The organism is Priestia endophytica (assembly GCF_026790145.1).
In the GTDB taxonomy this organism is placed as follows: domain Bacteria; phylum Bacillota; class Bacilli; order Bacillales; family Bacillaceae_H; genus Bacillus_I; species Bacillus_I endophytica_A.
Genome location: NZ_JALAMS010000012.1, coordinates 1 through 91,533, shown reverse-complemented (window position 1 = coordinate 91,533; position 91,533 = coordinate 1). Strand labels below are relative to the sequence as shown.

Here is a 91,533-nt window from a genome sequence, read left to right as displayed (position 1 = left end):
ATAAGAAACGTTGTTTTAAAATAGAATTAACGTTGACGTATTTTGTTCAGTTTTCAAAGGTCAATCACTTCATTTGTCGTTAACAGCGACTTTCATATCTTATCACTTTTCTCGAAGTGTGTCAATAACTTTTTTTGAAAATGTTTTTTAACTTTGTTCGTTTTGCGCTACCGTAGCAGCGACAAGTAATAATATATCAAGTTTCAAAAGAAACGTCAACACTAAATTTCATTTTTTTTATTCTTTTTTTAAAATCATGTTATGAAGGACTTAACCTCTACATATTATGAGACAAGATAGCTTGTTTCATAAGGGGGTAAACATGAATTTTTTCTATACGATTAATGGAAGTCGAGCAAAACAGATTGTATTGGTTTTAATACTATCATTTTTTGCAGGTGGTTTTCTACTTACTCAGACGTTATTTAACATTCCTGTTTTCTCAACCAAAGATGGCCCAAAAGCAATTTATGAGAATGGGACAATTAAGGACAAAGTTGCTCTTACATTCAATATTAGTTGGGGAGATGAAAAGGCTGAAGAGATTTTAGATACTTTACGCTCACATGATATTGAGAATGCTACTTTCTTTTTATCTGCTTCATGGGCAGAGAGACACCCTGAAATTGTAAAGCGAATTCAAGAAGATGGACATGAGATTGGTTCTATGGGTTACGCGTATGAAAGCTATACAAGTTTAGAAGCACAAGAAATCCGCCAAGATATCGCTAAATCTGAAAAAGCATTTAAAACACTCGGTGTTGACAAGATCAAACTACTTAGACCACCTAATGGACATTTTGACAAAGAAACTTTAAAAATTGCGGAAGCCTATAATTATACAATTGTTCATTGGAGTCTTAACACAGAAGACTGGTTAAATCCTGGTGTAGATAAGATTGTAAGAAATGCAACTGAGAAAATTAAAGGCGGTGACATTGTTCTTCTTCATGCATCTGATTCTGCTCAGCAAACAAATGAAGCTCTTCCTTCTATTATTAGAGAACTTTCAAAGAAGAAATTAAAAACAACAACAGTTTCAAGTTTGATTTCTGGCGCTACTTCTAAAAGTGAAGAAATTAAATAACCCCTATCCTTCCCTTATTGAAGGATGGGGCTTTTTTTTACTTACTTTCTCCCACTTCTTTTATTATATAAGGAGATTTCAAAAATTTCGGAAGCATCAAAAGTTGATAGATATTGCAGATAAGCAATGGGATTAGCATAAGATACAGCCAACTTTCCTCATTTGTTCTTAGTGCTGGAAACCACTCGACAATCGTCACAACAGTTAAGAAAAATAAAGCTGGGATAAACGCTGTTCGGTTTGTTTGCTTCATTTTTACATATGAGAAGGCAACCCCAACTACTAAAAGTGTGAGAGCAAGGAAGAAGTAATTAATGATTGATTCTCCTGCTTCAGCAAAAAATGTGTATCTAAAATACACAAGATCAAATAGGACAAAAAGAATAAGAACAACTTGTACTGAATTCCAAAGTGATGAGGACTTAAAGATACCGAGTCCAAATCTGTGAACAGTCAAGTAAGAAAAAAAGCCCATCTGACTAATTAAACTAAAAATGCAACCTACCCCAATTAGCCAAATAGCAATTGCTACTATCTCACCTATTTCACCTTGAATAAAAAGGTCCTTATATTCTCCCCAGTTCAATGTAAATCCAACAAATACTGTTATGACAGCCCCAACTGAAAGCGTTGATAAAAAGAAACGTACAAGGTTTCGACTTTTCATCTGTTCTCCCCCATTAATTGTTCTTTTTATTTCATGTAAGTCCCCTTATATCTTATTTACCACAAAGAAAATGTAATTCCTGTTAACGACTTTAGAACGTGAATATTTTTTCTATTTCCTTTCATATTAAGAATAAGACATTTTACAGAAGGTATCTGAAAGGAGCGTTACAATTATGGGAAGAGCTCTTTTGCTCCTATATGCCCTAATCTTTGTTTTTTCTTCATCTGGGTGTGCCCCACAAGAGGCAGAAGGAAGTGAAATGGACTACGATCAAACGAAAAAGATGGTAGTAGATATCCTTAAAACAGACGATGGAAAAGAAGCACTAAAGCAAGTGCTAAAGGATGATGAAGTAAAAAAAGAGATCGTTATAGATGAAAAATTGATCAAAGAAACAATTCAAGATACACTGTCATCTGAGAAAGGTTCAAAGTTCTGGACTGAAGCTTTCAAAGATCCTAAGTTTGCCAAAACACTTGCTACATCTCTTCAAGATGAGCATGAAGAAATTATTAAAAAGCTTATGAAAGATCCTGAATATCAGCAAATGCTAATGGATGTTCTTAAAAATCCTGAAATGGAAAAAGAGATCACAAAGCTGTTAAAAAGTAAAGAATATCGAAAACATCTTCAAACCGTTATAACTGAAACATTTGAAAGTCCAACATATAAAGGGAAAGTTCAAGAAATGATAGACAAAGCTGTAAAAGAAGCAGAATCTGAAGAAAAGAAAGAAGAATAAGTGGAGTAAAGAGGCGTTGCACATATGCAACGCCTTTTACCTTTATACATTATGATCCTGTTGTTGTGTACAAAGAGAAATAATTTTTTCGCCAATTTCACTATAGATCTTTCCTAAACGGTGAGCTTCACCATATACAGATGGAGCAAATTCTTCCTCATTCCAATCTGGTTGCTGTAGCGGAAGTTTTCCAAGCAGTGGAACAGCTAGTTCCTCTGCTAGCTTTTCTCCTCCACCTTTGCCGAACACGTACTCTTTTTCTCCTGTAACTTCACTTTCAAAGTACGCCATGTTCTCTACAACACCTAAGACTTCATGTTCTGTACGAATAGCCATCGCACCAGCCCTTGCTGCTACAAAAGCGGCTGTTGGATGTGGAGTTGATACAATGATTTCTTTACAAGCAGGAAGCATAGAATGAATATCAAGCGCAACATCGCCTGTTCCTGGCGGTAAATCGAGCAGAAGGTAATCTAACTCTCCCCACTCTACTTCCTGGAAGAAGCTTGTCAACATTTTACCAAGCATAGGGCCTCTCCAAATGACAGGTGCATTGTCTTCGACAAAGAAGCCCATTGAAATAACTTTCACACCAAAACGATCAACCGGAATAATTCGATCATTTTCAACAGTTGGACGTTGTTCAATTCCCATCATATCAGGGACGCTAAATCCGTAAATATCAGCATCAATCAAACCGACTTTCTTTCCAAGCCTTGCAAGAGCAATTGCTAAGTTAACAGAAACGGTTGATTTTCCAACGCCTCCTTTACCACTGGCAATTGCGATAAATGTTGTATCTTTTGTATTTAAAAGTGATGGCTGCTCTTGCGCTGCCACGCTATCTTGCGGCAGTGCTTCAAAGCGGAGACCAACTGTTTCAAAACCTGCTTCTTTTAATAAATTTACTACTGTTCCTTGAAGTTGCATCTGTTCTGCTGTTCCTGTTTTAGCAACAAGCAGTTTAACGCTCACATGTTTTTTCTCTTCTTTAATTTTAATTTCTTGAATGCCGTCTAACTCTCCTAATGTTTTATGTAAAAACGGCTCTTCTACCCCTGATAATAGTGCGTGAACTTCCTTTTCTGTGAGCATGTTTTCACCTTCCCCGTTGAATTCGTTTACATTCTGAATTATATCATATTTTCCCTTTGTTTCGTGAGCGCAAACAAAAAGCACCTCACTCTTTCGGAGGTGCTTTTGCTGTTAAGTGCTGTAAAATCCCTCTATAGATTGAAGCAGCCACTTTTTTCTGATATTCTTCTGTTTTTAAAAGATCATGCTCTGTTGGATTCGAAAGAAAGCCAACTTCAACAAGCGCTCCTGGAATATCAGCATTTTCAACAAGATAAATATTTTGAATTCTTTTTGCTTCTCGATTCGTATTATTCAAGTTTCCTTTGAATTCCGATTGAATCCATGTAGCTAAGTTCTTATTTTCTTCTTTTGATCCATTGTAAAACGTTTGAGCTCCGCTCCATTTTGGAGAGGGAATTGCATTAAGATGGATACTTAAATACATATCAGCACTGGAATGATTGATAATTTCTAGACGCTTTCTTAAATCTTCCCCTTTGCGTCTGCTATACCCTTTTGTATCTTTGTCTGCTAAGTCTTCATCTTTTTCACGCGTCATAATAACAAGTGCTCCTTGTTCTTGAAGGTAATCCCTAATCATCAAGGAAATGGAGAGCGTTACTTCTTTCTCCAAAACATCTTTACCAACTGCTCCCCCGTCAGCGCCTCCATGGCCTGCATCTAAGACAATAATTTTACCGCTTAACGGGAGATTCCATGAACCGATTGAGCCTTTATTTGTAAAGTAATGCTGAACGCCTAGAAAAAGACAACAGATAACGATAATAACAGTCCCTAACCAAAGCTTTTTTTTCATCGTGCTCCCCCCGCTCGTCCTACCTACTATTTTCTATATGGTGAGCGGAGAGGATTTATGATTATTTTAAGACAATTTTAAACCATATCTTTTCTTTCCAAATCGAAAACCTTCTATCCACCAGTCATCAACATAGGCTTCACAAAGCATATACAAACCATCACCTGTTGGCAGTTCATAATGATCTTCTGTCCAAAAGGAAAGATAATCGAAAAGAGCAGAAACAAGCTTTTTCCCCTCTTTTTCAGATCTTGCCCGTACTTTCTCTTCCTGTTCTCCATAATAACCAAACCTGCTATATTTTGCTCCAAGCAAGAAAGCCTCAACTGCTATATCTAAGCACCCTTCCTCAACAGAGCGGTTATTTTTTGTTGAATAAAACATGAGCGGCTGAAAATAGCGCATCATTTCTTTATATAATTTCTCAAGCGAAATTCCGCTCATCACTTTTGTTCATACTTCATTTCTTTTTCTCTTCTTCGTTCTTTGAATGTTGTAATTACGGTCACGTTCTCCATCCTCCTTTTCTTTTATTGTGACCGACCGCCAACTTTATACACAGGAACAAAAAGGCAGAGAGTTCTACTCTCTGCCTTCTACTTGTTTAGTATATTTTCTTTCACTTCAGGCTTTCTTACAGCTATGCGGGCTTTTCCCATCATAAGTACTGTAATAAAAGCAAGACCAATTGGAATAAGAGCAAATGTAAAAGCATCTGTAATAGAGGTTGACATAGCATGCACAATGTTTGATAGAACAGGCTCTGGAATCATCGCACGAGCGCTTCCCTCAAAAAGAGCGCTTGGGTTTTCAACGTTCGCCATTGCTCCACTGCTTCCTGCACTTCCAAAGCTTTCTTTTAATTCACTTGTAAAGTGACTACTTTGAATTGTTCCAAATACAGTTACGCCAATTGTCATTCCAAGAGAACGAGCAAAAGAGTTTGTAGAGTTTGCGGATCCTCTGTAGCGCACATCCAATTTTTCAATTGATGCTGTTGGTAAAATTGAAAATGAGAAACCAACACCAAAACCTGTTAATACCATAAAGATAGTTAACATCCATCTTGCTGTTTCAGGAGTCATTGTACTTAGCAACACCATGCCAGCTGCAAAAGAGACAATTGAAAGAAACATAAGATTTCGGAACGTTGTTTTCGTTTGAAAAATCCCGCCGATTGCGCTTCCTGCAACAGATCCTAACATCATTGGTGTTAATACCAACCCTGCATTTGTTGCAGAACCGCCATAAACAGCTTGAACAAAGATAGGAATAAATACTGTTAAGATAATAAATGTGCCTCCGTAAAGGAAAGCCAAGATTTGAGCTGTTGCAAAAAGACGGTTTTTAAACATCCAAAAAGAAATGATTGGATCTGACACTTTTCGTTCTGTAAAAATAAAGATAATGAAAAATAAAATAAAAGATCCGAACAACCCTAGAATCTGTGGTGATTGCCAACTATATTCTTTGCCACCAAGCTCAAGAGCAAACATCAAGCTGACAACTGCAATAACAAGTGTTGCAGCTCCTATCCAATCTACCCTTTGTTCTTTCCGCTCTGTTGATTCTTTATAAGCTTTAATAATTAAAAGAAGAGATACAATACCAAGTGGTACATTTACATAAAAAATCCATTGCCAGCTAATATACTCTGTAATATAAGCACCAAGCAAAGGACCACACACGCTTGAAACTCCAAATACTGCTCCAAGAAGACCTGTCATCTTACCACGTTTCTCGGAAGGAAAAATATCAAATACAATTGTGAAAGCAATCGGCATAAGCGCTCCGCCTCCAACACCTTGTACTGCTCGATAAATGCTGAGCTGCTCAATGCTTGTTGCTGTACCACACAAAATTGAACCTAATAAAAATACTAAAAGACCAAAAATAAAAAAACGTTTGCGACCGTACATATCAGACAATTTACCAAAAATAGGCATTCCAGCCATTACAGTCACCATATATGCAGAGGTCACCCAAACAAACTTATCTAATCCACCAAGATCAGAAACGATAGTCCCCATTGCCGTTGCAACAATAGTGTTGTCCATTGCAGACATTAAAATAGCTAATAATAGCCCTGTTACAACAAGCTTTAATTGTGAGTCTTTTGAAACCACAGGCTCACTCCTCTCTAATGTTTAACAAAGTTAATTATAGTGAAGTTTTGACACAAGAGCTACTTCTAATTTGAAGTTTATCCCTTTTATCCAAAGGCGCTAACTTAAAACATAAATAAAAGGAAGAGTATATCCTTTTCTACATAACTTTCTCTAATCCTAGTGAAGAACCAAAATAAAGAACTTTTTCTTCTCTTTATTAAGCTGTACAAGCATAAATCTCAGATTTATGAAATTAGTGCTCCTATTGGTTAAAAATTCACATATTATAGGTAAATCTTCACTCATTCTTATGTATGATTGACGCTTGGAAGTGATTTGTTATAGTTGAGGTACTAAATGTGTTGTACACTAAAACATTATTACTGATCGTAAAGGGGCTTCTGTTACTCTCCTTGTAAGAAGCTACCGGTTTTAGCACATTCTACTCTAGAAGAATTACTTCTCTACACTCTATAATTGGTTTCTTGAATACAAGGAGGAGCTTCTATGAAGAGCATCCAGAACCGCCTACTGCTCATGTTACTAATCTTTATCATTTTACCCTATTTTCTATCTGTCTTTTTTATTTATAGCTATACCAAACATAGCGTAGAGCAGCAAGAGCTGAAAAATAGCCATGAACAGCTTCGCGAAAATTCAACAGAGCTTCAACAATATTTCGAGGAAATGATTAACCTTCCTTATATTTTATATCGTGACCCTAAACTATTTCAGATTTTAAATAATGAAGTTGAGGACTCAAATTACTTAGAAAAAAGTTTGGAGAACTTCTCATTAATGCGGAATGAGATTCGTCAAATTCAGTTTTATATGGATAAAGATAAAGAGGCGTTAACCGTCTATAATGCCACTGCGAGTGCGCGTAAATCCAGGCCTAATTTCTTACAGCAGCCCTTTATTAAAGAGCTTTACAATACAAACATAAAATACGTTATTCAGCCACCACATTCCATCCAAAATTACAATAATTCAGCTATTGTTCCTCAATCTGAAAAGACAAAAGTAATTACATTCCACCATAAGATTGTTGATGTATTATCTAATGAATTTCTTGGCACAATCTCAATGGATGTGGATTATGAAATGTATGCACGCATATGTAACAATTTAATTGGTAAAGACCAAGAATCTGTCTTGCTTATCAACGAAGATAATAAAATTGTCTATGCGAATGATACTGAGATTATTGGACAAGTAGTTTCGCCTCGTTTACAACAGAAAATAGAGAGAAACGCCGAAACAGGTGATGATATTGTCTTAGCTAACACCTTATCTGGACCGCTTGATCAGTGGAAGCTTGTTAAGATTACGCCAAGTCATATCCTATTCGATGATGCTAGAAAAACTTCCTATACTTTTATTATTGTCGGAATCATTATTGGCTTACTTGGAGTATTAATGATTAGCTTGATTTCCTATAAGATTACCCACCCACTTAAGCTCCTTACCCAGAAAGTACGGACCATAAAAGGTGGCAATATGAATATTGATTTTAATGATAAAAGAGAAGACGAAATTGGTTATTTAGAACTTCATATAAAAGAAATGATGGATCGAATTAACCTCCATATTAATCGGGAATACAAGCTTGAAATTGAGAACAAGGAAAATCGATTAAGAGCCTTAAAGTCACAAGTGAATCCTCATTTCCTTTTCAACGCTTTGCAATCAATAGGTGCTGTTGCTTTAAGATCCAATGCTCCACGTGTTTATCATTTAATTACATCTTTATCTAAGATGATGCGCTATTCAATTAACGCAAACAAGTGGGTCAAAGTTCAAGAAGAAGTAGAATATATCAAAGCTTACCTTACTCTTCAAATGGAACGCTTTCGGAAAGAAGTTCATTATTCTATTCATATCAGTGATCCTATTTTAAATATGCAAATTCCTAGTATGATTCTTCAGCCGCTTGTTGAAAACTTTTTTAAACATAGCTATGAAGAAGGTTTCTATGATGCCCCACTGAACATTTATGGAGAAATGCAGAAATCATTTCTACACCTTGTTGTCGAAAGTTATGGCGCTAGTATAACGGATGAAAAACTCAAGAGATTGCAGGAAAACATTTATCATTCTTCTCTTAACTCTTCTCAAGGGCGCAAACATATCGGTCTAAAAAATATCCATGATCGACTTATTCTAAATTACGGAACGCAAGCACATCTAGAAATTGATCGAAACAACGGAGATGGCTTTATTGTTAAAATTGCCATCCCTCTTGAAGAAAAACGTTTAAAAGAAGATTAATTGATGGATTTTTGTAAGGAGGAAAAAGTGTGAAGGCTTTAATTATTGATGATGAAGTGAATGTACGTGAAGTTATACGTTATCTAGGTCAATGGGAAAAGTACGGCATAACTGATATTTTAGAAGCAAGTAATGGCGAAGAAGCAAAACATATTATTGAAGCTACAAAACCAGAAATTATCTTTACAGATATCAAGATGCCTAAAATGAGTGGAATAGAAATGATTGAATGGTTAGATAGCATCTCATATCCAGGTAAAGTAATCTTTGTGACTGGGTATAACGATTATTCATTTATGAGACAAGCCATTAAACATCGTAGTTTCGATTATCTATTAAAACCAATTGAAGAAGAACCCTTTAATCATACATTAGCAGAAGCTGTCCAAGCATGGGAAAACGAGCATTCCCATAGTGGGCAGGAAATAATTGATGAAGACTTCCAAAAGCTCCGTATTGAGCAGTTAATAACAGATGCATGTATGGGAGAAGCATACAAATCAACAGACATTCTTCCCTATCTTCCTCTTTCTGATCAATATGAGATGGCTTTAATTTCTTTCTATCAAATGCATTATGCGGAGCCATACATTAAAGCCTTATCTGATGAGCTGAAAGAACGAAAGCTAGGAAATGCCTTTTCCCTTCAAAGTGATCGAAACATTTGTGTTATCATCACAGTACGCAATGAATGGTTAACAGTTGAAGAATGGATAAGTCAGGAATTTGATATTCCCGTTCGCTTTGTGAGCGGGAGATCGTTATCTTCATTATCTCATATCTTAGACGCTTTTCAGTTCTTACAAGAGGCATTAGACAATCACCAGTATCGTTCGATTCATAAGTTGGATGAACTTCATGCTGCTCGTCGTATGAAAGACATTGTTTCATATGTAGACATGTATTATATGGAAGAATTAAGTTTAGAGAAGCTATCGAACCTGTTTTTCTTTAGCCGAGAGCATATTTCACGGAAGTTCAAACAAGAAACAGGATTGCCGCTTTCTAAATATATGACAAAATTAAGAATCCAACGAGCAAAGCAGTGGTTAGAAGATACCGAAGAAACCATTTACTCCATTTCTTTACTGCTCGGTTATCAAGATGAAAAATACTTCTCTAAACTATTTAAAAAAGTAGTTGGATTAACTCCCTTTGAATATAGAAAAGAGAAAAAACTAACAGTAGTAAGTAGATAGTTAGACACCGATTGTTTTCAGGAGTGACAAAATGAAAAAAGAGCTATTAAATATATGTTTGATTGGAACGCTTAGCTTATCTTTATACGGGTGTCAACAAAAGGTCAAGAAAGAGACTCAAGAAGTGAAACAAGATAAGATTACTTTAAGTATTCGAAATCCTAAAGTGGAAATTGCGGCTCCGTTTGAAGAAATGGTGCAAGCTTATGAAAAAGAGCATCCTCATATTAATATAGAAGTTCATACCGTTGGAGGCGCGATCGATGACTTATCTGATTTGAAGGCAGAATTAGCTGCTGGTGAAGGGCCTGATATTTTTACAAATCAAGGCGGAAAAAGCGCTGAATTGTGGCATGATTATTTAGAAGATTTATCAGGAGAACCTTGGGTACCTGAAGCATTACCAGAAACACTAGCGTCTATAAAATCAGGTGAAAAAATATACGGTATGCCAATGAATATAGAAGGATACGGGTTTATCTACAATAAAGATTTATTTGCAAAAGCAGGTATTCAGCAGTTACCAACTACATTAAATGAACTAGAAACAACAGCTGAAAAACTCAAGAAGGCAGGAATTAATCCTTTTTCTTTAGGTTATTATGAAAAATGGCAGCTAGGCGATCATTTAATGAATATCGCTTTCCTTCAACAAAAAGACCCAAATGCTTATATTACTCAATTAAATAACGGGTCAAAAACGATTACGAATAACCAAAAGTTTAAAGATCTTATCCACCTTTTAGATGTGACACTAAAATACGGGAACAGTGACCCACTTGAAACAGATTACACGATGGAAATGAATCAATTCGCCAAAGGAGAAGCAGCCATTGTCTTGCAAGGAAATTGGATTCAACCGCTAATTGATCAACGTTCCCCTAATCTGAATGTTGGCGTTATGCCCATTCCTCTTAGTAATAATCACGGTGAACAATCATTAATTGTGAACACTCCAAATTACTGGGTCATTAATAAACAAACGACCCCGGAAAAAAAGCAGGCAGCCAAAAAGTTTCTAGAATGGATGGTAGCCTCCAAAGAAGGACAAGAATTTATGACAAAGCAGTTTAGATTCATTCCTGCTTTTAAACACATCCCTTCAAATCAATCTGGCCCATTAGCTACTGAAACACTTCGTTATTATAAAGAAGGAAAAACATTATCAGCTAGCACGTTATATTTTCCTGTTGGAGTCAGAGAACAATTCGGAGCTGCTACACAGCAATATGTAGCAAAAGGTTTAACCCGAACTCAGCTATTAAAACGATATCAGTATGCTTGGGAGAGTGCTCAAGGAGAGTAAGAGCTATCTTATTTTCCTTAAGCCTCTCTTTTTTATTTCCTCATATATCAATTCAAGACTAAATTTCAATCAATATCCTCCATATTCAGCAAGCAAGCACTCCCCTATAATTTAATTGTTAACACATGGACGGACAAGCAGAAAGGTAATATTCCGTCCCCTACTACTACATAGGAGGAAGAATATGAACTTCAAAGGTTTGGCGAAAAAAGCAGGCGTAATCACCCTTAGTACAGCAATTTTAGCAGGAGGAAGCGGAGCAATTGCTCATGCAGCACCAAAAGCTGCTCAGGATCATAACGAAGATTATGGATTTTCTCATATGACTCGACTTGACATGAAAAACATGATCAATCAACATGGAAATCCAAACTTTACGGTGCCTCAATTCGATGCATCTAAAATCAAAAACATTCCTTCAGCAACGAAAGTTGATGAAAATGGAAATAAAATTGAGATGGATGTTTGGGATACATGGCCACTACAAAATGCAGATGGTACAGTAGCTGAATACAAAGGTTACAACATCGTGTTTGGTTTAGCTGGAGATCCGAAAAATGCTAGTGACACATTTATTTACATGTTCTATAAAAAAGTTGGTGACAATTCCTTAGATGCTTGGAAAAATGCTGGTCGCGTGTTTGATGATAGCGATAAATTCAAAGCAAATGATGAAAACTTAAAAGATCAAGCTGAAGAATGGTCGGGTTCTGCAACATTTACTTCTGATGGAGAAATTCGTTTATTCTATACAAACAGAACAGGCTTTGATGAAAGCAAAAACCTTTTCGGTAAACAAACGCTCACAACAGCACAAGTAAACGTATCTGAAGTAAAAGACGGCACACTTAACGTCGACGGTGTAGAAGATCACAAATCAATTTTTGATGGAGACGGATCAATTTACCAACAGGTTGAACAAGCTTTTAGCAAAGGTAATGTAGATTTTAAAGATAACCATACGCTTAGAGATCCTCACTATGTTGAAGACAACGGCCATAAATATCTTGTATTTGAAGCTAATACAGGAAAGGATACAGGCTATCAAGGAGAAGACTCTTTATACAACAGAGCTTATTATAGTAAGAGCAATGCCTTCTTCCAAGACGAAAAAAGTAAACTATTACAAAGTCCTAAAAAAGAATATGCTGAATTAGCAAACGGTGCAATGGGAATCATTGAAATTAATGACGATTATACACTTAAAAAAGTCATGAAACCATTAATCACTTCAAATACAGTAACAGATGAAATTGAGCGTCCAAACGTCTTCAAAAAAGACGGAAAATGGTACTTATTTACAAGTAGCCGTGGATCTAAAATGACGATTGATGGCATTGATGACCAAGATATTTATATGCTAGGATATGTTTCTAACTCTCTAACAGGCCCTTACAAGCCAATGAACAAAACAGGAATTGTTCTACATCAAGACCTTGATCCGAACGATGTGACTTGGAACTATGCTCACTATGCAATCCCTCAAAAGAACAGCGACGACGTTGTTGTCACAAGCTATATGACAAACAGAGGGTACTTTGCAGATCATAAATCAACATTTGCTCCAAGCTTCAAACTTTCTCTTGATGGAAATAAATCTTCTGTTGTAAAAGATAGTATCCTTGAACAAGGACAAATTACAGTTGATAAATAATACAAAAGGAAAATACCAATACTTATTGGTATTTTCTTTTTATTATCCTATACAACCTAGAATTAAAGCGTGGTGACTATATATGACAAAAAGTGTACCAAATAAAAAATTAAATATATGGATAATTGTTTCTCTTGTTTGCCTTCTTCTCCTTATCATTGGTGGGTTTCTAATCAAGCAATCGGAACCTAAGAAAGAAGATGAACATAAAGTGACAGATAAAGAAACGTATCGTGCCAACTATCATTTCACAAGTCCTGACAAGTGGAAAAATGACCCTCAGAAGCCAATCTATCTAGATGGAAAGTATCACTATTACTATCTTTATAATGGAGATTATCCTAATGGGAATGGAACAGAATGGCGTCATGCAACATCTACTGATCTTGTTCATTGGAAAGATGAAGGTGTAGCAATACCTAAGTATACAAATAAAAATGGTGACCCATGGTCAGGTTCAGTTGTAGTAGATGCTCAGAATACGGCAGGGTTCGGTAAGAATAGCGTTATTGCCATTGTGACCCAACCTTCTGCGAGCGGTCAGCAAGAACAGTTTTTATGGTACAGCAAAGATAGAGGAAAAACGTTCAAATCTTATAGTGATGAACCTGTTTTAAAAAATCCTGGTACAAAAGATTTCCGTGATCCAAAAATCATTTGGGATGACGGAGCAAATAAGTGGGTCATGCTTATGGCAGAAGGCACAAAGATTGGATTTTATGAATCTGATGATTTAAAAGATTGGAAGTATACAGGAGGCTTTGAAACAAAAAACATTGGACTTATAGAATGTCCTGATCTTTATATGATGCGCGCAGACGATGGATCAATCAAATGGATTCTTGGAACAAGTGCAAATGGTAAAGAGACCGGAAAACCGAATACTTATGCTTATTGGACTGGTGAATACAATGGAAAAGAATTTGTGCCAGACCAAGAAGAGCCCCAGTGGCTTGACCATGGATTTGATTGGTATGGCGGTGTCACTTTCGAAGATGGGCTAAATGACGACAAATTAGACCATCGCTATGCCCTAGCATGGATGAACAACTGGGACTATGCAGACAACACGCCTACTGTAAAAGAAGGATTCAATGGGATTGATTCTATCGTCCGTCGAATAGAGCTGAAAAAGCAAGACGACGACAACTACTACTTAGCATCACAGCCTAACGAAAACTTGAATGAGTTAACTAAAACTACGGACCAATATGAAGAGATTAAAGTAGATGGATCAAAAAAGCTTGATACTGAAGGAGTTGCTTACAGACTAGAAACAGATATTTCATGGGAAGACCTTCAGAATGTTGGATTACGTCTCCGTGAATCTTCTGATGAAAAGCGACATGTTGACGTTGGTATCTTTGCTGAAGGAGCCTACTCTTATGTAAATCGAGGATTAACACACCAACCAGATGAGAGTAATCAATATATCGAAAGCAAAGCTCCTTTTGATCCAAATAAGAAAGAAGTTCATTTGAAAATACTTGTTGATAAAACGACTGTTGAAGTATTTATAGATGATGGAAAAGTGGTTCACTCTAGTCAAGTATTCCCTCCTTTAGGGGATGACGGCATAACTCTCTTTTCTGAAGGTGGAACCGCTACTTTTAAAAATATAGAGATTAAACATTATCAATCTATATACAAATAGAACGGCAAATGAAAATACACAACGAAGTTATGAAGTTATATTGTAGTGATATAAAAGTAACACAATAATATACACTATTCATGAATTAAAAAGGATCTGTTCTCTTACTCTTTTGACAATGAATTTGTAAATTTAAAAAGCCCAAAGGCATTTTCCTTTGGGCTTTCATTTTATTTTAATCCCCTCAAGTTTTGAACTCCATATATAACTAAATCAAGTGTTATCTTAAATGTTATTTCAGCACAGCAGTTTCATTTCTCTATTTTAAGCTAAAGGTCCTAAGACATATGACAAATCTACATGATTCTCTTTTCTCCTGAATCAGCCTTCTGTGCATCAACACGTTTAAATTTTATAATCGAAATTCCGACTAATATAGCCAAAACAAGAAGACAGGCAATAATACTTGTCCGATTCTGTTCATTTAATACAAACATGATACAAATAATAATTAAGACTACTGCTGTAAATGCTGTTACATAAGGGAATCCCCATAATTTGAAGCTTGGTTCTTTAGGATATGATTTACGAAGTTTTAGTTGTGATAAACAAATACTAATCCATATTAATGATACGACAAAACCAGGAACCGCCATTAATATAGTAAATACCTGATCTTGTGCAACATAAGTAATCATAGAGCCGACGATTAATACAATTGCACTTAACATTAAGCTATATGACGGAACACCATTTTTAGATACATAAGAGAAAGTCTTGGGAGCTTCCCCTCCCATTGCTAAAGAGTGGAGCATTCTTGTACAACCATATATGCCAGAGTTAGCAGCAGATAAAACAGCCGTGATTAAAATGAAATTCATAATATGGGCTGCTCCCTGCAAACCAGACATTGATAATACTTGGACAAATGGACTTGATTGGTCACTTATTTCATTCCAAGGAATTAAACCACAAATGATGAGGATTGGTAGCGTATAAAACAAGACAATTCTCCAAATAAAACTTTTAATAACCTTAGGTAAAATACGTTCAGCATCTTTTGCTTCTGTTACAGTTAATCCTATTAATTCAGATCCCCCGTATGAAAACATCACAATTAACAATGCCGAGATGATTGACATTGATCCATTTGGGAAAAAACCTCCATGCTCTGTAAAGTTTTGCAAGTAATTCGACTGGTTACTTGGGGTAATTCCAAAGAGAATACTCGCTCCCAAAACGATGAATATCATAATCATCGCAATCTTAATACCAGCAAACCAAAATTCGAACTCCCCGTAATTTTTAACATTCATCATATTAATCCCAATAATTAAGACTGCACAGCCCAAACTCAATACCCAAAGCGGAATATTAGGAAACCAATATTGAAAAAAGCTCCCTGCTACAATTACTTCAATAACGCATACAGAGAGCCACATAAAACAATACAACCAACCTGTTACAAAAGACACCCGCTTACCAAAGGCTAGACGAACAAACCCTTTCATATTAGTATCTGGATAAGCAATAGCCATCTCTGCTATAGCCCCCATAACAACTAGAAGCAAAATCCCTGCAAACATATAAGTAAAAATAACCCCTGGTCCTGCTAACGTTACTGTTTCAGCACTCCCTTTAAAGATTCCAGTCCCTATTGCTCCTCCCATTGCCATTAAACTTATATGTCGTGGAAGTAATTTCTTTTGAAGTGGTGAATTGCTTGATCCCATCGCTTATTCCCCCTTGATTCTATTAAATGAATCCTTTTCACTGTGCATTGAGAATGTTTTTTAAATGAATGATAGTTCTTTTCTTTCCAAGTATTAAGTAATGATTTGTCTTTTTAGTCAAATTTGTTAAAGTCTATTTCCCTAGTGGCTCCAGTCAATATGAGATTGCAATGAATTCATGAACATTCGCTGGGTTATAACAAACTTTGTTTCCAATCATTCGCTACTTTAAAAAATCTAATTTTTGAGCATATATTAATATTGGCCTTCTCACTCTCCAACGTTCTCGTTCCTTTCACACATCGCTTAATAACAGGGGGAAGCCCCCTGTTATCTGAATCTGTATTATCTTTAAGCTAATTCAATTGGCCATAACTTTGGGTTTTCGATCAGATACTTGAAGCGATTTGTAAAAGCCACAGCTGTAGCACCATCCGCTACTCGATGATCAAACGCCATTGACATTGTCATAATCGATCGAATTACAATCTCGTCGTTCTCTCTTACAACAGGCATTTTTTTCGTCTTATGAAATGCAATTAATCCAGTTTCTGGATGATTAATGATGGGAGTTGCGCCAATACTTCCTAAAGGACCAACATTACTAACTGTAAATGTTCCTCCTCTCATATCGTCCATTGTAAGCTTGCCTTCTTGTGCCTTTCTTGTTAATTCCTTCAGTTTTTCATGAATCTGACTGACTGACAGTCTATCAGCATGATGAATAACAGGTACAATTAGGCCTTCTTCTGTATCTGTAGCAATTCCGATGTTATACTCTTTTTCTAAACAAATAACTTCATTTTCTTCGTCAAGCTTGGCGTTAAAAACCGGAAATTTCTTCAATGCCACAGCAATGGCTTTAATAAAGAAAGCAGCTACGGAAATATTCATATTCATTTCCTTTAGATCATTTCGGTACGCAAGCAGTTCGGTTAAATCTGCCTCTTCAAAGTGCGTAACATGAGGAATTGTATAAAGAGATTTTGTCATCTTTTTAGCAATTTGTTTACGACGCCCCCTAAATGGAATCGTTTCTTTTCCTTCATTTTGTACTCCTTGCCTTTGAATGTGGTGTTTTAATTCAGCTTCCGCTTCACTCACTTTAGAAGACGTCTCTTGCCCCTCTTCTAAAGAAGATCCTTCATCACGTTTTTTTACAAAGTTGTGCACATCTTCTACTGTAATACGCCCTGATTTTCCTGTACCTGTAACTTCACTAATATCTACACCAAACTTACGTGCAACTTTTCTTGTATAAGGTGCTGCAATGATAAACCTCTTTTCGGTATTTTGAGTGACAGGAACTGTTTGATTTGATGGTGTTGGTAGCTCTTCTCCTTTTTCAAAAGAAAGCTCTGCTAATAGCTTCTCTTCTTTTGACTCTACAGCCTTTCGTTCTTCTGTTTCTAACACAAGAAGTGTTGTACCAACTTCTACCGTATCGCCTGTATCAATGATAATATTTTTAACTTTCCCTGAGGCTGGAGAAGGAAGCTCTGCAACCATTTTATCTGTTTGAACTTCTAAAAGAGGTTGGTCCACTGTGACCGTATCCCCTGCCTTAACAAAATAGTGAATAATTTCTCCTTCTGTCATTCCTTCACCAATGTCATGAAGTTTTACTTCAACCACTGTTCATCCCTCCTAAAAATGCATCACTTTTTCAATTGCTTTAAATACTCGCTGAGGAGTTGGAAGATAATGCTCTTCCAATGCAAAGAATGGAACTGGTACATCAAATCCTGTTACACGTTCAATCGGTGATTTCATGTACAAAAAGGAAGTATCATTAATAATTGAAACAATATCATTGCCCAACCCACCTGTTTCATGTGCTTCATGTACAATGACAGCACGGCCTGTTCTTTGAATCGATTCTGCTATGATATCTTTATCAATGGGATATAAAGTGCGCAAATCAATAACATCACACTTCATCCCTTGTTTTTCGGCCTGCTGGGCAGCTTTCATTGCAACAGGTACCATTGCTCCCCAAGTAATAAGGGTGACATCATCTCCGTCTTTGAGCTTTCTTCCTTTCCCAATCTTGACGGTGTATTTTTCCTTTGGCACTTCTCCACGTGTAGAACGATAGATTCTCATTGACTCTAAAAATAAAACTGGATCTGGATCTTCAATTGCTGCAATAAGCAATCCTTTTGCATCATAAGGGGAAGACGGACATACAACCTTAATACCAGGCATGTGTGTGAACAAAGCTTCTACACTGTCTGAGTGAACTTCGGGAGCACGGATACCTGCCCCATATGGAGCACGGATGACCATTGGAACTGTATAGTGGCCCATCGTTCTCATGCGAATACGCGATACATGGGTCATAATTTGTTCATATGCAGGATAAATAAACCCAAGAAACTGCATTTCCGCTACTGGTTTGAATCCATTGATAGCCATACCAATAGATGTACCAATAATTCCTGCTTCGCTAAGCGGTGTATCAATGACCCTTCCTTCTCCAAATTGTTTCTGTAAACCATCTGTAGCGCGGAACACCCCTCCGTTTTTCCCGATATCTTCTCCAAGCAAAAGAACTTTTTCGTCCTCTTTTAGCATAATAGACAAACCATCCGTTATAGCCTGAACAAGAGTTAACTGGTGAGTTTTTGAATCATAGACTTCTGCTAGTTTCTCTCTACTGATAGCCATCAATCTTCCCTCCCATTTAATTGAAAATATTGTTCTTTTTGTTTTGTAATGGGCCATACTGGCTTCTCAAATACATAATCAAACAAATCATTTACATTCGGATTTGGAAAGGCTTCCATTTCTTTGATTGCCTGCTCTACTTCACTTGTAACTTCCCCTATTATTTTCGCTATCCATTCTTCATCCCACAAATTATTTCTCTTCATATAGCGTTCCACACGAAGAAGAGGATCTTGAGTCTCACGAATTTTATCACTATCTGATTGATCGCGGTACTTAGTTGGATCATCTGCGGTTGTATGAGCCCCATATCGCCATGTTATTGCTTCGATTAAAGTAGGTCCTCCTCCATCACGAGCTCGATCAAGTCCTTCCCTTGTTTGAAAATAAACAGCAAAAACATCATTTCCATCAACTCGAATACTTGGCATATCATAGGCAATTGCTTTTTGGGCAACTGTTTTAGAATTCATCTGTTTTTCAATTGGTACAGATATAGCAAAGCCATTATTTTGATTAAAAAAGATTACAGGAGCTTGAAAAACACTGGCAAAATTTAAACCTTCATGAAAATCTCCTTCTGAAGTTGCTCCATCACCAAAGTAAGCAATTGCTGCATTTTTCGTTCCTTTTCTTTGTTCCGCCATTGCAGCGCCTGCTGCATGGGGAAGTTGAGTAGCAATTGGAACAGCAGGAGGAAATATCTTTTTTCCTGCTTCAGGCACACAGCCCTCAACACGTCCATTCCAATATAAATACGTACGAGCCATATTGGCACCAAACGTCAGCGTAGCACCATGGTCACGATAAGTAGGAAATACCCAATCATCCTTCTCAAGAGCCAGGGCACTTCCTACTTGAGAAGCTTCCTGACCTTCGAACGGAGCATATGTCCCAAGCCTCCCTTGTCGCTGTAAACTAATAGCCTTTCGATCAAATGTACGAATTCGAACCATGTTATAGTAGAATTTCTTTACAAGGTCCTCCGTCATTCTCTCTTTATACTTTTCATCTGTTAACTGACCTTCTTCATTAACAATTCGGAATATTGGAAATTCTAATTTCATATTATCACCTCATTTATAAAAGTTTTTATTACTTGCGAATAGACCATTTAGGACGCTTTGTATGAGTGAAGAAGCTATTTTGCTTTCTACGTTCGTCTATACGCTTTTCACAAAAACGATTAGCTGCTTCGATAGTCGTGATATTATCCAGCTCAGCTTCCTTATAAATTTCTAGTAATGATGTATAAATAGATTTTGTTTTCGTTAATACCCGCTCTTTATTATAGTTGTACAGTTCATCTGCCACTTGAATTAAGCCGCCAGCGTTTACGATATAATCAGGAGCATATAAAATTCCTTTTTGTTTTAGCAATTTCCCATGACTTTCTAAAAGAAGCTGATTGTTAGCAGACCCCACAACTGCTTTTACTTTTAATTTTTCAATTGTTTCATCATTAATAACTCCCCCGAACGCACACGGAATGAAAATATCAGCAGCTACCGAATACACTTCATCTCCGCTTACAAAGCGAGCAATGCTTCCCACTTGCTTTGCACGTTCTTGAATAGCTTTCACTGCTTCTTGATTGATGTCACTTACATATAAATCAGCACCTGCTTCAAGCAGTTGCTCCGCTACTTTGTAACCGACTTTCCCTAGGCCCTGAATGATATATGTTTTACCAGAAAGATCAGTTGTATTAAAAACCGCTTTATTTGTTGCTTTTAAACCATAAATAACTCCAAGAGCTGTTGGAATAGAGGAATCACCGCCTCCTCCATATGCTTCAGGAATTCCAACAATACAATTTGTCTCTTTTGAAGCATGGATGAAGTCATCTGTTGAAGTTCCCATATCTGTACCTGTATAAAAACGGCCATTTAAAGAATCGACGAACTGACCGAAAGATCTAAACATATTTGGTGTTTTATCCTTTGCTGGATCCCCAATAATTACAGCTTTTCCCCCACCAAAGTCTACATCAGCAGCTGCACACTTATATGTCATGCCTTTAGATAAACGAAGCACATCTTCCAAAGCCTCATCCACCGAGCGATAGGGGTGCATACGGCAACCGCCCAATGCTGGACCAAGCGTTGTATTATGGATAGCAATAATAGCCTTTAAATTTGTTTCTGGATCGTTACAAAAAATGATTTGTTCATGTTCATGTGTTCTTTCTAAAATAGTTTCCGTAGTTTGGACAGATTGCTTCATTACATTCATCACTATACCTCCATTATGGCAACAATTATAATAGAAAACGCTTTCAAAAAAGATGAAATTTATACTATTCAATTTCTAGGACGCAGTTTCTTTTCGAGCTCCCTTTTAGGAAGAATAACTTGTTTGACTTCTCCTACCCCAATTACTTCCTCCTCATTTCGCACCTCCACTTTAGTGGTAATGATGTTACTTTGAATGTTCTTTATAGTAGCCACAGTTGTTATAAGAGAACCTTCGGCTGTAGGTGCAATATGCTTCACAGATACAGCTCCACCAACGCCTTCTTCCTCTTCTTCTAAATAGGGTAAAATAATTTTTCTAGATGCCCATTCCATATGATAAACCATAGAAACCGTCGAATAAGCCGGGTGAACAACTTGCCCCTCAAACTGAGCGAACATCTCCTTTGTTACTCTATCAGTTACAATAGCAGTTTCTCCTACTTCTAACCCTTTTTTCATTCCTTTCCCCCTTCTTATCGAACCGAACAGTAGCTTATTTAAGAAAAAAGATTTTAACAGAGTGTCTTCAACAAACTCATAAAGTGTATATTACCTAATCTTGATTGGTAAAATTGAACTTTTGCCAATGCAATTATTATAAAACTATATTTATATCATTAAGGATAAGGTATAATTAAAGCGAATTATATAACAAAAAGAATATTTTTTTGATCACAAGTGTTATATTCTGTACGAATTTTTGGTCATTTAACTTCATTTTAAAAGGGGAGTATATAGTGGATCAATTAGACATTCGCCTTCTTGAAATTCTTCAACTTGATGGTCGTATTACAATCAGTGAATTATCCAAAAGTTTATCTCTAAGTCGTCCTAGTATTTCCGAAAGATTAAAACGCTTACAAGAAAAAGGCATTATTGAGGGATTTAGTGCACGCGTAGCTACTTCAGCAATTGGAAGGGATATTCTCGTATTTATCCAGCTAAGTGACCTACGAATAAAATCCTATTCAGAATTTGAAAAGTGGATTTTAGAAAATCCTAATATTATTGAATGCCATCGATTAACTGGTTCTGTTAACTATTTATTGAAAGCTGCTGTTTCAAGTATGAAGCATTTAAGTCAGCTTATAGATTCCCTGCTTCCGTTTGGTCATGCTAATACATCTATTGTCCTTTCATCACCCATTCCTTTTAAATGCATTGTTCCTGATATAGCTCATCAAGAATAAGAGTTCTTAAAAGTATCGGAAAGAAAATCTAAAAATTCTTCCATACTTCAAAAATAACGAGTTGAGGGTATCTTCCCTTAACAATTTTCAATTGTAAAAAAGCAAAATAAGATAGGGACACTTCCATACTTAAAGCCCGGTTTTAGTTCTAAAATGTCAACAGTAATAACTTAAATCAGAAAATGCACCAAATCATAATGATTTGGTGCATTTTCTCTACAATAATTCAGAATTCCTTATATCATCATATTGTGATGCATTCTTCATTTAAAACGATTACGGTAAATAAATAACTCTTCCTACTTAGTTATTATCAAAAGCCGTAATGCGTTACTCCCCCATCTACAAATAAATTCTGTCCTGTTATGTAGCCTGCTCCATCTGCACAAAACATAATAACAGGTGTAATCAATTCTTCAAGATTTCCTAATCTCTTCATAGGGGTGCGATTTTCTATCATTGTTCTAAAATCCTTATTATCTAAAGCTTCTTCATTCAAGGACGTTTTAAAAAACCACGGGCTTATTGCATTTACTGTTATCCCTTCCTTAGCCCATTCATTTGCTAACTGACGTGTTAGTTAAACAACTCCAGCTTTACTTGGTCCATATGGAGTTCCAGATGATAATGTTAAAGAAGAAGCAACAGAAGCTATATTAATAATCCTGCCCCATTTCTGTTCCACCATATGCTTTCCAATAACTTTTGAAAGCAAGAAAACAGATTTAAAGTTCACATCTATTACAGTGTCCCATTCTTCTTCTAACAGCTCGAAGCTCGTCTTTCTCACACTTGTTCCAGCATTATTAATTAAAATATCGATTTTATGAAATTGCTGAAGAGCAAAATCAACAGCTTCTTGGATAGAGGAACTGTTCGTTACATCGCACACAATCGGTAAAGTTTTTCTTCCTGTCTTTTCAGCAATATCAGCAGCAGCCTCCCCAACTTCACCTTCCGTTCTTGCTAAAAGGATAACATCAGCTCCAGCACTTGCTAATCCTTCAGCTATTGTTCTTCCTATTCCTCTTCCAGCCCCTGTAACAAATGCGACTTTACCTGTTAAGTAAAAATTTGCTTTCAATGTGTGATTCCCTCCAATATTCTGCGTTTATTATGTTCCTTTATGAGCTCCTCTAAAGACCTCTTACATAATATTTACCCTTTAAATACTTTCATGCTAACGTTTATACTTTCCTTCTTACCTAAGGCAGTTATAAAAATAAAGACAAAAGACTAAGCAAAGAAATAGTACATTGCTTAGTCTTTTGTCTTTGTATATGTTTGTCTATATCAACTAACTTATACTCAACTCCTGAAGTTCCTCAATACTTGGCAAGGCTGCTATTGCTCCTATTTTTGTACAAACATGAGCACCCACTTTATTGGCGAAAGAAATAATTTCATACAGTTGTTCAAAATTCGTATGAATATCTTCAAGGTTTTCCTTACCTGCTAGTTTATATAATGTTGCTCCAACAAAGGCATCTCCCGCTCCTGTAGAATCAACAGCAACGACTGGAAGGCTTTTAACAAGCTCTGCTCTCTTCCCATTAGATAGAAGCGTCCCCCTTTTACCTAGAGTAACTGCAACAATTTTAGCACCAAGACCATGAAGAAAATCAATACCTACTAGATCATCTGTAGTGTCTGTAATAAGGTGTAATTCTTCTTCGCTTACTTTAACAAAGTCACTTGAAGAAATAGCTACTTTTGCGAGATCTACAAACTCACCTATTCTTCCTTTCCACAAATCAATTCGATAATTTGGATCAAAAGAGGTGAATATTCTATCCTCATTAGCTTTTTTCATAAGTGTTAAATATGTCTCTTGAAAAGGATTTTCTAATAATGCTGTTGCAGATCCAAAGTGTAGAATCTTGGCACTATCTATTTTATCCTGATTAATATCATCTATTGTGAGCAACGCATCTGCTCCTCTATGGAACATGAAATCTCGCTCTCCATCGTTTGTTAAAGAAACAAATGCTAGAGTTGTTATTGCTTCCTTGTCCATCACAAGCATTGAAGTATCTACATTGAGATTCTCTAATGTTTGTTTTAAAAAGTAGTCAAAAGAGTCAGCCCCTACCTTTCCACTAAATAAGGCATCTCCACCTAGCTTAGCAATGGCAGCAGAGACATTAGCAGGTGCACCACCAGCATTTTTTAAAAACTGTTTTCCTCTTGTTAAATCAACATCAATATCTGTACAAAAGAAATCAATTAATAGCTCCCCAATACAAACAACTGATGAGTTTTTCTTTATGGTCTTTTGCATTTTATCACTCTCATTTTATTTTTTAACCTTAAAAAGGCATAGCATATGTTTCTTCTTATTTATGGGAAGGTTTTTGATTTAACTCTTCCATCATCTTTTTATACTTCTTCTCATTTAAAGGATAGAAACAAATAATAATAATGGACAGTAATATAAATATTCCTGGCACTAATGCATTCATATTTTTAATAGCATCTAAAGAATGGAGGGTTTGTTCTGTATTTGCTACATATCCGTTCTTTCCTAAATAAAGTGCTGCAAACGATCCTGCTAAGGCAACCCCTAGTTTATTTGTAAAACTCATACTAGAGATTACTACCCCATCTGCTCTTACTCCTGTTTTCCATTCCGCATAGTCTACGCAATCTGCAACCATCCCCCAAGCAAGGGTATTCAAAGGTGTTGTAAAAAAGCCTGAAGCAAAGAGTAAAATAAAGATGAAGGTGAGAGACGAATATGATGTAAACTGCAATCCAGCATAAGTAAACAGCGATAGTGCTGCTGTTACAATCATAACGTTCTTTCTTCCCCACCGATTAGAGAAGTACGGAATAAATAGATTACTAATTAAAGCAGCCCCGAAAAATAGCAATGTTCCCATAAACACTAAATCTTTACGATCAACATTATACGTAAAGTAGTACACCATTGTACTTAACTTAATATTAAATCCAATTGCAAAGGCTAAAAAGGATGAAGCTAGAACAAGTAATGGCTTATTTTTAAATAATACGGATAACGTTTTCTTAACACCGTGTTTCTTACTTTTTTTCGGTTTAACTCTCTCGCGAACGGTAAAGAAACTCATAAGATTTAGGACAATACTTACTGCTGCATAAATGATAGCTGTTAATTGAAACCCAACAGCTTGATTCTCTCCTCCTAAGGCAGTTGCAAGTGGTGTTGCACATGAGATGGACAGAAGGATTCCAATATAAACAAGAATCATACGTGTTGTTGTTAATAGAGTTCTTTCTTGGATGTTGTTTGTAATGCGCCCTGTTAAACTGTTAACAGGAATTGTTTGCATACTAAATGTCATCCCTAATAGAATATACGTAATATAAGCATAAGCTATGTTGCCATTTGCGCCAAAATCCGGTGTTGTGAAACATAGTACAGTGAATAACCCAAAAGGAATGGAAACCCATAATAAATATGGTCTTGCTTTTCCCCATCTTGTATTGGTTTTATCTAAAATGACGCCCATTATAGGATCAAAGATAGCATCTAGTACACGCACAACAATAAATAATGTTGCAATAATCCCCGGTGAGATTCCACCAATATCTGTGTAATAAAAAAGTAGATAAGCATTTACAAATTGAAAGATAATATTGTAGGACATATCCCCAAGTCCATACCCAAATCGTTCTAACCATGATAAGCGAGAATTTGAATAAGACAGCTTCTTATTCGAATTTTCTTCTATTACGATTCGTTCTCTCTCTATCATAACTACACCCCTAGAATCCGTTTTCATTGTTATGTTTTGTGATGCAGATTAAAAGATATTAACCTATCTCCCTATTCCCCCTTCTCTATTTATTGATTTGGATACACAATAATTTTTAAACATTCATTTTTATTGTTGAGCGCTCGTTCCATAGCTTCCATCGTATCCTCTAATCCATATCGATCAGTAACTAATTTTTTAGCATCAACTATCCCTGAAGAAAGAAAATTAATTCCTTTTGGATATGTGTTGGCATAACGGAAGATACCATAAATATCAACTTCATTATCTGCAATAAATGGAATATTAAGAGGAATTTCATTTTGAGCAGGTAGCCCTACAATTGCAAGTCTTCCACCACGCCGTAATGAAGAAAGAGCAGATTGAAGAGCAGCTGGGTTTCCCGCTGTTTCCCATGCAACATCTACGCCCTTGCCACTTGTAATCTTGCTAATCTCATCAGTAGGATCTTGTTCTGCAATATTAATTGTATGTGTTGCTCCCATTTCTTTTGCCGCTTCAAGTCGTAATGATTCTAAGTCTGTTACGATAATTTTACTTGCCCCAACTGCTTTAGCTGCCGCAACAGCCATTAAACCAACTGGTCCCATTCCCATGATAGCTACTATCTCGCCTGCTTGAAGCTTTGTTCTTGTTGCCGCATGAATTCCTACTGAAAAAGGTTCAATTAAAGCTGCTTCTTCATATGAAAGGGTATCTGGAATTTGAAAAACAAAGTCCTGTCTCATTTTTATATATTGAACAAATGCTCCATCAACAGGAGGAGTTGCTAAAAACTCTACATCTGGACAAAGATTATATCTTCCTTCCTTACAGGCTTCACATGCACCACAAGTGACACCAGGTTCAACTGCAACACGATCCCCAACTTTCATCCGATTAACATTAGCTCCAATAGCGGCCACTTCTCCTGCGCATTCATGGCCAAGAATAATTGATTTTTCTACTTTATAATGACCAATTCTTCCATCTGTATAGTAATGTAAATCGGAACCACAAATTCCAACAGCCATTACTTTAACTAAAACCTCATCATCCTTTAGTTGTGGTACTGGTAAAGTTTCAATTCGAATATCTCTTATACTATGCATAACCGCTGCTTTCATTGTTGTAGGTACATTGTTAGTCATCATCATTTTCCTTTCTAATAAAAGAGTTAAGAATGTGGATCCCTTTTCTATATAACACTCTTTGTTTCTCAAGTTGACTATCATACTCCCTAGAATTATGATGTAAGTGCATACATTTTGGAATCTGTATTATACAATTTCATTCTATATATTTATCTAGATATACAGTAGCTTTTTACGCTGTATAAAAGTACAGTCACACTGTACTTTTCATCTTATAACCAAGACAGGAGTGGGCAATATGGCTGAACTTGAACGGCATGAGGAGTTTGCCGCCTTGCTATCAAAGGGTGTTAAGTCATTAAAGCATCACCCTAATTACAAAATAAAAAGAAACAGAAGTGAGAGCGCTTCTTTAGGTCAATCTTATTTAGATAAGATTGCGTATCAAATAGGTGTTTCTTCTAACACTCTTAAGAGTTGGATGGGACAAATGGGTTTAAAATATATTCCAGGGCGGATAGACGATGGAAAACTTTTTGGGATCTTGTGGACTATTATCAAGGAAGAGTATATGAACAAAGAATGGTTCACAAATGTATTAGCAACAACTTCAATTCCTACTATTACACCGCCAATTCCTGTTTGGATAACTTCTTGTTTTAGGAAGGCAAAGATATTAAGAAATGATTCTTCATTTGGTCCACCAAATGAAGAAGAAATCAACGAGGTTATTTCTAAACTATTTGATTCTCCTCCCTCTCATCCAAATCCTGAGATAAAGGAAGAACCGTTAATGCATAACTTGCCTACCCGAGGATCAGGACAGTTTATTGGTCGTCACCATGAACTAGAAGTTATTAGACAATGGATTCATTCTCCTTCCCCAGTTTGTCTTATTGCAGGATGGGCAGGCATGGGCAAAACTACAATAGCCCTTGAAGCTGCATATTTATGTATTGAACAGCTAAACAGAAACCAGGAATGGCCTGTGTTTAAACGTATTATTTGGATTAATGGCGATTGGAAAGGATTAAGTTTTAATGACTTCTTAGATACGATTGCCTACCAACTAGGACGTGCAGAGCAAATTGACAAATCTATTGCAGAAAAACGCCTTGTTGTTCGGAATGTCTTGGCCATTTATTCTCAACAACAGCCTCTACTTCTTATTATAGATAGTATCGACAAAGCTGAAAGTGAGATTTATGAATTTGTCATGGGCCTTCCTCAAGGAGTGAAGGTCATTTTAACCGCTCGGGAAAATTTAAATCAAAAATATAAAGCAGGCTTTTTAGAAATAAATACGATACAACTTAAAGGGTTTGAGGAGGGAGAAGCAGTAGATTTTTTCTCTTATGAAATAAGTCGACATCTCCAAACTTACCTTTCCTCAAGTAAAAAAACAAAGATAGAGCAATTATCAAATATTCCTTTAAATGTTCAAAAGGAGCTTATTTTAGCTACTGCCGGCAATCCTAAAGCACTATCACTTAGCATTGCTTATATTCTAGATAATAATATCCCTGTTGAACAGCTTATCCAAAAAATAAGAAATGCCGGTTACTCCCTTGTTGAGCTATTTGATTTTTTATTTGGCAGTACATGGGACAAGTGTAATGAAGATACTCAACGACTTTGGCAAGTACTCTGTTTCTTTCATAGCCCCCCTGATGAGAAAAGTTGGGCTACAGCCGCTGGGTTGGACTCTCGAAAATTTCATTATGCTGTTGAGAAGTTGCGAACTCATGCTCTTGTACAACAGAATTATATTGGGGATAAACCACATTATTTAGCACATCAAACAGTAGTAACTTATGGTAAACAACATTTAGATGCTGATGAAGATTTTGAGAAAAACTCAAGAAAGCGTTGGAGTCAGTATTATATTCAGTATTTAGATACTCATTTAAAACGAGAACAACCACAATTCATATATTGGAGTTACTTACTTGGACGGGATTTAGAGGAAATTAAACAAGAATGGCCCAATATTTTAAAAGCCTTAGAATGGGCAAGTAAACATGCTGAGAAAGAATTAGTAATGAATTTAATTCTCCGTCTCAGCCATTTTCTAAGTCGCGTTAATCTACCGCTAAGAATTCAGTATGGGATAGAGGCTGCTGAATACGCTCATCAAATGAATGATAAGATTTCTGAGGCTTTGATTCGAATTGATATTATTGGATGGGCACTTATGGAAGTAAATAAATTAGAAGAAGCATATAGCCAAATAGAAGAAGGACTCCTCATATTAAAAGCAACAGATGAGATTCATCAAGAAGCGCACGATCTTAAGATTTGGGGACTTGCCTTAAAATCAAAGCTTTTTTTAAAAACGGACCGGATAGAAGAAGCAAAGAACATATTAAAGAAGATATGTAATGTCCCTGTTGCACCTGTTATCAAACATCGTGTTTTATTAATGCAAGGAGATTTTTGTTTACTGACTAAAAATTATAAAGAAGCTATTCATTTTTATGAATTAGCAAATGAGAAAAGTATGTTATACGGAGGCGAAAAAACGATTGAAGCATACTTCAACCTAGGATTAGCCTATATGCATTGCGATTTCTATGAAAAAGCAGAAAAGATGTTCAATAACCTTCTTTATAATCAAAATAAACCAAATCAAATTGAGCTCATCTACTGCTATTATGGCAAAGCTCAAATACTTGCTCGAAAAGGAAAGTACAAGGAAGCATATGATTTAAATGAAAAGGTCATTAATTTAATTCACTCATGGGAACCAACTATTAATATCCGCCAGGAAGTAGAAAAATTTCATAAATCAATGAATGAAAACTTACTAAAAAATACACATATAAGGGATGGCATCTAGCCATCCCTTATATGTGTATTTTGAACATTCTTTATTGGACTGATTCCCAGCGCGCAACCTCTTCCTTCACTTTCGGCGCTACTCTTGTCCCTAGGAGCTCAATGGCTCTCATAACGTCTTCATGTGGCATTGTCCCAACTGGAACATGAAGCATAAAGCGTTCTATTCCAACATTCTTACGAAGATGAATAATTTTCTCCGCTACTGTATCTGTATCCCCTACGTAAAGAGCTCCTTCAAAGCTTCGGGCCGCATCGAAGCTTGAGCGGTTATAAGGTCCCCAGCCACGTTCTTTTCCAAGCTTGTTCATCGCATATTGTGTAGGAGGGAAAAACTTATCAGCAGCTGTTTCTGTATCATCTGCAATAAACCCATGAGAATGGGAAGCTACTTTTAATTTGGATGAGTCATGACCTGCATGCTCTGCTGCTTTTTTATATAGCTCCACAAGCGGAGCAAAATGAAGCGGGCTGCCCCCGATAATCGCCAACACAAGTGGAAGCCCAAGAAGCCCTGCTCTTATAACAGACTCTTGGTTTCCTCCACTTCCAATCCAAATTGGTAACGGTTTTTGGACAGGCCTTGGGTAGACACCTAAATTCTCAATAGCTGGTCTATGCTTTCCGCTCCATGTAATCTTCTCAGACGTTTGTAGCTTTAAAAGCAAATCTAGCTTTTCATCAAACAGTTCTTCATAATCTCTTAAATCATAACCAAAGAGCGGAAATGACTCAATAAAAGACCCTCTCCCTGCCATAATCTCAGCACGCCCATTTGAAATGCCATCAAGCGTTGCAAAGTCTTGAAAAACGCGAACAGGATCTGCTGAGGAAAGAACAGTAACAGCGCTTGTTAAGCGAATATTCTTGGTCTGTGAAGCCGCTGCTGCCAATACAACAGCAGGAGAAGAAGCAGCATAGTCTTCACGATGATGCTCTCCTACCCCAAATACGTCTAATCCAACTTGGTCTGCCAGAACAATTTCCTCTACTACTTCTCGAATACGTTGTGCATGACTAATTACTTCTCCTGTCCTTACATCTGGAGTTGTTTCTACAAAGGTACTAATTCCTATCTCCATTTATCGTATCCTCCTTCAGAATCACGGTCTTTATACTTGATATTTAAAAGGAAAGTCTTCTATCCCCTTATGCAAAGCTTTTTCCCATTGTGAAAATTGTGTGATGGGCACTTTCCCCCAGAACTGTAGTCCAGACATTTCAAATGAAACACTAATAAAATATGGATCCCCTTTCTCTTCACAACCATACCAATGAGGGGAATCAACGTGATCTCTTAAATAACATGGCAAGCTCTTGTATATCTTCCCTAGCATTTCATACGTCTTTTTATTAAATTGGTATTCATCCACCATATATACTCGTTCAAATTCTAATATATCGTCTATAACTTTGTAGCAGTTATTATAATAATGTTCATCTTCTATAATTTTGCTCACCACGATTCTTCTCCTTATGTTATTTAACCTTTATATTATCTTGTACATAAGCCCTAACAACTGTATTTACAGACCAAGTAGCAATAACTTATATGTATTGGAAAGAGTATTCATAGATTCTGTACTTGTCTTAAATAAAATGTATGTTGAATTTCTCCTTTTGTTTATTCTAATTAACACTGTAATCTTAATAATAAGGCCTCATGTGCCAATAAAAAAGCAATATACTCACGTGTTTTAAAATAATAATTTGTAGTTAGAGAAACAGCGGCTAGTTTTTAATACCATTGCATACATTGTTAAAGAAAAGAAATTTATTTAAATAAACAAAAACCCTTCCTCGGAAATCCGAGAAAAAGACCGTATTTTTACGTTTTTTTATTTATATATTAAAAGAGAATTCGATGTTATCCGTTAATTAGGATTGATTACTGATCAGTTTTTTCATAGACGATTAGTCAATCCTCTATAAATCTACTTGAGTAAATCGTTTGTTCTAAATAACTCCACTGTCTTTCCCTCTTAAAACCAAGTTTTTAAAAAAACAGCACTTTCCAGATGGTGGAGTGCTGTTTTAAATATGGATATCATTTTATTTTATGTTAAATATGTGGATACTTTAATGGGAGTAGTTTTCTTAACCTATAACTAAGTAAATATCGCCCTATACCTTAATTAGCTGTGCAAACTTCCCCTCAGCCACGGACGAGGGCGATAGGGACCAATTGGAATTTGGATTAGGCTGGTCTTTCCTTGTTGATCCATTTTATAGAGTTCATCATTCAAATTCGCGTCAAATCCAAGAAGCGGATGCCCTCCCATCCCGAGAGCTTGTGCTGCCAAAAGCAATCGTTGCACGAGCATGCCTGCTTCCATCTGTTGGATTCGGTAGCCCCTGTATCCTAATTCTGCTTTATAAAATTCCTTGTCCCCAGCCACATGCAGGCAAAGCGGTATCTCGAGCAAATTCACATTATCCAGAGACATCCCAGTCTGTAAATGGAGTCGATGGTCTCCTGGGCATATTTCTCTTAACATGTGCTTCGTGCTGTCATAATAGTACGCCCCATTTGAAATACCTTCAACATTATATAAACAACTGTAAATTGTTACACGAGGGACGTTACTCCTATATGCTTCATCTAAGTCATTTCGGTATGAAAAAGAAGCCGTTGCTTCTCGGAAAAGGGTGGCCAGTTGTTGTTGACTCACCATCCCCAACACGAAATCCATGTCGGGAGAAAACCGATTTCTGCAGGCCTCGGCCAGATCATATGACAGAGGCTCTATGTGAGGCAATGCCACCGCGGGATCCACACGTTCTGCAGTTCCCCTCCCCCCCATCACCCGAAATGAACGTGTGGAATCCAGCTTAGAAGCTGCGTTCATTGCAGTTATCATCGGATATTCTTTAACACTAAGTGACCTCTCGAAATGTTCTGGTTGAATCGCTGGTAGCTCTTTTCTCAATTCCTCCGATATAATATTTTCGTATAGGTTCCTTCCGTTAGGAGACCAAATGGTGGCTTCCACCGATAGTGGGATTACACTATATATGCTCTCCTCTTGCTCGGATAGTCCAAGCAGATGATTGATTGCGGTATCAAGAAATTGAAAGTACACCCCTGAGGCGAAGCCAAACCGTTTCGCTACCTCCATTAGCTGTCCAAGCAGCACACCAGCATCCAACCCTTGGAGTCGGTACGCAAAGTTGTTGTATTTAAAGAAATTTTTCCAGAACATTGTCGACACAAAGACAATACCAAAACACGAGGAGATGTCACACCGATTGCCTAGAGCTCTGGCTAAATAGGAATCGAAATTCCCTTCCCTCAGCAATACCAGGCTATGGTGTGCTACATCATAATGGTAGACCCCATCAGGAAGTCCCTCCACCTTCAAATATACGTACAATTCATTAGGGTACAACGCTCCACCTGAAGGAGCAAACCGCCGATACGACTGTAAAGGATAGGAATCTTGCTCCGTGGAATCCATTGGAAAGGCTGATTGGCTCAATTGAGTAAAACCAAATACATACCAGAGAAAATGACCGACTCTATTAAGGTCCAATCTTGCGGGAGGTTCTCCTCCAGTAAGCGTCAGCGGTACTTCCGTGGACAGTGGAACAACCGGTAACCCACGATAGAGCTTATATGCAAGCGGTGCATCCTCCCAATCTGCTTCCCAGTTCGGCTGATTTGCCTTATCAATATCAAAATGCAGATTGTATAGAAATTCTTCCAGACTCATCCTCTACCTCCTAATCACTGCTTATGGAAACGGATGCGGATGTGGATTGAATTGTTCGGGTGTTAATGGTTTATTCGTATACCCAAGCTCCATGGGGACTCGGAATACCCTCTCAAGACCCGTCAGGCGGGTAAGGTGATGCCCGAATGTCATCGGCAACATCCCCGGAATCAGTACTTTTACACAATACAATCCGTTTCGTATCGTTTCCGGTGTCGTCTGGTCTATTATAACTACATCAAGGTTTAACTGATGGAACACCTGAAGGATGTCTTGCAAATCATCGGTAAGATCCGTATGATTTGACTTCCACTTAAACTCCTCTTTAAAAGATCGCATTGGGCCATTGTCGTCAAGCAAAAAGCTTAAGCGCTCTTCTGCTTGCGGCAAACCGTACAGCATGCCGTGGTCCTCCATCTGTCGCACTAGGGAAGAATCATGCAGCATTCTTTCATACTCCTCCTGGTTCGCCTCAAATTTTTCATCAAGATTCAGCATCATACCAGCAAGCTCTTGAACTGCGCTTTTCACCGCCCGTACCGGATCCAGGTGAGCTCCGGCCGCACAGATGAGATTCAACCCCTTTTCCTTTCTGTTTTTAGCAATTGCCCAAATACTTGGAATACCGTGTTCCATTGTGGAGTTATACAAATACAAATCATACCCAGCAACCGCTCGCATCCGTTCGACCATTAATTCTAATTCCTGGTCGCCAGCTGTAAAAGGATCCAATCGCGGAAGTTTCAGCTTCGCGTACCAAGTCATCAGGAATGAATCACGTTCGACCACTTCCATAATTCCGTAGAAAATGGCCTCCTCTAAACTTCCTCCTAGCGCACATCCATTGGAAGTTTCATAGATAAAACCTTGTGACGCGCATCCAACACTGTAATAGGCAAGGAGTTCTGGAACTAGAATTGGACGCCCTTCTAACAACGAATAACCCCATACCCAATTAATAGAACGATCAGGATCGAACGATTTAAATGGAAAACTAGGCTGCGCATATTGTTCCTTTGCATGTACGCCTACCTTCAGTGGATTGAGCGCTTGATTTTCCAGGTTACGAAAACTATCATGGATCACTGTCCGTTTGCCACGTGGCTCTAAACCGCAGTGTCGCTCCAATCCCTCTAAAATGGCTGTCAGCACACTTTCTTCGTATGAATGAGTCCGGCCAGCTGTTCCCTCGTCCCCGGCAAACATAGGAAGATTAACACTCGCATCAGCAAATGGAGTCACTAGGTCATACATTTTACTATTCAAAAGGCCGGTACGATTATCTAGATAGTCTTTGACAATAACTTTTTTCATCTCACCCAACTGACGGCATCGAAAAATACTGGAACTGAGTTTCGGGCTTGGCTGCAGTGAAATTCGGGCTAATGTCTGTGAATCGTCGGGTAATCGACCACAGACCGAACACAACGGGTTCGGCAGAAAAGAATGCCATGAGCTATTCAGTGTTTTCAAGTCAATTAGATATATCTTACCTTCCGAATAAGCCTGATTACCTTGTAATAAATTCTGTACTTCAACCCCAATCAGGTAAGCCATTTGCAAAAGGCCGGTACTTGAAGCCCACGGGTCACTTCCTATTCCTCCGGTCACAGCCAGCCTCTGTTGCACCTGCCACATCTCTGTGCGATCACGTCCTCCCATGAGACGTCTCATGTCCGCACATTGGGAGCAACCTGCTGCACCTGGTCGTACAAGCGGACCAACTACACCTTCTCCAAATGAAACGAAGCCTCTGAGCCAGGGAGTACCAGTCTTTCGTAACACTTCTTCCGCCTTTTGATGAACAGAGGGTTCCCAATCGTCATCTAAAAAAAGAGCCAAATCAGTATTCTTTGGCACGCCTTCCTCAAAATTGGGCTTACGAATAACTAGATGGTGTGCTGACAGTTCTTCGCTTACAAGGTCCGCCAGCACCCCTTCTCCGACAACCAGCACGAAGGAACTCAATATGATTCCTCCTCTCGCAGCAAAACACCAAACACTCCGTCTAGTTGCTCTTTAAAAACAGGTTCGATCCCTAATTCAAATACCAAGACCCTTTTTCCTTTATGTTCCAATATTTCCATAGCTTCCTTTAGGATATCCGCTTGTATCCTCTCGTCACATGCAGGAATGCTAAGACTAATTGGCATTTTCTCTTCCAAAAGTACGGACGTTACCTCACAGGCTAGTTCATTAGAGGAATCCGGTTTGTTTTGCACTTTGATAAGTGCCTGTTGCAATGCCTTCCGTAACGCCATTGTTATATTTAAATCTGCACTGCCATACCATCCATCTTTTGTACCTACCCATACTACAGGAAAACCGAATACTTCCTTTCCTCTTCCGATAATTGGTGCTCCCTGCATCGTAGTCAGTGCCTCTAAATAGAACCGGCATCTCTCATCTTCTATAACACTCAACTGTACTCGAGAAACGGAATACTTTTGATTAAGTTGTTGCTTGCTAAGCTCCCCTGCCAAACACTTTTGCAATCCACGGCCAACACCTTCCACAAAAGATTCACCAGCTCCAACCCCGACAATGTCCTCCGGTACTACTACACTTCCATCAACATTTTTATTTAGTGGCAGAGTATTAACGATCAAACTGACCATTCGTGAAACATACGTTTCAATCCCAATTAGTCCTGCTTCTCTTCGTGCCTCCTCATGAGTCAAACCTGAACAGACAATGTCTTGCATCAACTCAGCTGGTCCCTCCGACAACGGGTCGACTGCCTGAACGCGGCACTGAGCTAACGGAAGCTGCTTTAAATCTCCCTCCTCCCAAATATGGAAGATTCCCGATTCCTCTGATGTCAACTGGTTGAAATAAAGAAGTAATTTACCTGATTCAACTTTCTCTAAGCCTACTTGGAGACGGCTTCCGACATCTTCAACCCATTCTGCAGATATACCGCTTGTTACCAGTGGATGAGGTAAAATCGAATGCCAGTTTCCCTCCAATGTATCCAAATCCAGAAGAAAAATCCTATTCTTCTGTTCCGATCTCATGACTCCTGTAACCTCTTTAAACAATTCAAATACGATCACATTGGCTAACAACGATCCCGGAGTGGCAGAGAAGGTAGAGAATTGCTCATTTTTGAATAAGGCAGAATGGTGTAAACGGCGCCACGCTGTCTCCCAACATACCTCGGAATCTGGATGTACTAATGGACCTGCTAAGCCTACCTGTTGCAGACATATAGCGGGGAGAAACATTTTCTTCTCTTCCCTGCAAACTATATGAAGATGTCTAAGTTCCTCTAGTTCTCCCTCCTGACTCACATACAAAATCGAATCAAAGGGCTTCACTATTTCTCGCCACCCCTCCTTCTTTTGTGGAATCTCCTTTAAGTCAACCTCTGGGTCTATTTTTCGTGCATGTTCCACAAGTTCTTTTAACCTCTGTCTATTGGTCGGAACCTCGTCTGTGATTAGCACCCGGACCTTAGTCAAACCGGATTCAATCAACGAAGAAACCAATGAATTTAAAATAGGACCAGAGCCAACTGCCAGCACTTTGCTCTGACGAAAAGCTTGAAAACGGGCCGCCCCAGAACCAACTAAATTGTCCACAAATTCAATTTGAGATGCATGCTTTTTAAGATGATAATCTGACAATTGATGCGGAAGGTCCTGGCTTAAATCTCGAACATACCCATTCGTATACAGCACTTCTGCAATTTCATATACCCGGTCCTGGTATGGTCCAGGCAATCCGTTAGTCAAATTCCCTAAAGTATACTCCCCATTGAACATCGGTAACAACTTTTCAATCCACTGATCAATCCCACTGCCTTCGATACGGAATGAACTTAAGTTGTTTCGAAAATACACACCTCTGTTTGGTTCAGGGAGATAGAACGTGTCCCTTTTCACTTTCAGACGCATAGAAGGGTTCAAATTTGTCATCTCTCTCCTCCTTACCCCTTGTGACCATAAATGTTCAATATCACTACCACTATCATCGTATGTACAGCAATTTGTCCGTTATGTCTTATCTTATAAAGAAAGACCCCTGCAACAATGCAGGGGACCTTCTTAAATAGAAAAATAAACTATTAACCGGCTTAGCTGCCGCCGCTGCATCTGGAGCAACGTGAGCAACGAGAACAACTAAAACAGTTAAAGCAACGGAAGCAACTAAAGCAGTTAAAGCAGTTAAAGCAGTTAAAACAGCTAAAGCATCTAAAACAACTAAAGCATCGGCCAAAACCAAATCCCACACCAGCAATTTGTCGATCCTGATCGGTATAGTACTGATTTTGATCCCAAGTCACTGCCTGAGTCGCTTGGAAATCACCAACATTCAACATTTGAAGTTCATTTTGGAAATCATTCATTTTCTTTTCCTCCTCAAATAAATTAACAAAGGTGCCAGCAATTTAAAACGGGAACAACCGAGTTAAATCGAAAAAACTGTACACCAGATGAATACATTACATGTTTCGAATACTCTTCAACAAATTATGTACAATAGATGGGTATTGTTACTGATACAAAAGCCTAATTTAAATGAACTGGAAAAAAACTGTTCAAAACGAAAACAGGATAATTATAAAAAAGTGCCTAGATTGGCGGCTTAATCATCAAAACTAGTGTATTATTTTTAGCCATTCATATGCTAAAAACTTTTACCTTCAACAACGGCTTTATTTCCTTCAATCGACAGCCTCGTGACAAATATAAGCATAATCATTACATCAAACAATTGGACGCTTTGGAGCATCGTATCGAACCAAGTGACTGAAATGATAATGACAGTTAAAGTCTCTATGCTTGATAAAATACTCGTTTCCACCGTGCTGATATCCTTCTCAGTAAAATTGGACTCTTCCATGTTAAATAAAAGTTCCTTTGTAGCCGTAGAATACTGTTTTTTCCTTGCTTTATTACGTAAAGTTTCTATTAAAAGTATATTAAAGGTATTATTATCTGAAGCAACTAATTCCAAAATTGAGGAACTTATTGAACATAGTGGGGAGTTATATTCTCTTTTTATTAGATTAGAAGATAATAACAGCAAAAATCCTAATTTCTTAGGCTGGGTATTTAAAGGGGAGTTATTTTACATCTAAATAAATAAAAAACCCTTTCCCGAAAATCCGAGAAAGGGTTGTAAAACGTTGATATATAAGAAATATTAACGTTTTGAGAACTGAGGTGCACGACGAGCGCCTTTAAGACCGTATTTTTTACGTTCTTTCATACGAGCGTCACGAGTTAATAGACCTTCAGGTTTTAGTGTTGCGCGATATTCTGGGTCTGCTTGTAATAGTGCACGAGCGATACCGTGGCGGATTGCTCCAGCTTGACCAGTGAATCCTCCACCGTTTACGTTTACTAATACATCATAGTTCCCAAGAGTTTCTGTTGCAGCAAGAGGTTGTTTTACAACTTCTCTTAGTGCTGCAGATGAAAGATAGTTCTCGATTTCACGACCGTTAACAACGATGTTTCCGTTACCTGGTACTAGACGTACGCGAGCAACAGAGCTTTTACGACGACCTGTTCCGTAATATTGTACCTGTGCCAATATAATTCCCTCCTTACGTATTATCCGCGAAGTTCGTAAACTTCTGGTTTTTGTGCTTCATGTGGATGAGTGTCTCCTGCAAACACATGTAATTTTTTAAACATTTGACGACCTAAGCTACCTTTTGGAAGCATTCCACGGATTGCTAGTTCAAGCATTTTCTCTGAATAGTTAGTACGCATTTCAAGAGCCGTGCGAGATTTAAGTCCGCCTGGATGTTGGCTGTGACGGTAGTAAATCTTGTCAGTCAATTTTTTACCTGTTAATTCGATTTTTGCTGCATTAAGAATGATTACATGATCACCAGTATCAACGTGTGGTGTGTAAGTTGGTTTATGTTTCCCGCGTAGAATAGAAGCAACTTCGCTAGCAAGACGACCTAAAGTTTTACCTTCTGCGTCAATTACAAGCCATTTGCGCTCTACTTCACTTGCTTTCGCCATATAAGTTGTACGCATGTTTTACCCTCCTAGAATTTCAACTTTCGAACGTTTTATTTTAAACACGATTAATTTCCGGGGCTAATCGTGGGTTTAAAATTACATACATATGTTATATTAGCCTGTTGTATTCCCAATGTCAAGAGGATGTTACACCAGGTTTAGTTGTCATAGTAAACTTTCCACAAGTATAGCCCATGTCCAGGTGCAGTTTTGCCTGTTAGAGTGCGATTTTTCGCCTCTAGCATCCCTGAAATATCTTTTGTAAAACTTTTTCCGTTACCAAGATCAAGAAGTGTTCCCACTAGAATTCGGACCATATTATAAAGAAATCCGTTTCCTACAAATCTAAATGTAAGCACGTCTCCTTCTTCAATAATTTCCGCTTCATAGATTGTTCTCACTTTATCTTCTATCTCCGTCTTTGCTGAACAAAAACTTGTAAAATCATGTGTACCAATTACGCCCTTTATAGCTTCCTTCATCACCTTACGATCTAAATCGTATGGAACATGGTGCATATAATGCCTTAAGAACACATCGCGACTTTTGCTGCAAAGCACTTTGTAACGGTATTCCTTCTTCTTCACGCTAAAACGAGCATGAAAATCTTCTGACGTTTCCTTTGTATCAACTACTACAATATCTTCTGGCAAGAGCGCATTGGCTCCTCGCTCAAGCTGGCTTACGCTGATAGTACTTGTAGTATCAAAGTGAAACACCTGCCCTTTAGCATGGACAGACGCATCTGTGCGTCCTGAGGCATGGATTTTCACTTCCTTACCTCCATGGAGACGGGTAAGGGCCTTTTCAATCTCTTCTTGCACAGTACGGGCATTAGGCTGTATTTGATAGCCTGAAAACAGTGTTCCGTCATATGCTACAGTACATTGAATTCTTCGCATCTCTCACATCTCCTAGACTCTTACAATAAATAGAGCAGCAGCAACAATAAAAAATATGATAAGGGCCATAGTATCAATAGACCCCCAGCTAAGCTGACGATACTTTGTCCGTCCTTCTCCACCTTGATACCCTCTTGCTTCCATAGCTGTTGCTAGCTCTTCTGCACGTTTAAAAGCGCTAATAAAAAGCGGAATTAAGAGTGGAACAACAGCTTTTAGGCGATCTTTAATAGGCCCGCTCGAAAAATCTACTCCACGTGCTGTTTGAGCCTTCAAAATTTTGTCTGTTTCATCCATCAAAGTAGGGATAAAACGAAGTGAAATAGACATCATAAGTGCTAATTCATGAACAGGGAAACGGACTTTCTTTAATGGATGTAAAAGGGTCTCCATGCCATCTGTTACCTCAATTGGTGTTGTTGTAAGAGTTAACAGGGTTGTAAGTAAAATTAAGAATAAGAACCGAAGCGAAATATAAATCCCTTGAATAACTCCGCCTTCATAGATCTTCAGAAAACCAATATCTGCGATTATTTCTCCTTCCCTCGTCATAAAAATATGAAGGAGAAAGGTGAAAATAATAATAAACAATATTGGCTTTAGCCCTTTAATAATAAAATAAATGGGAACTCGACTTACAAGTACTGCTAAAATAGCAAACAAACCAATAATGCTGTAGCTTATAATATTATTCGCAAGAAAAATAACAGCTACATAGAAAAAAACGATAATAAGCTTTGCACGAGGGTCCATACGATGAATAAAAGAATCTCCTGGAACATACTGACCAATAATCATATTATTCATCATGATCTTGTCCTCCAAAAAGCTTTGTGACCTCTTCTACGGCCTTTTTAAATGTAATAGCCTCATGACTAAGGGAGACGCCCAAACGCTGTTCTAGATCCAATATGAACTGCAGAGGCTCTGGAATATCTAACCCAATCTCTTTAAGCTTTTCATGTTGCTTAAAGATTTCCTTTGGTGTTCCGCTCATTGAAACTTTCCCTTTATCCATTACAATAATGCGATCTGCATATTGTGCTGCATCTTCCATACTGTGCGTTACAAGTACAATCGTTAATCCTTGTTCTTTATTTAAAGAGGAGATCAAATTCATAATCTCATTACGCCCTCTTGGATCAAGTCCTGCTGTTGGCTCATCAAGAACAAGCACTTGCGGTTCCATTGCTAAAATTCCTGCAATTGCCACACGGCGCATCTGTCCACCACTTAAATCAAATGGTGATTTCTGCAGAACTTCCTTTGGCAAACCAACTATTGTAGCAAGCTCATTTGCCCTTTTTTTCGCTTCCTCTTCTGAAACCCCAAAGTTCATCGGACCAAAACAAATATCTTTTTCAACAGTCTCATCAAAGAGCTGATGTTCAGGAAACTGAAAGACAACGCCAACGCGTTTGCGAATTTCTTTTAAATGCTTTTCTTTCTTACCACTTTCAATTGTACGATCTCCTATTTGGATACTCCCTTTAGTTGGCTTTAAAAGGGCATTCAAATGCTGGATAACTGTTGACTTACCAGAGCCTGTATGACCAATTAACGATACGAACTGACCAGAGGGAATGGATAGCGATACATCTTCCAATGCTAATCGTTCAAAAGGTGTTTTAAGCTGATAACGATGTTCTACATTTTTGAATATAATCTCCATAGGTCCTCCACTAAGTTGTCCGTTGTTAAATGAATATGTTCTAAAGAAATTCCTTTGTCCCTCAGAACATGACTAATTTGACTAGCAAATGGAAAATCAAGGCCAATCTCAGTCAATTTGCTGCCAAGTTCAAAAATCTCTGAAGGTGTTCCAGTTGCAAAAAGTTCTCCTTTATTGAGGACAATTGCTCTATCAGCTTTCGCTACTTCATTGAGGTCATGGGTAATGGAGATAATCGTTAGATTGCGTTGATTTTTTAACAAACGAATGGTTTCGAGAACTTCACTACGTCCTTTTGGATCAAGCATTGATGTTGCTTCATCTAAAAGGATAACATCAGGTGCCATTGCGACAACACCAGCAATACCAATTCGCTGTTTCTGACCACCAGATAGACGATGTGGCTCATACTTCTCGAACCCTTTCATTCCAACAACTTCAATTGCTTCCCCTACTCTTTTTCTCATTTCTTCATACGGAAAGCCATTATTCTCCAACCCAAAAGCAACGTCGTCTTCAACTGTTGAACCTACAAATTGATTATCAGGATTTTGAAATACCATTCCAATATGGCGACGTACATCCCATACAGAATCTTCTGTAAGCATAAGATCTGCTACTTTCACAGAACCTTGTTCAGGTAGAATGAGGCCGTTTAAAATTTTAGCAAGCGTTGATTTCCCTGAGCCATTATGTCCTGCAATTGCAAGCCATTCTCCCTTATAAACATTAAGAGATAAGTTGTTTAGCACATAAGGTCCATCTTCTTCATACCGAAAATACAAGTCTTTCACTTCTATGACTGAGTTTGACATATACAGCCCCCTCTACTATGCTCCTCTAGGCTAATTCGTTTCAACATATAAAAAAAGGGCATTGAGCAGTTGAGAATAACTGTCACGCCCTTGTAGCACCTATATTGTTCAAATGGGCGTCAGACACTTTCTTTAAAAAAGAAGAGAATCCATACGCCCTAAGAACTTCATATATTAAACTAACTCGATGATAGCCATTGGAGCACCGTCACCACGACGAGGTCCAAGTTTCATAATACGAGTGTAGCCACCTTGACGGTCAGCATAACGAGTAGCCACATCGCTGAAAAGTTTTTGAACAGCGTCTTGACCAGTCTCTTCGTTTGCTACTTCGTGGCGGATGTATGCTGCAGCTTGACGGCGAGCATGTAGATCTCCACGTTTACCAAGAGTGATTAGTTTTTCTACAACAGACTTAAGTTCTTTTGCTTTTGGTTCTGTTGTTTCAATGCGCTCACTGATGATTAAGTCAGTTGCTAAATCGCGAAGAAGTGCTTTACGTTGTGCACTTGTACGACCTAATTTTTGATATCCCATGAGTATTTCCCTCCTTCGTTACTAATTCGCTATCTATCAATCGTCTTTACGTAGTCCAAGACCAAGCTCTTCAAGTTTAGCTTTCACTTCTTCAAGAGATTTACGTCCTAAGTTACGTACTTTCATCATATCTTCTTCTGTTTTATTCGCAAGCTCTTGTACTGTGTTGATGCCAGCACGTTTTAAGCAGTTGTAAGAACGTACAGAAAGGTCAAGTTCTTCAATCGTCATTTCAAGAACTTTCTCTTTTTGATCCTCTTCTTTTTCAACCATAATCTCTGCTTTTTGTGCCTCATCTGTTAATCCAACAAAGATGTTTAAATGCTCTGTTAGGATTTTAGCACCTAGTGCTACAGCTTTTTCAGGCTCAATACTACCATCAGTCCAAACATCAAGCGTAAGCTTATCGAAGTTTGTCATTTGACCAACGCGTGTATTTTCAACATAGTAAGAGACGCGCGTAACAGGCGTGTAGATTGAATCAATTGGAATTACACCAATTGGTTGATCCTCATGCTTGTTCTCAACCGCAGCATCATAACCACGACCTGTTTGAGCTGTTAGACGCATGCGGAACTGTGCATCTGTTTCAAGTGTTGCAATATGAAGATCTGGATTTAAGATCTCAACATCACTATCTCCTTGAATATCAGCAGCAGTTACAACACCTTTGCCTTGAACATCAATTTCTAACGTCTTCTCTTCATCAGAGTAGATTTTTAATGCAAGCTTCTTCACATTTAAAATGATGTTTGTTACGTCTTCAACAACTCCAGGAATTGTTGAGAACTCATGTAAAACACCATCGATTTGAATAGATGTTACAGCAGCACCAGGGAGAGAGGATAATAGGATACGACGTAAGGAGTTACCCAAAGTAGTACCATATCCACGCTCAAGTGGTTCGACGACGAACTTACCGAACTTTCCATCATCGCTGATTTCTACCGTTTCGATTTTTGGCTTTTCAATCTCTATCATTTATTAAACCCTCCTTCAAAACGTCGAAACCCCAGTTAGATCATTTAGATCCTAAATGATCTAACCGAAATTCCCTCTTAGACAGTTCCCGAATGTGCACAACATTTGACCGGAAAAAAATCTGTATCATATCCCATTATAGACGATAAAATGAAATATATACAGATGAATTAATTATACACGACGACGTTTTGGCGGACGGCATCCATTATGAGGTACTGGTGTAACATCTTTAATTGCTGTTACTTCAAGTCCTGCTGCTTGAAGAGCACGGATAGCTGCTTCACGACCAGCACCAGGGCCTTTAACTGTAACCTCTAATGTTTTTAAACCATTTTCCATACCTGTTTTAGCAGCTGTTTCAGCAGCCATTTGTGCAGCGAATGGAGTAGATTTACGAGATCCACGGAATCCAAGTGCACCAGCACTAGACCAAGAAATCGCATTACCTTGCATATCAGTGATCGTTACAATCGTATTGTTGAAAGTTGAACGAATGTGAGCGATACCTGACTCAATATTCTTTTTCACACGACGTTTACGAGTGTTTGTTTTACGAGCCATGTTGGATAACCTCCCTTACTTATTATTTCTTTTTGTTAGCTACTGTACGACGTGGACCTTTACGTGTACGAGCATTGTTTTTAGTATGTTGACCACGAACTGGTAAGCTACGACGGTGGCGAAGACCACGGTAAGAACCAATTTCGATTAGACGTTTGATGTTTAGAGAAACTTCACGACGAAGATCTCCTTCTACTTTATATCCGTCAACAATTTCACGAATTTTATTTAATTCATCTTCTGTTAGATCGCGAACGCGAGTATCTTCAGAAACGCCAGCTTCAGCTAAGATTTTTTGAGCTGTTACTTTACCGATTCCGAAAACGTAAGTCATTGAGATAACTACGCGCTTATCACGAGGGATATCTACACCTGCAATACGTGCCATAAGAAAAGTGCACCTCCTTGAGAATTAGCCTTGTTTTTGTTTATGCTTTGGATTTTCACAAATAACCATTACTTTTCCTTTTCTGCGGATAACTTTACATTTTTCGCAGATTGGTTTGACTGATGGTCTTACTTTCATGTGTTATTACCTCCTTAGTAATACGGAGTGCATAGTTTATTTGAAACGATACGTGATTCTTCCACGAGTTAGATCATATGGTGATAGCTCAACAGTAACTTTATCACCAGGTAAAATACGAATGAAATGCATACGAATTTTACCAGAAACATGAGCTAGCACTGTATGACCATTTTCTAATTCTACCTTGAACATTGCATTTGGTAAAGTCTCAATCACGGTACCTTCTACTTCAATTACATCGTCTTTCGCCATACAATTGCTCTCCTTTCTTTGCCCCAGCAACAAGGCAGTTATTCTAATGTAACAAAATTTACTAACCTGTTCTGAACATTCGGAGAAACGTAATCATCCAATACAAGGCAAACTACGTTTTCACGTACAGCTTTGCCATTTTTGTAACGAATCAGACAACATGGACTAACAATCTTGTTGACTATGACTACAACTGTCTAGGGTTAACGATAGAGACCTGTTCTATATTCAAAGCTTGGTCAGTATTTCATATCCATCCTCAACAATTGCGATAGTATGCTCAAAATGCGCACAGTACTTTTTGTCCTGTGTAACTACAGTCCAACCATCAGCCAATGTTTTCACATAACGGCTTCCAGCATTCACCATAGGTTCAATTGCAAGCACCATACCGGGTCTTAATCGAGGACCTTTGTTTGGGGGACCATAATGAGGAATCTGTGGATCTTCATGTAAGTCTTGCCCCACTCCATGCCCAACATATTCTCGAACAACAGAAAAACCGTGTTCCTCAACATATGTTTGAATAGCATGAGAAATATTTGATAAGCGATCACCAGGAATCGCTTTTTCTAATCCTTTGTAAAGAGACTCTTCAGTCACCTTTAACAACTTTTCTGCTTCATCAGAAACAGAACCTACTGCATATGTCCAAGCTGAATCACCATGATACCCGTTATAATATGCACCGATATCAATGCTGATGATGTCTCCATCATTTAGCTTGCGGTCACCAGGAATACCGTGAACAAGTTCTTCGTTAACTGAAGCACATATGCTGCCTGTAAAACCATTATAACCTTTAAAAGAAGGTTCTGCATCATGCTGGCGAATAATCTTCTCTGCAATTCTATCCAATTCCTTAGTGGTAATACCAGGTTTGATATGTTTTTGCAGTTCCTGATGCGTTAACGCAACAATCCGTCCAGCTTCACGCATGATTTCAAGTTCACGTGGCGTTTTGCAAATAATCATTTGCTTGCGCCTCCGAGCAATGCACGAATGTCTTCAAAGACTTTAGTAATATCTTGGTCACCTTTAATGTTGCGCAAGTAGCCTTTTTGATTGTAAAAATCAAGAAGTGGTTGAGATTGCTTAACATTGACAGCGAGTCGGTTTGATACTGTTGCAGGATTGTCATCCTCACGTTGATAAAGTTCTCCACCACATTTGTCGCAAGTCCCCTCTTGACTTGGTGGATTGAACACTAGGTGGTAAGTTGCTCCACAGTTTTTGCAAATACGACGACCTGTTAGACGTTCCATTAGAATATCTTGATCCACATCAATGTTAATTACATAGTCAAGTGGACGTTTTAATTCTTCAAGAATGTTTTCAAGAGCTTCAGCTTGCGCTACAGTTCTTGGAAACCCATCAAGTAAGAAGCCTTCTTTGCAATCGTCCTTAGCTAAACGCTCGCGTACAATACCGATTGTAACTTCATCAGGTACTAGCTCACCTTTATCCATGAACTGTTTTGCTTTTACTCCTAAGTCTGTTCCTTCTTTGATCGCTGCTCGGAACATATCTCCTGTTGAGATATGAGGGATGTTATAGTATTCGACCATTTGTTCAGCTTGTGTGCCTTTCCCAGCTCCAGGAAGACCCATTAATACTAAGTTCATTGACTTTCCCCCTCAGTCTCTTCTCTATATAAGAGTTTTACAACTCTTTTTATTTAATAAAGCCTTTGTAATGACGTTTAACGAGCTGACTTTCTAGTTGTTTCATTGTTTCAAGGGCAACCCCGACAATGATCAACAATCCAGTACCACCAATTTGAGCAGAAGAAGGTAAGTCAGCAAACTTAATAAACAGGGTTGGTAAAATCGCAATTATTGAAAGGAAAAGTGCACCAACTATTGTTAAGCGATACAACACCTTTGTAATAAATTCTTGCGTGTTCTTCCCTGGACGAATGCCTGGAATATAACCGCCTTGCTTTTGTAAGTTCTCTGCCACTTGTTCTGGGTTTACTTGAACAAAAGTGTAGAAGTAAGTAAATGCTACAATTAGGGCTACGTAAACGCTCATGCCAATAGGCTGTGTATAATCAAATGTTTTTTGAATCCATTCTGTTACATCATTTGAGCCGAAAAACGATGCAATCGTTGGTGGCGTAATGATAAATGAAACCGCAAAAATAACTGGAATAACACCCGCCGCGTTAACCTTTAACGGTAAATGCGTTGATTGTCCTCCCACTTGATTACGGCCAGCTAGACGTTTTGCATATTGAATCGGAATTTTACGAAGCGCTTGTTGGAAGAAGATAACTCCCACAATGATAGCCAATACGACTACTGCTAGTAATACCATTGTTGCAATACGCAAGAAAAGCTGATCGCCAACATCTTCAAATTGCTGCGCATAAATTTGGTTCAATGTATTTGGAATACCAGCTACCATACCTGCAAAAATGATAATAGAAACTCCATTACCAACGCCTTTTGCTGTGATCTGCTCACCAAGCCACATTAAAAAGGCTGTTCCTGCAGTCAAAATGATCGCAATAACAGCATATGTCATTGCTCCTGGGTTCTGAATGAGTTGGCCTTGAGCCATATTGTTAAAGCCAATGGACATTCCAACAGCTTGAACAAGACCTAAAACAATTGTTAAGTAACGAGTAAATTGAGCTAATTTACGACGTCCAACTTCACCTTGTTTTGACCACTCTGTAAACTTAGGAACAACATCCATCTGCAACAGCTGTACGATGATGGATGCTGTGATGTATGGCATAATACCCATTGCTAAAATAGAGAAATTTTGAAGTGCACCACCGCCAAATGTATTTAGTACTCCAAATACATTTAGCTGATCTTGCACTTTCAAAACATCAGTATTTACGTTTGGAACTGGAATGAAAGTTCCGATTCGAAAAATTACAAGCATTAGCAAGGTGAAAAGAATTTTATTTCTAATTTCACCTACGCGCATCAAATTGGAGATTGTCTGAAACATTAAATCACCTCAGTTTTACCGCCTGCAGCTTCGATAGCCTCTTTTGCAGAAGCAGAAAATTTGTTAGCTTTAACAGTTAGCTTTTTGCTTACTTCGCCATTGCCAAGAATTTTCACGCCAGCTCTAACTTTGCTGATAACACCAGTTTCAAGAAGAAGTTCCGGAGTTACCTCTGTTCCATCTTCGAAACGATTTAATGTTTCAAGGTTAACAACCGTAAACTCTTTACGGTTAATGTTTGTGAAACCGCGTTTTGGTAAACGACGGTATAGTGGGTTCTGACCACCTTCAAAACCGATACGTACGCCACCGCCTGAACGAGCGCGTTGACCTTTGTGTCCACGTCCTGAAGTTTTTCCGTTACCACTAGCCATACCACGACCTACACGATTACGTTCTTTACGAGAACCTTCTGCTGATTTTAGCTCATGAAGTTTCATGGAGACACCTCCTTTTGATTACAATTCTATTATTGTTCTTTAACTGTAACAAGGTGAGCAACTTTGTTGATCATACCACGAATCGCTGCGTTGTCTTCGTGAACCACAGTTTGATGCATTTTACGAAGACCTAACGTTTTGACTGTTACACGTTGGTTTTCTGGGCGACCAATTACGCTGCGAGTGAGGGTAATCGCTAATTTGTTTGCCATTTTGTTTCCCTCCTTATCCTAACAGTTCTTCGACAGATTTGCCACGTAGCTTAGCTACTTCTTCAGCACGTTTTAGTTCACTTAAACCTTGGATTGTAGCACGAACCATGTTGATTGGTGTGTTAGATCCTAGAGATTTAGATAAGATATCACCTACACCTGCTAATTCAAGTACCGCACGGACTGGTCCACCTGCGATAACTCCAGTACCTTCAGATGCTGGTTTTAAGAAGATGCGACCTGCACCAAATTGGCCTAGAATTTCGTGAGGAATAGTTGTTCCTACTGTTGGAACAGTAATAAGGTTTTTCTTAGCATCTTCGATTGCTTTACGGATCGCATCTGGTACCTCTTGAGCTTTACCAGTACCGAAACCAACGTGACCATTTTTGTCACCAACAACTACTAATGCAGCAAAGCGGAAACGACGTCCACCTTTTACAACTTTCGCTACGCGGTTAACCGTAACCACACGCTCTTCAAGTTCTAATTTGCTTGGATCAATACGACGCATCATTTTCCCTCCTTTTACGGTTAAAATTGTAGTCCAGCTTCGCGAGCTGCGTCAGCTAGAGCTTTCACACGACCATGATATAGATATCCGCCACGATCAAAAACAACTTCTTTCACGCCTTTTTCAACTGCGCGTTTTGCAACTAGTTCACCGACTTTTGTAGCAGCTTCTACATTGCTACCAGCTTCAACAGATAAGTCTTTATCTAGAGTAGATGCGCTAGCAAGTGTTACTGCGTTTAAATCATCAATCACTTGTGCATAAATGTGTTGATTTGAACGATACACATTTAAACGTGGGCGAGTAGCTGTACCGAATAATTTTGAACGAACACGAGTATGTCTTTTCTTACGTACTTTATTCTTATCAGCTTTAGTGATCATCTTAGTCACTCCTTTCCTTTAACTAGAACGAACTGCATTATTACTTAGCAGTTTTACCTTCTTTACGACGTACATATTCGCCTTCGTAGCGAATTCCTTTACCTTTGTAAGGCTCAGGTGAACGAACCGCACGAATGTTAGCTGCTAAAGCACCAACGCGTTCTTTGCTAATACCTTTAACAATAACTTTAGTTTGAGATGGAACCTCAACTTCAAGTCCTTGCTCAGGCTCAATTTCAACTGGATGAGAGTAACCAACATTAAGAATAAGTTTGTTACCAGACTTTTGAGCACGGTAACCTACCCCAACTAGTTCAAGACCTTTTTGGAAGCCGTTAGTAACACCCTCAACCATGTTACCTAAAAGGCTACGAGTTGTACCATGAAGGGCACGGTGTTCTTTGTGGTCACTTGGACGACTTACAGTAAGGATGTTGTCTTCCACGTTGATAGTGATGTCCGGGTTGAATGTATGAGTTAATTCACCTTTAGGACCTTTTACAGTTACAGTATTGTTGTTGTTTGTTACTGTAACACCAGACGGAATTTCTAAGACTTTTTTACCGACACGTGACATACGTTACACCTCCGATCGCTTTATAAATTAATTACCAAACGTATGCTAATACTTCTCCACCAGTTTGTTTTTGGCGAGCTTCTTTGTCGCTTAATACACCTTGTGAAGTAGAAACGATTGCAATACCTAGACCGTTTAGTACACGTGGTACTTCGTCAGCTTTTGCATAAACGCGAAGACCAGGTTTACTAATACGTTTAAGACCTGTGATTACACGCTCGTTGTTTGAACCGTATTTTAAGAAGATACGGATGATACCTTGTTTGTTGTCCTCGATATATTCTACATCGCGAACGAAACCTTCACGTTTAAGGATTTCTGCAACTTGCTTCTTTAAGTTAGAAGCAGGTACTTCAAGTTTTTCATGACGAACCATGTTCGCGTTACGAATACGAGTTAGAAGATCTGCAATTGGATCAGTCATAACCATATTTTTTACCTCCTTCCCATGCTTGGGTTTTACCAGCTAGCTTTTTTAACACCAGGAATTTGACCTTTATAAGCAAGTTCACGGAAACAAATACGGCAAAGCTTAAATTTGCGGATTACAGAGTGTGGACGTCCGCAGCGCTCACAACGAGTGTACGCTTGAACTTCAAACTTCGGCTGACGCTTTTGTTTCGCAATCATTGATTTTTTAGCCACAATTTCGCCTCCTCTGCTTAACGTTGGCCAGAATTATTTCTGGAATGGCATTCCGAATTGAGTTAATAGCTCACGAGACTCTTCGTCTGTGTTTGCAGTTGTAACAATTACGATATCCATACCACGTACTTTGTTTACTTTATCATAATCAATCTCTGGGAAGATTAATTGTTCTTTAATACCTAGAGTGTAGTTTCCGCGACCATCAAATGATTTTTTAGAAACTCCACGGAAGTCACGTACACGAGGAAGAGATACAGAGATCAATTTGTCAAAGAACTCATACATACGCTCTCCACGTAGTGTAACTTTTGCACCAATTGGCATACCTTCACGTAGACGGAAAGTAGCGATTGATTTCTTAGCACGAGTAACTAGTGGTTTTTGACCTGTAAGAGCTGTTAACTCTTCAACAGCGCTGTCTAATGCTTTAGCATTTTGTACAGCTTCACCAATTCCCATGTTTACTACGATCTTTTCAAGTTTAGGAACTTGCATTACAGATGTATAATTGAACTTCTCTACTAGAGAAGGAGTGATTTCTTTCTGAAATTTTTCTTTCAGGCGGTTCATCAATGAGTACCTCCTTTCACTGACTAATATTATTTATCTAAAGTTTCACCAGATTTTTTTGCTACACGTACCTTTTTGCCGTCTTCAACTTTGTAACCAACACGTGTTGGTTCGCCAGTCTTAGGATCTAACAGCATTACGTTGGATACATGGATAGGTGCTTCCTGGCTGTTGATTCCACCTTGTGGATTTAATTGAGATGGTTTTGAATGTTTCTTAACGATATTCACACCTTCAACAATCACACGGTCTTTTTTCGGATAAGCAGTAAGAACTACGCCTTGTTTGCCTTTATCCTTACCAGAGATAACCACTACTTTGTCACCTTTTTTGACATGCATCTTTTCGCACCTCCTTAAGGACCATCATTTTATCATTTATTAAAGAACTTCTGGAGCAAGGGACACAATCTTCATGAAGCTGTTGTCACGTAGTTCACGTGCAACTGGTCCGAAGATACGAGTACCACGCGGGCTCTTATCGTCACGGATAATTACGCAAGCATTTTCGTCGAAACGGATGTATGAACCATCTTTACGACGAACACCACGTTTAGTACGAACTACTACAGCTTTAACGACATCACCTTTTTTAACAACGCCACCAGGTGTTGCTTGTTTCACCGTAACAACGATAACATCACCGATGTTAGCTGTTTTGCGACCAGATCCACCTAAAACTTTGATTGTTAAAACTTCACGAGCACCAGAGTTGTCAGCAACTTTTAAACGAGATTCTTGTTGAATCATCTAGTTTTACCTCCCTTCGGATCAATCCTCACTATCCGATCATTAGATAATTACAGCTTCTTCAACGACGTCAACTAGACGGAAACGTTTTGTAGCTGAAAGCGGACGAGTTTCCATGATACGCACGATATCGCCAACTTTTGCTTGGTTATTTTCATCATGTGCTTTAAATTTCTTTGAGTACTTTACGCGTTTGCCGTAAAGTGAATCAGTTTTGTAAGTTTCAACTAGAACTGTGATTGTTTTATCCATTTTGTCAGAAACAACACGTCCAGTGTAAACTTTACGTTGGTTACGTTCACTCATTCTGAAAGCCTCCCTTCAGACTTAATTATTTACTAGCAGCAATCTCTCTTGCACGGATTACAGTCTTCATACGAGCAATTGACTTACGTACTTCAGGAATACGTGCAGTATTTTCTAATTGTCCAGTCGCTAATTGAAAACGAAGGTTGAACAATTCTTCTTTTAAAGACTTAACTTTTTGTTCAATTTCAGCAGTGGTTAGATCACGGATTTCATTAACCTTCATTTGAGTCACCACCAATTTCTTCACGTTTTACAAATTTACATTTGATAGGTAGTTTGTGTGCAGCAAGACGAAGTGCTTCACGAGCAACCTCTTCACTTACACCTGCGATTTCAAACATAATCTTTCCAGGTTTTACAACTGCTACCCAGCCCTCTGGAGCACCTTTACCGGAACCCATGCGGACCTCTAGAGGTTTTGCAGTGTAAGGTTTAGAAGGGAAGATTTTAATCCATACTTTACCGCCACGCTTCATGTAACGAGTCATTGCGATACGAGCAGCTTCGATCTGACGGTTAGTAATCCAAGAATTTTCTAAAGCTTGTAAACCATATTCACCAAATGCAACTTCCGTACCACCTTTTGCACGACCTTTCATGCGACCACGATGTTCACGACGATATTTAACACGTTTTGGCAATAACATAATTATTTTCCTCCTTCCTTAGAGTTCTTCTTAGTAGGAAGGACCTCTCCACGATAAATCCATACTTTTACACCGATTTTACCGTAAGTTGTATCAGCTTCAGCTGTACCATAGTCAATATCAGCGCGAAGAGTATGAAGAGGAACTGTACCTTCACTGTAGTATTCAGCACGAGCGATATCTGCTCCGCCTAAACGACCAGATGTCATTGTCTTGATCCCTTTAGCACCCGCACGCATAGTACGTTGGATAGCTTGCTTTTGAGCACGACGGAATGACACACGATTTTCAAGTTGACGAGCGATGTTTTCTGCTACAAGTTTAGCATCGATATCTGCTCTTTTAACTTCAAGGATGTTAATGTGTACACGTTTGCCTGTTAGTTGGTTAAGAGCTTTACGAAGTGCTTCAACTTCAGTACCACCTTTACCAATTACCATACCAGGTTTTGCAGTGTGGATCGTGATGTTCAAACGGTTAGCAGCACGTTCGATCTCTACTTTAGAAACAGAAGCGTCACTTAAGCGTTTGCTGATGTATTCACGAACTTTTAAATCTTCATGTAGTAAATTTGCGTAGTCTTTCTCAGCGTACCATTTTGACTCCCAGTCACGAATGACGCCGATACGCAAACCAATTGGATTCACTTTTTGACCCATCGATTATCCCTCCTTCTTTTCTGATACCACAACTGTGATGTGGCTAGTGCGTTTGTTGATTTGGCTTGCACGTCCCATAGCACGTGGACGGAAACGTTTAAGTGTTGGACCTTCGTCTACGAACACTTCTGAAACAACTAAGTTGTTTGCATCCATTTCATAATTGTGTTCTGCATTTGCGATAGCAGAGTTTAATACTTTTTCCACAACTGGGGAAGCAGCTTTTGGCGTAAGTTTTAAAATCGCTACAGCTTCTCCTACTTGCTTTCCTCGAATTAAATCTACGACTAAGCGAACTTTACGAGGCGCAATACGAACTGTCTTTGCAACAGCTTTAGCTTGCATTTGAATGCCTCCTCTCTTAATTAGCGTCTTGTTTTCTTATCGTCATTACCATGGCCTTTATAAGTACGTGTTGGTGCAAATTCACCAAGCTTATGTCCTACCATGTCTTCAGTAACGTAAACAGGTACATGCTTACGACCGTCATATACAGCAATCGTATGACCCATGAATTGTGGGAAAATTGTTGAACGACGAGACCAAGTTTTAACAACTTGTTTCTTATCAGCTTCATTCAATTTTTCGATTTTGTTCATTAAATGATCATCCACAAAAGGTCCTTTTTTCAAACTGCGACCCATAAATGAACCTCCCTTCGTGATTGCCCTACGGTTCTTTTGAACCGTAGCTCAATCCCGTTATTTTTTACGACGACGAACGATGAATTTATCAGACTTGTTGTTCTTCTTACGAGTTTTGTAACCAAGAGTTGGTTTACCCCATGGTGACATTGGTGATTTACGTCCGATTGGTGCGCGACCTTCACCACCACCGTGTGGGTGATCGTTAGGGTTCATTACAGAACCACGAACAGTTGGGCGCTTACCTAACCAGCGAGAACGACCAGCTTTACCGATGTTAATAAGTTCATGTTGTTCGTTACCAACTTGACCGATTGTAGCACGGCAAGTAGCAAGAATCATACGAACTTCACCAGAATTCAAACGAACAAGTACGTATTTACCTTCTTTACCAAGTACTTGAGCAGAAGTACCTGCAGAACGTACAAGCTGACCACCTTTACCAGGTTTAAGCTCGATGTTATGAATTACAGTACCTACTGGGATATTTTGAAGTGGTAATGCATTACCTACTTTAATATCTGCTTCAGGTCCAGTCATAACTTCTGTACCTACTGTTAAGTTCTTAGGAGCAAGAATGTAACGTTTTTCACCATCTGCATAAACGATAAGTGCGATGTTAGCCGAACGGTTTGGATCATACTCGATAGTAGCAACGCGTCCTGGTATTCCATCTTTGTCACGTTTGAAGTCGATGATGCGGTATTGACGTTTGTGTCCACCACCTTGGTGACGAACTGTCAGTTTACCTTGGTTGTTACGTCCACCTTTTTTGTTTAAAGGCGCAAGTAACGATTTCTCTGGCTTGTCAGTAGTGATCTCAGCGAAATCAGAACCTGACATGCCGCGACGACCATTTGTGGTTGGTTTAAACTTTTTAATCGCCATGTGAATTTCCCTCCTTCTTTATAAGACTTATGCTTCGAATAATTCGATTTCTTTGCTATCAGCTGTTAAAGTAACAACTGCTTTACGACGACGGTTAGTAAGACCTGTATAGCGACCTACGCGCTTAGACTTACCTTTATAGTTCATGATGTTCACTTTTTCAACTTTCACATCGAAAATTTCTTCAACAGCATCTTTAACAGCTGTTTTGTTAGCACGAACATCTACTTCAAAAGTATATTTACGATCAGCCATTACGTCTGTTGAACGTTCAGTAATGACGGGGCGCTTAATAATATCACGAGAAGTTTTCATTATGCAAGCACCTCCTCTACTTTTTGAACCGCACCTTTAGTGAAGACAACTTTTTCTGCGCTAACTAGGTCTAGAACGTTTACGCTTGAAGCAGTAATAACGTTAACACCAGGGATGTTGCGAGCAGAAAGAGTAACATTCTCGTTCACATCAGCTGTAACGATAAGCGTTTTGCTATCTACAGATAAGTTTGAAAGAACTGCTACCATGTCTTTAGTTTTTGGTGCTTGTAATGCTAAATCTTCTAATACTACAAAATCATTGCTTTGTACTTTAGAAGAAAGAGCAGATTTGATTGCTAGACGACGTACTTTTTTAGGTAACTTGTAGCTGTAGCTACGTGGAGTAGGACCAAATACAACCCCACCGCCTCTCCATTGTGGAGAACGGATTGATCCTTGACGAGCACGACCAGTACCTTTTTGACGCCATGGTTTACGGCCACCGCCTCTTACTTCAGAACGGTTTTTAACTTTATGAGTACCTTGACGAGTTGCAGAACGCTGCATTAAGATCGCGTCAAATAGTACACTTTCGTTTGGTTCGATTCCAAAAACGGCTTCGTTTAAGTCAATGTTACCTAAGTTTTCGCCGCCTTGGTTAAACAATGCTACTGTTGGCATTGGTTATTCCTCCTTTCCTAGAAGAGTGTTTTATTTTACTTTAACTCCGCTTTTCACTACTACTAGTGATTTTTTAGATCCAGGTACATTACCTTTTACTAAAAGAAGATTACGCTCTGTATCAACTTTCACGATTGATAAGTTTTGTACAGTAACGCGTTCGCCACCCATTTGTCCAGGTAATGCTTTACCTTTCATAACGCGGTTCGGATCAACTGGACCCATTGAACCTGGGCTACGGTGATAGTGGGAACCATGAGACATAGGTCCGCGAGATTGGTTATGACGCTTGATAGCACCTTGGAAACCTTTCCCTTTAGACGTACCTGTCACATCAATTACGTCACCTTCTGCAAAAATATCAACTTTGACTTCCTGACCAACTTCGTATTCCTCCACGTTCACGTCGCGAAGTTCACGAGTGTAGCGCTTAGGAGCAGTATTAGCTTTTTCGAAATGGCCTTTTTTAGGTTTGTTAGCTAGCTTTTCGCGTAGGTCATCAAAACCTAATTGGATAGCTTCATATCCGTCAGTTTCTACAGTTCTCTTTTGAACTACTACGTTTGGAGCAGCTTCGATTACTGTTACTGGGATAAGCTCACCATTTTCAGCAAATACTTGTGTCATACCGATTTTCTTTCCTAAGATTCCTTTGGTCATTTGTCACACCTCCTGTAATTGTTAGGTTTTATTTATTAAAGTTTAATTTCAATATCCACACCTGATGGTAAGTCTAGACGCATTAGTGAATCAACTGTTTGTGGAGTTGGGTTCACGATATCGATTAGACGCTTGTGTGTACGCATCTCGAATTGCTCACGAGAATCTTTGTATTTGTGCACCGCACGTAAGATTGTATAAACAGACTTCTCAGTTGGAAGTGGGATCGGACCTGATACATTAGCACCCGAACGCTTTGCAGTTTCAACAATCTTCTCAGCAGATTGATCTAAAATTCTGTGATCATAAGCTTTTAAACGAATACGAATCTTTTCTTTTGCCATTATTTTCCCTCCTTTTTCGCCTATTTTCATAAATAGACATTCTCCGTAGGAATTTCCTCACCACTCGCCGTGGCAAAGCGGCCGGGTGTGTCAGCAACCTCCTACATCATCGCATTGAAAGACCAACATTAGCTATTATATAGAAAAAACACCTGCATTGCAAGACTTTTTTTATATGTTTTCGGTCTCTTACACTTTTTCTATTATACATACGTTAGCCTATCAATTCAAGTAATGAAAGAAGAAATATAAAAGGAATTACCTGTAAAATTAGTTTTCTTCTATTTATATAGTAGAAACAAGGTATAAACATAAAAAAAAGACGAGCTTTAAAGCTCGTCTTTTTATATTATCGATTACTCGATGATTGTTGAAACAACGCCTGATCCAACAGTACGTCCGCCTTCACGGATAGAGAAGCGAGTACCTTCTTCGATCGCGATTGTTGAGATAAGCTCAACAGTCATTTCAGTGTTGTCTCCAGGCATAACCATTTCTACGCCTTCTGGAAGAACAACGATACCAGTTACGTCAGTTGTACGGAAGTAGAACTGAGGACGGTAGTTAGAGAAGAATGGAGTATGACGTCCACCTTCGTCTTTAGAAAGAACATAAACTTCTGATTTGAACTTTTTGTGTGGAGTGATAGTACCTGGTTTAGCAAGTACTTGACCACGTTGGATATCTTCACGAGCAACCCCACGAAGAAGAGCACCAATGTTGTCTCCAGCTTCAGCATAGTCAAGAAGCTTACGGAACATTTCTACACCTGTAACTGTAGTCTTTTTGTTTTCTTCTTGAAGACCGATGATTTCAACTTCGTCACCGACTTTAACTTGTCCACGCTCAACACGTCCAGTAGCAACTGTACCACGACCAGTGATTGAGAATACGTCCTCAACTGGCATCATGAATGGTTTTTCAGTGTCACGCTCTGGAGTTGGGATGTAGCTATCAACAGCATCCATAAGTTCGAAGATTTTAGCTTCGTAGTCAGCGTCTCCTTCAAGAGCTCTAAGAGCTGAACCTTTGATTACTGGTACATCGTCACCAGGGAAGTCGTATTCAGAAAGAAGGTCACGTACTTCCATTTCTACTAATTCAAGAAGCTCTTCGTCGTCTACCATGTCACATTTGTTTAAGAATACAACGATGTATGGTACACCTACGTTACGAGAAAGAAGGATATGCTCACGAGTTTGTGGCATTGGGCCATCAGCAGCAGATACTACTAGGATAGCTCCGTCCATTTGTGCAGCACCAGTGATCATGTTTTTAACATAGTCAGCATGTCCTGGGCAGTCAACGTGTGCATAGTGACGAGTTTCAGTTTCATACTCAACGTGTGCAGTTGAGATTGTGATTCCACGCTCGCGCTCTTCTGGAGCACCGTCGATTTGATCGTATGCCATTGCAGTACCAGTACCAGATTTCTTATGAAGTACTGTAGAAATAGCAGCAGTTAGAGTTGTTTTACCATGGTCAACGTGACCAATTGTGCCGATATTAGCATGTGTTTTGGAACGGTCGAATTTTTCTTTACCCATTCTAAAATCCTCCTTAAGTATATAAGATCTATTTTTTCATATGGAATGCCGTGAAAGGGAGGATGCTCCACTTTCACAGCCTACATAAGTAGTTATACTTGAATAAAGCGTGAAAATCAATTATTCACCTTTATTTTTTTTGATGATTTCTTCAGCAAGTGATTTTGGAATCTCTTCGTAGTGATCGAAGTGCATTGTGTAAGTTCCGCGACCTTGAGTGTTTGAACGTAATGCAGTTGCATAACCAAACATCTCAGCAAGAGGTACGAATGCACGTACAACTTGAGCTGGTCCGCGAGCTTCCATACCTTCAACGCGTCCACGACGAGAAGTAACATCACCCATGATGTCTCCCATATATTCTTCAGGGATAACAACTTCAACTTTCATTAAAGGCTCAAGAATTACTGGACTACATTTTGAAGCAGCGTTTTTAAGTGCCATTGAAGCGGCAATTTTGAACGCCATTTCATTTGAATCCACATCATGGTAAGAACCATCATAAAGCTTCGCCTTAATGTCAATTAGAGGGTATCCAGCAACAACACCATTATCTAATGCATCTTCAAGACCTGCTTGAACTGCTGGAATGTACTCACGAGGTACAACCCCACCGACAACTGCATTTTCAAATTCAAATCCAGCGCCTTCTTCGTTTGGTGAGAATTCGATCCAAACGTGACCATATTGACCACGACCACCAGACTGACGTACGAATTTTCCTTCTACTTGAGCAGAACTGCGGAAAGTTTCACGATAAGCTACTTGTGGAGCACCAACGTTAGCTTCTACTTTGAATTCACGTTTCATACGATCAACAAGAATATCAAGGTGAAGCTCACCCATACCAGAGATGATTGTTTGACCAGTCTCATTATCAGTACGAGTACGGAATGTTGGATCTTCCTCAGCAAGCTTAGCAAGAGCTGTACCCATTTTATCTTGGTCAGCTTTTGATTTAGGCTCGATAGCTACGTGGATAACTGGCTCTGGGAATTCCATAGACTCAAGAATAACAAGATTCTTTTCGTCACATAGAGTATCACCAGTTGACGTATCTTTAAGACCTACTGCACCAGCGATATCTCCAGCGTAAACTGTTGAGATTTCTTCGCGGTGGTTTGCGTGCATTTGTAGGATACGACCTACACGCTCACGCTTATCTTTTGTTGAGTTCTTAACGTAAGAACCTGAGTTCAATGTTCCAGAGTATACGCGGAAGAACGTTAGTTTTCCAACGTAAGGGTCTGTCATAACTTTGAACGCAAGCGCTGAGAATGGCGCCTCATCAGAAGATTCACGTGTTACTTCTTCCTCAGTACCAGGTACAGTACCTGTGATCGCTGGTACATCAGTTGGAGCTGGAAGGTAGTCGATTACTGCATCAAGCATTAATTGAACACCTTTGTTTTTGAAGGCAGAACCACAGATAACTGGGTAGAATTCAACGTCACAAGTTCCTTGACGGATTGCAGCTTTTAATTCATCAGTTGTTAGTTCTTCACCTTCTAGATACTTCATCATTAGCTCTTCGTCAAGATCTGCAACTGCTTCAACAAGGCTAGCACGATATTCATCAGCTTGCTCTTTGTATTCTTCAGGGATCTCACGGTCTTCAGTACGAGTACCTAGGTCATCTGCATAGAAATAAGCTTTCATTTCTACTAAGTCGATGATACCTTCGAATGCATCTTCAGCACCAATTGGAAGTTGGATAGGATGCGCATTTGCACCTAAACGATCTTTCAAAGTACCTACAGAATATAGGAAGTCCGCGCCTAGTTTATCCATTTTGTTAACGAATACTACACGTGGAACTCCATAAGTAGTAGCCTGACGCCAAACTGTTTCAGTTTGTGGCTCTACTCCAGATTGTGCGTCAAGAACAGCTACCGCACCATCAAGTACACGAAGAGAACGTTCAACTTCAACAGTGAAGTCTACGTGTCCTGGAGTATCGATGATGTTTACACGGTTACCTTTCCATTGAGCTGTTGTCGCAGCAGAAGTGATCGTGATACCACGTTCTTGCTCCTGCTCCATCCAGTCCATTTGTGAAGCTCCTTCATGAGTTTCACCGATTTTGTGGATACGACCAGTGTAAAAAAGGATACGCTCGGTAGTTGTTGTTTTTCCGGCATCAATATGTGCCATGATACCAATATTACGAGTATTTTCTAAGGAGAACTCTCTTGCCATCTTGGTACTTCTCCTTCCTTTTTTTAAGAATGGTTTTTATAATAGTAAAAATCTTACCAACGATAATGAGCAAATGCTTTGTTAGCTTCTGCCATTTTGTGTACATCTTCACGCTTCTTAACAGCAGCACCAGTGTTGTTAGCTGCATCTAAGATTTCGTTAGCTAAACGCTCTTCCATAGTTTTTTCACCACGAAGACGAGCGTAGTTCACTAACCAGCGAAGACCTAAAGTTGTACGACGCTCTGGGCGAACCTCAACTGGTACTTGATAGTTAGAACCACCTACACGACGAGCTCTAACTTCTAGTACAGGCATGATGTTTTTAAGTGCTTCATCGAACACTTCCATAGCATCTTTACCTGAACGTTCTTTGATAAGGTCGAAAGAGTTATAAAGGATAGCTTCAGCTTTTCCTTTTTTACCGTCTAACATAACCTTATTGATTAAACGAGTTACAAGTTTAGAATTATAAATTGGATCTGGTAATACGTCACGTTTTGCAACAGGACCTTTACGAGGCATTATAGTTCCTCCTTTCACTGAGGTTTAGTTATAGTTAAATTATTTTTTAGGACGTTTAGTACCGTATTTAGAACGGCCTTGCATACGACCATCAACACCAGCTGTGTCAAGCGCACCACGAACGATGTGGTAACGTACCCCTGGTAAGTCTTTTACACGACCGCCACGGATTAACACTACGCTATGCTCTTGTAAGTTATGACCGATACCAGGAATGTAAGCAGTAACCTCGATACCGTTTGTTAAACGAACACGTGCATATTTACGAAGAGCCGAGTTCGGTTTCTTCGGTGTCATTGTACCTACACGAGTACAAACACCACGTTTTTGTGGTGAAGAAAGGTTAGTTTGAGCTTTTTTGAAGCTGTTGTAACCTTTGTTTAATGCTGGAGAATCTGATTTTTGAACTTTGTTAGTACGACCTTTACGTACTAATTGGTTAATTGTAGGCATTGTTTTTCCTCCTTTCATCTTTTTTCAAGCCCACTCATCCAGGTGGTTCATTTAAAAGTAAAAACAAAGTTCTTGAAATTTTCATTTCAAAAACGTTTCACTACATTATGGCAACAGATGCTGTTCCATCAATGGGGCCCACAAGTCTTTTTCACTTTTCACTGAGTCAACATAGAAAAGAGCGACATTGTTTCTAATTACTAACTTTAAAGAGATCTTTAAAGTAGCGATTACAATATCGTTGACTATACCATCTTTGGAAAGCAAGAGCTGTTTGCTTCGTTCCTACAATGATATCTGAGCCTAACATACTTCTATAAAATAAAAGTAGTAGGTTACTGATAGGAGCACCTTTTGTATAGTATCATTCTCCCGGGGGGATGTCAACAAAATCTCGTAAGTTTTTTGTGACATCCCTTTGGGAAAAAATGATTACATTAATCTACAGTAATAAACTCAGCGTCTTGAGCTGGTTTTGGCGTTGTTTGACGATAACGTGTCATCCCTGTACCAGCTGGCACAAGCTTACCGATGATAACATTTTCTTTCAAGCCAAGAAGCTCATCGCGCTTACCTTTGATTGCTGCGTCTGTAAGAACACGTGTTGTTTCTTGGAATGATGCAGCAGAAAGGAACGAGTCTGTTTCAAGAGATGCTTTTGTAATACCAAGCAATACAGGTTGACCTGTTGCAGGGCGTTTGCCTTCAAGCAATACTTTTTCATTGGCATCTGTAAATTGGTGAATATCAAGTAATGACCCAGGAAGAACAGTTGTATCTCCAGAATCCATTACACGCACTTTACGAAGCATTTGGCGAACCATAACTTCAACGTGCTTATCTCCAATTTCTACCCCTTGCATACGGTATACTTTTTGCACTTCTTTTAATAGATATTCTTGAACAGCCATAAGGTCTTTCACTTTTAGTAACTCTTTAGGGTCTACAGAACCTTCTGTTAGTTCTTGACCTTGAAGAACATATTGTCCGTCAGTTACTTTTAAGCGAGCATTATATGGTGCTGTATATGTTTTAGATTCAATGCTACCTTGAATTGTAATTTCCTGCTGGCGGTCGCGGATTTCACGGATGTTTGTTACTGTACCGTCAATTTCAGAAATCATCGCTTGACCTTTAGGATTACGTGCTTCAAATAGCTCTTGGATACGAGGTAAACCTTGAGTGATATCGTCTCCGGCAACCCCACCTGTATGGAATGTACGCATTGTTAACTGTGTACCAGGCTCCCCAATAGACTGGGCAGCGATAATACCAACAGCTTCACCAACTTCAACTTGTGAACCTGTAGCTAAGTTGCGACCATAACATTTTTTACATACGCCGTGGCGTGTATTACAAGTGAACGCAGAACGGATCCAAACCTCTTCGATACCTGCTTCAACAATTGCTTTAGACATATCTTCTGTAATTAGATCGTTTTCGCGAGCCATTACTTCGCCTGTTTCAGGATGCTTAATTGTTTTTCTAGAATAACGACCAATTAAGCGCTCTTCAAGGCTCTCGATTTCTTCTGTTCCTTCCTTAATAGAACGAATAAGAAGTCCACGATCTGTGCCACAGTCGTCATCACGAACGATAACATCTTGAGCAACGTCAACAAGACGACGAGTAAGGTAACCTGAATCGGCTGTTTTAAGAGCTGTATCGGCAAGACCTTTACGAGCTCCGTGTGTAGAGATAAAGTATTCTAATACCGTTAATCCTTCACGGAAACTAGATTTGATTGGTAACTCAATGATACGTCCAGATGGGTTGGCCATCAATCCACGCATACCTGCAAGCTGCGTAAAGTTAGATGCGTTACCACGGGCTCCAGAGTCACTCATCATGAAGATTGAGTTGCTTCGATCAAGAGTTGCCATTAGTTTTCCTTGGATTACGTCTTTCGCTTCACTCCAAATAGAGATTACGCGTTCATAACGTTCTTCTTCTGTAATAAGACCGCGTTTGAACTGTTTTAGAACTTTATCTACTTTATGTTGAGCTTCTTCAAGAATCTCTTGTTTTTCACCTAATACTACGATGTCAGCTACACCGACTGTAATACCGGCTTTTGTAGAATATTTAAAGCCTAGATCTTTCATACGGTCTAACATACGAGACGTTTCCGTAATTTTGAAACGTTTAAAGATCTCAGCAATAATATTTCCAAGAATCTTCTTGTTGAACGGATCAACAGCATCTAATGATTCAATATATTCACGTACGTTTGCACCTTTATCAACGAAATATCTCTTCGGTGTTTCGTTTTCAAGATTGAATCTTGTTGGTTCGTTGATGTAAGGGAACGAATCAGGCAAAATTTCGTTGAATACTAGCTTACCTACTGTTGTAACAAGAAGCTGATTTCTTTGTTCTTCAGTGAACGTTTGGTTGTCTAAAGAACTAGCTTGAACAGCTACACGTGTATGAAGGTGAACATAACCATTTTGGTACGCAAGAATGGCTTCATTTGAATCTTTGAAAGTCATTCCTTCTCCAACAGCGCCAACACGCTCCATTGTTAGATAGTAGTTACCTAATACCATATCCTGAGACGGCGTAACAACTGGTTTTCCGTCTTTCGGGTTTAAGATATTTTGGGCAGCCAGCATTAGAATGCGTGCCTCAGCTTGTGCTTCTGCAGAAAGTGGTACGTGGACCGCCATTTGGTCACCGTCAAAGTCTGCATTATAAGCTGTACATACTAATGGATGAAGACGAATTGCTCTACCTTCTACTAGAGTTGGTTCAAATGCTTGAATACCAAGTCTATGAAGTGTAGGTGCACGGTTTAGAAGAACTGGATGTTCTTTAATAACCGATTCTAAAACGTCCCATACTTCAGATTGAACGCGTTCAATTTTGCGTTTTGCACTCTTGATGTTATGAGCTAAGCCACGAGCAACAAGCTCTTTCATTACAAATGGCTTGAATAACTCAAGAGCCATTTCTTTTGGTAAACCACATTGGTACATTTTTAAGTTAGGACCTACAACGATAACGGAACGACCAGAGTAGTCAACACGTTTTCCAAGTAAGTTTTGACGGAAACGACCTTGTTTACCTTTTAGCATATGTGAAAGTGATTTTAAAGGACGGTTACCAGGTCCTGTAACAGGACGGCCACGACGACCATTATCAATCAACGCATCAACAGCTTCTTGTAACATACGCTTTTCGTTTTGAACGATGATGCTTGGAGCACCAAGGTCTAAAAGACGCTTCAAGCGATTGTTACGGTTAATTACACGACGATATAAATCGTTTAAGTCAGATGTCGCAAAACGACCACCGTCTAATTGAACCATTGGACGTAATTCTGGTGGAATAACAGGTAGGACATCAAGGATCATCCAATCTGTATGGTTTCCAGAGTTACGGAATGCTTCCAATACTTCTAGACGTTTGATTGCTCTAGTGCGACGTTGACCTTGTGCAGTTTTTAGTTCTTCTTTAAGAAGTTCAACTTCTTTATTTAAGTCAATGTCTTGAAGAATTTTTTTAACAGCTTCTGCACCCATTGCAGCCTGGAACGTTTGACCATACTTCTCACGATATGCACGGTATTCTTTCTCAGAAAGAAGCTGTTTCTTTTCAAGTGGTGTATCTCCTGTATCTGTTACAACGTAAGAAGCGAAATAAATAATCTCTTCTAAGGCACGTGGAGACATGTCTAATACAAGACCCATACGACTTGGAATTCCTTTGAAATACCAAATGTGTGAAACTGGGGCTGCAAGCTCGATATGTCCCATACGCTCGCGTCGAACTTTAGCACGAGTTACTTCTACACCACAACGGTCACATACAACGCCTTTATAACGAACGCGTTTATATTTTCCGCAATGGCATTCCCAGTCCTTTTGAGGACCGAAAATGCGCTCGCAGAAGAGACCATCTTTTTCAGGTTTTAATGTACGATAGTTAATTGTTTCAGGTTTTTTAACCTCACCGTAAGACCATGAACGGATTTTATCAGGTGAAGCAAGACCAATTTTCATATACTCAAAGTTATTTACATCTAACAAGGGGCCTACCTCCCTCTTAGTCTACAGGTTTTCCCTTATTGCCTCTACTCTTTTATGACAGGGTCTTTTTGCAGCTGTGCCTGTGCTTCTGGCTGAGCATCATTCATGATAGCTTCATTTGGTTGATCTTGATCATCCTCTGAATCCATGAAATCAATCTCTTTTTCATCGCCAGATAGAATTTTAACGTCCATACCTAAGCTTTGAAGCTCTTTAATTAATACTTTAAATGATTCTGGTACGCCAGGTTCTGGAACGTTTTCGCCTTTAACGATGGCTTCATATGTTTTAACACGACCAACAACGTCGTCTGATTTAACTGTTAAGATTTCTTGAAGTGTATAAGCAGCACCATATGCTTCAAGTGCCCATACTTCCATCTCACCAAAACGCTGTCCACCAAACTGAGCTTTACCTCCAAGTGGCTGTTGCGTAACAAGTGAATATGGTCCAGTTGAACGAGCATGAAGTTTATCATCAACCATGTGCGCAAGTTTGATCATATACATGACACCAACAGATACGCGGTTGTCGAACGGATCTCCTGTACGGCCGTCATAAAGAACTGTCTTCGCATCACGAGCCATACCTGCTTCTTCAATTGTTGCCCAAACATCTTCCTCACGTGCTCCATCAAATACAGGAGTTGCAACATGAATGCCAAGTTGACGAGCAGCCATACCAAGATGAAGCTCTAATACCTGACCGATGTTCATACGAGATGGTACCCCTAATGGATTTAACATGATATCAATTGGTGTTCCATCTGGTAAATATGGCATATCCTCTTCAGGTAGAATGCGTGAGATAACACCTTTGTTACCATGTCGTCCCGCCATTTTATCCCCTTCAGAGATTTTACGTTTTTGAACGATGTACGCGCGAACAAGTTGGTTTACTCCCGGTGGAAGTTCGTCACCATCTTCACGGTTAAACACTTTCACGTCTAACACAATTCCGCCTCCACCATGTGGAACACGAAGTGAAGTATCGCGTACTTCGCGTGCTTTTTCACCGAAGATTGCATGTAATAGACGTTCTTCTGCTGTTAATTCTGTTACACCTTTTGGCGTTACTTTACCAACAAGTAGATCTCCATCTTTTACTTCAGCACCAACGCGAATGATTCCACGCTCGTCGAGATTACGAAGTGCATCTTCACCAACGTTTGGAATGTCACGTGTAATTTCTTCAGGTCCAAGCTTTGTATCACGAGACTCTGACTCATATTCTTCAATATGAACAGACGTATAAACATCATCTTTTACAAGACGTTCGCTCATGATGATTGCATCCTCATAGTTGTAACCATCCCATGTCATGAAACCAACAAGAACGTTGCGTCCAAGAGCAAGCTCACCTTTGTCCATTGAAGGACCATCAGCAAGAATCTCACCTTTTTTCACTTCATCCCCAACAGAAACAATAGGGCGTTGGTTATAACATGTTCCTTGGTTAGAACGAATGAATTTCAGCATATTATATTTATCAAGGTCACCTTTTGTCATTTGGCCGTCTACTTCTTCGTAACGACGTACCCAAACGTGTTTTGCTTCAACGCGCTCTACAACACCTGGGTGTTTACAAATAACAGCTGCACCAGAGTCTTTACCAGATACATACTCCATACCTGTTCCAACGATCGGTGCTTCTGGTTTAAGCAATGGTACTGCTTGACGTTGCATGTTCGCTCCCATTAGAGCACGGTTAGAGTCATCGTTTTCTAAGAATGGGATACAAGCTGTTGCAGCAGATACTACTTGCTTAGGTGATACATCCATATAGTCAATGCGATCACGTTTCATTACGGTGTTTTCTCCGCGGAAACGAGATACGATTTCTTCATCTAAAAATTCACCTTCGTCACCAAGACGAGCATTTGCTTGTGCAACTACATAGTTATCTTCTTCGTCTGCTGTAAGGTAATCAATTCTGTCAGTGACTTTTCCTGTTTCAGGATCAACACGACGGTACGGAGTTTCAATAAATCCGAATTTGTTTACTTTTGCATAAGAAGATAATGAGTTGATAAGCCCGATGTTTGGACCCTCTGGCGTCTCAATCGGACACATACGACCATAGTGAGAGTAGTGAACGTCACGCACTTCGAAACCAGCACGCTCACGTGTTAAACCACCAGGTCCTAATGCAGAAAGACGACGTTTGTGAGTTAACTCACCTAATGGGTTTGTTTGGTCCATGAACTGTGAAAGCTGAGAGCTTCCAAAGAACTCTTTAATTGATGCAATAACCGGACGAATGTTAATTAATTGTTGCGGCGTAATTGCATTTGTATCTTGAATTGACATTCTCTCACGCACAACGCGCTCCATACGAGAAAGACCAATGCGGAATTGGTTTTGCAGCAATTCTCCAACTGAACGTAGACGACGGTTTCCTAAGTGGTCAATATCGTCTGTTCCTCCAACTTGGTGAAGAAGGTTGAAGAAATAGCTTATAGAAGCCAAGATATCAGCAGGCGTAATGTTTTTAACACTCTCATCTATGAAAGTATTACCTAAAACATTAATAACTTTCTCACCTTCTGCGTCTCCTGGTGCATAGATTTTGATAGACTGAAGAGATACTTCTTCTTCAAGAACTCCGCCTACTGGCTCATGAGTCTGGAAGTTTACGCCGCCTTCTAGCATTGGTAAAATGCGATCAAGTGTACGACGATCAATGATAGTATCTTTTTCAACAAGAATCTCACCTGTTTCAGGATCAACAAGCGTTTCTGCTAGACGTTGATTGAACAAACGATTCTTGATGTGAAGCTTCTTATTAATCTTGTAACGTCCAACATTTGCTAAATCATAGCGTTTTGGATCGAAGAAACGAGAAACTAATAGAGTTTTAGCATTTTCTACTGTTGGAGGCTCTCCAGGACGTAGACGCTCATAGATCTCTAATAGAGCTTTCTCTGTGTTTTCTGTATTGTCTTTTTCAAGCGTGTTTCGTAGATATTCATTATCTCCGAGTAAATCAATGATTTCTTGATCAGTTCCAAATCCAAGCGCACGTAAAAGCACAGTAACTGGCAGTTTACGTGTGCGGTCGATACGTACATAAACAACGTCTTTTGCGTCTGTTTCGTACTCTAACCAAGCTCCACGGTTTGGAATAACAGTAGCGGTATAGCCTTTCTTACCGTTTTTGTCTACTTTTCCACTGAAATACACGCTAGGAGAACGAACAAGCTGAGAAACGATAACACGTTCAGCACCATTGATGACAAACGTACCTGTTTCTGTCATAAGAGGAAAATCTCCCATGAACACTTCTTGGTCTTTTACTTCTCCTGTTTCTTTATGAATCAAACGTACTTTTACACGTAAAGGTGCAGAATACGTTACATCACGTTCTTTTGCTTCCTCTACGGAATACTTTGGTTCACCTAAGCTGTAGTCGATAAACTCTAAAGATAGGCTACCTGTAAAGTCCTCAATTGGAGAAATATCCTGGAACATTTCTCTTAAACCCTCATCAAGAAACCATTGATAAGAAGAGGTTTGAATTTCAATGAGGTTTGGTAATTCTAAAACTTCACTGATACGAGCATAACTTCTACGTTGGCGGTGGCGTCCATACTGAACTAGTTGACCTGTCAACTGATTCACCCCTCAAATCAAGCGTTATTATTGAAACTTTTAATGATAAAAAGGTAACAATACCTATCATTAAACAAAAGAAAAAATGGTTTCTTCATTAAAAAACCACAATTTCGTTAAAACGTACTATTGATTTTATTAGCTTTTCCATACAAACTAAAATTATACCTTTTTAGGTATAATTTTTTTATTAAGATGGAATAATTACATATTGGCATTTTATAATGTTAACACATCGAAAAATCAGTGTCAAATTTTTTTGCACGAATAATATAATAACCTTTTTTCTTTGTTTCTACCAAAACTTCAGAAAATAACTCTTCTAATTTTTCAAGTGCAGAAGGAGCTCCTTGCTTTTTCTGAATAACAACCCAAAGCTCACCATTTTCTTTTAATCGAGTTGATGCCCCTTCAAGGATTTCATGAACAACCTTTTTCCCTGCTCGAATAGGCGGGTTTGTCAAAATAGCTGCATATTGATCTGATGAAACATTTTCATATGCTGAACTTTTGAAGATGTTCACATTCTCAACATCGTTGCTTTTTGCATTTTCACTTGAAAGCTCCAATGCTCGCTCATTTACATCAACCATATCTACTTTACGATTGGGCCATTGTTTAGCTAAAGATAATCCGATTGGGCCATACCCACATCCAACATCAAGAAAATCCCCTTGTACTTCTGGTTCTTCAAATGTTTCAATAAGCAAGCGAGAACCAAAATCGACTTCCTTCTTCGAAAATACACCATGATCTGTTGTAAATTTAAAATGATGATTACGAAGCGTGAAAGAAAAATTTTGTCGATCGCTTTGAGCAGAAGGGTTTGATGAAAAATAGTGCTCTGTCATTTTACGTAGCTCCTCCTCACTTCCATAATACTGTAACTTTTTTCATTATACAAAAGAATGAGCCTAATGTGAAATGCTCGCTTTTTAAGAAAGTCAAAAGAGGCCGTTCACGACGAGCCCCTTTGTCCTTAAACATAAAGATAAGCGAGGTTTCTAAGAAAACCTCGCTTATCTTCTATTATAACATTAAGCGTATGCTGTAATGTTTAAATTATTTAACTTCTACAGAAGCGCCAACTTCTTCAAGTTTAGCTTTAAGCTCGTCAGCTTCCTCTTGAGAAACGCCTTCTTTAAGAGCTTTTGGAGTGTTGTCAACAAGTTCTTTAGCTTCTTTTAAGCCAAGACCAGTGATTTCACGTACTACTTTGATAACTTTGATTTTTTGTCCGCCAGCACCAGCAAGTACTACGTCAAATTCAGTTTTCTCAGCAGCAGCGTCTCCGCCAGCACCACCAGCTACAGCTACAGGAGCAGCAGCAGTTACACCGAATTCTTCTTCAATTGCTTTTACTAGGTCGTTAAGTTCAAGAACTGTCATTTCTTTAATAGCATCGATAATTTGTTCTTTAGACATTTGAAAGTCCTCCTCATTGGATTATAATTTAGTTTTAAAACCGTTAGCTATAATTAAGCGCCTTGCTCTTCTTTTTGATCTGCAACAGCTTTAGTTGCAAGAGCGAAGTTACGAGCTGGAGCTTGAAGTACGCTAAGAAGCATAGAAAGTAAGCCATCACGAGATGGAAGAGTTGCGATTGCTTTAATTTCTTCAACTGAAGCAATGTTCCCTTCAAGAACGCCCGCTTTAATTTCAAGAGCTTCATTTTCTTTCGCGAATGCATGTAAAACTTTAGCTGGTGCAATAACATCCTCATTAGAGAAAGCAATTGCGTTTGGTCCAGTTAATGCATCGTTAAGCTCAGTTAACTCAGCTTTTTCTACCGCACGGCGAGTTAAAGTATTTTTGAATACTTTGAATTCTACGCCAGCATCACGTAGGTTTTTACGAAGTTCTGTTACTTGAGATACGTTTAGTCCACGGTAGTCAACAATGATTGTTGATTTACTATTTTTAAACTTATCAGCAATTTCGTCTACGATCACTTTCTTTTGTTCGATAGCACTGCTCATTTTTACACCTCCCGGAAATTTCGATATGCACATTTATGCCTTTTAAAAGGTGCAACATAAGAAGACCCTCTATGTGATAAATAAGACATAGAGGGTTTTCTAAAACGAGCGTACAGACGTGCAACGCTGCTTTATATCATACACCTCGGTAGGAAATTAAGCTTTAGTAAGCACCTACTGTCTTTGGCAATAATGTTTAATTTTAAGACAAGGTAAATTATATTAAATGACTGTTAGAAAGTCAATACCTTATTATTTAATTCCAAAAGATGCCGTATCAACTTTTACACCAGGGCCCATTGTAGAAGCTACAGCTAGGTTCTTGATGTAAGTTCCTTTTGAAGAAGCAGGTTTAACTTTAAGCATTGTTTCATAAAGTGCTGTAAAGTTTTCAACAAGCTTGTTATCTTCAAATGATACTTTACCAATTGGTACATGAATGTTACCAGCTTTATCAACGCGGTATTCAACTTTACCAGCTTTGATTTCGTTGATTGCTTTTTCAACGTCGAATGTTACTGTACCAGTTTTAGGGTTTGGCATTAAACCTTTTGGTCCTAATACGCGACCAAGTTTACCAACTTCACCCATCATGTCCGGAGTAGCTACAACTACGTCAAAATCAAACCAACCTTGTTGGATTTTGTTGATGTAATCAGAATCGCCAACGAAGTCAGCTCCAGCAGCTTCTGCTTCTTTTGCTTTCTCACCTTTAGCGAATACTAATACACGTTGAGTTTTACCAGTACCATGTGGTAAAACTAAAGCGCCACGGATTTGTTGATCAGCTTTCTTAGGATCTACTCCTAAACGAAATGCTGTTTCAACTGTTGCGTCGAAATTTACTGTGCTTGTTTTTTTGATCAGTTCAATTGCTTCTTTAACATCATAAGCAACTGTACGATCTACTAACTTAGAAGCTTCTAAGTACTTTTTACCTTTTTTAGCCATTTTAAATTTCCTCCTTATGTGGTTTTAGCGGAATAACCTCCCACGAATAAAGGTTGCGAAATGGCAAAACCATACCCGCAACCTTGTCAACTACCAATACGTTTTACATAGGAATTAGTCTTCGATAACGATTCCCATGCTACGAGCAGTACCTTCAACCATACGCATAGCCGCTTCTACGTCTGCTGCGTTAAGGTCTGGCATTTTCGTTTCAGCAATCTCGCGTACTTTATCTCGTTTCACTGTTGCTACTTTGTTACGATTTGGTTCACCAGAACCTGACTCGATACCAGCTGCTTTTTTAAGTAATACTGCAGCAGGAGGAGTCTTCGTAATGAATGTAAATGAACGGTCCTCAAATACCGAAATTTCAACTGGAATGATCAATCCTGCTTGATCTGCTGTACGAGCGTTAAACTCCTTACAGAATCCCATGATGTTTACACCTGCTTGACCCAATGCTGGACCAACTGGTGGAGCTGGGTTTGCTTTGCCCGCAGGAATTTGTAGTTTTACAACTTTCACTACTTTTTTAGCCACGAGACACACCTCCTTAAGTCCGTGATGTGGTAATAGGGGATTAGCCCCTCCCACTCATTCTTCTTTATCTCGTATTAAAAAATATAAAGAATATTTAATGTATAGTCTCAAAAATTGAGACGTACTGACTTATGAAATGTTACCACTGTTTCAACAGAAATGCAAGTTTTTTATGAGGAAATTTCTAGGTCATCGTCTCAGAGCACATTAAATCTCTTTCTATTCAATCTTATCAATCTGGTGGAAATCAAGTTCGACAGGTGTTTCACGACCAAACATGTTAACAAGTACTTTAATTTTCTTTTTATCAAAGTCAATTTCTTCAATTGTTCCTTCAAAGTTTGCAAATGGTCCTTCTTTCACCATAACAACCTCTTTAAGTTCAAAACCAAGATCTACTTTCTCATGCTCCATACCCATTCTTTTCAGAATTACTTCTGATTCTTCCGGTAATAATGGGGTTGGTTTTGATCCTGAACCTGTTGACCCAACGAAACCCGTAACACCAGGTGTATTTCGTACTACGTACCAAGAATCATCTGTCATGACAATTTCTACTAACACATAACCTGGGAATACTTTCTTCTTCGTTACTTTTGTTTTGTTGTTCTTTGTTTCTGTTTCTTCTTCTTCCGGTACGATTACACGGAAGATTTTATCTTGCATGCCCATTGATTCGACACGCTTTTCTAAATTGGCTTTCACTTTGTTTTCATAACCAGAATAGGTATGAACAACGTACCAGTTTTTCTCCATTGCTGAGGACCTCCGTCCTTTCCCTCCCACTCACTCGAAGTGAAACTATTTTAAGACAAATTAAAAAACCCGTCTCCGGGCTTTTCACATAGCTTATCTATTTTGTATTATACCATGTTTATTCATTACTTATTCAAGGAATCAATCGGATTAATGAAGAAATTCCTAGATCTACTACAGCAAAGAACGCTGTCATGACAATTACAGTCGTCACAACTGTAATGGTATAACGAGTTAATTCTTTTTTTGTTGGCCAGCTGACTTTTTTCATTTCGCGTATTACGTCTTTAAAAAAGCTTCCAATTCGTTTCATTAAAACGAAACCTCCAGTTGAAAAGGGGTAGAATCAATCTATTTTGTTTCTAAATGTGCCGTATGGCTGTTACACGTTTTGCAAAACTTCTTAATTTCAAGCCTGTCCCCTGCCGCACTGCTATTTTTCATTGTAGAATAGTTACGACTTCCACAAGCAGAACAAGCCAAAACAGATTTTTTACGCATCTTTATCACCTGTTATCATAATACCCATGGGTATAACATATAATATCCTTAAAAAAGTATCATAATTACACAATAAATGTCAACATGGCATTCTATAAGAATGCCATGTCGACTTTTTTATAAGGTTATCTCTCTTAATTCTAAATATCTCTCTAACTTACGTTTGACGCGCTGTAAGGCATTGTCAATCGATTTTACATGACGATTTAGCTCTTCGGAAATTTCTTGATAAGATTGTCCATCAAGATAAAGGACAAGTACTTTTCTTTCCAAATCACTTAGAAGTTCAGCCATCTTAAGTTCAATATCGTCGAACTTCTCTTGGTTAATAATCAGTTCTTCAGGATTCATAATCTTAGCTCCTGAAATAATATCCATAAGCGTACGGTCTGATTCCTCGTCATAAATAGGCTTGTCCAATGATATATAAGAATTAAGCGGAATATGCTTTTGTCGAGTTGCTGTTTTGATAGCCGTAATGATCTGCCTTGTAATACAGAGCTCAGCAAAAGCTTTAAAAGATGATAGCTTATCTTCCCTAAAATCACGGATGGCTTTGTAAAGTCCAATCATGCCTTCTTGTACAATATCTTCTCTGTCTGCCCCTATTAAAAAATACGATCTTGCTTTTGCTCTTACAAAATTTCGGTATTTGTGAATCAAGTAATCTAATGCTTCGCTATTACCACTGTGAACCAACTCTACAACCAATTCATCTTCTTGACGTTGTAACTGAACGCTTTCTTTTGAACTAAGTTTTAAGCCCACATCGATCCCCCCGAACGCGCAGTAGATAGCAATATTATACAGTAGATACTCTCACTTGACAAACGGAATTGTGTGAAAAAAGAGATATTTTCTAAATTTTTTTACTACTTTTCCCCTCTTCGCCATTTTTCGAACACTTCGGATACTTGATCTGAAAGGGTAATCCGGCTTATTGGTTTTTTTTCTCGAATAATATCGACATTTTTTTTAATTTCCCCTTCAATTTCAATGACTTCATTGCGAAGTTCACGAGCAGATTTTCTTAGAGCCCCTTGGCCAAATATCACCCATTGTTCCGTAAAATCAGATGTCGCAACATGAATCTGTGTTTTGATATTGTTAAGTTCGCTTGCTAACTTTTCAATACATTCATCCGCTGTCTCATTCTCTTTCGTGAAAATCACTTTCACTTTATGTGTATGTCGCTTTTTTTCCAATCCAGGTACCATATGTGCATCAAAAACAACTAGAACTTGGTACCCTGTATATGCACGATACTCCGCTAGCTTCTCGATAAGAATATCTCTTGCACTTTCTAAGTCTTTGTCTCGTAAGCTTCTTAGCTCTGGCCATGCTCCAATAATGTTGTAACCATCAACAAGAAGTATATTCTCCATGTTTAGCTACCTAGTGGATGACGTTTGCGATGAACTTCATACATAAGCAGACTTGCTGCAACCGAAGCATTTAAGGATGTTACATGACCAACCATAGGAAGTTTGATAAGAAAATCACATTTATCTTTGACAAGACGACTCATTCCCTTGCCTTCACTGCCGATAATTAAACAGAGCGGCATTTTCCCATCCATTGTGCGGTAATCTTCTGCTCCTTTAGCATCTGTTCCAAAAAACCAAATTCCGCGATCCTTCAATTCATCAATTGTTCGAGCTAAATTTGTTACACGTGAAACGGGGATATGTTCAATAGCTCCTGTAGAAGCTTTAGCAACTGTTGCTGTTAAGCTTACAGAACGGCGTTTTGGAATAATGATTCCATGTGCGCCAACAGCATCAGCTGTTCTCATAATAGATCCTAAATTATGAGGATCTTCAAGCTCGTCTAATAATAGGAAAAACGGTGTTTCATTCTTCTTCTCTGCTAATGCAAACATGTCATCAATCTCCGCATACTGATATGCAGCAACAAGAGCAACAACTCCTTGATGGTTTGCATCTACTAGCTGATCAATTTTCTTTTTTGGAACAAATTGAACAAGCACCTTCTTTTGTTTAGCTGTATTGATAACTTGTTGCATTTGGCCACGCTGTGAACCTTCTGCAATCCAAATCTTATTAATGTCTCGCTCTGCTTTTAAAGCTTCTAAGACAGGATTTTTACCGGCAATAAATTCTTGATTCTCACTCACCGTTTTCTTCACTCCTTTCAATAATCATAATGGCTTTCTCAACAATTTCAGTTACGCGTTCTTGTTGACTGCCAAGATAAAGATAGCCAAGCACAGCTTCAAATGCTGTGCTATAGCGATACGTTTGTACATCTGTATGCTTTGGAACACTTCCTGATTTAGCATTCCGGCCTCTTCTTAAGACGGCTTGTTCTTCCTCAGTTAAGAATCTTTCATCTAGTAGCTGATGAACAATCTTCGCCTGTGCTCGTGCTGATACATATTCTTTTGCCTGTCTGTGTAGCATATTTGGTCGTACACTGCCTTTCAACAGGAGATGATGACGTATATACTGATCAAATACTGCATCTCCCATATAAGCCAATGCAAGACTGTTTAATTGTTTTACTTCTATTTGGTTGTCTAACATACTTACCCTCTTTTCCAACGTGTGCCTTGTGACGTATCTTCAAGAATGATATTTCGACTCTTTAATTCATCACGAATCTCATCTGCTCGCTGGAAGTTGCGGTCCTTACGTGCTTGAATGCGTTCCTCAAGAAGTTGCTCAATTTCCTCGTCTAAAAGCTCTTCGTCTTTGCCTGCTAGTTCTACTCCTAATACACCAGTGATTGTTTCAAATTCTTTGATAAACGCTTCTAAAACAGCTTCTGATGTATTTTCTTCTGCAAGGTAAAGATTTGCTTGTTTTGATAGCTCAAAGAGAACAGAAATAGCATTTGCTGTATTAAAATCATCATCCATTTCTGTTACAAAAGATTGATGAAGTTCTGCGATTTTATCTTCCCACTGCTTATCTTGAATCGCTAAGTTTGTTGAATGTTCTAATCGATGTTGCACATTTTCATATGCTGTTTGAATTCTTTCAAGTCCTCTTTTTGTATCTTCTAGAAGTTCTTGATTATAATTAATTGGATGGCGATATTGAACAGTTAACATAAAGAAACGAAGTAAAGAAGGCTCAATTTCTTTTAAAATATCGTGCACAAGAACAAAGTTACCAAGCGATTTAGACATTTTCTCGTTATCAATATTAATATACCCATTATGAAGCCAGTACTTTGCAAATTCTTTTCCTGTTGCTGCTTCAGATTGAGCGATTTCGTTCTCATGATGAGGGAATGATAAATCTTGCCCCCCTGCATGAATATCAATTGTGTCTCCTAAGTATTTACGCGCCATTGCTGAGCACTCAATGTGCCAACCAGGACGACCTTTCCCCCATGGACTGTCCCAGCTAATTTCTCCGTCTTTTGCTTCTTTCCAAAGCGTGAAATCTAGTGGATCGTCTTTCTTCTCACCAACTCCAATACGTGCTCCGGAACGCAGTTCATCAATTGATTGATGAGATAGTTTTCCATATCCATCAAACTTACGTGTTTTATAGTAAACATCTCCACCCGCTTCATAAGCAAACCCTTTATCAATTAGCATTTCAATAAATTCAATAATTGTATCCATATTCTCTGTTACACGTGGATGAACATCCGCTTTTTTGCATCCTAATGCTTCCGTATCCTCAAAGTAAGCTTTAATAAAACGCTCAGCAATAGTCGGAACTTCTTCTCCAAGCTCATTTGCTGCTTTGATTAATTTATCATCAACATCTGTAAAGTTAGAAACGTATTGCACGTCATACCCTCTATATTCTAAATAACGGCGAACTGTATCAAACACAATGGCAGGTCTTGCATTTCCAATATGAATATAGTTATACACTGTTGGTCCGCATACGTACATTTTTACTTTGTTTTCTTCAAGTGGAGTAAAAATTTCTTTTTGGCGTGTTAACGTATTATATAACTTGATTGTCATGTTTTTTCTTCCCTTCTTCTTTTAGCTCTTTAACTTCTTGTTGAAGTCTTTTAATTTCTTCTTCTAATTCTTTAAAACGATCCGCTACTGGGTTTGGTAAATCAGAGTGATTTAAATCTTTATTAACTTTTATGCCATCTTGAATAACCGCTCTTCCTGGAATACCTACAACAGTAGAGTTACTTGGAACATCTTTTAGAACAACAGAACCCGCTCCTACCTTTGAATTTTCTTCAATAACGATAGAACCAAGCACTTTTGCTCCTGTTGCAATTAATACATTATCTTTAATTGTTGGATGACGCTTGCCTTTTTCTTTCCCTGTTCCTCCGAGAGTAACGCCTTGGTACACCGTCACATTATCCCCTATTTCACACGTTTCTCCAATAACAACTCCCATACCATGGTCAATAAAGAAACGATGACCAATCCGCGCGCCAGGATGAATTTCAACTCCTGTGAAGAAACGGCTAATTTGAGCAATTATGCGAGCTAAAAAGAACCATCTGCGTCGATGAAAAGCATGGGCAACGCGATGTGCCCATATAGCATGTAAACCTGAATACGTTAAAATCACTTCAATATAACTTCTTGCTGCAGGATCTTGCTCAAAAACAACGTCAATATCTTCTTTCAGTAGCTTTAACACATTTCTCCCCCTCTATGTTTTTCTCTACTAAAAAAGCGTCTCTGTGTCATATGACACAGAGACGCTTCGTTCGCGCGGTTCCACTCTGCTTAGGCTAATAAAGCCTCTGCTCTACTCTAATAACGGAAGAGAATCCGCCTTTGCCTACTCCATAAAATGTTTGGGCAAAGGACTCAAAGGTGCATTTCAAAAACATTAAAACCATAAGTCACTTTCAGCCTTTGGTGACTCTCTCTAATATGGGAATGTTTTTTACTTCTCCTTCTCAACGTTTTAATAATGATATGGTTCACTATATTACAGAATGAATGAGATGTTAACTATTTTGCGCAAAAATTAGTAATTTATTTTACTGCTCCTTCTAAACGAGCAAGTACTGTTTCTTTTCCTAAAAGTGCAATTGCCTGTGGAAGTTCTGGCCCATGAGTTTGACCAGTTGTTGCAACACGGATTGGCATGAATAGCTTTTTGCCTTTATGTCCTGTTGCTTTTTGAACAGCTTTAATCGAACTTTTAATACTTGCTGGCTCAAAATCTTCAAGGCTGTTAATTTCCTGGGCAAAGGCCTGCATTACTTCTGGTACTTGTTCTTCATTTAGCACTTCTTGTGCTTCTTCATCATACTCAATAGATGTTCTAAAGAACAAATCTGTAAGCTCAATAATTTCCGCTCCAAAGCTTAGTTGGTCTTTGTAAAGAGCAATTACATCATATACCCATTGCTTTTCTTGGTCACTCATCTCTTCTTTTACTTTACCTGCTTTAACAAGGTGTGGTAAAGCAAGATTAACAACTTCATCTGTTGAAAGTTCTTTAATGTATTGATTGTTCATCCATTTTAGCTTTTTCATATCGAAAAGAGCCGGTGATTTTGATAAACGACTTGGGTCAAAGATTTCAATAAACTGTTCTTTTGTGAATAGCTCTTCTTCTCCTTCTGGTGACCAACCAAGTAGAGTAATAAAGTTAAATAATGCTTCAGGAAGATAACCAAGGTCTTTGTATTGTTCAATAAATTGGATGATAGACTCATCACGCTTACTCAGTTTACGACGGCTTTCATTAACAATAAGCGTCATATGACCAAATTTTGGTGCTCCCCATCCGAATGCATCATAAATCATAAGTTGCTTTGGTGTATTTGAAATATGATCATCACCGCGAAGAACGTGAGACATTTTCATAAGATGATCATCAATAGCAACCGCATAGTTATATGTTGGAATACCATCTTTTTTCACTATAACAAAGTCACCAATACCATCTGATTCAAATGCAACTTCGCCTTTTACCATGTCATCGAATTTGAATACGCGCCCTTCTGGCACTTTGAAACGAATGCTTGGTTTACGACCTTCTGCCTCTAGCGCTGCACGATCTTCTGCTGTAAGATGACGACATTTATTAGAATAACGAGGTGGCTTGCCTTCCGCAATTTGAGCTTCGCGTTCTGCTTCTAGCTCTTCTTCCGTACAGTAGCAATAATAAGCTTGCTCGTTCTCCATAAGCTGTTTTGTATATTTTGCATAAATGTCATTGCGCTCTGACTGACGATATGGACCATATTCGCCACCAACGTCAATGCTTTCGTCCCATTCAATACCTAACCATTTTAAGTATTGAAGTTGGCTTTCTTCTCCACCTTTAATGTTACGTTTTTGGTCAGTATCTTCAATACGGATAATAAATTTACCGTTGTGTCCTCTTGCAAATAAATAGTTAAAAAGCGCTGTTCTTGCGTTTCCGATATGTAAATGACCTGTTGGACTAGGTGCATAACGTACGCGAACTTCGTTTGACATGAAACTCAACCTCCAGTAATTTACGTATAAATGCAGTATAAAAATTTTTGCTATATGCTTTTAGAAATGATATAGTAATATGCCTATTTTATCACCAAATGCTTATCTTTCAAACTCTGTAAAATTATTTCCCTTGTAAAAGAACTGCTGCCTGTGAAGCAATCCCTTCCTCACGTCCTGTAAACCCTAATTTCTCTGTTGTTGTAGCTTTTACATTGATTTGATCTTTTGTTGCTTTTAATAGCTCAGCAATGCGTGCTCTAATCTCTTCAATATATGGAGCCATTTTCGGTTTCTGAGCAATGATTGTACAATCTAAGTTTCCTAATGTATAACCCTTTTCTTCTACAATTGCCCAAACATGCTGAAGTAATTTAGCTGAATCAGCATTCTTAAATGCTTCATCCGTATCAGGAAAATGCTTACCGATATCTCCTTCTCCAACTGCCCCTAAAATTGCATCTGAGATTGCATGAAGCAATACATCTGCGTCTGAATGCCCAATAAGGCCTTTATCATGTGGAACATTTACTCCACCTATAATAAGAGGACGATCTTCTGCAAATTTATGAACGTCAAATCCTTGTCCAATTCTTATATTCATGTTAGTTTTCTCTCCTTTATCTTCTGTGCTTGTAAAATAGCTTCTGCATAAATTAAATCTTCAGGAGTTGTTAACTTAATATTGTTATAACTTCCTTCAACAATTGTCACGTCTTCTCCTACTGCTTCTACGAGACTAGCATCATCAGTACCTAAGTAGTTCTTTTTTTGAGCTTTTTCATGTGCATATTGAATTAATGACAAAACAAAAGCTTGTGGTGTTTGAATAGCCCACAAGCTTGAGCGCTCTACTGTATCAATGACTTTGCCATTTCTCACTCGCTTCATTGTATCTTTAACAGGGACTGCTAGGACAGCTGCTTTACTCTCACTTGCCTCTTCTACGAGACGATGGACATGCTCTTGCTCAATGAAAGGACGAGCTCCGTCATGAACAAGAACAATTCCCTCTTCGTCTGTTAAGATTTTTAGTCCGTTGTAAACACTATGCTGTCGTTCACTTCCACCCTTAACAATTTCTGATACTTTGCGAATATTGTTCACTTCAATAAGTTCTTTGAAAAGATCTACTTCTTTTTCGTTAACGACGATGATGACTTTTCTACACCATGGGTCTTGTTCAAAAACTTGCAGTGTATGCACAATTACCGGGCGGTCTTGTAGGTTAATAAATTGCTTATTTATCCCTTTTTTCATCCTTTTTCCCTGGCCCGCCGCGGGAATAACTACGTCGTACTTCATCTTTTTTCTCCTCTTCCCTTTGATCCCTTCATAAAGCCTTCTCTAATAGCTTGGGTTTCGCAAAAATCATGCGACCTGCAGAAGTTTGAAGAACACTTGTTACAAGAACATCAATACTCTTTCCGATATAGTTGCGCCCTTCTTCTACAACAATCATTGTACCATCATCTAAATATGCAATACCTTGATTCTGTTCTTTTCCGTCCTTAATCACTAGAACATGCATTTCTTCACCAGGAAGAACAACAGGCTTAACGGCATTTGCTAAATCATTAATATTAAGTACGCTAACTCCTTGAAGTTCACATACTTTGTTTAAGTTAAAATCATTTGTGACAACAACCCCAGAAGTTAGCTTTGCTAATTTCACAAGCTTGCTATCTACTTCTTGAATATCTTCAAAATCGCCCTCATAGATTTCAACCTTAATCGCAAGTTCTTTTTGAATGCGATTTAAAATATCTAACCCACGACGCCCTCTGTTTCTCTTTAATACATCTGATGAATCAGCAATATGCTGAAGTTCTTCTAAAACAAACTGTGGAATGACAACAATTCCCTCTAGAAAACCTGTTTGACAAATGTCAGCAATACGCCCATCTATAATAACACTTGTATCTAAAATCTTGAACGTTTTTTCTTGTGTAGTTGTTTCCTCTTCCACTTGCTTTTTCTTTCCCATGCGAGATGGAATTGAGAACAAATTAACAAGCTCATCTCGTTTCTTAAAGCCAACTTGGAAACCTAGGTAGCCAAGAAGAACAGTGAGGAAAATAGGTAATACAGTACCGACCATTTGCAATTGAATCTTGCCTAAAGGAATGCCCGCTAAGTATGCGAGAATAAGTCCAAAAATAAGTCCTAAACTACCAAATAAAACATCTGTTGCAGGAGCTTTGACTACAGATTCCTCAACCCTTTTAATAAAATTAACAACATAATCGACAGCCCAAAAAGTTACAGCATAAAAAATGATAGCTCCCAATACAGCAAGAACGTATGAGTTTTGTAAAAACGTAACTCCTTCAAGTCCTAACAAGCTTGTTATGTTATCTGCGAAAACAAATCCAAGCGTTCCACCTGTGACAAGAAAGAAGATTTGAATTATACGTTTTAGCATACATTCACCTCCCTTTATCATTATAAACAGTTTAGCTCATTCAAAACCTGCTAGTTAACAAATTCAATTATTTGTAAATAAATTGTCATGTTTCACACAGTTTTCGACAAATACTTTCTTCTTTTATAAATGACGATTATATAGATGCTGTTGTTTCAGAGTTTTTAAACCTTCTTTAATTTTTTTTGCTCTAATTTCTCCAATACCTTCCACTTCATCCAGTCTATCTACAGATGCATCACTAATTCGCTTTAAACCACCAAATTCTTGAATTAAATTTTCAATAATAACACTTGGGAGTCTAGGGATTTTATGGAGCATTCGATAGCCTCTTGGTGCAACTTGATCATCAAGGCTTGTATATAAAGGGTATCCCATTAAACGAAGTAATGTTTGGTCATCAAGAAGCATTGTATTAGATAAATCTTGGAGTTTGTTGACAATCTTATAAGAATCTTTTTCAGGATCATACATATAATCTTGAACAAGCAGAACTACTTCTTCTTGGAAATGGGAAAGAAGTTCATTCATTTGAAGCCTCACAAGTCTTCCTTCAATCCCTAATTCACTTACATAATTTAAAATTTCATGCTTAATCCGTAATACCATCTCAATACGATGAAGGACTTGAATAACGTCTGCATGTGTTACTTGTTCTTCAAATTCTAAAGAACTTAAGCTATCAACAGATTCATCTAGCACTGTTTTATATTTCTCTAGTGTCTCCAACGCTTGGTTTGCTTTTGCTAAAATAACACTAATCTCTCTTAATACATATTGAAGTTGTCCTTTATAAAGAGTAATAACGTTCCTACGCTCAGAAATAGCAATAACAAGATTTCCTGTCTGTTTTGCGGTTCTTTCTGCTGTACGATGGCGCATTCCTGTTTCAGAGGAAGAGATAGAAGGGTCTGGGATAAGCTGCGTGTTGGCATATAAAATCTTATTTCCTGACTCACTTAAGATAATAGCTCCATCCATTTTAGCAAGTTCATAAAGGTGGGCTGGAGAGAAAGAACAGTTGATTGAAAATCCACCATCAACAATTTTTTTTACTTCCTCAGTGTTGCCTAACACAATAAGTCCTCCTGTTTTGGCACGCAGAACGTTTTCAATACCTTCTCTAATCGGTGTCCCAGGAGCAACAAACTGTAGAATTTCAGTCATTTGTTTCTCATTCATTCTTTCCCCATCCATCTTATGTTCTAACCTCCCAACGTATATTTTAGTGCTTCTGATACGGTTTCAACCCCAATAATTTCTATTCCGGCAGGTGCTTCCCATCCTCCGATATTCTTGGCTGGAATAATGGCACGCTGGAACCCAAGTTTTGCTGCTTCCTGAATACGTTGTTCAATCCTTGATACGCGGCGAATTTCACCTGTTAATCCTACTTCACCAATGACAACATCAACAGGATTAGAAACTTGATCTCTAAAGCTTGAAGCAATACTCACAGCAACAGCTAAATCAATAGCAGGTTCATCTAATTTCACACCACCTGCTACTTTTAAATAAGCATCCTGATTTTGGAGCAGTAGACCAACTCGCTTCTCTAATACGGCCATAATAAGCGAAACTCTATTATGATCTACTCCTGTTGCCATTCTCCGTGGATTACCAAAGCTTGTTGGACTAATAAGAGCTTGGAGTTCTACTAATACAGGGCGGGTTCCTTCCATCGAAGCTACAACAACAGACCCCGCTGCACCTTTTGAACGTTCTTCAAGGAAGATTTCAGATGGATTCAGTACTTCTTGAAGACCAGCTTCTTTCATCTCAAATATCCCCATCTCATTTGTAGAACCAAAACGGTTTTTAACCGCACGTAAGATACGATACGTATGATGACGTTCCCCTTCAAAATAAAGAACGGTATCTACCATATGCTCAAGTAAGCGAGGCCCTGCAATGGATCCTTCTTTAGTAACATGACCAACGATAAAAATTGGTATACTATTTGTTTTAGCAACCCTCATTAGTTCACCTGTACATTCACGAACTTGCGAAACGCTTCCAGGAGCAGATGTAATATCTGCATGATAAACCGTCTGAATGGAATCGACTACAACAAAGTCAGGCTTCATTTCATTGATAGCGTCTAAAATCATCTCCAAATTTGTTTCTGCATGAACAAAGAGATGATCTGCTGTAACTCCTAATCGGTCTGCTCTTAGCTTTGTCTGCTTTGTTGATTCCTCTCCTGAAATGTAGAGAACTTTATGTTTTTGATCTGCAAGCTGTGCTGAACATTGCAATAAGAGAGTAGATTTCCCAATCCCAGGATCTCCTCCAATTAAAACAAGGGACCCTTTTACAATTCCTCCACCAAGAACACGGTTTAGCTCAGAGGACTTAGTAAAAATACGCGGTTCCTCAACTGTTTTAATTGTTGTAATAGCTTCTGGTTTTCTTTTTACTGAAGAAGAAACAGCTCCAGAGAACGCTCCTCGTCTTCCTGTTTGAACATGTTCCACTTCTTCTACCATTGTGTTCCATTTCCCACAACCAGGACATTTCCCCATCCATTTGGCAGATTCATATCCACAATCTTGACACATAAATTTTGTCTTTTTCTTTGCCATACTGTGTTCCTTTCTGTCTAAGAAGTAATAATAGCAACTAAGGCATACGTTAACTATCTCCGTATGCCTTAGTGTAAATGTTTATATTATGAACTTGGCTGTGCTGCTTTAACGGTAAATTCACCGTCTTTTACATCAAGCACAACTTTCTGCCCTTTTTGTACATTCCCTTTTAGAAGTTCCTCAGATAAGCGATCTTCTACATGACGCTGAATAGCGCGGCGTAGCGGTCTTGCTCCGTATTCTGGATCAAATCCTTCTTCAGCAATTTTGTTTGCCGCTTCTTCTGTTAGTTCAAGCTCAATATCTTGCTCTTTTAGACGCTTGATAAGTTGGTCTGCCATTAGCGTCACAATATAACGTAAATGATCTTTTTCTAATGAGTGGAAAACAATCATCTCATCAATACGATTTAGGAACTCTGGGCGGAAAGCACGTTTTAATTCATCCATTACTTTGCCTTTCATGTCCTTATAGTTCTCATTTTCATCTTGCACATTGAATCCAACATACTTGTTTCGTTTTAGTGCTTCTGCACCCACATTTGAAGTCATAATAAGAACTGTATTTCTAAAGTCCACTGTACGGCCTTTAGAATCTGTAAGACGTCCATCTTCTAGTACTTGAAGTAAAATATTAAATACATCTGGATGTGCTTTTTCCACTTCATCAAGAAGAACAACTGAATAAGGCTTGCGTCTTACTTTCTCTGTAAGCTGTCCGCCTTCTTCATATCCCACATACCCTGGAGGTGATCCAACTAGACGAGATGTTGAATGTTTCTCCATATATTCTGACATGTCAATTCGAATCATTGCATCTTCCTCACCGAACATTGCTTCTGCTAATGCACGAGCAAGCTCTGTTTTACCAACACCTGTTGGGCCTAGGAAGATGAAAGAACCAATTGGACGTTTTGGATCTTTTAATCCAGCACGAGCACGACGAACTGCTTTTGAAACAGCTTTAACTGCTTCATCTTGCCCAATTACTCGAGAATGTAAGATTTCTTCTAGTTTAAGCAAACGCTCTGTTTCTTCCTGTGCTAGTTTAACAACTGGAATTCCAGTCCAGCTAGATACAACCATTGCAATATCATCAACTGTGACTTCAGAGTTTTCTTGTCCTTGCTTCTCTTTCCACTCTTTTTTCGTTTGTTCAAGCTCTTCGCGAAGACGCTGTTCTGTATCACGTAGAGATGCCGCTGTTTCAAATTCTTGGCTTTGTACAGACGCATCTTTTTCTTTGCGAACTGTTTCAAGTTTAACTTCAAGCTCTTTTAAATTTGGTGGCGTTGTAAATGAACGTAAACGTACTTTTGAACCTGCTTCATCAATCAAATCAATTGCTTTATCTGGTAGGAAACGGTCTGAGATATAACGATCTGAAAGATTAACAGCAGCTTCAATAGCTTCATCAGTAATTGATACACGATGATGCGCTTCATAACGATCACGAAGCCCTTGTAGAATTTGAACAGACTCATCTGCTGTTGGCTCATCAACTTGAATTGGTTGGAAACGACGCTCAAGTGCTGCATCTTTCTCGATATATTTGCGATATTCGTCTAGCGTTGTCGCTCCGATACATTGAAGCTCTCCACGTGCTAGAGAAGGTTTTAAAATATTAGAAGCATCAATGGCACCTTCTGCTCCACCTGCTCCAATTAGTGTATGAAGCTCATCAATGAATAAAATAATGTTTCCAGCTTGACGAATTTCATCCATAACTTTTTTCAAGCGATCCTCAAATTCTCCACGATATTTTGTTCCAGCTACAACTGTTCCCATATCTAACGTCATTACACGCTTATCTCTTAAAATCTCAGGAACTTCATTGTTTACAATTTGTTGTGCTAATCCTTCTGCAATTGCTGTTTTACCAACCCCAGGCTCCCCAATTAACACAGGATTATTTTTCGTACGACGACTTAGTACTTCAATGACACGCTGAATTTCTTTGCTACGGCCAATAACAGGATCAAGACTTCCCTCACGAGCAATAGCTGTTAAATCCCGTGCTAATCCATCTAACGTTGGTGTGTTAGCATTTGGCGTTCCACTTCCTTGGTGATTTGCATTCGCTTCATTGCTACCAAGAAGCTGAAGTACTTGCTGACGAGCTTTATTTAAGCTCACTCCTAGATTATTTAAAACGCGAGCGGCAACACCTTCACCTTCGCGGATAAGACCTAATAAAATGTGCTCTGTTCCTACATAAGAATGACCAAGTTTACGAGCTTCATCCATGGAGAGCTCAATGACTTTTTTAGCTCGAGGTGTATAATGAACAGTTTGAGCTACTTCTTGGCCACGACCAATTAGGGATTCTACTTCTTTTTGAACTTTATCAGTACCTAAGTTAAGTGCAAGTAGGGCTTTTGCCGCAATCCCTTCACCTTCACGAACGATTCCTAGTAGGATATGTTCTGTACCAATATTGTTATGTCCAAGACGAAGTGCTTCCTCTTGGGCTAATGCTAATACTTTCTGAGCGCGCTCTGTAAATCTTCCAAACATCATCCTTCATCACTCTCCATCCGATTTCGATTGTCTTTTTCTAACTGCAGGCGTTCCCTTATTAAAGATGCTCTTCTAATGTCCCGCTGATTTGGACGAAGAGGTCCACCTGCATATTGCTGTAGGAAACCTGGCTGCGTTACAACCATAAGCTCGTTTAGGATGCTTCTCGTAATGCCTTCAATATAGCCAAGATCAATACCGAGTCTAACATCCGATAAACATTGAGCGGCTTCTTTAGTTTCTATTATACGTGCATTGGTTAATACTCCATATGAGCGGTATAAACGATCTTCAAGCTCAATACTTGATGTATGTACAAGGGCTTCCCTTGCTGATCGTTCATGAGCAATAAGCTGTTTTACAACACTTTGTAGATCACTTACAATGTCTTCTTCACTTTTCCCTAAAGTGATCTGATTAGAAACTTGGAATATATTTCCTAAAGCTTGACTTCCTTCCCCATAAATCCCTCGTACAACAAGTCCTAGCTGATTGATAGCTGGTACAATCTTATTAATCTGTTGAGTTAGAACTAAAGCTGGTAAATGTAGCATAACAGATGCACGAAGTCCTGTGCCAACATTAGTTGGGCAACTTGTTAAATAGCCCATTGTCTCATCAAAAGCATAACCAGCTCTTTCTTCTATCCAATCATCTAACTCCATCGCCAAACGAAGAGCATTATCAAGCTGGAACCCCGGGAATAAACATTGTATTCGTAGATGATCTTCTTCATTCAACATAATACTTACTGATTCATTTTGTGATAGAATGCAAGCCCCTTCTTCAGACTGCTCAGCAAGATAGGGACTAATAAGATGTTTTTCTACTAATACTTTCTTTTCAAGAGGCTCTAATTCCTTCATTTCTAACAATTCAAAATCCCATCTCGTAGGACGATTCATAATTTTTTCTTTTACAAAGGTTACAACACTGTCTCCTTCTTTTTGAGCAATTAACGGAAAAACATAGTCTTCAAAGTTACGTGCTAACCGAATTCTTGTGCTTAATACAATGTCAGAATCCGGTCCATCACTGTTCATCCATGGACTGATGGCCTGATTTAAGAAATGATGTAATGACATTGATTAAGACTCTCCTCTCTTTTGATCTAGCTGACGATTCAGTTCCCTAATTTCATCACGTAATTTTGCAGCCTCTTCAAACTCCTCTGCTTCTACGTATTGTTTTAACTTCGCTTTTAAATTTTCCAATTCCTTTTTTAATTGAATATTTTCGCCTGCTCTCTGTGGAATCTTTCCACGATGAAGAGAATTTCCCCCTTGCAAACGTTTTAGAAAAGGGGTTAATTTTTGTTGAAATGCTTGGTAGCAATGAGCACAACCAAAACGTCCAACCTTAGCAAACTGTTTATATGTCATTTTACAATGAGGACAGTGTAATGGAGCTTGTTGAAATGATTTTTCAGCTTCTTTAAAAGCAGAATCAAAGTTTAACAACCCTGCAAGCAAATCATTCATAGAAAAGTTTTCATGATCTGAGAGCATAAACAAGTCTCCTCGCTCTTTTGCGCACTTTTCGCAAAGGTGAATCTTCTGCTGTTGTCCATTTGATACTTCAGTAAAATGAATAGCAGCTTCTCTCATATGACATTGTTGACAAATCAATCCTTACTCACCTCACACTTCTTGTCACTTTGTAAAAATACATTAACCTATCTCTAATCTTATTAACATATTTTCTTATCGATGCTGTAAAGCTAGCAGCATAGCTTTTAACATTCTAGCACGAAGCTGATCACGATGATGAGGATCAACATTAAGAACAGAATTATCAATAACGCTTAACATGACTTTTGCCTCTCTCTTTGTGATGAACTCCTCTTCAACTAGGCGAATAATCAAACTTTCGGCAGTTGATTGAGATACTCGTTCATTTACCATTGCGAGTACTTGATTAAAAAGATCTAAGTAGTCATTAGATTGTACCTTGATAATTCTAATAAAGCCTCCACCACCACGTTTACTTTCCACTACATACCCGCGTTCAACGGTAAAGCGTGTGTTGATTACGTAGTTAATTTGGGAAGGGACACATTGAAACTTATGAGCAATTTCACTACGTTTAATTTCTACAATATCTTGGTCACTCACATCTAGAACTTCTTTTAGATACTGTTCAATAATGTCAGAAATATTTCGCACCCTTTCCCCTCCTGACTTTGACTATATTTGACTTTTATAATAATAGTAATGCTTTTTATGTAAAATTGCAATAAAATCGAACGCAAGGTACTACTTCTATAGTTTCCACTTTTCATTACTTCAAAACGTTCTTTATAACAATTATTGTATAGAATGCAAAAAAGGCTGATCTATAATAGATCAGCCTTTTTGTATGGTGCCTGGCAACGTCCTACT

Annotated in this window: 96 protein-coding genes, 2 pseudogenes and 2 other annotated features; of the genes and pseudogenes, 9 read left to right on the top strand and 89 right to left on the bottom strand. The window is 38.6% G+C overall.

Translation table 11 applies throughout. The features are described 5' to 3' along the window. Nucleotides 1–322 precede the first annotated feature (322 nt). Nucleotides 323–1,087 (top strand): polysaccharide deacetylase family sporulation protein PdaB, encoded by a 765-nt coding sequence (gene pdaB / locus MOC86_RS10770; protein WP_268584163.1) that lies wholly within the window; start codon nucleotides 323–325, stop codon nucleotides 1,085–1,087. A gap of 37 nt (nucleotides 1,088–1,124) precedes the next feature. Here the strand turns inward: pdaB and MOC86_RS10765 are convergent, their stop codons facing one another. Continuing rightward, entirely contained in the window at nucleotides 1,125–1,754 is a 630-nt protein-coding gene (locus tag MOC86_RS10765; RefSeq protein WP_268584162.1) for a KinB-signaling pathway activation protein, read from the bottom strand. A 175-nt stretch (nucleotides 1,755–1,929) separates the two neighbouring features. Between MOC86_RS10765 and gerD the strand changes: the two genes are divergently transcribed. Then, on the top strand, nucleotides 1,930–2,499 hold the full coding sequence (gene gerD, locus MOC86_RS10760) for a spore germination lipoprotein GerD (RefSeq protein WP_268584161.1): 570 nt from the start codon (nucleotides 1,930–1,932) through the stop codon (nucleotides 2,497–2,499). A 42-nt stretch (nucleotides 2,500–2,541) separates the two neighbouring features. Here gerD and MOC86_RS10755 read toward each other — a convergent pair whose 3' ends face one another. From MOC86_RS10755 to MOC86_RS10740, 4 genes are all read right to left on the bottom strand, one after another. Next, nucleotides 2,542–3,594 carry an Mrp/NBP35 family ATP-binding protein gene (locus MOC86_RS10755; protein ID WP_268584160.1) on the bottom strand — a complete coding sequence of 351 codons (1,053 nt, stop codon included), beginning with the start codon at nucleotides 3,592–3,594 and terminating at the stop codon, nucleotides 2,542–2,544. An 85-nt stretch (nucleotides 3,595–3,679) separates the two neighbouring features. Beyond that, nucleotides 3,680–4,393 (bottom strand): N-acetylmuramoyl-L-alanine amidase CwlD, encoded by a 714-nt coding sequence (gene cwlD / locus MOC86_RS10750; protein WP_243515847.1) that lies wholly within the window; start codon nucleotides 4,391–4,393, stop codon nucleotides 3,680–3,682. Nucleotides 4,394–4,459: 66 nt separating this feature from the next. Beyond that, on the bottom strand, nucleotides 4,460–4,837 hold the full coding sequence (locus tag MOC86_RS10745) for a DUF2521 family protein (RefSeq protein WP_268584164.1): 378 nt from the start codon (nucleotides 4,835–4,837) through the stop codon (nucleotides 4,460–4,462). Nucleotides 4,838–4,989: 152 nt separating this feature from the next. Continuing rightward, nucleotides 4,990–6,519 (bottom strand): MDR family MFS transporter, encoded by a 1,530-nt coding sequence (locus MOC86_RS10740; RefSeq protein ID WP_268584159.1) that lies wholly within the window; start codon nucleotides 6,517–6,519, stop codon nucleotides 4,990–4,992. 489 nt (nucleotides 6,520–7,008) lie between these two features. On the opposite strand from MOC86_RS10740, the gene MOC86_RS10735 reads away from it, so the two are divergent. From MOC86_RS10735 to MOC86_RS10715, 5 genes are all read left to right on the top strand, one after another. Continuing rightward, entirely contained in the window at nucleotides 7,009–8,772 is a 1,764-nt protein-coding gene (locus tag MOC86_RS10735) for a cache domain-containing sensor histidine kinase (protein ID WP_268584158.1), read from the top strand. Between the two features lie 29 nt (nucleotides 8,773–8,801). Continuing rightward, the gene (locus MOC86_RS10730) at nucleotides 8,802–9,971 is read left to right on the top strand and encodes a response regulator (RefSeq protein WP_268584157.1); all 1,170 of its coding nucleotides are present in this window, start codon (nucleotides 8,802–8,804) and stop codon (nucleotides 9,969–9,971) included. A 31-nt stretch (nucleotides 9,972–10,002) separates the two neighbouring features. Continuing rightward, the gene (locus MOC86_RS10725) at nucleotides 10,003–11,277 is read left to right on the top strand and encodes an ABC transporter substrate-binding protein (protein ID WP_268584156.1); all 1,275 of its coding nucleotides are present in this window, start codon (nucleotides 10,003–10,005) and stop codon (nucleotides 11,275–11,277) included. Nucleotides 11,278–11,461: 184 nt separating this feature from the next. Further along, nucleotides 11,462–12,931: a glycoside hydrolase family 68 protein gene (locus tag MOC86_RS10720; protein ID WP_268584155.1), complete on the top strand. Its 1,470-nt coding sequence runs from the start codon at nucleotides 11,462–11,464 to the stop codon at nucleotides 12,929–12,931. An 82-nt stretch (nucleotides 12,932–13,013) separates the two neighbouring features. Continuing rightward, nucleotides 13,014–14,585 (top strand): glycoside hydrolase family 32 protein, encoded by a 1,572-nt coding sequence (locus tag MOC86_RS10715; RefSeq protein WP_268584154.1) that lies wholly within the window; start codon nucleotides 13,014–13,016, stop codon nucleotides 14,583–14,585. A 296-nt stretch (nucleotides 14,586–14,881) separates the two neighbouring features. Here MOC86_RS10715 and MOC86_RS10710 read toward each other — a convergent pair whose 3' ends face one another. From MOC86_RS10710 to MOC86_RS10685, 6 genes are all read right to left on the bottom strand, one after another. Continuing rightward, nucleotides 14,882–16,258, bottom strand: coding sequence for an amino acid permease (locus tag MOC86_RS10710; protein WP_268584153.1), 1,377 nt, complete (start codon nucleotides 16,256–16,258; stop codon nucleotides 14,882–14,884). A gap of 351 nt (nucleotides 16,259–16,609) precedes the next feature. Further along, complete coding sequence (locus tag MOC86_RS10705; RefSeq protein WP_268584152.1) at nucleotides 16,610–17,893, bottom strand: dihydrolipoamide acetyltransferase family protein; 1,284 nt, start codon at nucleotides 17,891–17,893, stop codon at nucleotides 16,610–16,612. A 12-nt stretch (nucleotides 17,894–17,905) separates the two neighbouring features. Continuing rightward, the gene (locus tag MOC86_RS10700; RefSeq protein ID WP_268584151.1) at nucleotides 17,906–18,928 is read right to left on the bottom strand and encodes an alpha-ketoacid dehydrogenase subunit beta; all 1,023 of its coding nucleotides are present in this window, start codon (nucleotides 18,926–18,928) and stop codon (nucleotides 17,906–17,908) included. Further along, nucleotides 18,928–19,995, bottom strand: coding sequence for a pyruvate dehydrogenase (acetyl-transferring) E1 component subunit alpha (gene pdhA, locus MOC86_RS10695; RefSeq protein WP_268584150.1), 1,068 nt, complete (start codon nucleotides 19,993–19,995; stop codon nucleotides 18,928–18,930). Before pdhA ends, MOC86_RS10700 begins: the two co-directional genes overlap by 1 nt. A gap of 28 nt (nucleotides 19,996–20,023) precedes the next feature. Continuing rightward, the gene (locus MOC86_RS10690; RefSeq protein ID WP_268584149.1) at nucleotides 20,024–21,163 is read right to left on the bottom strand and encodes a Leu/Phe/Val dehydrogenase; all 1,140 of its coding nucleotides are present in this window, start codon (nucleotides 21,161–21,163) and stop codon (nucleotides 20,024–20,026) included. A gap of 68 nt (nucleotides 21,164–21,231) precedes the next feature. Then, complete coding sequence (locus MOC86_RS10685) at nucleotides 21,232–21,624, bottom strand: thioesterase family protein (RefSeq protein WP_268584148.1); 393 nt, start codon at nucleotides 21,622–21,624, stop codon at nucleotides 21,232–21,234. Nucleotides 21,625–21,902: 278 nt separating this feature from the next. Between MOC86_RS10685 and MOC86_RS10680 the strand changes: the two genes are divergently transcribed. Beyond that, the gene (locus tag MOC86_RS10680) at nucleotides 21,903–22,355 is read left to right on the top strand and encodes an Lrp/AsnC family transcriptional regulator (protein WP_019394023.1); all 453 of its coding nucleotides are present in this window, start codon (nucleotides 21,903–21,905) and stop codon (nucleotides 22,353–22,355) included. 313 nt (nucleotides 22,356–22,668) lie between these two features. Here the strand turns inward: MOC86_RS10680 and MOC86_RS10675 are convergent. The 4 genes and pseudogenes from MOC86_RS10675 to MOC86_RS10660 form a co-directional block, all read right to left on the bottom strand. Then, nucleotides 22,669–23,439, bottom strand: a pseudogene (locus tag MOC86_RS10675) (SDR family NAD(P)-dependent oxidoreductase). Between the two features lie 213 nt (nucleotides 23,440–23,652). After that, the gene (locus tag MOC86_RS10670) at nucleotides 23,653–24,636 is read right to left on the bottom strand and encodes a carbohydrate kinase family protein (RefSeq protein WP_268584147.1); all 984 of its coding nucleotides are present in this window, start codon (nucleotides 24,634–24,636) and stop codon (nucleotides 23,653–23,655) included. Nucleotides 24,637–24,691: 55 nt separating this feature from the next. Next, nucleotides 24,692–26,092, bottom strand: a complete 1,401-nt coding sequence (locus MOC86_RS10665; protein WP_268584146.1) for a glycoside-pentoside-hexuronide (GPH):cation symporter — start codon at nucleotides 26,090–26,092, stop codon at nucleotides 24,692–24,694. Nucleotides 26,093–26,181: 89 nt separating this feature from the next. After that, nucleotides 26,182–27,243: an NAD(P)-dependent alcohol dehydrogenase gene (locus MOC86_RS10660; protein ID WP_268584145.1), complete on the bottom strand. Its 1,062-nt coding sequence runs from the start codon at nucleotides 27,241–27,243 to the stop codon at nucleotides 26,182–26,184. Nucleotides 27,244–27,484: 241 nt separating this feature from the next. On the opposite strand from MOC86_RS10660, the gene MOC86_RS10655 reads away from it, so the two are divergent. Further along, on the top strand, nucleotides 27,485–30,025 hold the full coding sequence (locus tag MOC86_RS10655; RefSeq protein ID WP_268584144.1) for a tetratricopeptide repeat protein: 2,541 nt from the start codon (nucleotides 27,485–27,487) through the stop codon (nucleotides 30,023–30,025). Between the two features lie 31 nt (nucleotides 30,026–30,056). On the opposite strand, the gene MOC86_RS10650 is transcribed toward MOC86_RS10655, so the two are convergent. The 74 genes and pseudogenes from MOC86_RS10650 to MOC86_RS10290 all read right to left on the bottom strand — a co-directional run bounded on the left by MOC86_RS10650 (nucleotide 30,057) and on the right by MOC86_RS10290 (nucleotide 91,317). Beyond that, the gene (locus MOC86_RS10650; RefSeq protein ID WP_268584143.1) at nucleotides 30,057–31,106 is read right to left on the bottom strand and encodes an LLM class flavin-dependent oxidoreductase; all 1,050 of its coding nucleotides are present in this window, start codon (nucleotides 31,104–31,106) and stop codon (nucleotides 30,057–30,059) included. A 30-nt stretch (nucleotides 31,107–31,136) separates the two neighbouring features. Next, complete coding sequence (locus tag MOC86_RS10645) at nucleotides 31,137–31,484, bottom strand: hypothetical protein (RefSeq protein WP_268584141.1); 348 nt, start codon at nucleotides 31,482–31,484, stop codon at nucleotides 31,137–31,139. 675 nt (nucleotides 31,485–32,159) lie between these two features. Next, complete coding sequence (locus tag MOC86_RS10640; protein ID WP_268584140.1) at nucleotides 32,160–33,737, bottom strand: SagB family peptide dehydrogenase; 1,578 nt, start codon at nucleotides 33,735–33,737, stop codon at nucleotides 32,160–32,162. A 21-nt stretch (nucleotides 33,738–33,758) separates the two neighbouring features. Next, nucleotides 33,759–35,705: a TOMM precursor leader peptide-binding protein gene (locus MOC86_RS10635; RefSeq protein WP_268584139.1), complete on the bottom strand. Its 1,947-nt coding sequence runs from the start codon at nucleotides 35,703–35,705 to the stop codon at nucleotides 33,759–33,761. Next, entirely contained in the window at nucleotides 35,702–37,657 is a 1,956-nt protein-coding gene (locus MOC86_RS10630; protein ID WP_268584138.1) for a putative thiazole-containing bacteriocin maturation protein, read from the bottom strand. The genes MOC86_RS10635 and MOC86_RS10630 overlap by 4 nt, the downstream gene beginning before the upstream one ends. An 85-nt stretch (nucleotides 37,658–37,742) precedes the next feature. Beyond that, nucleotides 37,743–37,958 carry a hypothetical protein gene (locus tag MOC86_RS27480; RefSeq protein WP_419146627.1) on the bottom strand — a complete coding sequence of 72 codons (216 nt, stop codon included), beginning with the start codon at nucleotides 37,956–37,958 and terminating at the stop codon, nucleotides 37,743–37,745. Beyond that, nucleotides 37,891–38,061: pseudogene (locus MOC86_RS10625) on the bottom strand (heterocycloanthracin/sonorensin family bacteriocin); the annotation flags it as partial. The gene MOC86_RS27480 and the pseudogene MOC86_RS10625, both read right to left, overlap by 68 nt. 308 nt (nucleotides 38,062–38,369) lie before the next feature. Next, nucleotides 38,370–38,546 (bottom strand): hypothetical protein, encoded by a 177-nt coding sequence (locus MOC86_RS10620; RefSeq protein WP_268584136.1) that lies wholly within the window; start codon nucleotides 38,544–38,546, stop codon nucleotides 38,370–38,372. Nucleotides 38,547–38,888: 342 nt separating this feature from the next. Then, the gene (rpsI, locus tag MOC86_RS10615; protein WP_019394038.1) at nucleotides 38,889–39,281 is read right to left on the bottom strand and encodes a 30S ribosomal protein S9; all 393 of its coding nucleotides are present in this window, start codon (nucleotides 39,279–39,281) and stop codon (nucleotides 38,889–38,891) included. Between the two features lie 20 nt (nucleotides 39,282–39,301). After that, the gene (gene rplM / locus MOC86_RS10610; RefSeq protein WP_019394039.1) at nucleotides 39,302–39,739 is read right to left on the bottom strand and encodes a 50S ribosomal protein L13; all 438 of its coding nucleotides are present in this window, start codon (nucleotides 39,737–39,739) and stop codon (nucleotides 39,302–39,304) included. 143 nt (nucleotides 39,740–39,882) lie between these two features. Beyond that, nucleotides 39,883–40,626, bottom strand: a complete 744-nt coding sequence (gene truA, locus MOC86_RS10605) for a tRNA pseudouridine(38-40) synthase TruA (protein WP_268584135.1) — start codon at nucleotides 40,624–40,626, stop codon at nucleotides 39,883–39,885. 12 nt (nucleotides 40,627–40,638) lie between these two features. Beyond that, a complete protein-coding gene (locus tag MOC86_RS10600; protein WP_268584134.1) occupies nucleotides 40,639–41,436 on the bottom strand; it encodes an energy-coupling factor transporter transmembrane component T family protein in 798 nt (265 codons plus the stop codon). Next, a complete protein-coding gene (locus tag MOC86_RS10595) occupies nucleotides 41,426–42,298 on the bottom strand; it encodes an energy-coupling factor ABC transporter ATP-binding protein (RefSeq protein WP_268584133.1) in 873 nt (290 codons plus the stop codon). The genes MOC86_RS10600 and MOC86_RS10595 overlap by 11 nt, the downstream gene beginning before the upstream one ends. Continuing rightward, complete coding sequence (locus MOC86_RS10590; RefSeq protein WP_268584132.1) at nucleotides 42,274–43,113, bottom strand: energy-coupling factor ABC transporter ATP-binding protein; 840 nt, start codon at nucleotides 43,111–43,113, stop codon at nucleotides 42,274–42,276. Before MOC86_RS10590 ends, MOC86_RS10595 begins: the two co-directional genes overlap by 25 nt. A 174-nt stretch (nucleotides 43,114–43,287) precedes the next feature. Next, nucleotides 43,288–43,650, bottom strand: coding sequence for a 50S ribosomal protein L17 (gene rplQ / locus MOC86_RS10585; protein WP_040056346.1), 363 nt, complete (start codon nucleotides 43,648–43,650; stop codon nucleotides 43,288–43,290). Between the two features lie 36 nt (nucleotides 43,651–43,686). Then, nucleotides 43,687–44,631: a DNA-directed RNA polymerase subunit alpha gene (locus MOC86_RS10580; RefSeq protein WP_019394045.1), complete on the bottom strand. Its 945-nt coding sequence runs from the start codon at nucleotides 44,629–44,631 to the stop codon at nucleotides 43,687–43,689. Nucleotides 44,632–44,805: 174 nt separating this feature from the next. After that, on the bottom strand, nucleotides 44,806–45,195 hold the full coding sequence (gene rpsK, locus MOC86_RS10575) for a 30S ribosomal protein S11 (RefSeq protein ID WP_019394046.1): 390 nt from the start codon (nucleotides 45,193–45,195) through the stop codon (nucleotides 44,806–44,808). 22 nt (nucleotides 45,196–45,217) lie between these two features. After that, nucleotides 45,218–45,583, bottom strand: coding sequence for a 30S ribosomal protein S13 (gene rpsM / locus MOC86_RS10570; RefSeq protein WP_019394047.1), 366 nt, complete (start codon nucleotides 45,581–45,583; stop codon nucleotides 45,218–45,220). A gap of 24 nt (nucleotides 45,584–45,607) precedes the next feature. Further along, nucleotides 45,608–45,721: a 50S ribosomal protein L36 gene (rpmJ, locus tag MOC86_RS10565; RefSeq protein ID WP_003156543.1), complete on the bottom strand. Its 114-nt coding sequence runs from the start codon at nucleotides 45,719–45,721 to the stop codon at nucleotides 45,608–45,610. 36 nt (nucleotides 45,722–45,757) lie between these two features. Further along, entirely contained in the window at nucleotides 45,758–45,976 is a 219-nt protein-coding gene (gene infA, locus MOC86_RS10560) for a translation initiation factor IF-1 (RefSeq protein WP_010191517.1), read from the bottom strand. Nucleotides 45,977–46,204: 228 nt separating this feature from the next. After that, complete coding sequence (gene map / locus MOC86_RS10555) at nucleotides 46,205–46,951, bottom strand: type I methionyl aminopeptidase (protein ID WP_243515923.1); 747 nt, start codon at nucleotides 46,949–46,951, stop codon at nucleotides 46,205–46,207. Beyond that, nucleotides 46,948–47,601 (bottom strand): adenylate kinase, encoded by a 654-nt coding sequence (locus tag MOC86_RS10550; RefSeq protein ID WP_268584131.1) that lies wholly within the window; start codon nucleotides 47,599–47,601, stop codon nucleotides 46,948–46,950. Before MOC86_RS10550 ends, map begins: the two co-directional genes overlap by 4 nt. Nucleotides 47,602–47,650: 49 nt before the next feature. Continuing rightward, complete coding sequence (gene secY / locus MOC86_RS10545; protein ID WP_019394050.1) at nucleotides 47,651–48,943, bottom strand: preprotein translocase subunit SecY; 1,293 nt, start codon at nucleotides 48,941–48,943, stop codon at nucleotides 47,651–47,653. Then, nucleotides 48,943–49,383, bottom strand: coding sequence for a 50S ribosomal protein L15 (gene rplO, locus MOC86_RS10540; protein WP_268584130.1), 441 nt, complete (start codon nucleotides 49,381–49,383; stop codon nucleotides 48,943–48,945). Before rplO ends, secY begins: the two co-directional genes overlap by 1 nt. A gap of 29 nt (nucleotides 49,384–49,412) precedes the next feature. Beyond that, nucleotides 49,413–49,595 (bottom strand): 50S ribosomal protein L30, encoded by a 183-nt coding sequence (gene rpmD, locus MOC86_RS10535; RefSeq protein ID WP_019394052.1) that lies wholly within the window; start codon nucleotides 49,593–49,595, stop codon nucleotides 49,413–49,415. A gap of 13 nt (nucleotides 49,596–49,608) precedes the next feature. After that, complete coding sequence (gene rpsE / locus MOC86_RS10530) at nucleotides 49,609–50,109, bottom strand: 30S ribosomal protein S5 (RefSeq protein WP_019394053.1); 501 nt, start codon at nucleotides 50,107–50,109, stop codon at nucleotides 49,609–49,611. Nucleotides 50,110–50,129: 20 nt separating this feature from the next. Next, nucleotides 50,130–50,492, bottom strand: a complete 363-nt coding sequence (gene rplR / locus MOC86_RS10525; protein WP_268584129.1) for a 50S ribosomal protein L18 — start codon at nucleotides 50,490–50,492, stop codon at nucleotides 50,130–50,132. A 40-nt stretch (nucleotides 50,493–50,532) separates the two neighbouring features. Next, complete coding sequence (gene rplF / locus MOC86_RS10520; protein ID WP_061802642.1) at nucleotides 50,533–51,069, bottom strand: 50S ribosomal protein L6; 537 nt, start codon at nucleotides 51,067–51,069, stop codon at nucleotides 50,533–50,535. A gap of 31 nt (nucleotides 51,070–51,100) precedes the next feature. Then, a complete protein-coding gene (gene rpsH, locus MOC86_RS10515; RefSeq protein WP_019394056.1) occupies nucleotides 51,101–51,499 on the bottom strand; it encodes a 30S ribosomal protein S8 in 399 nt (132 codons plus the stop codon). Between the two features lie 29 nt (nucleotides 51,500–51,528). Continuing rightward, entirely contained in the window at nucleotides 51,529–51,714 is a 186-nt protein-coding gene (locus MOC86_RS10510) for a type Z 30S ribosomal protein S14 (protein WP_019394057.1), read from the bottom strand. A gap of 33 nt (nucleotides 51,715–51,747) precedes the next feature. Beyond that, complete coding sequence (rplE, locus tag MOC86_RS10505) at nucleotides 51,748–52,287, bottom strand: 50S ribosomal protein L5 (RefSeq protein WP_019394058.1); 540 nt, start codon at nucleotides 52,285–52,287, stop codon at nucleotides 51,748–51,750. 29 nt (nucleotides 52,288–52,316) lie between these two features. Then, nucleotides 52,317–52,628 carry a 50S ribosomal protein L24 gene (rplX, locus tag MOC86_RS10500; RefSeq protein ID WP_019394059.1) on the bottom strand — a complete coding sequence of 104 codons (312 nt, stop codon included), beginning with the start codon at nucleotides 52,626–52,628 and terminating at the stop codon, nucleotides 52,317–52,319. A gap of 39 nt (nucleotides 52,629–52,667) precedes the next feature. Next, entirely contained in the window at nucleotides 52,668–53,036 is a 369-nt protein-coding gene (gene rplN / locus MOC86_RS10495; protein WP_019394060.1) for a 50S ribosomal protein L14, read from the bottom strand. 42 nt (nucleotides 53,037–53,078) lie between these two features. Continuing rightward, nucleotides 53,079–53,342 carry a 30S ribosomal protein S17 gene (gene rpsQ / locus MOC86_RS10490; RefSeq protein ID WP_268584125.1) on the bottom strand — a complete coding sequence of 88 codons (264 nt, stop codon included), beginning with the start codon at nucleotides 53,340–53,342 and terminating at the stop codon, nucleotides 53,079–53,081. Nucleotides 53,343–53,367: 25 nt separating this feature from the next. Beyond that, nucleotides 53,368–53,568, bottom strand: coding sequence for a 50S ribosomal protein L29 (gene rpmC, locus MOC86_RS10485; RefSeq protein WP_019394062.1), 201 nt, complete (start codon nucleotides 53,566–53,568; stop codon nucleotides 53,368–53,370). Continuing rightward, on the bottom strand, nucleotides 53,558–53,992 hold the full coding sequence (gene rplP, locus MOC86_RS10480; RefSeq protein WP_040056350.1) for a 50S ribosomal protein L16: 435 nt from the start codon (nucleotides 53,990–53,992) through the stop codon (nucleotides 53,558–53,560). Before rplP ends, rpmC begins: the two co-directional genes overlap by 11 nt. A 2-nt stretch (nucleotides 53,993–53,994) precedes the next feature. Next, nucleotides 53,995–54,651 (bottom strand): 30S ribosomal protein S3, encoded by a 657-nt coding sequence (gene rpsC / locus MOC86_RS10475; protein ID WP_019394064.1) that lies wholly within the window; start codon nucleotides 54,649–54,651, stop codon nucleotides 53,995–53,997. 3 nt (nucleotides 54,652–54,654) lie between these two features. Then, nucleotides 54,655–54,996, bottom strand: a complete 342-nt coding sequence (rplV, locus tag MOC86_RS10470) for a 50S ribosomal protein L22 (protein WP_019394065.1) — start codon at nucleotides 54,994–54,996, stop codon at nucleotides 54,655–54,657. Nucleotides 54,997–55,016: 20 nt separating this feature from the next. Continuing rightward, on the bottom strand, nucleotides 55,017–55,295 hold the full coding sequence (rpsS, locus tag MOC86_RS10465) for a 30S ribosomal protein S19 (RefSeq protein WP_019394066.1): 279 nt from the start codon (nucleotides 55,293–55,295) through the stop codon (nucleotides 55,017–55,019). A 57-nt stretch (nucleotides 55,296–55,352) separates the two neighbouring features. Beyond that, nucleotides 55,353–56,183 carry a 50S ribosomal protein L2 gene (gene rplB / locus MOC86_RS10460; protein ID WP_040056351.1) on the bottom strand — a complete coding sequence of 277 codons (831 nt, stop codon included), beginning with the start codon at nucleotides 56,181–56,183 and terminating at the stop codon, nucleotides 55,353–55,355. A 27-nt stretch (nucleotides 56,184–56,210) separates the two neighbouring features. Then, nucleotides 56,211–56,498, bottom strand: a complete 288-nt coding sequence (rplW, locus tag MOC86_RS10455) for a 50S ribosomal protein L23 (RefSeq protein ID WP_019394068.1) — start codon at nucleotides 56,496–56,498, stop codon at nucleotides 56,211–56,213. Continuing rightward, complete coding sequence (gene rplD / locus MOC86_RS10450; RefSeq protein WP_019394069.1) at nucleotides 56,498–57,121, bottom strand: 50S ribosomal protein L4; 624 nt, start codon at nucleotides 57,119–57,121, stop codon at nucleotides 56,498–56,500. Before rplD ends, rplW begins: the two co-directional genes overlap by 1 nt. Before the next feature lie 30 nt (nucleotides 57,122–57,151). After that, complete coding sequence (gene rplC / locus MOC86_RS10445) at nucleotides 57,152–57,781, bottom strand: 50S ribosomal protein L3 (protein ID WP_019394070.1); 630 nt, start codon at nucleotides 57,779–57,781, stop codon at nucleotides 57,152–57,154. Nucleotides 57,782–57,816: 35 nt separating this feature from the next. Next, on the bottom strand, nucleotides 57,817–58,125 hold the full coding sequence (gene rpsJ, locus MOC86_RS10440; protein WP_019394071.1) for a 30S ribosomal protein S10: 309 nt from the start codon (nucleotides 58,123–58,125) through the stop codon (nucleotides 57,817–57,819). A 356-nt stretch (nucleotides 58,126–58,481) separates the two neighbouring features. Beyond that, entirely contained in the window at nucleotides 58,482–59,672 is a 1,191-nt protein-coding gene (gene tuf, locus MOC86_RS10435) for an elongation factor Tu (RefSeq protein WP_268584123.1), read from the bottom strand. Nucleotides 59,673–59,792: 120 nt separating this feature from the next. Beyond that, a complete protein-coding gene (fusA, locus tag MOC86_RS10430) occupies nucleotides 59,793–61,871 on the bottom strand; it encodes an elongation factor G (protein WP_268584122.1) in 2,079 nt (692 codons plus the stop codon). A gap of 53 nt (nucleotides 61,872–61,924) precedes the next feature. Next, a complete protein-coding gene (gene rpsG, locus MOC86_RS10425) occupies nucleotides 61,925–62,395 on the bottom strand; it encodes a 30S ribosomal protein S7 (protein WP_019394074.1) in 471 nt (156 codons plus the stop codon). 39 nt (nucleotides 62,396–62,434) lie between these two features. Beyond that, nucleotides 62,435–62,848 (bottom strand): 30S ribosomal protein S12, encoded by a 414-nt coding sequence (rpsL, locus tag MOC86_RS10420; protein ID WP_019394075.1) that lies wholly within the window; start codon nucleotides 62,846–62,848, stop codon nucleotides 62,435–62,437. Nucleotides 62,849–63,285: 437 nt separating this feature from the next. After that, nucleotides 63,286–66,879, bottom strand: coding sequence for a DNA-directed RNA polymerase subunit beta' (gene rpoC / locus MOC86_RS10415; RefSeq protein ID WP_243515926.1), 3,594 nt, complete (start codon nucleotides 66,877–66,879; stop codon nucleotides 63,286–63,288). Nucleotides 66,880–66,923: 44 nt separating this feature from the next. Then, nucleotides 66,924–70,490, bottom strand: coding sequence for a DNA-directed RNA polymerase subunit beta (rpoB, locus tag MOC86_RS10410; protein WP_268584120.1), 3,567 nt, complete (start codon nucleotides 70,488–70,490; stop codon nucleotides 66,924–66,926). A 227-nt stretch (nucleotides 70,491–70,717) separates the two neighbouring features. Next, entirely contained in the window at nucleotides 70,718–71,341 is a 624-nt protein-coding gene (locus MOC86_RS10405) for a class I SAM-dependent methyltransferase (protein ID WP_268584119.1), read from the bottom strand. A gap of 211 nt (nucleotides 71,342–71,552) precedes the next feature. Next, on the bottom strand, nucleotides 71,553–71,915 hold the full coding sequence (rplL, locus tag MOC86_RS10400; protein WP_243515932.1) for a 50S ribosomal protein L7/L12: 363 nt from the start codon (nucleotides 71,913–71,915) through the stop codon (nucleotides 71,553–71,555). Nucleotides 71,916–71,968: 53 nt separating this feature from the next. After that, a complete protein-coding gene (gene rplJ / locus MOC86_RS10395; RefSeq protein ID WP_268584118.1) occupies nucleotides 71,969–72,469 on the bottom strand; it encodes a 50S ribosomal protein L10 in 501 nt (166 codons plus the stop codon). Nucleotides 72,470–72,519: 50 nt separating this feature from the next. Beyond that, nucleotides 72,520–72,674, bottom strand: a sequence feature (ribosomal protein L10 leader region). A 47-nt stretch (nucleotides 72,675–72,721) separates the two neighbouring features. After that, on the bottom strand, nucleotides 72,722–73,420 hold the full coding sequence (gene rplA, locus MOC86_RS10390) for a 50S ribosomal protein L1 (protein ID WP_040056359.1): 699 nt from the start codon (nucleotides 73,418–73,420) through the stop codon (nucleotides 72,722–72,724). 114 nt (nucleotides 73,421–73,534) lie between these two features. Continuing rightward, nucleotides 73,535–73,960, bottom strand: coding sequence for a 50S ribosomal protein L11 (rplK, locus tag MOC86_RS10385; RefSeq protein WP_019394082.1), 426 nt, complete (start codon nucleotides 73,958–73,960; stop codon nucleotides 73,535–73,537). 219 nt (nucleotides 73,961–74,179) lie between these two features. Continuing rightward, the gene (nusG, locus tag MOC86_RS10380; protein ID WP_019394083.1) at nucleotides 74,180–74,716 is read right to left on the bottom strand and encodes a transcription termination/antitermination protein NusG; all 537 of its coding nucleotides are present in this window, start codon (nucleotides 74,714–74,716) and stop codon (nucleotides 74,180–74,182) included. Between the two features lie 133 nt (nucleotides 74,717–74,849). Next, nucleotides 74,850–75,029 (bottom strand): preprotein translocase subunit SecE, encoded by a 180-nt coding sequence (gene secE, locus MOC86_RS10375; protein WP_268584117.1) that lies wholly within the window; start codon nucleotides 75,027–75,029, stop codon nucleotides 74,850–74,852. 38 nt (nucleotides 75,030–75,067) lie between these two features. Next, complete coding sequence (gene rpmG, locus MOC86_RS10370; RefSeq protein ID WP_019394085.1) at nucleotides 75,068–75,217, bottom strand: 50S ribosomal protein L33; 150 nt, start codon at nucleotides 75,215–75,217, stop codon at nucleotides 75,068–75,070. Nucleotides 75,218–75,334: 117 nt separating this feature from the next. Then, complete coding sequence (gene sigH / locus MOC86_RS10365; RefSeq protein WP_019394086.1) at nucleotides 75,335–75,985, bottom strand: RNA polymerase sporulation sigma factor SigH; 651 nt, start codon at nucleotides 75,983–75,985, stop codon at nucleotides 75,335–75,337. 104 nt (nucleotides 75,986–76,089) lie between these two features. Beyond that, a complete protein-coding gene (locus MOC86_RS10360; protein ID WP_268584116.1) occupies nucleotides 76,090–76,602 on the bottom strand; it encodes an NYN domain-containing protein in 513 nt (170 codons plus the stop codon). 2 nt (nucleotides 76,603–76,604) lie between these two features. Then, nucleotides 76,605–77,354, bottom strand: a complete 750-nt coding sequence (rlmB, locus tag MOC86_RS10355) for a 23S rRNA (guanosine(2251)-2'-O)-methyltransferase RlmB (protein ID WP_019394088.1) — start codon at nucleotides 77,352–77,354, stop codon at nucleotides 76,605–76,607. Then, on the bottom strand, nucleotides 77,347–77,763 hold the full coding sequence (locus tag MOC86_RS10350; RefSeq protein ID WP_268584115.1) for a Mini-ribonuclease 3: 417 nt from the start codon (nucleotides 77,761–77,763) through the stop codon (nucleotides 77,347–77,349). The genes rlmB and MOC86_RS10350 overlap by 8 nt, the downstream gene beginning before the upstream one ends. 2 nt (nucleotides 77,764–77,765) lie before the next feature. Further along, nucleotides 77,766–79,169 carry a cysteine--tRNA ligase gene (gene cysS, locus MOC86_RS10345; protein WP_268584114.1) on the bottom strand — a complete coding sequence of 468 codons (1,404 nt, stop codon included), beginning with the start codon at nucleotides 79,167–79,169 and terminating at the stop codon, nucleotides 77,766–77,768. Further along, complete coding sequence (gene cysE, locus MOC86_RS10340; RefSeq protein WP_019394091.1) at nucleotides 79,150–79,818, bottom strand: serine O-acetyltransferase; 669 nt, start codon at nucleotides 79,816–79,818, stop codon at nucleotides 79,150–79,152. Before cysE ends, cysS begins: the two co-directional genes overlap by 20 nt. A 54-nt stretch (nucleotides 79,819–79,872) precedes the next feature. Beyond that, nucleotides 79,873–80,096 (bottom strand) — a binding site (T-box leader). A 66-nt stretch (nucleotides 80,097–80,162) separates the two neighbouring features. Next, nucleotides 80,163–81,620: a glutamate--tRNA ligase gene (gltX, locus tag MOC86_RS10335; RefSeq protein WP_268584112.1), complete on the bottom strand. Its 1,458-nt coding sequence runs from the start codon at nucleotides 81,618–81,620 to the stop codon at nucleotides 80,163–80,165. A 124-nt stretch (nucleotides 81,621–81,744) separates the two neighbouring features. Then, a complete protein-coding gene (ispF, locus tag MOC86_RS10330; protein WP_268584111.1) occupies nucleotides 81,745–82,224 on the bottom strand; it encodes a 2-C-methyl-D-erythritol 2,4-cyclodiphosphate synthase in 480 nt (159 codons plus the stop codon). Continuing rightward, nucleotides 82,221–82,925, bottom strand: a complete 705-nt coding sequence (gene ispD / locus MOC86_RS10325) for a 2-C-methyl-D-erythritol 4-phosphate cytidylyltransferase (protein ID WP_268584110.1) — start codon at nucleotides 82,923–82,925, stop codon at nucleotides 82,221–82,223. Before ispD ends, ispF begins: the two co-directional genes overlap by 4 nt. A gap of 28 nt (nucleotides 82,926–82,953) precedes the next feature. Next, nucleotides 82,954–84,045: a PIN/TRAM domain-containing protein gene (locus MOC86_RS10320; RefSeq protein WP_019394095.1), complete on the bottom strand. Its 1,092-nt coding sequence runs from the start codon at nucleotides 84,043–84,045 to the stop codon at nucleotides 82,954–82,956. 123 nt (nucleotides 84,046–84,168) lie between these two features. Continuing rightward, entirely contained in the window at nucleotides 84,169–85,242 is a 1,074-nt protein-coding gene (gene disA, locus MOC86_RS10315; RefSeq protein WP_243515949.1) for a DNA integrity scanning diadenylate cyclase DisA, read from the bottom strand. An 8-nt stretch (nucleotides 85,243–85,250) separates the two neighbouring features. Further along, on the bottom strand, nucleotides 85,251–86,630 hold the full coding sequence (gene radA / locus MOC86_RS10310) for a DNA repair protein RadA (protein WP_040056365.1): 1,380 nt from the start codon (nucleotides 86,628–86,630) through the stop codon (nucleotides 85,251–85,253). A gap of 86 nt (nucleotides 86,631–86,716) precedes the next feature. After that, entirely contained in the window at nucleotides 86,717–89,152 is a 2,436-nt protein-coding gene (gene clpC / locus MOC86_RS10305) for an ATP-dependent protease ATP-binding subunit ClpC (RefSeq protein WP_268584109.1), read from the bottom strand. Beyond that, the gene (locus tag MOC86_RS10300) at nucleotides 89,149–90,237 is read right to left on the bottom strand and encodes a protein arginine kinase (protein ID WP_268584108.1); all 1,089 of its coding nucleotides are present in this window, start codon (nucleotides 90,235–90,237) and stop codon (nucleotides 89,149–89,151) included. Before MOC86_RS10300 ends, clpC begins: the two co-directional genes overlap by 4 nt. Before the next feature lie 3 nt (nucleotides 90,238–90,240). After that, entirely contained in the window at nucleotides 90,241–90,780 is a 540-nt protein-coding gene (locus MOC86_RS10295; RefSeq protein WP_040056366.1) for a UvrB/UvrC motif-containing protein, read from the bottom strand. A 75-nt stretch (nucleotides 90,781–90,855) separates the two neighbouring features. Further along, nucleotides 90,856–91,317 (bottom strand): CtsR family transcriptional regulator, encoded by a 462-nt coding sequence (locus MOC86_RS10290; protein ID WP_243515955.1) that lies wholly within the window; start codon nucleotides 91,315–91,317, stop codon nucleotides 90,856–90,858. Nucleotides 91,318–91,533: the final 216 nt, after the last annotated feature.

Coding starts and splice junctions, on each gene's coding strand:
- rplX (WP_019394059.1), bottom strand. CDS start 52,628: ATGCATGTCAAAAAAGGTGACAAAGTAGTGGTTATCTCTGGTAAGGAT.
- MOC86_RS10640 (WP_268584140.1), bottom strand. CDS start 33,737: ATGAGTCTGGAAGAATTTCTATACAATCTGCATTTTGATATTGATAAG.
- rpsE (WP_019394053.1), bottom strand. CDS start 50,109: ATGCGTCGTATTGATCCAAGCAAATTAGAACTTGAAGAGCGTGTGGTT.
- rplC (WP_019394070.1), bottom strand. CDS start 57,781: ATGACCAAAGGAATCTTAGGAAAGAAAATCGGTATGACACAAGTATTT.
- rplR (WP_268584129.1), bottom strand. CDS start 50,492: ATGATCACTAAAGCTGATAAGAATAAAGTACGTAAGAAAAGACATACT.
- MOC86_RS10600 (WP_268584134.1), bottom strand. CDS start 41,436: ATGATGAATAATATGATTATTGGTCAGTATGTTCCAGGAGATTCTTTT.
- MOC86_RS10655 (WP_268584144.1), top strand. CDS start 27,485: ATGGCTGAACTTGAACGGCATGAGGAGTTTGCCGCCTTGCTATCAAAG.
- rplP (WP_040056350.1), bottom strand. CDS start 53,992: ATGTTATTGCCAAAACGTGTTAAATATCGTCGTGAACATCGTGGTCGC.
- rpmJ (WP_003156543.1), bottom strand. CDS start 45,721: ATGAAAGTAAGACCATCAGTCAAACCAATCTGCGAAAAATGTAAAGTT.
- cysS (WP_268584114.1), bottom strand. CDS start 79,169: ATGACAATCAAGTTATATAATACGTTAACACGCCAAAAAGAAATTTTT.
- rpsQ (WP_268584125.1), bottom strand. CDS start 53,342: ATGAGTGAACGTAACCAACGTAAAGTTTACACTGGACGTGTTGTTTCT.
- MOC86_RS10300 (WP_268584108.1), bottom strand. CDS start 90,237: ATGTCATTACATCATTTCTTAAATCAGGCCATCAGTCCATGGATGAAC.
- MOC86_RS10590 (WP_268584132.1), bottom strand. CDS start 43,113: ATGTCAAACTCAGTCATAGAAGTGAAAGACTTGTATTTTCGGTATGAA.
- rpmG (WP_019394085.1), bottom strand. CDS start 75,217: ATGCGTAAAAAATCTGTTTTGGCTTGTTCTGCTTGTGGAAGTCGTAAC.
- rpsC (WP_019394064.1), bottom strand. CDS start 54,651: ATGGGTCAAAAAGTGAATCCAATTGGTTTGCGTATCGGCGTCATTCGT.
- rplA (WP_040056359.1), bottom strand. CDS start 73,420: ATGGCTAAAAAAGGTAAAAAGTACTTAGAAGCTTCTAAGTTAGTAGAT.
- MOC86_RS10700 (WP_268584151.1), bottom strand. CDS start 18,928: ATGGCTATCAGTAGAGAGAAACTAGCAGAAGTCTATGATTCAAAAACT.
- truA (WP_268584135.1), bottom strand. CDS start 40,626: ATGCGAAGAATTCAATGTACTGTAGCATATGACGGAACACTGTTTTCA.
- rpsM (WP_019394047.1), bottom strand. CDS start 45,583: ATGGCACGTATTGCAGGTGTAGATATCCCTCGTGATAAGCGCGTAGTT.
- MOC86_RS10710 (WP_268584153.1), bottom strand. CDS start 16,258: ATGGGATCAAGCAATTCACCACTTCAAAAGAAATTACTTCCACGACAT.
- rpsH (WP_019394056.1), bottom strand. CDS start 51,499: ATGGTTATGACTGATCCAATTGCAGATCTTCTAACTCGTATTCGTAAC.
- MOC86_RS10685 (WP_268584148.1), bottom strand. CDS start 21,624: ATGAAAAAAGGGTTAGAAGTAGGAGAAACTGCTATTGTAACTGATAGA.
- tuf (WP_268584123.1), bottom strand. CDS start 59,672: ATGGGTAAAGAAAAATTCGACCGTTCCAAAACACATGCTAATATCGGC.
- fusA (WP_268584122.1), bottom strand. CDS start 61,871: ATGGCAAGAGAGTTCTCCTTAGAAAATACTCGTAATATTGGTATCATG.
- rplO (WP_268584130.1), bottom strand. CDS start 49,383: ATGAAACTTCATGAGCTAAAATCAGCAGAAGGTTCTCGTAAAGAACGT.
- rpsL (WP_019394075.1), bottom strand. CDS start 62,848: ATGCCTACAATTAACCAATTAGTACGTAAAGGTCGTACTAACAAAGTT.
- MOC86_RS10550 (WP_268584131.1), bottom strand. CDS start 47,601: ATGAACTTAGTATTAATGGGTCTTCCTGGAGCTGGGAAAGGCACACAA.
- rpsS (WP_019394066.1), bottom strand. CDS start 55,295: ATGGGTCGCAGTTTGAAAAAAGGACCTTTTGTGGATGATCATTTAATG.
- rplN (WP_019394060.1), bottom strand. CDS start 53,036: ATGATTCAACAAGAATCTCGTTTAAAAGTTGCTGACAACTCTGGTGCT.
- map (WP_243515923.1), bottom strand. CDS start 46,951: ATGATTATTTGCAAAACGCCACGTGAACTTGAAATCATGCGTGAAGCT.
- ispF (WP_268584111.1), bottom strand. CDS start 82,224: ATGAATATAAGAATTGGACAAGGATTTGACGTTCATAAATTTGCAGAA.
- MOC86_RS10690 (WP_268584149.1), bottom strand. CDS start 21,163: ATGAATGTAATGAAGCAATCTGTCCAAACTACGGAAACTATTTTAGAA.
- rpmD (WP_019394052.1), bottom strand. CDS start 49,595: ATGGCAAACAAATTAGCGATTACCCTCACTCGCAGCGTAATTGGTCGC.
- nusG (WP_019394083.1), bottom strand. CDS start 74,716: ATGGAGAAAAACTGGTACGTTGTTCATACCTATTCTGGTTATGAAAAC.
- radA (WP_040056365.1), bottom strand. CDS start 86,630: ATGGCAAAGAAAAAGACAAAATTTATGTGTCAAGATTGTGGATATGAA.
- MOC86_RS10670 (WP_268584147.1), bottom strand. CDS start 24,636: ATGCAAAAGACCATAAAGAAAAACTCATCAGTTGTTTGTATTGGGGAG.
- secY (WP_019394050.1), bottom strand. CDS start 48,943: ATGTTTCAGACAATCTCCAATTTGATGCGCGTAGGTGAAATTAGAAAT.
- secE (WP_268584117.1), bottom strand. CDS start 75,029: ATGAAACGAATTGGAAGCTTTTTTAAAGACGTAATACGCGAAATGAAA.
- MOC86_RS10735 (WP_268584158.1), top strand. CDS start 7,009: ATGAAGAGCATCCAGAACCGCCTACTGCTCATGTTACTAATCTTTATC.
- rpmC (WP_019394062.1), bottom strand. CDS start 53,568: ATGAAGGTTAATGAAATCCGTGATCTAACCACTGCTGAAATTGAACAA.
- rplJ (WP_268584118.1), bottom strand. CDS start 72,469: ATGAGCAGTGCTATCGAACAAAAGAAAGTGATCGTAGACGAAATTGCT.
- pdhA (WP_268584150.1), bottom strand. CDS start 19,995: ATGAAATTAGAATTTCCAATATTCCGAATTGTTAATGAAGAAGGTCAG.
- MOC86_RS10725 (WP_268584156.1), top strand. CDS start 10,003: ATGAAAAAAGAGCTATTAAATATATGTTTGATTGGAACGCTTAGCTTA.
- cwlD (WP_243515847.1), bottom strand. CDS start 4,393: ATGAAAAAAAAGCTTTGGTTAGGGACTGTTATTATCGTTATCTGTTGT.
- pdaB (WP_268584163.1), top strand. CDS start 323: ATGAATTTTTTCTATACGATTAATGGAAGTCGAGCAAAACAGATTGTA.
- MOC86_RS10665 (WP_268584146.1), bottom strand. CDS start 26,092: ATGATAGAGAGAGAACGAATCGTAATAGAAGAAAATTCGAATAAGAAG.
- MOC86_RS10630 (WP_268584138.1), bottom strand. CDS start 37,657: ATGACAAATTTGAACCCTTCTATGCGTCTGAAAGTGAAAAGGGACACG.
- ispD (WP_268584110.1), bottom strand. CDS start 82,925: ATGAAGTACGACGTAGTTATTCCCGCGGCGGGCCAGGGAAAAAGGATG.
- rplW (WP_019394068.1), bottom strand. CDS start 56,498: ATGAAAACTTCTCGTGATATTATTAAGCGCCCCGTCATTACTGAACGT.
- infA (WP_010191517.1), bottom strand. CDS start 45,976: ATGGCGAAAGACGATGTAATTGAAGTAGAAGGTACCGTGATTGAGACT.
- MOC86_RS10765 (WP_268584162.1), bottom strand. CDS start 1,754: ATGAAAAGTCGAAACCTTGTACGTTTCTTTTTATCAACGCTTTCAGTT.
- rplV (WP_019394065.1), bottom strand. CDS start 54,996: ATGCAAGCTAAAGCTGTTGCAAAGACAGTTCGTATTGCGCCTCGTAAA.
- clpC (WP_268584109.1), bottom strand. CDS start 89,152: ATGATGTTTGGAAGATTTACAGAGCGCGCTCAGAAAGTATTAGCATTA.
- rplB (WP_040056351.1), bottom strand. CDS start 56,183: ATGGCGATTAAAAAGTTTAAACCAACCACAAATGGTCGTCGCGGCATG.
- rplM (WP_019394039.1), bottom strand. CDS start 39,739: ATGCGTACAACTTATATGGCGAAAGCAAGTGAAGTAGAGCGCAAATGG.
- MOC86_RS10755 (WP_268584160.1), bottom strand. CDS start 3,594: ATGCTCACAGAAAAGGAAGTTCACGCACTATTATCAGGGGTAGAAGAG.
- MOC86_RS10580 (WP_019394045.1), bottom strand. CDS start 44,631: ATGATAGAGATTGAAAAGCCAAAAATCGAAACGGTAGAAATCAGCGAT.
- rplD (WP_019394069.1), bottom strand. CDS start 57,121: ATGCCAACAGTAGCATTGTTTAACCAAGGCGGCGAAAACTTAGGTAAC.
- MOC86_RS10405 (WP_268584119.1), bottom strand. CDS start 71,341: ATGACAGAGCACTATTTTTCATCAAACCCTTCTGCTCAAAGCGATCGA.
- MOC86_RS10720 (WP_268584155.1), top strand. CDS start 11,462: ATGAACTTCAAAGGTTTGGCGAAAAAAGCAGGCGTAATCACCCTTAGT.
- rpsJ (WP_019394071.1), bottom strand. CDS start 58,125: ATGGCAAAAGAAAAGATTCGTATTCGTTTAAAAGCTTATGATCACAGA.
- rpsK (WP_019394046.1), bottom strand. CDS start 45,195: ATGGCTCGTAAAACAAACACTCGTAAACGTCGTGTGAAAAAGAATATT.
- MOC86_RS10360 (WP_268584116.1), bottom strand. CDS start 76,602: ATGGAGAATATACTTCTTGTTGATGGTTACAACATTATTGGAGCATGG.
- MOC86_RS10660 (WP_268584145.1), bottom strand. CDS start 27,243: ATGACTAACAATGTACCTACAACAATGAAAGCAGCGGTTATGCATAGT.
- MOC86_RS10745 (WP_268584164.1), bottom strand. CDS start 4,837: ATGAGCGGAATTTCGCTTGAGAAATTATATAAAGAAATGATGCGCTAT.
- rplF (WP_061802642.1), bottom strand. CDS start 51,069: ATGTCACGTGTCGGTAAAAAAGTCTTAGAAATTCCGTCTGGTGTTACA.
- MOC86_RS10320 (WP_019394095.1), bottom strand. CDS start 84,045: ATGCTAAAACGTATAATTCAAATCTTCTTTCTTGTCACAGGTGGAACG.
- MOC86_RS10650 (WP_268584143.1), bottom strand. CDS start 31,106: ATGGAGATAGGAATTAGTACCTTTGTAGAAACAACTCCAGATGTAAGG.
- MOC86_RS10595 (WP_268584133.1), bottom strand. CDS start 42,298: ATGGAGATTATATTCAAAAATGTAGAACATCGTTATCAGCTTAAAACA.
- rplL (WP_243515932.1), bottom strand. CDS start 71,915: ATGTCTAAAGAACAAATTATCGATGCTATTAAAGAAATGACAGTTCTT.
- MOC86_RS10715 (WP_268584154.1), top strand. CDS start 13,014: ATGACAAAAAGTGTACCAAATAAAAAATTAAATATATGGATAATTGTT.
- gerD (WP_268584161.1), top strand. CDS start 1,930: ATGGGAAGAGCTCTTTTGCTCCTATATGCCCTAATCTTTGTTTTTTCT.
- disA (WP_243515949.1), bottom strand. CDS start 85,242: ATGGATGGGGAAAGAATGAATGAGAAACAAATGACTGAAATTCTACAG.
- MOC86_RS10350 (WP_268584115.1), bottom strand. CDS start 77,763: ATGTTAGACAACCAAATAGAAGTAAAACAATTAAACAGTCTTGCATTG.
- rpsG (WP_019394074.1), bottom strand. CDS start 62,395: ATGCCTCGTAAAGGTCCTGTTGCAAAACGTGACGTATTACCAGATCCA.
- rplE (WP_019394058.1), bottom strand. CDS start 52,287: ATGAACCGCCTGAAAGAAAAATTTCAGAAAGAAATCACTCCTTCTCTA.
- gltX (WP_268584112.1), bottom strand. CDS start 81,620: ATGTCAAACGAAGTTCGCGTACGTTATGCACCTAGTCCAACAGGTCAT.
- rplQ (WP_040056346.1), bottom strand. CDS start 43,650: ATGGGATATCAAAAATTAGGTCGTACAAGTGCACAACGTAAAGCACTT.